This is a genomic window from Robertmurraya kyonggiensis, assembly GCF_005116465.1.
Lineage (GTDB): Bacteria > Bacillota > Bacilli > Bacillales > Cytobacillaceae > Robertmurraya > Robertmurraya kyonggiensis.
Genome location: NZ_SWBM01000001.1, coordinates 576,715 through 692,057, shown reverse-complemented (window position 1 = coordinate 692,057; position 115,343 = coordinate 576,715). Strand labels below are relative to the sequence as shown.

The following is a 115,343-nucleotide window of genomic DNA, read 5'->3' as shown; positions in this document are numbered from 1 at the left end:
AATCATTCGAAGGGCATCACGCCGATTAGGGAGACGATATTTAATCATTAAATTTTGTGGCATCGTTTCTTCGATGTGGTTTCCAAATTGATGGAATGCTAGTTGAATAAATCGACGAATCCCTTTAACTGTTACGTTTCCTTTTACACTATAAATCGGTGAGAGACTTTCTTTCTGTTGGGAAGGACCAGTTTTCATTTCAGACGCGGTAATCGTACGGCGGTGCATATCCCATTTCCCAGTCACTTGAATGGTTTCGTTAAGAGCTACATTATTTTTTAAATACGGCTGATTAAAAAAGACAACCTGTATTAAAAAATTGCCGACTAGTAATTTAAACGTAAGCTTTGATTTCTTTCGACCAAAGTACATAAGAGTAGGCTCACTCTGGACGATTCCCTCGACAGTAAGCCTTTCTTCATGTGCGACCTGTGTTAAATCACGTAGTCGATAATCCTCATATCGAAACGGATAGTACTCAAGGAGATCCTCGACGGTGTAAATATTCAATTCCGCTAAGATTTGCGCCGTTTCATCGCCTATACCTTTAACTTGTGTAATTGATTGCTTTAACACTTTGTCATTCACTTTAAAGCTCCTTTAAACTACTCTGGAATGATGAACAAAAGCATGACTAATATAGCCATGCTTTTGTAAGTTCATATAAGAAGTTATTCAATTGAGAAGATAAATGAATATAATGGTTGCTTTCCATCGTGTACTTCGATTTCAACATCTTCGAATTCTTCTTCAATGAATGCTGTTAATTCTTCAACGTCTTCATCAGTTGCTTCCTCACCCTTCAAAATAGTTAGGATTTCGGAATCTTCGTCTAACATCGTTTTAAGAAGTCCTTTTGCAGCATTCAATCTATTCTTATCTGTTAAGACAATTTTTCCATCGGCAATGCCCATGAAATCATCTTTCTCAATCGCTACACCTTCTATATTTGTATCACGAACCGCAAAAGTAATTTGGCCAGTCTTAACATGGCTCATCGCTTCTGTCATGCCGTCCTTATTATCAGAAAGACCTGCAGATGGATTAAAAGCAAGTAGTGCCGCTAATCCTTGCGGTACCGTTTTCGAAGGAACGACAATTACATCCTCTTCTGAAACTTCTGCAGCTTGTTCAGCAGCCATGATGATATTCTTGTTATTTGGAAGAATAATGACTTTCTTCGCGTTGATTTCTTTAATTGCTTTCACGATGTCTTCTGTGCTAGGGTTCATTGTTTGGCCGCCTTCAATCACTGCATTGGCACCAATGCTACGGAATAAATCAGCGATTCCGCTTCCCATTGAAACAGCTACTATTCCAAACTCCTGCTTTTCTTTCTTCACTACCGGCGCAGGAGCCTTATGGTCTTCACCAACAATACTCGTATGCTGTTCACGCATATTCTCAATCTTCATATTGATTAAGCTTCCATATTGTTGGCCATAGGACAAGCAAGTACCTGGTTTCTCAGAGTGAATATGTACTTTTACGACATTTTCATCAGCAATAACTAATAAAGAGTCGCCATATTGACTTAGGTCCTGACGGAACTTATCTTCTGAAAATGGAGTTTTGCTTAGCTTCTCAGATTCAAATTTCACCATGAACTCTGTACAATAACCAAAAACGATATCTGCTGTATTAATATGGCCCTGAACATGATTATGGTGTTCTTCACTAATTAGTTCGTCCATTTTTGGCAATTCCGATGGTGCTTCAGGTAATTTCTCACCTTTTAATTCAGCAAGGAATCCTTCATAAACAAAAACTAATCCTTGACCACCACTATCAACAACACCAACCTCTTTTAATACTGGTAAAAGGTCTGGAGTTCTTTTTAGAGACGCCTTCGCTTCAGCTACTACTTCTTCCATGATCTTAACGATATCATTGCTTTTCTTAGCAGCTTCAACAGCACGCTTTGCAGAATCTTTTGCCACTGTTAATATTGTACCTTCTACTGGCTTCATAACAGCTTTATAAGCAGTTTGTACACCCGCTTCAAACGCAGCCGCAAATTCCATTCCATTAATAGCACTCTTTTGCTCAATATTTTTAGCGAATCCACGGAATAACTGAGATAAAATAACTCCTGAGTTTCCGCGTGCGCCCATTAGGAGACCCTTGGATAGAGCAATTCCAACACGACCAATATGGTCTTGAACATTATTTCTAACTTCCTTGGCTCCTGAAGTCATCGATAAGTTCATGTTCGTTCCAGTATCTCCATCTGGAACTGGAAAGACGTTTAATGCATCCACATATTTCGCATTAGTGGACAGGTGATGAGCTCCTTGAGCAATCATCTGTGCAAAACGCTTTCCATCTAAAGTATTAATTGACACAAAACTTCCTCCTCACTACGGGTTCGTAACACGAACGCCTTGAACAAAGATATTTACCGAGTCGACACTAAGGCCTACTGTCTTATCCAATGTATACTTTACTTTTGATTGGACGTTATGAGCTACCTCGGAAATTTTCGTTCCGTAACTAACGATAATATACATATCAATATGTACTTCGTCATTTTCTTGGCGAACGATGACACCACGTGTGAAATTTTCTCTACGTAATATTTCGGTTAATCCGTCTTTTAATTGTTGCTTTGACGCCATTCCTACTATACCATAGCAATCAACTGCTGCTCCACCAGCAATTGTTGCAATTACATCGTTTGAGATATCAATTTGCCCGTAGTTCGTTTTTAATTCAATGGACATCGATCGTTCCCCCTTTGGAAATAATTCCGTGCTGAAGAATCTATCCGTATTTGAAAAAATAAATAAGATAAAAGCATTAATTCATCTTAATACCTTGTGATAGAAATTCAACTAAAGTCATTTTACTATAATGAAAACAAATTTGAAAGTACCACGTCAATTTGCAAGCAATTGCGACAAGTATCTGTCAAGGAAATTTTCTTGAAACTCGCACCTGAACTATTGCATTCCAAAAGTTTGTATGATAAATTATTAAAGTATCTTTTAATAGTCGAAAAATGTATCTTAGTTTTTCGCATTAAAATTATGAATGGCAATGTTAAATTGCGCGAAAATTAAAGTTAAAATGATACACCTTTCATAGTAAGGGGGGAAATAAATATGCCACGTAAATGTGTAATCACTGGTAAAAAAACTACTTCAGGTAATGCACGTTCTCACGCTATGAACGCTAACAAGCGTACATGGGGTGCTAACCTTCAAAAAGTACGTATTCTTGTTGATGGAAAACCTAAGCGTGTTTGGGTTTCTGCAAGAGCACTAAGATCAGGTAAAGTCGAACGAGTGTAATAATGAGAATGAGAGCATCCTTATTGGATGCTCTTTTTCTGTTATGCTCTTTTCTCACACTTTGTCGCTTTTGGAGTAAAAAACAAAGAATTTATTTTAGTTCTCAATGAATACTGGTCGAAAAAATCGAGAAAAGAGCCAGTTTTTTTCGTAGAAAAAAACATGTAAACTTGATACGATGCACCAAATAACTATTTTAACAACAGGTTTTTTTCGTAAGAAAATAAACAATTATTACGAAAACAGCATTCTGTCATTATTTTGTCCATTTTATAATAATAAAAAACACCTCATAATGTATGAGGTGCAAAAAACTAGCCCTTCTTAAAAGTCCCTAGCATGGCCCGGACAATGCCACCTAGAAATTTTGGAAGCTTAATTGTATAAAATTTCATAATGTCCCTCCTCACCATCTTACGCATACAGCTTTCTTTTCACGATTTTTTCCATACTATCATATTCATTAGATAAAAATGAGTACTCTTTAATTGGGATTTTTTAATCCTTGCTTCTTATCACCAATAATATGCCTTCAGTAAAAGAAAAAGTACCACAATCATCAATAAGTTCATTACTAATACATAGTGTAGAAGTCGGAGGAATATGACGATCTTTTAATGGATATTTGAAACCAGCAAGCGTAAGATTCTCAACAGCTCCTTGGATTGGGAGAAAGGAAATATATTTTTTTTGTTCGTCTTTTTTTATTTGATGAGTTCCTGGACGGACTGCATAGAGCAAATTTTGGTGATCAATGATTTCGATTAGAATCGGACTCTCTTCGATCAATGGTCTCAACAGCAATTGGACATTAGCTAAAAAGTGATCCAATCGTCCTCCTGTTGCTCCAAATAGGCGAATCCGTTCTGGCTTTTGTTCGATTGCCCAAGTGAGAGCGAGCTCCATATCAGGTTCATCTTTTTCTGATTTATAGATTCGAACCGATTTGACTTTTGTATGTATGAATTGCAGCTCTTCTTCATTGACCGAGTCAAAGTCTCCAAACGCCATTTGCGGCTCAATTCCATGGGAAAGAAGGGTAAATACGCCCCTATCGACTCCAACCCATACCACTTCATTTTCTTGAAAGCTATTAAGCTCTGGTAGCTGCGCCTCTGGACCCCCTGCCAAAATGTTGATGATCACACTCCTCACCCTTTCTAAAAAAGAAGCCAGCTACCTAAATAGCTGACTTACTGATTATATTCTTTACATGGTACTTCTTTTTAGCTCTTCAATCGCTAATTTACGGTCTGCTTTGTCATAGACCGCAGAACCAGCCACAAGTATTGTTGCACCTGCATCAGTACACAGTTTTGCCGTTTCTGTGTTGACACCGCCATCAATTTCAATATCAATGTTAAGTCCTTTAGCTTCTGCCAATTCCTTCACCTGTCTTATTTTTGGAACAACAGATGAAATGAATTTTTGTCCACCAAAACCAGGATTAACTGTCATTAAAAGAACCATATCAATTTCTTCAATAATATGTTCAATCGAGCTAACTGGTGTAGCCGGATTTAATACAACACCAGCCTTAATTCCATGAGATTTAATATTTTGTATGGTGCGATGTAGGTGACGACATACCTCTACATGCACCGTAATATAATCTGCTCCAGCTTTTGCAAAAGCTTCAATATATTGATCTGGGTTCTCGATCATAAGGTGCACATCTAGAGGAAGTTTTGTCACTGGTCTAATAGCATCCACAATAAGCGGACCAATCGTGATATTCGGGACGAAATGACCATCCATAACATCTACATGAATGAGTTCCGCTCCTCCTCTTTCAACATCCTTAATTTCCTCTCCCAATTTTGAAAAATCCGCTGATAAAATAGAAGGCGCGATTTTTACCATTTCTAATACCTCGGCTTTCTGTCTTTAATTTCTTGGAGGAATACCTTGTAGTGCTCGTAGCGATACAGTGGAATTTCCCCATCTTCCACGGCCTGCTTCACTGCACACTTCGGTTCTTGCATATGCAAACAGCCTCTAAATTTACAATTTTCACTCGTTGCTTCAATATCTGGGAAGCAGTAATTTAAATCCTCAGCCTCAAGCTCCGTAAATTCCAACGAACTAAATCCTGGAGTATCAGCGACTAATCCTGCTCCAATTTCAATTAATTCCACGTGACGAGTCGTATGCTTTCCACGCCCCAAATGGGTAGAAATATCATTTGTCTCAAGCTCTAAATCCGGCTTTAACACATTAAGTAACGACGACTTCCCAACACCTGACTGGCCAGCAAAAACGGAGATTTCTCCATCTAGTAGAGGAAGTAACTGTTTAATTCCATCCTCTGTTACGGAAGAAGTTAGAATGACTTTGTATCCAGCCTTCTCGTACTCCGCCGCATACGTTTCAATTCTATTCCGCTCTTCATCTGAAGTTAAATCGATTTTAGAAACACAAATAATGGGACGAATGCGATTAAATTCAATGAGTACAAGGAAGCGATCTAATAATGTCGTACTAAAATCAGGCTCAACCGCTGAAAAAATAAGGATCGCTTGATCAACATTGGCAATCGGCGGTCGAACTAATTCATTTTTTCGTTCTTTAATTTCTAAAATGTAGCCTTCTCGATCATTATCTGCTTGGAAAACAACCTCATCTCCAACAAGAGGACTCACCTTATTTTTTCGAAATACGCCGCGACCCCTGCATTGGATCACTTCATTTTCATTCGTCAACACATAATAAAATCCGGCTAATGCTTTAATAATTTTGCCCTCAGGCATACATACACTCCTTTGGAAAAATACTATTCCACTCTTTCACAGCTTGAGAGGAGCCCATTGCAATTACAGTGGACATCCTCTCACCTATTCATTATTCCCCTGGATAAGGAACTGATTTATCAATAATGACACGATCATCGACGATCACCTTATAACCAGCTTTCCGATCTGGAGCAATCTTTAATGTGATTTTTTTCGTAGTCGGGCTTGTGATTTCAAAGGCATCATAAGGCTCAGTACTACTATGAATCATATCTTCTACAAAGATTTGCACGGATTGTGGTTCGCCTGGGATAGCAGGTTCATATGGGATCGTAACTTCTTCAACAACATCCTTTGGTGGAATTTCTTTTTTACCCTTTGATAAAATAACTGTTACTTTATCACCTTTTTTAAGTTCCGTACCCGCTTTTGGCTCTTGAGACATGACTAAGCCTTTTTCGACTGTGTCACTATATTCTTCCTTCGAACTATCAACAAATAATCCGACGGACGACGCATATTCATCTATTCCTTTTGCATTATATCCCGTTAAATCCTTTAATTTAATCAGTTCTGGTCCCTTGCTGACCGTAAACTCAAGAACAGTTTCTTCTGAAATGATTTCCTCACCTGGTAATATTGACTGTTCAATAATATTCCCGGCGGCAACTGTATCATCATTTATTTCATTTTTTTTGATATCTTTAAACTGATCTTTTAAAAGCTGTACCACATCATCGTATGCACGGCCAGTGTAATCAAGCATTTCCATTTTTTCTTTACCAGTGCTGATGTATACATTTACGGTTGTTCCTTCTGTTAAAACCTTGCCAGCTTTCGGGTCTGTTTTGACAACTAATCCTGCCTCTACATCTTCATCCGTTATTTCTACTGCTTCTCCAAAAACAAAACCAGCATTTTGCAAGTCTTGTATCGCGTCCTCTAGCTCCATCCCAGCCACATCCGGCACTTCAATCTCATCTGGGGCCAGAATGTCAGGAAGAAATATAACAGCCGAAACAAATAGTATAATAAGCAAGAAGAAAACAGAAACTAATATCGCTGGCCATTTTTTCTTCTTTTTTGGTTTCTTTTTCTTATCGTTACCCTCTGTTTGATCGTCCTGCACGGTCTTTTTGCTATCTTGATCCTTCTCGCGAATCTTCGTATCATCTATATTTCGATAAGGACGTTCATCAGTAATAATCGGAATCGCTTTTGTTGCTTCATCATCTTCCGGAATAGCAAATTTTGCTTCATTTATTCTTTCAGGATCAAGCGCTGAACGTAGATCACGCTCCATATCCTCGGCACTATCATATCGATGAAAAGGATCTTTGGCAGTCGCTTTCAAAACAATATTTTCCACACTTTGAGGAATCGTTGGATTCCATCGTCTTATTGACGGTGTTTCCGATTGGAGATGCTTTAAAGCAATTGAGACAGCTGATTCCCCTGAAAAAGGCAATCTCCCCGTAAGAAGCTCGAACATGACGATCCCGAGTGAATAGATGTCGGATTTTTTAGTCGCCATTCCCCCGCGTGCTTGCTCTGGAGATAAGTAATGGACAGAACCTAAAACAGAATTCGTTTGGGTAATGCTTGTTGCACTTAGCGCCATCGCAATGCCAAAGTCAGTAATTTTCACATTACCATCATGATCAATTAAAATATTATGCGGCTTAATGTCACGATGGACGATATGATTTTGATGGGCATGTGAGATAGCTGAAGTTAACTGTTGTAAAATATCTAACGCTACATCCACCCGAACGGGAGAATGCTGTTGTATGTATTGTTTCAAGGTTTGACCTTCGACATATTCCATGACAATGTAATAAATCGAATCCTCTTCTCCAACATCGTAAATATTCACGATATTTGGATGTGCCAAGCTTGTAGCAGATTGGGCTTCTCTATGAAAACGGCGAATAAATTCTTCATCGTTAGAAAAATCGAGACGAAGCACTTTGACAGCCACATCACGATCTAGGATCATATCGTGGGCTAAATAAACATTAGCCATCCCACCTCCGCCAATCATATCGAGGATTTTATAACGACCGCTTATTCTTTTTCCAATTAACATCTATTTTCACCCTCTTTCTCTATCATCTTCAAATTCTAAAATTACAAGGGTGATGTTATCTTCGCCGCCATTCTCATTTGCCATCGTGATAAGTTTTGAAGCTTTATTCTCTAAGGAATCCTCACTATCAAGGACCCCTCTTATCTCTTCTTTCGTTACCTTACCAGAGAGACCATCAGAACAAAGCAGTAGGTAATCTCCCTCTTCAAACATTATCGTTTTCACATCAATTTTTACATCCTGCTCAGTTCCTAGCGCGCGTAAAATAACATTCTTTCTCGGATGATGTTCCGCGTCTTCCGCAGAAATTTGACCAGTCCGTACCAATTCATTTACAAGCGTATGATCTTCAGTCAGCTGTTGGAATCCATCTGGATTGGCAATATAACTACGACTATCCCCCACATGTGCAACGGTAGTAAAAAGACCTGTAGCAATTACAGCTTCAATCGTAGTTCCCATCCCATCGCATTCTTCATTTGTTCTTGCATGCTCAAACAAAATCGAATTGACACTCTTAATATGTGTTCGTAACCAGTTTTCAGCCTCATCTGCAGTTTCAATTCGTACTGTTTGCTCCCACATGGACTGTAGGGTAGCCACTGTCATTTCACTAGCTACATCACCAGCTCGGTGGCCCCCCATTCCATCAGCCACAATGGCTAGTCTTTGCCCATCCTTATTTACGAAAATCCCGCCATTATCTTCGTTATTCTGGCGTACTCTCCCTTTGTCTGTCATAAAAATGGCACTCACTTCACCAGTCACCTCGTCTCCTCTTTTCGCTCCTTCGCACGTAGTTGTCCACATGCAGCATCAATATCATGGCCTTGCTCTCTTCTAATCGTTACGTTGACCCCATGCTGCTTTAATGTTTTTTCAAATAAGAAGATTTGCTCTCTTGGTGTTCTTACATAATCTCGTTCAGGAACGTAGTTAACCGGAATTAAATTGACATGACATTTGATCCCTTTGATCAGCTTAGCCAATTCTTCCGCATGTTCTACTTGATCATTTACCCCACCAAATAGTCCATATTCAAAACTAACTCTTCGACCTGTTTTATCAATATAATACCTCACTGCCTCCATTAAGTCAGGAAGTTTATACGCTTTGTTGATCGGCATTAATTTGCTTCTAATCTCTGTATTCGGTGCATGGAGAGAAATCGCAAAATTAATTTGTAAATTTTCATCAGCAAACTTATAAATCTTTGGAATAATTCCACTTGTTGAAACCGTAATATGACGGGCACCAATGTTTAACCCTTTATCATGATTGATAATTTTTAAGAAAGACATCATGGAATCGAAATTATCAAATGGTTCACCAATTCCCATGATAACAACAGAGCTCACTCTTTCATCTGTTTCATCAAGTGCCTGTTGTACTTTTACGACTTGAGAGACGATTTCTCCTGCCTCTAGATTTCTTTTTAATCCACCTAGAGTTGATGCACAAAACGTACAGCCGATTCTGCAGCCTACTTGCGTTGTTACACAAACGGAGTTTCCATATTCATGGCGCATTAATACCGTTTCAATCGAAAAACCATCATGGAGTTCGAATAAAAATTTGATTGTTCCATCTGATGATGTTTGTTGAATTAAAGTATTCAACGTTGTAATAGTAAAATGCTCTGCCAATTTCTCACGGAGTCCTTTAGAAAGATTGCTCATATCTTCAAAGCTTGTAATGCGTTTTAAGTAAAGCCAATCAAAAATCTGTTCTCCACGAAACGCTTTTTCATTGTGCTCCACTAACCATTCTTTCAACTCATGTAATTGTAAGGAATAAATGGATGGCTTTTGATTTGTCACTTGCTTCTTTTCTCTTGTTGTCTGTTCCATTCCTACACCTGCTTTCTTTGCTGTCTGGCAACTATTTTTCCAGACAAATATCAATTTTTCTTTAATACTGCTATATAAAATCCGTCCGAACCAAAATCTTGAGGTAAAATTTGTAGAGAGTAGTCCTTACATAATGGTTGAATGGCTTCTGGCATCCTATTTTTAAAACCTAAATCCCCTTCGAATTCCGAGTTCTCGGCTAAAAAGGCATCTACTATCTTTTGATTTTCCACATCATCGACCGTACATGTACTATATACAAGAATACCACCTTTTTTCAATAAAGGCGCAACTGCTTTTAAAAGGTCAGTTTGAATAGAATGGAGTCTAAATACATCCTCTTCCTTTTTTGTATATTTCATATCCGGCTTTCTTCTCATTACGCCTAGTCCAGAGCAAGGTGCATCAAGTAGGATACGATCAAAGCTTTCCTTCTCAAAATGCTCCTGCACTTTTCGGCTATCTAACGCCTTTGTTTCGATATTATTCAACCCGAGACGATTAGCATTTTCAGCTATAAGCTTCACTTTATGCTCATGTAGATCGAGTGAAATGACTTGACCTGTCAAACTTAGCTTTTCGGCAATATGTGTGGATTTTCCTCCTGGAGCAGCACACGCATCTAAAATATGTTCATCTTTTCCAACACCTAATGCATGAGCGACAAGCATCGAGCTTTCATCCTGAATCGTGATAAACCCTTTCTTGAAAGTATTCGAATTCGCCAAATTCCCTTTCAAACATTTAAGTGCTTCTGGGATAACCGGACTCGCTTCAACCTGATAACCTTCCTCCTGAAGCATTTGAAGGCATTGTTCACGGTTTATCTTCGTTGTGTTCACACGAGCGGTCTGTAATGGCGCAGTCAAATTGATCTCACACATTTCCTGAGCCTTTTCAAAGCCTAGCTGTTCTACCCATCGCTTTACCAACCACTCGGGATGGCTTGTGGCAATGGCAAGACGTTCAATCGGGTCCTTGATTTCTTCCAGGCTTGGGACTCCTTCTCTCTGAATCGTCCGCAAAACACCATTGACCATACTCGAAATTCCTTTATGGCCCTTTTTCTTCGCAATCTCAACCGCTTCAAAAATAGCCGCTCTATCTGGAATTTTATCCAAATAAATCATTTGATAAAGAGTGATTCTTAAGAGCTGTTTGACCCACGGTTCTAATTTTCTTGCCTTTTTTAAAAATGGTTCCAAGTAGAAATCCAACGTCATTTTTCGTTGTAGAGTTCCGTACGTTAATTCCGTTAATAACCCAATATCCTTCGGCTCAACATTATTTTTTTTAATAACATTGTTTAGTAGAAGATTGCTATACGATTGATTTTTTTCAATTGCTTCTAAGAGGTTCAAAGCACTTTCTCGGACGTTCTTTTTATTACTCATGCTCGACTCCTAATCTGTCTCCAACTGCGAGCTTTGCTCCACGTAAAAAATCACTTGCTTTCATACGCTTTTTCCCTGAAGGCTGGAGCTCGATAATTTTCACAGCTGTTTCATTTCCTGTCGCAACAACGAATCCGTCCTCTTCTAACGCTATGATTTCTCCTGGAGCTTTCTGACCCGAGCCTTTCACTTTCTCCGTCCACCAAATTTTCATAACTGCGCCATCATGTGTGGTATAGGCTACTGGCCAAGGATTCATTCCGCGAACATGGTTATATATAGCTTCTCCAGTTTTTGTCCAATCAATTTTTTCTTGCTCACGTTTAATTGTATAAGCAAAAGTTGCATCCTCTTCTCGTTGAGGAGTTCCTTTAAGCTCTCCATTTAATAGCTTAGGAAGGGTTTCTGATAATAGCTTTGCACCAGCTACACTCAACTTATCATGAAGAGTACCAACCGTGTCTGTCTCTGTAATTGGTACCTCAACTTGGGTAAGCATATCTCCAGCATCAAGCTTTTCAACCATATACATAATCGTAATTCCGGTTTTGTCTTTCCCTTGAATAATGGAATAATGCATTGGTGCCCCACCTCTTAGCTCTGGTAAAAGAGAGGCATGAACATTGATACAACCCAATTTCGGTGCATCGAGCAACGCCTTCGGCAAGATTTGTCCAAAGGCAGCTGTAACAATTAAGTCAGGGTTAAGCGCGAGAATTTTATCTAGTTCTTCTTGCACACGGATTTTTTCCGGTTGAAAAACAGGAATACCATGCTTCTCGGCTTCCACTTTAACAGGAGGTGGTGTTAACACCTTTTTTCTCCCAACCGGTCTATCTGGTTGAGTCACAACTCCGATTACCTCATAGCCATCTATAATTATTTGTTGTAGTACTGGTACGGAGAAATCAGGTGTCCCCATAAATACGATCTTAGTCATTTTGTTCCACTTCCTCTAACTCTTCTTCTTTCAAATATCTACTTACTTTTGACGTAAATAGGATACCATGTAAATGATCAATCTCGTGTTGAATAGCACGAGCTAAGTAATCCTCAGCTTCAATGACGAATGGTCTTCCTTTTCGATCCTGAGCTTTCACTTTTACATAATAAGGTCTTGTTACTTCCCCATACAGTCCAGGGAAACTAAGACAACCCTCGACCCCTAAATCCTCTCCACTCGTTTCAAGAATTTCTGGATTGATAAGCTCAATGGTTCCAGACTCATCATCTATATCTACTACCGCAATTTGTTTATTGATGCCAATTTGTGGAGCGGCAAGGCCTACCCCATCAAATTCAATCATCGTATCGTACATATCGTTTAATAGCTTTACTAATTTTTTATCAAAAACCGTTACTAATTCACATTCCTGCTCTAAAATTTCGGCAGGATAGGTAACAATTGCTCTTACAGTCAAAATATTTCCTCCAAATTCCTTGGTCTACATTAATATATAAGGATTCACATCAATCGAGATTTGTAATCCTTTTGAGACCGTTTCTTGCTGATAATGTTCTAAAATAGTTTTTAACGTTCCGTTTAAATCAGGTTCCCGCTTGTATTTTATCAAACATTGATATCGATATCTATTTTTGATCCGCGAGATCGGTGAAGCAACTGGCCCAAGGACACTCGCTTCCTTCGATAACTTTGATTGGACAAATTTCGTAATTTTATCTGTGGTCGATGCAACATACGCTACATTTTCATGACTTACCGTGATCAAAGCAATATAGTAATAAGGCGGATATTGATGAGCACGACGAATCATCATTTCTCGCTCAAAAAAGTGATCAAAATTTTGTGTAGCTGCAAGCTCTACACTATAATGCTCGGGCGTATAGGTTTGGATAATGACCTCCCCAGGCAGTTCATGTCTTCCTGCTCGTCCACTAACCTGAGTTAACAGCTGAAAGGTTTTCTCTGAGGAACGAAAGTCTGGTAAATGAAGCATTGTATCCGCTGAAAGTACACCCACAAGGGTGATGTTTGGAAAATCCAAACCCTTGGCAATCATTTGTGTGCCAAGAAGTATATCTGCTTTTCCATCTTGGAAATCATTTAATAGTTTTTCATGAGCACCTTTGCGACTTGTCGTGTCTACATCCATACGAATCACTCTTGCCTCTGGTAAGACTTTACCAAGCTCCTCTTCCACCTTCTGCGTTCCCGTTCCGAAATAGCGAATATGTTCACCATTACATTCAGGACATTTGGAAGGAACATAGGATTCGTATCCACAATAGTGACATTTCATTTGCTGACTAAAGCGGTGATATGTAAGGGATATATCGCAATTAGGGCAATTGTCGACATAGCCACAGTCACGGCACATGACAAATGACGAATGTCCACGTTTATTTAAAAACAAGACAATCTGCTGTTTTTTCTCGAGACGGTCTTTCAATCCCTCTATAAGCGCTCTAGAAAACATCGAACGGTTGCCTTCGCGAAGTTCCTCACGCATATCAATAATCTCGACGGAAGGCAGTGCTTGATTATTCATCCTTTTTGGCAAGTTTAACTGTTCATAGACACCTTTTTGTGCGCGCGCAAAGGTTTCTAAAGAAGGCGTTGCACTTCCTAAAATAACTGGACATTGATGAAAGTTCGCACGCTCGATCGCAACATCCCTTGCATGATAACGCGGATTATCCTCTTGCTTATAGCTCGTTTCATGCTCTTCATCAATTATGATAATGCCCAAATTCTCAAAAGGAGCGAAAATAGCAGATCTTGCCCCCACTACCACCTTTACTTCTTTTCGCTCAATCTTACGCCATTCATCATATTTTTCTCCAGAAGATAAGCCACTATGAAGAACGGCTACTTCATTCCCAAATCGCCCTTTGAATCGTTTCACCATTTGCGGTGTCAAAGAAATCTCTGGGACTAAAACAATCGCTTCTTTCCCCATTTCGATCGCACGCTGAATAGATTGCAGGTAGATTTCCGTTTTCCCACTACCGGTCACTCCATAAAGCAAAAACACCTTTTGCTTGTTTTCTTCTAATGTAGCTAGAATAGGAGAGATCGCTTTTTCCTGTTCGAGTGTTAATGTTAAAGGCTGCGTTTTTTCAAAAACTCGATCCTCGTAAGGGTCGCGGTATACCTCTAAATCTTCTTCTAAAAGCAATCCCTTTTTGACAAGACTCTTTATCGTAGTCGCTGGTACGTCAAGAATCGATAAGAGCTCTCGTTGTTCGATCGATTTCGGATTTTCAATAAAGAAATCAATAAGAACTTTCTGTTTCTCAGCATTTGCAGCAAGCTGCTCTCTATGAGTGATTAACTCTTCCTTCGAAACTTTGACAGATATATGCTTTAATTTCTTCTTTTTCACTCGTTCTTTTACTTCGTATAAAACCTCAACATTGCCTTTTGTAGCCTCTTTTTGGAGCTGTGCTAAGTGACCTCCAGCCTCATTCCAAATAATCGTGTCATTTTTTTCAAATAAAAATTGAAGCTCTTCAGGAAGCAGGTCAATGCTCTTCCTTAGCATAATCTTTTTTTCATACTTCGCTTTTAGAGCTGCTGGTAGCATAACCTGAAAGGCTGAGATTTTATAAGAAAGGGTTTGTTCTGTTAACCAATCTCCTAAGCCCAATAATTCCTCATTTAACACAGGAGTCAAATCCATTGGTTCAATGATTTCTTTTAGACCTGTAAATTCGGATCGATCACTGAAACCAACTACAAATCCTTGAATTTTTCTTGGACCAAATGGAACAATCACTCTGACTCCAGGTTTAATAACGTCTTCAAGAGACTCAGGAACTAAATAGTCAAATGCACGGTCCGTCTGCTTTGCAGGAACATCAACAATCACTTTCGCAATCATTGTATTTTGTCACCTTTTAGTAATTTGCTTGCCTCTAGAAGTATGTTCTTTGCAACCTCTTGCTTGGTCATCTTAGGCAATTCGATAGACGAACCGTCTTTTTTATAAATGGTGACAATATTGGTATCAGTCCCAAATCCGGCACCTTCTGCTTTAACATCATTCGCCACGATCATATCGGCATTTTTCTTCTCAAGCTTACCCTTGGCATACCCTGCCACATTATTTGTTTCCGCAGCAAAGCCTACTAGAACTTGATGAGTTTTTTGTTTTCCTAACTCCAATAAAATATCTTTCGTTCTTTCTAGTTCAAGCACTTCATCACCAGGTTGTTTTTTGATCTTTTCATCATAGGATACCTTCGGACGATAATCAGAAACCGCAGCAGTCTTAATGACCATATCAGCTGCATTAAAATGCTGGGTGACCGCATTGTACATTTCTTCCGCACTTTCAACCTTGATTAGGTCTGCCCCTTTAGGTGGCGAGATTGATACAGGACCTGAAACCAAAGTAACAGCTGCTCCTAGATCAATGGCCGTTTCTGCGATCGCATAACCCATTTTTCCAGTTGAAAGATTGGTAATGAAGCGAACTGGATCAATTTTTTCCCGAGTTGGGCCTGCTGTAACAAGGACTCTTTTTCCTTTTAAGGGCAAGTCCTTTGGTTCAAAAAAATACTCCATGATCTGTACGATTTTCTCTGGTTCTTCTAGTCTCCCTTTTCCAACATAACCACATGCTAGATACCCTTCACTAGGCTCAATAAATTGATAACCAAAATGATGAAGCGTTTCAATATTTTTAATGACTGCTGGATGCCCATACATATGAACATTCATGGCTGGTGCAATCCAAACGGGAGCAGTCGCTGCTAAAAGTGTAGTTGTGATCATATTGTCGGCAATTCCATTCGCCAATTTTCCAATCGTATTTGCTGTAGCAGGGGCAATGAGAATTAAATCAGCCCAGTCAGCTAAATCAATATGAGCAATCACTTTCGGATTTTTTTCATCAAACGTATCTATATAAACGTCATTGCGTGACATCGCTTGAAATGTTAACGGAGTAACAAATTTCGCTGCAGAATCGCTTAAGATAACTTTTACCTCTACCCCTGCTTGCGTTAATTTACTAGTGAGAGCAACAGCCTTGTAAACGGCTATTCCTCCTGTCACACATAGTAAAACTTTTTTCCCATTTAACATAGTGAACCCCCGTCCCGAGTAACAAATATCTTTCTTCCATTATGCAAGAATTGTCGTTTCATTGCATCTTTTTTATTCGAAGGGTGCTTCTTTTATACGAATGCTTACTATTGATGTTTTATTGCACGTTTTATGAAGACAACTTTTTTAAAGATCACTCGATTCTTGTCTTCATGAACGCTCCATGCGGACATCTTTCTTAAGTATCACTCAATCTTTGTCTTCATGAACGCTCCATGCGGACATCTTTCTATAGCTTCACTCGATTCTTGTCTTCATGGGGCCCGACTCTAAAAATCTGCACCCTCAAATAAAAAACAACCTAATGTCTAGGTTGTTCATTAATGAAACATTTCTTATTCAGCAGTTTCGTCATGGTTCTCAACACGGAAAGTAAGTCTATCAGCGTGAATTTCTTCTAATGCCTTACCAACTGGTTTATGTGATACATATTTAGTAAGCATTAATCTTTCATCTTGCTGTAATCTGCGTGCTCTTTTTGCTGCTACAGAAACTAATGAGTATTTTGAATCGATCTTAGTCAAAAGTGAATCAATTGATGGATATAACATTTATTGTTCAACCTCCAGCATTTTTCTATATTTTGGTTCTACTCGTTCGCGACGTAGATGCTCTGCAATTACAATCGCTTTGATACGTTCAACTGCATTCTCTACCTTATCATTTTCCACAACATAATCATATAAATGCATCATTTCAATTTCTTCTTTTGCAGCACTCATACGATTATTGATAACATCCTCTGTTTCTGTCCCTCTTGTAACAATACGATTTTTCAATTCAGAAAGACTTGGTGGAACGAGGAAAATAAACAAGCCATCTGGAAACTTCTCGCGGACCTGCTTTGCCCCTTCTACCTCGATTTCTAGAAAAACATCTTTTCCTTTATCTAAGGTTTCTCGAACATAATCCACTGGGGTACCGTAGTAATTCCCAACAAATTCAGCATATTCAAGAAGTTTGCCTTGTTTAATCAGTTCTTCAAATTCTTCCCTTGTTTTGAAAAAGTAATCGACACCATTGACCTCACCTTGTCGTGGGTTACGCGTCGTCATTGATATGGAGTATTCAAAAGCGGTATCCTCTTGTGAAAAAACTTCCTTACGAACGGTACCTTTCCCAACACCCGAGGGTCCAGATAAAACGATTAATAACCCCTTCTCTTGCATGAAATGTACCTACCCTTCATCCATTATTTCATCACGGTCATTTAATCGAGCTGCAACTGTCTCAGGCTGTACAGCTGAAAGGATGACATGGTCACTATCCATAACGATGACCGCACGCGTCCTTCTTCCATAAGTCGCATCGATTAAAGCCCCCCTGTCTCTTGCATCTTGAATTATTCTTTTTATCGGTGCAGATTCAGGACTTACAATTGAGATAATACGGTTTGCAGAAACGATGTTCCCAAACCCAATATTGATTAATTTAATTGACATGCTTCTCCCCCATTAGTCAGTTATTTATTTTTACCTTGGTTACATGTTTCTAAACCAAGGCTACTCTATATTTTGAACCTGCTCTTTCATTTTCTCGAGTAAGCTTTTCATTTCAACGACTTCTCTAGCAATATTAGAATCATTTGCTTTAGAGCCAATTGTGTTAACCTCTCGATTCATTTCCTGAAGGAGGAAGTCCATTTTCCGACCAACCGGTTCATCTAACTTCATAATCTTTTGGAACTGGTCGATATGACTATGTAATCTTGTTAACTCTTCGTTAATATCTGCTTTGTCAGCAAAAATAGCTATTTCATTAACAAGACGAGCTTCATCGATTTGTCCATTTGCGAATTCTTCCATTCTGCTTCGCAACTTTTTCGTATAAAGCCGGACGACACTTGGAGCATATTCTCTTAAACTAATGACCTTTTTACTTAAAATATGTAATTGGTTATGTATGTCGCTTGCAAGAACGTTGCCTTCAATGACACGCATCGATTTTAGCTGTTTTGCAGCATCATCAATTGCGTCAAGAACAAGGGCTTCTATTTCTGCATTACCAGCATGGTCTTCATCAAAGGAAACAAAATCTTCGCGGATCAATATATCTTGAAGTGAGATTGGGTTTTCTAGCTGGTATTTTTCTTGAATCGCTTTAATAGATTGAACATATTCATCAAGAAGCTGCCAATCCACATTTACTTTAGAAGAAAAATTCCCAGAACCCTCGAGTGTCACAAATACCTCGATTCTTCCTCTAGTCACTTGTTCACTGATTTTCTTTTTGATTCTATCCTCGATTACAAATAACTGTCTAGGCATTCGAATATTAAACTCTAAAAACCGATGATTCACAGCTTTAATTTCTACTGTTACAGAATATTTGTCTTTTTCTGCCTTACTACGGCCAAATCCAGTCATGCTAACAATCATAGCAACACACCCAAATAATGAAATTGAAAAAGGTAATAGAGTCTCCTCTATCACCTTTTGGATTATACCACAGTTTCTTTTCTTTTTCTTGCCAAAAATGTTCCGGCTAGTAAAAAAGTTGGTACTGCCGCCAAACCTAGTATCATAATCCAATCTTTTGCAAGGATCGGAACGGTATGGAATATCGGTTGTAGCGGTGGATAATAGATAACTACAAACATAAGTAAAACCGAAGAAATAACTGCCCAAACTAAATACATATTGCCAAACGGATTACGAACAAATATTGATTTTTCACTACGGCAATCAAAAACATGGATAAGTTGTGCCATAACTAATGTAGCAAAAGCAACTGTTTGTGCATAAGCAAGATGCTCAGGATTTTCATTGTTCGCGATTATAAAGGCGATCAAGGTAGAAATCCCGATTAAGAAACCTCTAGAGACTACCTTCCAACCAAGTCCTCTAGCGAATATGCCTTCTTTCGGACTTCTTGGGTTTCTTCTCATAACATCCCCCTCAGGCTGGTCTAAACCAAGAGCCATCGCCGGTAAACCATCAGTAACCAGATTCACCCAGAGTATTTGTATTGGAACGAGAGGGAGTGGAAGGGCTAACAACATCGCAAAAAGCATAACGAGTATTTCTCCAACATTTGAGGCTAATAGATAGCGAATAAACTTTCGAATATTTTCATAGATATTCCGGCCCTCTTTAATCGCTGCCTTAATGGTTGCAAAGTTATCATCAAGTAGAACTAAGGCCGATGCTTCCTTCGCTACATCTGTACCAGTAATCCCCATCGCTACACCAATATCCGCTGTTTTGATAGCCGGTGCGTCATTCACTCCATCGCCCGTCATCGCGACAACATGGCCTCTATTTTGCAATGCCTTAACGATTTTTAACTTATGTTCAGGTGAAACTCGAGCAAATACAGCGACATCATCGACGACTTCCTCTAATTCTTCTGTGGTCATATTCGTTAATGTATTTCCGTCCAATACTTTTTTCTTTGGTGTTAAAATACCAAGCTGTGTTGCAATTGCCTTAGCGGTAATCACATGGTCTCCAGTAATCATAACCGTCTTAATTCCCGCTTCCTTACATTCCTTCACTGCCAGCTTCACTTCTGGTCTAGGCGGATCAATCATCCCTTGTAATCCGATGAAAGTAAGGTCCTTCTCCGCTTCTTTTTCGCTAAAAATAAGAGTTTTCGCAGGTATTTCTTTAAATCCTATCGCAATCGTCCTTAGTGCTTGTGAAGCAAGATTATTGATGGCGGATTGGACATTATTTTTCATGTCTGTTGAAAAAGTGGCTCGTTTCCCATCCCATAGTACCGATTCACTAATCCCTACAAGAACATCTGGCGCTCCCTTTGTGACGACAAACTGACGCCCATTGACATCCTTTATCACAATGGACATCATTTTTCTAGTTGAATCAAAGGGAAATTCCTGTACAATTTCATATTGATTTAATAATAAATCACGATTATAGCCAGCCTTCATCGCTGCAACGAGAAGAGCTCCTTCTGTCGGATCTCCGTCTACTATAAATTCATTTGATTCTTTCTCTTTCAGACTAGCATGATTACACATCATGCCAAACATCAGCATTTGCTGCAGTGATTTTTCCTTTTTAATATCAATCGGTTGTTTTGAATCAGCACGATAAAATCTTCCGTGTGGATCGTAGCCGACCCCATCAACCGTCCAAGTGTTTCCACCGCTCCAAAGATGTGTCACAGTCATTTTGTTTTGTGTCATTGTTCCAGTTTTATCCGAACAAATAACGGAAGCACAGCCTAATGTTTCAACAGCAGGCAACTTTCGTACAATCGCATTATTTTTAATCATTCGCTGGACACCTAACGAAAGTGCAACAGTGACAATTGCGGGTAGTCCTTCTGGGATTGCGGCAACCGCTAACGATACACCAGCTAAGAACATCGTATATAGATCGTTTCCTTGTATAACACCAACGAACACAACAAGAATAGTGAGAAGGATTGCGACAATGATTAAAATTTTCCCGAGCTCCTGGAGTTTTCTTTGTAAAGGAGTGATGACGGTTTCCGCATTTTGCAGCAAATCAGCAATTTGTCCCATTGCCGTCTTCATTCCTGTCGCAACGACTACACCTATTCCGGCCCCTCTTGTCACCATCGTTCCCATAAAGGCCATATTTTCCATATCACCAATGCCGACGTCACCTTTGTCAATTCTCGCTGTAGTTTTTGCGACTGGCAGTGATTCCCCCGTTAAGGCGGACTCTTCAATCTCAAGACTCTTCGAATCTATAATTCTAACATCCGCACCAATTCGGTCTCCAGATGCAAACTTTAATACATCACCCACAACAAGCTCTTTTGAAGGAATTTTCACCCACTGACCATCCCTTAATGTAGAAACCTGTGGAGCAGATAGTTCCTTTAATGCATCAAGAGATTTCTCTGCTTTCCGTTCCTGAAAAAAACCTAAAAATCCATTTATAATGACGATGGCAACAATGGCAATCGCATCAATGTATTCTCCGAGTAATCCTGAAATTAAGACGGCACCTAATAAAACAAGAACCATAAAATCTTTAAACTGACTAAAAAACAAGAGTAGTGCGGACTGCTTTTCTCCTTCAGCTAATTCATTATATCCGTGTTGCTTAATCCTCTTTTGAACATCTGTACTTGATAACCCTTCTTTTAAGTCGGTATTCAAGACTTTTTCAACATCGCGTTCATTCATTTCATGGAACTTCATCCGACCATCTCACTCCTCCTCGATATTGGCAGCAATTTATTGTAATCAGAGCCAGCCTACTCTAAAGAAAGCTTATTCAGACTCGTCCTAAAAAATGCTACAATCGATTTAAAATCAATCAGATGAATGACACCTTTAGCGAAAACGACTAATATGTTCGTCTTTTCCCTTAAAGTAGGCTATTATGGAAGTTGAGATTTTATGTAGAAAAGGATGTTTGAAATGTCATTTGACGGTTTGTTTACTAGAGCGATAACACATGAGTTCTCTGCCCTTTTAAAAGGGGGAAGAATTAATAAAATACATCAACCTTACAAAAATGAAATTGTGTTCGTCATTCGGGCAAACGGAAAGAATCATAAATTACTTCTATCCGTTCATCCAAGCTATGCCCGGGCACAGCTTACCAATGAAACCTATGAAAATCCAAGTGAGCCACCGATGTTCTGTATGCTTCTAAGAAAGCATCTTGAAGGTTTTATTTTAGAGGATATTCATCAAATCGGGATGGACCGAATGATCGTTTTTGACGTAAGAGGGCGAAATGAAATTGGCGACATTTCATCTAAGCAATTAATCGTGGAGATTATGGGCCGCCACAGTAATATCATATTAGTTGATAAAACAAGGAATTTGATTTTAGATAGCATTAAACATGTATCCTACGCTGTTAATAGCCATCGAGCAATCATGCCTGGCCAGGAGTATATTGCACCACCAACACAAAACAAACAAGATCCTATAGTTGCAACGGAAGAGGACCTTTTGAGAAAAATTGATTTTAATGCGGGGAAATTAGATAAGCAGCTAGTAGAGCAATTTGCGGGTATCTCCCCTCTTTTTGCAAAAGAAATTGTTTATCAAGCGGGAATCGCAAACCGGGCGACACTACCAAAAACTTTCATACGAATGTTACAAAAAATGAAGGATCATCAATACGAGCCTTCGATTACTTCATTTGATAATAAAGAATCCTTCTACCTCTTGCCGATGGAGCATCTAAAGGGCGAGAGTAAGAAATATGATTCGTTAAGCGAGCTTCTAGACCGTTTCTATTTTGGCAAGGCCGACCGTGATCGGGTGAAACAGCAAGCAAACGACTTAGAAAGATTTATTTTGAATGAAAAAGAAAAGAACGAGAAAAAAATCAAGAAGCTTCAAGCTACCATCACGGAAGCAGAAAATGCCAATCAACATCAGCTTTTCGGGGAATTGTTGACTGCCAATCTTTATGCGGTTGAAAAAGGGATGAAGGAAATCGAGGTCATCAATTACTATGATGAAAATGGTGGAACGGTAAAAATTCCGTTGAATCCGCAAAAATCACCATCTGACAATGCACAGAAATTTTTCACAAGATATCAGAAAGCTAAGACAGCGCTCGTGATGGCTAGTGAACAAATGGAAAAAGCAAAAGAAGAGGTTGCCTATTTCGATACATTACTGCAGCAGGTTGAAACAGCATCCACTAAAGACATTTCGGAAATCCGAGAAGAATTGATTGAAGGTGGATACTTACGAGATCGTCAAAAGAAAGGCAGCAAGAACGTTAAGAATGTAAAGCCTATTTTGGAGAAATACACAGCTACTGATGGAACTGAAATTCTTGTCGGCAAAAACAACAAACAAAATGATTATTTAACAAATAAATTGGCTGGAAGAGACGAGATTTGGCTTCATACAAAAGATATTCCGGGCTCTCACGTCGTTATTCGTAATCCTGCCCCTTCTGATGAGACGATTCTTGAGGCAGCTCAGTTAGCAGCGTATTTCAGTAAGGCAAGAAGTTCGAGCTCCGTACCCGTTGACTATACTCAAATCCGCCATGTCAAAAAGCCATCTGGCGCAAAACCTGGGTATGTGATTTATGAAAATCAACAAACCGTGTATGTGACACCTGAAGAGGATACGGTTTTAAGGTTAAAAAGATGAAGACAGGCACTCAGCCTGTCTATTGTTTATTGATGAACTTTTCCCCACGCTGTCGGATCCTTCTTCCACTCTGCTAGGCTCTTCAAATCTTCTACCTTAACATAGCCTCGTGCTTCAGCAACTTCTACTAATGTAGAAAAGTCAGATAGAGAATATGCAGTAATTCCTGCTTCCTCCAACAATTCTTTCCCTTTTTCAAGCTCATAAGTAAAAATTGCAACTACACCTAACACTTCACAGCCCGCTTCACGTAATGCCGCTACAGCAGTAAGGACACTTCCACCAGTGGATATTAAGTCTTCCACTACGACCACTTTTTGTCCTTCTGTCGCTTTTCCTTCAATCTGCTTCCCTTTTCCATGTCCCTTTGCTTTTGAACGAACATAGCACATCGGTAAATCAAGAAGCTCACTTACCCAAGCCGCATGAGGAATACCAGCTGTTGCTGTCCCAGCTACTAGCTCTACACCGGGAAAATTCTCGACGATTAGCTCCTTTAATCCATTAGCAATTTCCTTACGAACCTGTGGATAAGAAAGGGTTAATCGATTATCGCAATAAATCGGTGATTGTAGACCTGAAGACCATGTGAATGGCTCTGTTGGTTTTAAGGCAACTGCCTCAATGTCTAGTAATCTCTCTGCTATTTGTTTTTTCATGCTCGAACGCCCTCCCACGCTTGTTTGTATGCTTGATAACTTCTATACGGATCTTCTGCCTTTGTAATACCGCGTCCAACGACGATAGCAGATACACCAGCAATTCTAGCTTGCTCCGGTGTCGCCACTCTTTTTTGATCCTGAACAAGGTCAGAGCCTAAACGAATACCAGGGGTAACCGTGACAAACTCATTTCCAAGCTGCTCTCGAATGATTCCCGCTTCATGGGAAGAGCAAACCACTCCATCTAAACCAGCTTCTTGTGCGATTAAGGAATAATGAATAACCGATTGAGCTAACGTAGCTTCAATAAGCTGCTCGCTTCTCATTTGTTGTTCTGATGTACTTGTCAACTGAGTAACGGCAATACATGCCGGACGTACCCGCCCAGGAGCTGTCCCTGCCTCTAAACCTTCAAGAGCAGCGCGCATCATGTCTTTTCCACCGGCAGCATGAACATTGACCAAATCACAGCCTAGCTGCGCAAGACCTTTCATCCCACCGTATACTGTGTTTGGAATATCATGAAGCTTTAAATCTAAGAAAATTTGATGTTCTCTCTCTTTTAATTCCTGAATGATTCTAGGACCTTCTTGATAAAAAAGCTCCATTCCAACTTTTAGAAAGAGGCTTTCATCATCAAAACGATTTAAGAACTGAAAAACTTCCTCTTTGTTAGGAAAATCAAGGGCAATAATTAGCGAATCTTTCACGTTATTTCCAGCTCCTTCCTGTACATTCAGAAATATGGTCAAATCCTAGTTGTTCTAGTATTTCTGGCAAATCTTTTATAATTTTCGGACAAGCGAACGGGTCAACAAAATTTGCAGTACCGACTGCTACAGCGCTCGCACCCGCATAGAAAAATTCAATAACGTCCTCGGCACGTTCGATTCCACCCATGCCGATGATCGGAATGGAGACTTGTTGACTTACTTCGTAAATCATTCGAATCGCTACTGGTTTTATTGCTGGGCCAGAAAGCCCTCCTGTCTTATTTGCTAAAATCGTATTTCCCGACTTAAGATCAAGTCTCATTCCGAGCAAAGTATTAATCATTGTTAATCCATCTGCTCCACCATCTTCAACCGCTTTTGCCATTTCTACGATGTTCGTGACATTCGGAGAAAGTTTCACATATACAGGAACCTCAGACACTTCTTTTACTTTCTTCGTTAAACTTTTGGCCACCTCTGGAATCGTGCCAAAAGCAATTCCTCCTGTTTTCACATTTGGACAGGAGATATTTAACTCTAGCGCGTGAACATTTGGGGCAGTTGAAATTCTTTTAGCCACTTCAACGTAATCCTCTTCAGTTGAGCCAGCCACATTGGCGATAATCGGAACATCATACTGTGCTAGCCAAGGAAGTTCTTCATTTAAAACCTTCTCAAGACCTGGATTTTGCAAACCAATGGCATTTAACATTCCAGCAGACGTTTCCGCAACTCTTGGAGTCGGATTTCCAAACCGAGGTTCTACCGTAGTCGCTTTTATCATAATTGCTCCTAGGTCACTGAGGTTATATAAATTTCCAAATTCTCTTCCAAAGCCAAAGCAACCCGAGGCAGGCATGACTGGATTTTTCAAGTGTAGCCCAGGTAAATCTATCTCTAATCTACTCATAGAACAACCTCCCCTGCCTTAAACACTGGCCCATCTGTACATACTTTTTTATAAGAAAAACCCGTTGGGTCATCTGCAGTGTGACAAACACAAGCAAAACAAGCGCCAATTCCACAGCCCATTCTTTCTTCTAAAGATAAGTAGACTTTTTTATCTGCTGCATAGTTCGTTTCCAGGGCTTTTAGCATCGCCTTTGGTCCACAAGAATAAATCGTGTCAAAGGATAAATCTTTCATGACGTCTGTCACAAACCCTTTTATACCGTATGTTCCGTCAACCGTTGTTACAAAGGTTTCCCCGAGCTCCATAAATTTTTCTTCATAGAACACCACTTCCTTCGTTTGAAAGCCAAGAATATGGATAACCTTGACACCACGTGCGACTAATTGCTGTGATAATTCATATAAAGGAGGAACTCCGATTCCACCACCTACTAGAAGAGCTGTTTCTCCAGGATTCGTTTCTTCAATCGGAAACCCATGTCCCAACGGTCCTAAAATATCCACTGTTTCGTACTCTTTTTTCGTTGATAAAAGCGTTGTACCTCTACCTTCTAGACGATAGATTAACGTAAATTCCTTCTTTTCATGATTGATATTCGCTATGCTAATTGGTCTTCTAAGTAATGGGTCATGACCGTCAGCTACTTTAACGTGAACAAACTGACCAGGTTCCTGCATTTCAGTAGAAAGCTCACCTCGAAGGATGAGCTCATGAATATTCCCTGCAATTTCTTTTTGAGAAACAATCGTGCAATTTTCGTTTACTATCACTGGAAAACCGCCTCTCGTACTGGTGTTTGTTCACCCATAGGCTCTGCTGAAAATGTCATCGACTCGAGTACTCGGAGCATTGCTTCTGCTGTATCAAGAGATGTTAAGCACGGAATTCCATTTTCAACGGATTCACGACGGATTCTAAAGCCGTCACGAGCGGGCTGTTTTCCTTTTGTTAAGGTGTTGATAACAAATTGAGCATCACCATTTCGAATCACATCGAGAAGATCTGGTCCCTTTGTTCCGATTTTATCGACCACCTGAACGGGAATTCCAACCGATTTAAGCGCTTCTGCTGTGCCGCTTGTCGCCATAATACGGAATCCAATTGCAGCAAATCTTTTTGCTAATTGGAGGGATTCTTCCTTATCCTTATCAGCCACGGTCATTAATACGGTACCGAATGGTTGAATTTTCATTCCAGAAGCCACAAGTCCTTTGTACAAGGCTTTTTCAAGAGTTGTGTCCTTACCCATGACTTCGCCCGTTGATTTCATTTCAGGTCCTAATGTAATATCGACTCTGCGTAGTTTAGCAAAAGAGAATACCGGTACTTTTACATATACGCCTGATTTTTCTGGTACAAGCCCTGATTCATAACCTTGCTCCTCGATAGATTGTCCAAGAATGACCTTTGTGGCAATCTTCGCCATTGGAACCTTCGTAATTTTACTCAGGAATGGAACTGTCCGGCTTGAACGAGGATTGACCTCGATAACGAAGACTTCTCCTTTTGAAACCACATATTGAATGTTTAAGAGTCCGATAATGCCCAACCCTTTTGCCAGTCGTTCTGTGTAATCTACCAGTTTTTCTTTGATTTCAGCAGTTATACTTTGTGTTGGATAGACTGCAATCGAGTCACCTGAGTGAACCCCTGCTCTTTCGATATGCTCCATAATGCCCGGGATTAGGACAGACTTTCCGTCACTAATCGCATCAATTTCAATTTCTTTTCCTGTTAAGTAACGGTCAATTAATACCGGGTGCTCCGGATTGATTTTAACAGCATTTTTCATATAGTGTAAAAGCTCTTCCTCATGGTAGACAATTTCCATCGCACGCCCTCCGAGCACATAAGACGGACGAACCAATACAGGATACCCGATACTTGCTGCAATCTTCACTGCTTCCTCTACCGAAAGGGCCGTTTTCCCCTTTGGTTGCGGAATATTTAATTGGGAAAGAGCATGCTCGAACTTATCTCTGTCCTCTGCCCCATCAATATTTTCAAGTGAAGTCCCAAGAATCCTTACGCCTCTTTCCACTAGCTTAGATGCTAGGTTGATAGCCGTTTGTCCACCGAACTGGACGACAACTCCTTCAGGCTGTTCTAAGTCAATAATATGCATAACATCTTCGATGGTAAGTGGCTCGAAATACAGTTTATCGGAGATGCTAAAATCAGTTGAAACAGTTTCTGGGTTGCTGTTAATAATAATCGCTTCGTAACCTGCTTCTTTAATCGCCCAGACAGCATGAACCGTTGAATAGTCAAATTCAATTCCTTGGCCAATTCGAATTGGACCTGAACCAAGTACAACGACACTTTTCTTCTCTGTCACAATTGATTCGTTTTCCTCTTCATAAGAACCGTAGTAGTAAGGTGTTTCCGACTCAAATTCGGCTGCACATGTATCAACCATTTTGTAGACAGGGATGATGCCATTCTCTTTGCGCCATTGATAAACCATAAGCTCAGTACTATTCCAAGCTTCCGCTAATGTTTTGTCGGAAAAACCCATTTCTTTCGCTTTTCTTCCCACTTCTATGTCAAAGTGATTCTCACGAATGACTTTTTCAAACTTAACGATTTTTTCCATCTTATGAAGGAAAAAGAGGTCGATTTGGCTCCATTCATGAATAGTGTCGATGCTATATCCTCTTCCCAATGCCTCTCCAATGTAAAATAATCTTTCGTCTCCAGCGTTGCGAATTCGTTTTTCTAACAGGTCGTTCTCGATTTCTGCCCCATCATTTAAAGCAAGATGATAAACTCCTGCCTCGAGGGAACGAATTGCTTTTAGCAATGATTCCTCAAAGGTCCGTCCAATCGCCATTACTTCTCCTGTTGCTTTCATTTGTGTTCCTAGATTACGCTTGGCAGAATCAAATTTATCGAATGGCCAGCGTGGAATTTTTGTAACGATATAGTCAAGTGCTGGCTCAAAGCTTGCATATGTTTTTCCAGTGATAGGGTTCATCATTTCATCTAACGTCAAACCTACAGCAATTTTTGCAGCAAGCTTCGCAATTGGATAACCAGTTGCTTTAGAGGCCAACGCGGATGAGCGACTTACCCGTGGATTTACTTCGATAATATAATATTGAAAGCTGTATGGGTCGAGCGCTAACTGAACATTACAGCCACCTTCAATTCCAAGAGCTCGGATAATTTTTAAAGATGTATTTCGTAACATCTGATACTCTCGGTCACTTAAAGTTTGGCTTGGAGCCACAACAATGGAATCTCCTGTATGAACACCAACTGGGTCAATGTTCTCCATGTTACAAACTACAATCGCATTGTCATTTGAATCTCTCATTACCTCGTACTCAATCTCTTTGAATCCTGCAATGCTTTTTTCCAGTAAACATTGAGTTACAGGGCTATATTTCAAGCCGCTTTGTACTGTTTCAATTAACTCTTCCTCGTTGTGGCAAATCCCTCCGCCCGTACCACCTAGTGTGAAGGCTGGACGAACGATGACTGGATAGCCCACTGTTTGAACGAACTGAAGGGATTCCTCAACATTGTGGACAATTTCGCTTTCTGGAACTGGCTCACCAAGCTCATTCATTAAGCTACGAAAAAGATCCCGGTCCTCTGCTTGTTCAATCGCTGAAAGCTTCGTTCCTAATATTTCAACGCCACATTCGTCTAACACACCAGACTTGGCTAACTCGACTGCCAAATTCAATCCAGTTTGCCCTCCTAATGTTGGTACGATGGCATCTGGACGTTCTTTTCGAATAATGCGACTAACAAATTCAAGTGTGAGTGGCTCAATATAGACGACATCAGCAATTTCTGTATCTGTCATAATGGTGGCAGGATTGGAGTTAACAAGAATGACTTTATAACCTTCTTCTTTTAAGGCGATACACGCTTGCGTTCCTGCATAATCAAATTCCGCTGCTTGACCGATGACAATCGGTCCTGATCCGATGACTAAAATACTGTTTATATCTGTACGCTTTGGCATTTGTTTGCACCACTTTCCTCAGATTCTATTAAACTCATAAACTGGTCAAATAAATAATTGGCATCCTCTGGACCTGGTGAAGCTTCAGGATGATATTGAACGGTAAACGCAGGAAAATCCTTATGTTTCAAACCTTCTATTGAGCTGTCATTTAGAGCTATATGCGTTACTTCTAATCGTGTAGTTTCAATGGAAGCTTCTTCAACAGCGTAACCATGGTTTTGCGAGGTCAACGCCACTTTTCCAGTAAGCAAATCCTTCACTGGGTGGTTGGAACCACGATGACCAAACTTCATTTTTTCTGTATTTGCTCCACATGCTAACGCAAAGAGTTGATGTCCTAAGCATATTCCGAATAGTGGCACTTTCCCAAGAATTCCTTGAATCATCTCAATTCCTTCTGTTACATCCTTCGGGTCTCCCGGTCCATTCGAAAGCATCACGCCATCTGGACTTAAACGGAGTATTTCCTCTGCTGTAACATTGTAAGGAACGACTAGAACATCACAATCTCTATTGTTCAGTTCGCGTAAAATACCATGCTTCATCCCAAAATCAACAAGGACAACTCTTTTTCCTCTTCCTGGACTTGGGTAGGCATTTTTCGTAGAAACCTGTTTCACTTGGTCATTTCCTAGTGTGGTTTCTCTTAATCTCTCCAGAACTCCTTGAACATCTTCATCCACTGAGCAGATGGCTCCTTTTAGCGTTCCATACTTGCGGATAATTCTCGTTAATTTTCTTGTATCAATGCCTGCAATCCCTGGAATGTCTTTGCTTTTAAAAAACTCACTCAAAGAAATTTCATTTCTCCAGTTAGACGGAAAATCGGCTATTTCCTTCACAATAAATCCGGATATTGCAGGCGTAATCGATTCGAAGTCATCGCGATTGATACCATAGTTCCCGATTAGAGGATAAGTCAGCGTAACGATTTGCCCGCAATAAGACGGGTCCGATAAGATTTCTTGGTAGCCAGTCATCCCCGTATTAAAAACGACTTCACCAATCGTTTCTTTTTCACTTCCAAATCCTTCACCTAAAAGGACGCTACCATCTTCCAAAATTAATTGTCTTTTCATGCTGTTACACCCTCTCTGCTCCAAACAATTTTTCCTGAGGCGATCGTAAGCTGTGGCCACCCTGCACATTCCCAGTCTCCAAAAGGTGTGTTCTTTCCTTTCGATACGAAAGTCTCTGGTACAATTTTTTCGACATGCTGCAAATCAATTAATGTAATATCTGCTTCTTTTCCTACTTCTAATTTTCCATAAGATAAATCGAAGGCTTCAGCTGGCTTTATTGTTAAGAAATCAACCAATTGCTTTAAGGTTAAGATCCCGTCTTTGACGAAGTATGTGTAAAGAAGCGGAAATGCTGTTTCTAAGCCAACAATTCCAAATGGAGCAAGCTGCATTCCTTCTGCTTTTTCTTCAGCTGTATGCGGTGCATGGTCCGTAGCGATAAAATCGATTGTTCCATCTAAGAGCCCTTCGATTAAAGCTTCTCTATCTTCCCTGCTTCGTAGTGGTGGATTCATTTTGTAATTTGTATCTAGTCCAGGGATATCGTCCTCACATAGTAAAAGATGATGTGGTGTCACTTCTGCAGTAACCTTAATACCTGCTCGCTTTGCATCGCGAACGACACGAACAGATTCCTTTGTGCTGATATGGCAAACATGATAATGACAATCTGCTGCTTCAGCTAAAAGGACATCTCTGGCAATATGTACAGATTCGCATACTGAAGGAATTCCGTTTATTCCATATTTCTTTGAAAAATCTCCCTCATGAACAGCTCCTTTATTAATGAGCGTGTTCTCTTCACAGTGAGCCACAACTGGCATGTTGATAGCAGATGCCCTCTTCATCGCCTCTAACATCATGGATGCATTTTGAACACCGACACCATCATCCGTAAATGCAAAAGCTCCTGCTTCTTTCAATTCTTCGAAGTTTGTTAATTCTTGACCAAGCTCTCGTACCGTAATCGACGCATAAGGTAATACTCTTACGGACGCTGTTTCTTCAATTCTTTGGTTAAGCCATTGTAATTGCTCTTTTGTATCAGGTACAGGTCTTGTATTTGGCATTGGAGCAATTGTTGTAAATCCTCCTTTTGCCGCAGCAAGTGTCCCTGTTGCAATTGTCTCTTTCTTTTCCCCTCCAGGCTCGCGCAGGTGAACATGCAAATCAATCAATCCAGGGACAACAAGTAACCCTTTCGCATCAATGACTTCTTTTGCTTCTCTCGTGATAGATGCACCTATTTCTTCGATGATTCCATTTTCTATAAAAATATCCTGTTGTTCTATAGCTCCTTCATTAGTAAGCAATTGGCCATTTTTGATGATGATTGACATTGACTTTTCCCCCTTCTTGTAATGCTCTTTTCAGTACTGCCATTCGGACAAAAACACCGTTCTCCATTTGTTTAAATATTCTTGAACGCTCACATTCCACAAGCTCATCAGCAATTTCTACGTCTCGGTTAACCGGTGCAGGATGCATAATGATGCTTCCTGCCTTCATTGTCTTTTCTCTCTCAACTGTTAACCCAAACTTTTTGTGATAAGCTTCTTTTCCATCCTGTCCATCTTGGTCATGTCGCTCATGCTGAATTCGCAGTAGCATCACAACATCTGACGTCGCTATCGCTTGGTCAATTTCCTCGTATTTACCACTTTCCAAAAGACTTTCATCAAACCATTCCTCAGGTCCTGAGAATACAACCTCTGCCCCTAGACGGTGAAGCACATCAGCATTTGAGCGAGCTACCCGGCTATGGCGAATATCGCCGATAATCGCGACCTTTAGTCCATAAAAATGTCCAAACTCCTGTTGAATTGTGAGCAGGTCTAGTAAGGACTGTGTTGGATGATGCCCACACCCATCTCCTGCATTGATAATTGACGTCTTAAGTTTGCCTTCTAATTCAGAGAAATAGTTATCTTCGCAATGTCGTATTACTACAGCATCCACACCAATTGATTCTAAGGTGCGAATCGTATCATAAAGAGTTTCTCCTTTTAAAACACTTGAAGCATTTACCTCAAACGGAATGATATTTAGACCTAGCTTTCTCTCCGCAACCTCGAAGCTACATTTCGTTCTTGTGCTCGGCTCGAAAAATAAATTTGCAACAAAGGTTTGCTGCTCTGGTTGCCAGGTAGCTCCTTCGGCAAAAGCTTGTGCCTCCTCTATAATCATCCTAACTTCTTCAAGCGATAAAGCATTTGTGGTTAATAGATGCTTCATAAAGAAACCCTCCTCTTTTATCATAAAAAAACACACCCTGATATGGATTCAGGGTGTGTTAAATAAGGTTGACACAAGGATAGCTCCATTCCGGCAGCTCCCCTGTATGCCAACAATATTAATCACCCTTGTAAATCTCTCTGGATTTAATTAAAGGCTGACTCTATGCGACATCATTATTTTTCTCATCATCTTCTAAAGCTTGACTTGCTGTATCTTTTCCAGGTAGAACTAGGTTCAGGATAACCCCAACAATCGCAGCCAATGCCATTCCCTCAATGCTGAATGAGTCTGTTATTCTTAATGCTGCTCCACCGATTCCTAGAACTAAGATAACTGAAGATATCACTAAGTTTCTATTGTTACCAAAATCAATTTTACTTTCAACCAACATTCTCAAACCACTTGAAGCAATAATTCCGAAGAGCAAGATGGAAATTCCACCAAGGACCGCAGTCGGAATCGTTTGAATGAATGCCATTGCCTTACCTACAAACGAGAACAGGATAGCAATGACCGCTGCTCCGAAGATAACATAAACTGAATATACTCTTGTAATTGCTAGTACGCCGATATTTTCACCATAAGTCGTTTTTGGTGGTCCGCCTAAGAACGCACTAACAAAAGTTCCTAGACCGTCAGCGACAATCGAACGATGCAAGCCTGGGTCTTTAATATAATTGCGATTAACTACTCTACCTAGTACTAATTGATGTCCGATATGCTCTGAAATTGTAACAAAGACGATTGGTACCATTGCCAGTAGGATGGATGAAGTAATCGTAAATTCATAATCGATTCCTGGGAATAAGAATTTAGGAAGTTCAAACCAGTTCGCTTCTATTACTGCTGTGAAATCAACAATTCCTATGATGGCTGAATAAATGTATCCAACGATTAGTCCTAGTAAAATCGGCATTGCACTTAAAATATTTTTGAAATAAACCGTAAAGATGATGGCTGCAAACAATGTAACTAAAGCAGCTGTAAAGTGCCAGAAGTTATACTCCCCATTTACATTCATCGCCATGTCTACCGCTGTTCCAGATAATCCAAGACCGATTACCATAATAACTGGCGCAACAACGATTGGTGGTAAAAGTCGCATTAACCATTTATAGCCTGTTTTCCAGATGATTAAAGAAACAACTCCGTAGGTAATCCCTACTGCCATCGCACCTATCATCGCGTTACCTGGACTTTCTCCTCCATTTGATGCAATTAAAATCGGTGCAATAAATGCAAAAGATGAACCCAAGTAAGCAGGCACTTTAAACTGTGTGATAAGTAAGAATAAAATCGTTGCAATTCCACTTGTTAAAAGAGCAATCGCTGGACTTAAACCAACTAATTTTGGTACTAAGATTGTCGCTCCAAACATTGCAAACATGTGCTGAAAGCTAAGTGTTATCATTTGTGCGGGTGTTGGTTTTTCATTAATATCAAGTACTGGTTTATTCATTTCATTTTCCCCCTAAAAAAAATACCTCTTTGAAATTTTTCAAAGAGGTTAGGCGAAATAGTATAGAGGTATCCCTATACAATTCCTTTTGCTAGCCTCTCTGGACTACAATTAAAAGGTCAATCTTATTTTTCGTATATACTTACTTGTTCTTGTTCATCGATTTCAGTTAATTCCACTACAATTTTTTCAGAGCTTGATGTCGGAATATTTTTTCCTACATAGTCTGCTCGTATCGGCAACTCACGGTGTCCGCGGTCTACTAGTACTGCAAGCTGTACGGAAGATGGTCTTCCTAAATCAACTAACGCGTCCAGTGCTGCTCTTACCGTTCTTCCTGTATAAAGAACATCATCCACTAAAATAACTTTTTGGTTTGTAACATCAATTGGAATATCTGAACCCTTTACAAGCGGCTCTTGATTATCTGTTTTCGTTGTTAAGTCATCACGATAAAGGGTAATATCTAATTCACCAACTGCAATGGCTTTACCTTCGATTTGTTGAATGCGCTCTGCTAGACGATTCGCTAGATAAATTCCTCTTGTACGAATTCCAACTAAAACACAACCTTCAATACCTTTATTTTTCTCAATAATTTCGTGAGCAATTCTTGTTAATGCTCTACGAATCGCTTGCTCATCTAACACAACTGCTTTTTCTACCAAGTAAATTCACATCCTTCCGCAAGAACAAAAAATCCTCTCAACCACAGGGCGAGAGGATAGACGAATTCTATGCTTAATGTAAGTTAGACATACCTATTCCAACCTACGATCCGTTTCCTTCTCAGCCTCTCTGGACTGTCTTAAAGGACTTATTAAACTATAGTCATAGTAGCTTATAATTGGAACATTTGTCAACGATTATTTCGAAGCTTATCCAACAATTCGACAAAATCCTTTGGAAGTGGAGCTTCAAATTCTAGATATTCCTTTGTTCGTGGATGAATAAATCCAAGGATTCCGGCATGCAGGACCTGTCCACCAAAATCAATTGTTTTTCTTGGACCATACTTTGGATCCCCAGCTAAAGGAAACCCAATATACTTCATATGCACACGAATTTGATGGGTTCTTCCTGTCTCTAATTGACACTCAACTAGGGTAAAGTCATTAAAACGTTCTAAAACGTGAAAATGTGTAACAGCATGCTTTCCATTATCTACAACTGTCATGCTTTGACGATCCTTTGGATCCCGAGCTATTGGTGCATCAATTGTTCCATCATCATGCGCGATATTTCCATGAACTACAGCACGATAACGTCTAGTTACAGTTTTTGCAACAAGTTGATTAACTAAATCCTCATGAGCAAAATCATTTTTTGCAACCATCAAAAGACCTGACGTATCTTTATCAATACGATGAACAATTCCTGGTCTTAGTACACCATTAATACCAGATAAATCTTTACAATGAGCCATTAAACCGTTCACAAGTGTTCCAGTTAAATGTCCAGGCGCAGGATGGACAACCATCCCTTTAGGCTTATTAACGACGATAACATCCTTATCCTCGTAGTAAATTTCCAGATCCATTTCCTCAGGAATGACATCTAATTCTTCTGGTTCTGGGATTGTGATTTCAATTTTATCATTTAAAGAACCCTTATAATTTGTTTTGATTGGCTGTCCATTAACGAGGACATTCCCTTCTTTTATCCACTGTTGAACTTGAGTTCTCGACCATTCTGTATTTAATGTTGAAAGTACTTTATCAATTCTTTCATTTGCATGTTCCTCAAGAATGATGTGTTCCTTTTTCTCCATGTGCTTTCTCCTTTGCTTCACGCTCTTCGCGGAACATTTGAATCATGAGTAGGGCTACTCCTACGACTAACGCTGAATCCGCTACATTAAAAATCGGAAAATCGTAGCCGAAGATGTATGTATCGACAAAGTCCACGACCTCCTTGCGAAATACGCGATCGATAAAGTTACCGATAGCACCACCAAGCATCAATCCAAGTGAAATACCTAATAGCTTCTTACCTTTTGTATGCTTAGCCATGTAATAAACAATCCCAACAATTACAACGAGTGTGATAATGTAGAAAAACCACATCTGTCCTTGAAGAATTCCCCAAGCTGCACCTTGATTACGATGAGATGTAATATAAAGGAAATCTTTGATAATCGCAATACTTTCCCCTAAATCCATATTTTTTACAATCAGCCATTTTGTTAATTGATCAATTACAATAATTACAAGTGCAAGTATGTAATAAAAAAACACAAAGGTAACCTCCAGCTCTCACGAAATTGTTACCTTTGCATTTTAGCATACTACCTGTAAAAACGATAGCGTTAGGAGTAGATCGGCTTACAATAATACTTGATTATTTCATCAACGTCTTCCATGGATTGAATCGTTGGAACAATGGCTAAATAATCTGTTGGAATTAGCTCTCCAGAAATTTCACATAAACCGAAGCTTCCATTTTCGAGCTTTTCCATCGATTTCTCAACATCCTTTAACTCTTCCTCAATTAGGGGTTTAACAAGCGGTGAACAGTTATTATTTTCAAGACTATCTTGTAATTCTTTTTTCATTGTACGGAGTTCTGAATAGAGCTTCTTTTTCGTAAATGCTTCCATATCTAAACCTCCGTTTTATCTTATTTTCCCTTATTATTTCCCTAGCGCATTTTCTGACACAGGCAAACATTTAACAGAGAGAACAAGCATTAACGGAGTTGGAATATATCACTATAAAAGAAAAAACTCTCCGAGAATAATCTCGAAAAGTCTTAACTTTAGGCTAAATGACTGTAATTTTCTTTTACGACTTCTGCACAGCGCGGGCAAAGTGTTGGATGGTCATGATCTTGGCCAACCTCTGGTGTTACAACCCAACAACGCTCACATGTTTCGCCGTCTGCTTTGGAAACAACGATTGCTGCAGTTTCTAATTTTACCGCTTCCTCAGGTGCCTGATCATATGAACCAGCAACTTCAAAACCAGAAACAATAAATAACTGCTGTAAGTTCTCTGAAATGGTATCTAATAATTCTTTTGTTGATCCATTTACATACAAGCTCACTTTAGCAGATAGAGATTTACCAATGACTTTCGCATTTCTAGCTTCCTCTAGAGCCTTAAGGATATCATCGCGAAGCGTCATGAACTTCGTCCACTTTTCTACTAATTTCTCACCATTTGCTAACTCGACGTACTCAGGCATATCTGTTAATTGAACACTTGCCTCTTTCGCATCTGGAATAAAGCTCCAAACCTCGTCTGCAGTATGAGAAAGGATTGGTGATAATAATTTAGTTAGGGCGATTAAGGATTCATAAAGAACTGTTTGAATCGCGCGACGGTCTTGATGATCAGCGCCTTCGATGTAAAGAACATCCTTTGCAAAATCTAAATAGAACGCACTTAAATCTAAAGTACAGAAATTATTGACTGCATGATAAATGGATGCAAACTCATAATTTTCGTATGCGTTGCGAACATTTTTAATCAATTCATTTAATTTCACTAAAACAAATTGGTCCACTTCTCTTAGGTTTTCATACGCAACTTTATTTTCACTTGGATTAAAGTCTTCCAAGTTTCCAAGTAAGAAACGGAACGTGTTACGGATTTTACGGTACACCTCAGCTACTTGCTTTAGAATCGCATCAGATACTCTAACATCTGACTGATAATCAACAGAAGCTACCCATAAACGTAAAATATCGGCACCTAGCTGATCCATTACCTTAGCTGGGATTACGACGTTTCCAATTGACTTACTCATTTTACGTCCTTCACCATCTAATGCAAAACCGTGGCTTAAAACGCCCTTATATGGAGCCTTTCCAGTAACAGCTACCCCAGTTGATAAAGAGGAGTTAAACCATCCACGATATTGGTCTGAACCCTCTAAATACAGGTCAGCTGGACGCTGAAGGTCTTCACGCTCTTCAAGTACTGCTTGATGCGAAGAACCAGAGTCAAACCAAACATCCATGATGTCTGTTTCTTTAGTGAAGATTCCATTTGGACTTGATTCATGCGTAAAGCCTGCTGGTAGTAAGTCTTTTGCTTCACGTTCAAACCAAATATTTGAACCATGTTCGCGGAACAAGTTTGATACATGATTGATTGTTTCATCCGTAATAATAGGTTCTCCGTTTTCCGCATAAAATACAGGAATCGGAACACCCCAGACACGTTGACGAGAAATACACCAGTCCCCACGGTCTCTTACCATATTAAAGAGTCTTGTTTCTCCCCATGCAGGCACCCATTTTGTTTCTTTAATTGCTTGTAGAAGGTCCTCACGGAAATCTTTAATAGATGCAAACCATTGAGCAGTCGCACGGAAAATAACTGGTTTCTTTGTTCTCCAATCGTGTGGATAAGAGTGCGTGATAAATTGTAGCTTTAATAAAGCACCAACTTCTTGAAGCTTTTCTGTGATTGGTTTATTCGCTGTATCGTAGAATAAGCCTTCAAAGCCTTCTGCTTCATTTGTAAAGCAGCCTTTATCATCTACTGGACTTAATACATCAAGACCATATTTTTGACCAACTAAGAAGTCATCTTCTCCGTGACCAGGAGCTGTATGAACACAACCTGTACCAGCATCTGTAGTTACATGTTCTCCTAGCATTACTAAAGAATCACGCCCATATAGCGGATGCTTTGCAATAATATATTCTAATTCTGAACCTTGAACTGTTTTAATAACAGATGGATTTTCCCATCCTAATTCATTTGTTACGGACTCTAACAAATCTTTTGCAATCACGAATTTTTTGCCAGACACTTCAACTACTACATAGCTTAAATCACCATGAACCGTAATTCCTAGGTTAGCAGGAATCGTCCAAGGAGTTGTTGTCCAGATAATAAATTGCGTTTCTGTATCCAGTACGCCTTTTCCGTCTTTCACTTCAAAAGCAACATAAATAGACGCAGATTTCTTATCTTGGTACTCAATCTCCGCTTCAGCTAGAGCAGATTCACTTGAAGGAGACCAATAAACTGGCTTTAAGCCTTTATAGATATAGCCTTTTTTAGCCATTTCACCAAACACTTTAATTTGTTGTGCTTCATATTCTGGCTTTAAAGTGATATATGGATTTTCCCAATCTCCTCTAACACCTAAGCGTTTAAATTGAGATCTCTGATTATCAATTTGTTGATAAGCATATTCTTCACACAGTTTGCGGAATTCAGCAACAGTTAGCTCCTTACGCTTAACACCTTTATTCGTAAGCGCCTGCTCGATTGGTAATCCATGGGTATCCCAACCTGGTACATACGGTGCTTGGAAGCCACTCATGGACTTATAGCGTACGATAAAATCTTTAAGAATCTTATTTAACGCGTGGCCCATGTGGATGTCCCCGTTTGCATATGGAGGACCATCATGCAATACAAACAACGGACGTCCCTGTGTTCTTTCTTGTACCGCTTTATAAATATCCATTTCATTCCATTTTTCTTGAATTTCAGGTTCCCTCTTAGGAAGGTTTCCTCGCATTGGAAATTCAGTTTTTGGCATTAATAACGTGTCTTTGTATTCCATTTCACTTTCCTCCTAAAAAACTCCATTACCACTCATCATACATTATAGGCTAATAAAAACACAAAAAACCTTCTCATCCCTATAAAAGGGACGAGAAGGTTTTAACTCCCGCGGTACCACCCTTGTAGATAGAATAAATCTATCCGCTCAAAGAATTCGTAACGTGAATGACTCGCCATTACCTACTCCTACAAAAGGCAAAACCTTTTGCAAATGTTCAGTTAGGTACTCAAGGGTGATCTTCCAAGCTTCTACCCACGCCGAACTTCCACCATCTTCGGCTCGCTACAGTAAGTTCTAGAATCTTGTACTGTCCCTCTCATTGTATGAATTATGTTTTATTTACGTATTATATGACTTTCTAACGCTATGCGTCAAGCCATTGTGTCTTCTTGTTCAGCAGATTTTAATTCAGTTGTATCAACTTCATATTCAAGCAAATGGTCCCAATCATCATTATTCAAAAGGTCCAATTGAGCTTCAATAAGCATCTTGAAACGAGTTTTGAAGACTTTAGATTGCTTCTTCAAATCTTCAATTTCAAGAGCAATCTTTCTTGCCTTGGATAAAGATTCATTTACAATTCTATCAGCATTTTTTTCAGCTTCGCGAATAATTAACTTCGCTTCTTTTTGCGCATTACGTTTTACTTCTTCCCCTGCTTCTTGGGCAATAACAATCGATTTATTAAGAGTGTCTTCAATATTAGAGAAGTGACCTAAACGTGCATTGACGTCGCTTAATTTTTCTTCTAATTCTTTTTTCTCACGAATAATTAATTCGTAATCTTTAATAACCTGGTCTAAAAATTCATTTACCTCATCTTCATCATAACCACGGAATCCTTTTGTGAATTCCTTGTTATGTATATCTAAAGGTGTTAATGGCATGAAGGCCACCTCCATATTTTAGTAAAATATTTATGTATTGAATGTTGATATTACCAACTATTCGACATTTATTTTGGTTTTCCTGCATAATTCCAAGAAATTTTCTTAAAACCGACTTATCTCTGTTTTCCAGCAATAATCCGGAGCTTGTCCTTTTTTGTTCTTCCTTCGATCGAAATGATTTTTGAACGGCCATGACCCCTAACGGAAATCATATCGGCTACATCACAATCAAAAGCAGGATTTTCGATAGTAGTCCAGTTCACTTTCACGCGTCCACTCTTAATATATTCTTGTGACCTTTGTCGAGAAATATTAAGCAGGGTAGACAAAACTGTATCCAAACGAAGAGAAGATACGGTTGTACTTACTTCTTGCCAGCTATCTAAAATGTTCATCCCCTCTGCCAAAGGAATCTCTTTTAACGAAATCGAAGAGCGGCCAATATGAGTGAGCTGCATCTGGATATAATCACTTATTTCTTTTACGAGAAGAAATTGGACCCGGTCGTTTTGGATAAGGATATCCCCAAATTTCCCTCTCTTAAGGCCAAGCCCCATGAGGCTTCCTAATACTTGCGGATGTTCTATTGTGATGAATTTAGTTGCATATTCAATCTCGAAGAGTTGAATATTAAAATCATCCTTATCAACATTTAAATAGTCTGGGTAAATCAACGCTCTCTTCCGCTCGTTTTCCTCTAAGCCTCCAAAAAAAGCAACTTTTATTTCAGACTGAGTACCAATGATTGTTTTGATAATTTGCTGTTCCCTTGGATCCAAAAAATCGGTTAGCTTTGAAGAATAAGAATTCTCTACAAACTCCTTCCATTGAAGGACCTGGTCGATAAACTCTCGCTCTTCCGGACGGAAATGCTGATAAATATTCATGTAATCACCTGACTAGATTTCACAATAATAACTTGTAATACATTACGAAATAGATTGACCAAATTACTGAATTTGAAAAAGTAAAAAAGGGGAAACCAAAAACATACCCCTTTTAAATCAAAAGATTACCATTATGCAATCCAACGGTATAACTCAGCTAACCCAGATGTCGCAAAACGTAACACTAAGATTCCGACAATCGGGGAAATATCAATCATCCCTAAAGGCGGTATGATTCGACGAAAAGGATCCAAATATGGTTCACATATTCTCGCTAGAATCTGACCAAACGATGATTCTCGTGCATTGGGAAACCATGAAAGCAAAATGTAAATAATCAGAGCCCATGAGTAAATCTCAATCAATTTAATCAATATCGTAAAAATGAATAACATGTAGCCCTACCACCTCGAATCGTCATATTCAGTTTCTTGTAAAATTTGCGAAATTGTTCCTGAAACCTCAACATTATCAGGTGTGCAAAGGAAAATATCCGTTCCAATCTTTTGGATGTCTCCCCCAACAGCATATACAGTACCACTTAAAAAGTCGACGATTCGCTTTGCTTGATCTCGCTCAATTCTTTGGAGATTCACAACGACAGCGCGACGATTTTTTAATTGATCAGCAATATCCTGTGCCTCTGCGTAAATGCGTGGCTCCACCAATACAACCTTTGAACCTGATGATTTCTGTACACTTTGAAGGCTGACAACATTTTGTTTCTGCGTTGTAGCATTTGTAGGCTGGTACTTTTGAGAACGAGCAGGCGGCGCTACTTCTTCCTCATACCCTTCCTCTTCATAGTCATATTCATCATCTAAGAAAAAAAATGTTTTTATTTTTGATTTTATACTCATTATTCACACCTCTTTATTCACCGACTAATGCGGTTCCGATTCGAACCATCGTTGCACCTTCCTCGATGGCAATAGCAAAATCATTGGACATTCCCATGGAAAGTTCATGGCATGGTGCATAGTCAAGATGAAGTTCCTGAATACTATCCTGTAATTTTTTCACAGTTCTAAAGCAATTTCTTAAAATATTTTCATCCTTTGTATAAGGAGCCATTGTCATTAATCCAGCCACCCGTATATTAGAAAAACCCTGAAGCTCCTTTACGAATGGAATTACCTCTTCTGGATCTAGACCGTGCTTAGACTCCTCTTCAGACGTTTTGACCTGGATGAAACAATTAATCGTACGATGAGCACGTTTATTGATCTCAGTCGCAAGAGATAATCGATCTAAGGAATGTATGTAATCGACTTTATCGATGATGTTTTTTACTTTTCTAGTTTGCAAGGAACCGATAAAGTGCCATCTTGGCTTGTCCTGTAGAACTTCCCATTTAGCGCTTATTCCTTCTTCGCGATTTTCACCTAAATCCATAATTCCAGCATCAATAGCCTCTTTGGCTCTTTCAATCGTGACATATTTCGTAACCGCTATGATGGTTATTTCATTTGGATCTCGATTTGCTTTCTTGCAAGCTTCGTTTAATTGTTCGTTTATAAGTGTAAGATTGTCTGTCACTTGCATTGTAACTTGTGCTAATCCTCCTTCCAACCAATAAAGCTCATCATCCGACCTGTTTTTCCTTTATCACGTCTATGTGAGAAAAATTGGTCAGTATGGCAACTCGTGCAGAATTTTGTCACTTGAATATTTTCCTCTGGAATACCTGCATTAATTAAAATCAATCGATTGAGCTCTTTTAAATTCAAATAGTATTGATTACCATTTATTAAATTATATGGTTTTTCTTCGACATCTTCTAGTATATTATGAACTAATTCTATCACGCGATCATCAACAATATAACAATTTTCGCAAATTGATGGGCCGATCACAACAAAAATGTCATCTGGACTCACATTCTCAGCCTGAAACACGTTCACCATTTCTTTGCCAATACCACGGACTGTCCCTTTCCATCCAGCATGCGCTAATCCAACTGCATGTTGTGTGCGAGCGTAAAAGTAAAGTGGGACACAATCGGCGTAACACAGTGTTAGCAAAACTCCCGCGTCTTTCGTGAAGAATCCATCGGTGTTCTTAAAGGAATCCTCATACACAGTTGCACCAATTCCTTTGTCATCACTTTTAACTTTTGCAATCTTGATTCCATGAGTCTGCTCAGCACCTACCCAGTTAAGAATAGGGAAATGAAGCAGGTCACCAATCAGTTCTCGATTCTGACAGACTGAATTGTATTCATCCTGAACGTGAAATCCAATGTTTAAAGAAGCAAACTCCTCACGGCTTAAACCACCATTTTTCGTTGTAAAACCCGCCACGAGAGACTCTTTATTCCATCCATCAATAAGAAAAAATTGTTCATTCTTTAAAAAGAATGGTTCCATTTTCATTACCTCTTGAGCGTTTTTATTTAGTTTAACACGAAAAGCGCAGTAGGTCACAGGATATTAGGAAAAATTCTTACTCTGGCAGGTACTTTAACTCAGGGACATCATTATATCGAACTAAGATGACATCCTCACCAATTTTCAAAATGTTTCTCCAAGAAATGGTTACTTCGTCTTCTTTGCCAAATAGACCTAATACTCTCCCTGACCCAACGATGATGATCGATTCTATTCTGCCTGTTTTTAGGTTAATATCAATATCCCCAATATTCCCAAGTTTTTTTCCATCTGATATATTCACGACATCTTTCGTTTGAAAATCCGAAATTCTTAGCATCTATATCAACTCCTACCTTTTCTCTTATTATTTATATGAGTTGAGATAGGAGAAAAATGAATAGTTGTTGGAAAAGTTAATTTTCCCTCTCTTTAAAAATGCCTGTAGACAAACTCTTACTAAAGTGTGTCTACAGGCTTAAAAAGCTGCCAATTTGGCAGCTTAACTTTGTATGTTTTTATTCATTTGTTTAATTGCAGCTTTTTCTAGTCGAGACACTTGAGCTTGGGATATCCCAATTTCTTCGGCTACTTCCATTTGTGTTTTTCCTTGGAAAAACCTCTTCCTTAAGATGAGCTTTTCTCTTTCATTTAGGCGACGCATGCCTTCTTTAAGAGCAATTTCTTCAATCCATTGGATATCCTTATTTCGCTCATCACTCAGCTGGTCCATTACATAGATCGGGTCTCCTCCATCGTTATAGATCGGTTCAAACAAGGAAACGGGATCTTGAATGGCATCTAAAGCAAATACGATTTCCTCATGAGGTACGTCAAGCACCTTCGCAATTTCTGCTGCTGTTGGTTCCTTTGAAGTTTCACTCATTAATTTTTCCCTAACTTGCAGGGCTTTGTAGGCTATATCTCTTAATGAGCGTGAAACACGAATTGGATTGTTATCTCTTAAATAACGTCGAATTTCTCCAATAATCATCGGAACAGCGTAAGTAGAAAACTTTACATTTTGACCTAAATCAAAGTTATCAATCGATTTCATTAGACCTATACAACCAACCTGGAACAGGTCATCCACAAACTCGCCCCTATTGTTAAAACGCTGAATAACGCTTAATACTAAACGTAAATTCCCATTGACGAGTTTTTCTCGCGCAGACGTATCTCCGCTTTGCATTTGCTTAAAGAGCTTTCGCATTTCTTCATTTTTAAGCACTGGGAGCTTAGATGTATCTACACCGCAAATTTCAACCTTATTTCGAGTCAATTCTTTTCCCTCCTCACAGGAGCTGCTGTACAAAAAACAGTATCTCCTTGAGAAGGAAAAATATGCACCTCGATACGAGCCATCGCTGTCGAAATTTGTCATGAATAGTCATGAAATCTAGTAGACATTGGTTTTTTACACCGATAAATTTTTTTCATCCACACTACTAGACCATTTTATTAAATTCCTTTTTTAGTCGCTTAATAATTCTCTTTTCGAGGCGAGATATATAAGACTGTGAAATACCCAGCATATCCGCCACATCCTTTTGCGTCTTTTCTTCTCCATTCCCCAGACCAAACCGCAGCTCCATAATTTGCTTTTCGCGTTCAGATAATTGGTGAAGGGCATTCAACAGAAGCTTTTTATCAACAGTTGCCTCCAGATTTTTTGTAATGATGTCTTCTTCAGTTCCTAGCACGTCAGAGAGCAAGAGCTCATTCCCATCCCAATCGATATTCAACGGTTCATCAAAGGATACCTCAGACCTTATCTTATTGTTTCTTCTTAAGTACATAAGAATCTCATTTTCAATACATCTCGATGCGTATGTAGCTAATTTAATTTTCTTTTCTGGGTTAAACGTATTAACCGCCTTTATAAGGCCGATTGTCCCAATACTAATTAAATCTTCAATATTGATACCTGTATTTTCAAATTTTCTAGCGATGTAGACAACTAACCGAAGATTGCGTTCAATTAGGATAGATCTGGCTGCCTTATCTCCCTGGGGAAGTTTTTGCAATAATACTTCTTCTTCTTCCTTCGTCAAAGGAGGAGGGAGTGCTTCGCTTCCACCAATATAAAAGACTTCATCTGTTTTAATTCCGAGTTTAATTAATAGTTTATACCAATAGTAGGATAAGCGAAGTTTCAAGTTTTTCATCTGTTGTCCTCCTTATAAACATGTTCATAATCTAAATTCATTCGATTAACTTACTTTAGTTGATGTTTTAGCTTTCATCCCTGTTAACATTTTCGGATGTACGATACACTCAAAGGCATCATCGGACGATAATTGCTGAAATGTAAAAGATACTAATCCTTTTTCTACCTGCAACGCTTCCTTTCCATTATCAATAATGATCTCGTCTGGTTTAACTGCAATAATGAGTTGATTCTCTTGTCCGACCACCTTATAAGGAATGATTCGAAGCTTGTATTCCCATTCTGGAGGAAGATGCTCTGCCCCTGATATAATACTCTCCGCTTCATTTGCTAAAATCGAAATGGCTTCTGGTATCTCCGTCATCCTTTTAAGTGATACGAACATGACGGGCATTTTGGAAATAGGGTCGTATAACCCGTTTCCACTATCAACCAAACCTTTAAAGTTCATTAAAACATCGTCTATTTTTATGGAAACATCCACAATTTGATCGTACTGAATTTTGGTAATTTCAATGTTCCCGATTGTTGTTTTCGAAAAATGCCAAGCTAGGGGAAATCCTAACAGTACAAATAACCAACTAATGGGATCACCGAATCCTTGAATACTTCTTAAAGCAACATTTGAAGCTAACTGAAAATCAAATTGGATGAAGTAATGAACACCTATTAATGCACCACCTGAGAGAAATGTGACTAAATATAGGGTCATAACACCATTTAGAAAAAAACGAAGTCGTTTATATCCAAATACAGCCAAAATCATCAAGAAGGAAAAAAATAATTTTGTCGCCGGATGATTTGAATAGTCATTTAACGGAGTGATTGATAATAAAATAATGATTGAACCGACGATACCACCTAAAACAAGCCTGAAGTAGTTTACTTTTCTTTTTAGAATGAGCGCAGTTAAATATAAAAGTAGGGTGTCGAACAGAAAGTTGAGGGCCCAAATGACATCCAAGTAGATCGTCAATATCTCTCCCCCTTTTGCTTCAGGTTGGGATTATACTAGATTGCCTGAAATGTGTTTCTATTAATCTGTTACGAAAAAGTATAGCGCACATTGAATATGGAAGTGTGTCACTTTCTGAAATAAATTTCCACATATTCATTCGGATTTTGTCAGTTTTTCTTATTTGGGGATTGGAAACCTAAAAATGATATTTTTCAGAGGAAAATGGAAGAAAAGCTTCATAGAAAAAAGCATGGCCAATTTGACCATGCTTTGGTTGGTAAATTTTAGCGTCTGCGATTACGATTTCTCAAGAATGTTGGAATATCCAATGCATCCTCTTGTTGAGAAGCGGTTGTACGTGTTGGTTCAACTACCTCTTCTTCTCTACGTACTTCGCGACGAGGAGCGCCAGCATCATATGAGTTTGGCTTTGCTTGACCAATATTTGGTCTAAAAGATTTTGCTTGTGCTACTTCTTCATTAAAACCAGTAGCAATAACTGTTACTACAATTTCATCCTTTAGGTCCTCATTAATAACGGAACCGAAGATCATGTTAACTTCTTGGTCTGAAGCAGTAGCTACAATATCAGCAGCTTCTTGTACTTCATACAAGCTTAGGTTTGTTCCACCTGTAATATTCATTAAGACACCTTGAGCTCCATCAATTGAAGTTTCAAGTAACGGTGAAGAAATGGCCTTTTTAGCCGCTTCTGCCGCACGGTTTTCTCCTGCTGAAACACCGATCCCCATAAGAGCAGAACCTTTGTTAGACATAATTGTTTTAACATCAGCAAAGTCAAGATTGATAAGTCCAGGTACAGCGATTAGATCTGAGATACCTTGAACACCTTGACGCAATACGTTATCTGCTTCTCTGAAAGCTTCAAGCATTGGAGTGCTCTTATCGACGATTTCTAATAATCTATCATTCGGAATCACGATTAAAGTATCTACCGCTTCCTTCATAGCTTGAATTCCGCCTGCAGCTTGGTTAGAACGTTTTCTTCCTTCAAATGTGAAAGGACGCGTTACAACACCTACTGTAAGTGCACCTAAATCACGAGCAATTTGAGCAATGACTGGTGCAGCACCAGTACCTGTTCCGCCACCCATTCCAGCGGTAACGAAAACCATATCTGCTCCACTTAATGCTTCTTCAATTTGTTCTTTACTTTCTTCGGCAGCTTTCTTACCTACTTCTGGGTTTGCACCTGCTCCAAGACCCCTTGTAAGCTTTCCACCAATTTGCATTCTTATTTCGGCTTTTGATAGGTTCAAAGCCTGTGCGTCTGTATTCACAGCAATAAACTCAACGCCTTGTACCCCGTGCTCAATCATTCGGTTAACGGCATTATTACCGCCACCTCCGACGCCGATTACTTTTATAGTTGCTAATGAATCTAAATTCGTATCAAATTCCAACATGACAAATCCTCCTAATTCGTCGATATTCCTGATAGCACTATTTATCCCGTCCTCTACAAGTAGAAATATTGCTCTCTTACTTGAAAGTAATCGATTAAGTTGAATTCTTATAATGTATTAAAGAGCGTTCAACTATTCAAAAAAGTAACCAAGGAATTTCTTAACTCTCGATGTTATTTTTTCTTCTGATTGTTTTTCTTGTTTTATTGTTTTCGGTTGTTGTGTTTGCTTTGGAACACGCTTATCTTTTGGCTCAGTTACCGCTGATTGAGTGCTTAAGCTTCTGCCTTGCATTTTGGCATTTTTATAAGCAAATTTAATTAATCCAACAGCAGTTGTATATTGTGGTTCACGAACACCAATATAATCTGGAATAGCAATACGCACCCGATTTTCAAGGATGACCTGGGCCAACTCAAGAACGCCTTGTGTTTGGGCTACCCCACCAGTTAGGACGTAACCACCTGGTAAATCGTAAATGCCAATGCGCTTGATTTCGCCACGAATTAATTCAAAGATTTCTTCCATTCTTGCTTCAATAATATCTGCTACTTCAAGCTGATTGAATTGCTGATGTTGATCAGAACCGATAATTGGTACACTAAAAACTTCTTCCTCTGAGGCATGGTCATAAAAAGCATGTCCATGCTTCAATTTTATCTTTTCTGCGTCTTCAGTTGAAGTACGAAGTCCGATGGACAAATCTTTTGTTAAATGGTCTCCACCAATCGGAATAACACTAGTTGCATGAAGGTGACCATTTACAAACACTGCAATTGTTGTAGAGCCACCTCCGATATCTACTAGGGCCACTCCCAGATTCTTTTCATCTTTAGAGAGCGCAAACGCACCTGCTGCCAAAGGTTGAAGAGTGATATCTAAAATCTCTAGACCAGCTCGTTCTACGCAACGTAATGTATTATGTAAAATCGTTTTTGATCCAGTAATAATGGTTCCTTCCATTTCAAGACGAACACCAATCATTCCCCTTGGATCTGTAATTTCATCTAATCCATCTACGATGAACTGTTTCGGAATTACATCAATAATTTCCCGTTCTGGTGGAATTGAAATAACTTGTGCCGCGTCGATAACTCTTGCGACATCATCATTTGTAATTTCTCTATTCTCACTTGAGACGGCTACTACCCCATGACACGGCTGAAGAAGAACGTGATTGCCAGTTACTCCTACAATCACTTGTCTTATTTCCATTCCTATCATTCTTTCAGCCTGATCTACCGCCTTTTTAATAGAATGAACGGTCTCATCTATGTCAACGATAGAGCCTTTTCTTAAGCCTTCAGACTTTACGTTACCTACTCCAATAATATTTAAAGTATCATTTACCATTTCACCAATGATTACTTTTACACTGGATGTACCGATGTCAAGACTTACGTATATGTCGTTGCTGTTCATTCTCATTGGCACCTCCTCTTAACAATTCAATTTCCTGAACAACAAACATTGCAAACGAATAATTTATCTAATCTATAAAATTATTCGGCAAAGTTGATATTTTCCCTTTTAATAAATTCATTTTTTTCTAATTTTCTTTTTGAATCAATATCATAATGGCTCACTTCAAGTGAAAAACGAACATTCAATGTTAATTTTGATTTCTAAAAGTATCATATTTGATAAATTTACAATTGCTTAACTCTGTTCGTTTATTAATTAGTCTACGTACATTGTGAAATGACTCATTTAGTCGAGTTTTTTGCAATCAATATTCTTCTAATGACGGCAATGTTTTGGAACAATCTAACTCCAAAAGCAAAAACTGCTGCTAAGTACAAGTCTACACCAAGATGAACACCTAGAAAAGCTAAACTTGCAGCTAAGATAATATTAAAGAAAAAACCTGATACAAAAACCTTCTCATCATAAATGTTTTGCAGATGAGCTCGAATCCCACCAAACAGTGTATCTAGGGCAGCAAGAACTGCGATCGAAAGATAATTGGAGTATTCGTCTGGTATACTAAAATTGCTCATAAGTCCTAGAAGAATTCCTATAACCAGTCCTAATACCGGAAGCCACATTTCTAACTTTCTCCTTTATCAGCTTTTACTGATTCAATATTTCTAATTCTAATCGAGTCTTCATACGCAGGGACGGTCACACTCATCTCTGGATCTAAAACATTTACCTTTAGGTTGTCTATGAAAAATTCTTCGGCTGCTTTCGATACAAGCATGCGATTATATAATTCCTGAGCATCCTCAAATGTTTCAGTAATGACTCTAATCTCGAGTGGGAAATTTTTAAGTGAACGGCCATTTATTTTTGTTTCACCCGCAATTTCTCTAATAACTGTAGTATTAATAACTCTTTGTCCACCAATTGAAACATTTTTCGCACCATACATATTTAATTCATTTAAAAGCCGTCTTAACAAATCTGGAGAGAGTGTGTAATCAACATGGTCTAATAATAATTCGTCATCTAATTTCGAAATTTGAATCGTAACTCCTGGTCCGGTTACATCAGTTAGACCCGCTTGTTCTTTCAATTCATTCAACGTATTTTTCAACGCTTGTTCCTGGCCTTGTTTTCTTTCGGTTTCATATTCAGCTAATTTCTGTTCATTTGCACGAATCTCTTTTATTAACCGAGCCTTCAATTCCATTTCTTCGTTTAAATCTTCCCGAAGCTGCCATGTATCTCGCGTGTCTCGAACCTCTGGTGTTTGTACTGAGCGAAATTGAACTGCTAACATCAAACCGATAATCATCGTAATAAACGTGAAACTTAAAGTCTTTTTTTTGCCCACCGAATCACCTTACTTTCTATTTATGTGGACAAGGAATGAGTGATAGTTTTTTTGAGAAAGTCTTTATTAAGATCCTAAAATAGGGTCAAGTAAGATTTGTTGATTCTCTTCTAACTTAAATTCAATATTTTCATTAACAAGCATGTCCTTAACGCCGCCAGTAATATTTATGGCTGCAGATAGTACCTCCGGGTCACCAATTGCAGTGATCACAAATGGAGCAGGGTGAGGGTTTCCATCTACTTCAATGACAGGACCATTACATACAATATAAGAATTATGCGTTAATCTCTGACCATTGATTGCAACAGCTGTAGCACCAGACACATATAATTCGTTAATAACATTAAAGACATGATGCTCATGTACTAAGTAGTTATTAATATTTTCTTCCTTCGGATCATATTGACCATCCGCAAGGGTTACGGTTACGCCTTTCCCTTTAACTTTCACTTTTCCAAGGAATATACGATACTTTTCTGAATCCTCTGCGAGGTTAAAAAAACCTTGTTCTTGCTCAGAAAGCTCTGCTTCCATTTCTAAAAGCTTCTCTTGCTTGTCAGCTAATTCTTGTTGTAGCTCTCGGTTATTTTCTTCTTGAGCGATTAATTCATTCCTCAGCTCTATATCTCGTTCCCATTGACTATTGCTAATCGTATCAGGTTCGTTTTCTCTAGTTAATTGATAGGAGAAAGCTATCATATATCCTAATACTAAACCGACTAACGAGAGAATGACGTATTTACCCTTCATCTTCAGTTTCATTCTCTTCTTCAGCACCTTCCACTTCAAACGCTTTAAAGAATGAACCAACCTCTAAATCAATAACACCCTTTATTTTGGGATCTAGTTGGCTCACAATTGATGGATAATGTGACATTTTTTCCGAAAAGCTCCTTAGAGAAGCACTTACCTCAAAACCATCATTCATGAATAATGTAATATGAAATTTATCTGTTTCCTTCGGGGTATAATGAATTTCAGAAATAGAATTTAAGACCTCTTTTGGAATAGCATTTAACCCAGTGATCATTTCTTCAAGTGCTTCTCCTTCAGAAAAATCAACTAGAATTGGAGAATTTATTGGCACTGGGCCTTTTTGTTCCCCGAGTATTTGACCATTCTCAAGTATAGCTTGAAAATTCCCTTCTCTCATAATATTGGCAATTCGCTTCCATTCGACAATCTTTATGGAGACATGATTTGGGAATGCTACCTTTAGCTTCGCAGATTTGATCTCTGGGAGCTTTTTTAGTTTTTTTTCAATATTGGCTTCATCTATTTTCCATACATTCATCTTGTTCGTTATACCACTTTGGGAGACTAGCTCATCATCCGTATATGTATCGTTCCCATCAATACTTATCTTGTTAACATGACTAAGCGGTGATTGGAAATAAACTACACAGCTGATCAGCGCAAAAAACAGAAGCAAGAGAAATATAAGACGTTTATTTGCCTTTCTCCGTCTTTGTTGCTTAAGCTTAGGAACACGATCCTCTAGCGAAACGATCTTCCCTTTTTCCAATCCTTTCACCTCTATTTTCCCTTATGGGTAAATCTGCGTGATATCAAAGTCCTTTGATGTTTGCTCGTTCAACTATTTATGTAGATATAATACCATAAAAAGAGAAAAACAACGGCACGATATACATGCCGTTATCCTAAATTTAATACCAAAAAAAATGATTAATCTAGTGTTAGATTATACCATAAATTTTGGTATTAGTAGAGTTGATTTTAAATTAGGAAATTGTTCCTATTTTCTTCCGATGATTTCAACCTCTGTTTCCATTCGAATTTGTTTGCTTTCAAAAATGGTATCTTTTACATATTGAATCAGTGCCAATACATCTTCTGCTGTAGCACCACCATCATTGACGATGAAGTTCCCATGCATATCAGAAATTTTTGCACCTCCAATGGAATATCCTTTTAATCCCGCTTCTTCGATTAATTGCCCTGCGTAGTTTGGCAATGGATTTCTAAAGATACTCCCTGCACATGGTGAATCCCATGGCTGCGTTTCTTTACGATAGTTCTTATTTTTTTTCATTTGTTCTCGAATCGTTTCACCGTCTCCCTCAGACAATTGAAACACAGCACGAACAACAATTCCCGGACGTTGTTTTTGTAAAACGGAGGTTCTATAAGAGAATCCCATTTCCTCGTTCGATAGCCATTCGAGATTTCCATCTTCAAACAAAATAAGTGCTTTCGTAAGGATTTTAGAAATATCTGAACCATGAGCTCCGGCATTCATATACACAGCTCCACCAACAGAACCTGGAATACCACTTGCAAATTCAAGTCCAGATAGCCCTTTTTTACTTATCGATGTAGCTAGTGCCACTAAAGAATAACCACCATCTACCGTTACTTCAGTTCCGTTTACTTCTAAGTTTGCTAGACCTGCACCAAGCTTTATAACAATGCCTTCAATCCCTTTATCTGAAACAAGTAAATTCGATCCTCTTCCAATAGCTCGCCATTTTATATTCTTTGTGCGGATGATTTCCATTGTTTTTTGAAGATTTTCTAGTGAAGATGGCTCAATTAAACAATCTGCTGGTCCACCAATTTTAATTGTTGTATGATTTGCGAGTGGTTCATTTCCCTTAACTTTACCCACGTTTAGGTCATTCAATGTTGAAATTAGCTCGTTCATGTTGACCTCCCTTTCAAACTTGAGGTTTGTTCTCACCTAATATTTTCATGTCACTATTGTTCATCGTTTTAGATTCCTATGCTCTTCTCTCAAACATTCTAAGTTTGAGAAAAGAGCCTTACTTATAAATTATGCTTTTTATGGTCAAAAACGACCAATCATTTTGTGCTAGTTAATTCTTTCATAACGTTAAACATTCTTTTAGCAGCATCCTGAATACCAAGCTCTTCAGCTGCAACTCTCATACTTGCTAATAGTTTTTCATCCATTAAAATCTTATCGATTTCCTCTACTAGCTTTTTACTCGTTAAGTCGGTTTCCAATAATAGCTTTGCCGCTCCACGATCACTTAATGAGCGCGCATTTTTTTCCTGATGATTATTCGTCACATATGGACTTGGAATAAGAATGCTTGGAATACCTAGTGAGGTTAATTCCGCTAAAGTTGTCGCTCCAGCTCTTGAAACGGTTAAATCAATTCCCGCTAATACCTCTGGCATATTATGAATAAACGGTTTGATGATAACATTGCCCGGATTTCCAACAAGCTCAACTTCCTTTTTCACATTCTCAAAATGTACATCACCGGTCACATATAAGATTTGATAAGGCTTCGTTCCAAATTCCGATAGTGACTTGATCACCGCTTCGTTAATCGGTCTTGCTCCACGACTTCCACCGAAAATTAATACAGCAGGAATGCCTGGTTTTAGACCTACCGAAAGTCGGCCACGAGCCCCATCCTGTGATAATACCTCTGAAGCACGAGGATTCCCTGTGAACTCAACCTTTTCTTCTGGAAAAAAGGTTTTCGCCTCATCAAAACAAATCGCAATTTTGTTTACATATCTGCTCAAGAATTTATTAGTTAAACCAGGTACACTGTTTTGTTCGTGAATAATCGTTGGAATTCCAAGCTTAGATGCTGCATAAACGACAGGACCACAAACATAGCCCCCTGTACCTATGACGATATCAGCCTTGAATTCTTTTAATAGTTTCTTACTGTCGGAAACACCTTTTACAAAACGATAAATGGTTTTCACATTATCAAATGACAGCTTTCTTTTGAAGCCTGTAATATGTATGGATTTGAAAGGGATATTTTCCCGAGGAACAAGCTTACTTTCTAAGCCTTGCTGTGTTCCAATGTACAAAAATTTAGCTTCTTTATTTTCTTTTTGGATTTCTCTAATTAGGGCTAGTGCCGGATAAATATGTCCTCCGGTACCCCCACCACTGACTACAATTCGCATGTTTTCACCTCTTAAATTTGACACCTAACCATTCTACTATATTCAGGGATAATATGAGATAACAACATCATAATGTTAAATGATTTTAATGATCTCGACATGAATTTGTATTATCTTCATCATTTTACTAAAAGACCCGTGCAAAATCATCTAAAAACAGCAACCAATAGCATTATAAACACAAAGTATATATTTTAATATTAACTGCTGCCACTGCACAACCGCTTTTACATTTGTTAAAACAAGTTTTTATAATAATGTGGGTGATGAATTTATTGCATAAAAAAATAATAGGAAAAATTCCTGCTAAATCTAGAAATTCACCTTTTTCCCTATAGATAAGCGGAATTTTTCCGTTTAAGCTATACATTTTTCATGATTTTAAGGCTTTTAAGGTCATTTAGCGGAGAGTCTCCGCCTATTTCACCCAATATCCATTAATTTCTCAATATAAACGGAATTGCTCCGGTTAAGTGGGGACTCCTTCCTGTCGAAGAGCAATAAATCAACAATGAACATTATCAGATCCTAGAAAAAACAGCCAAAACAAAAAAGAAGCCCTAATTACAGGGCTAACATTAGTATCTCGAATGACGACTAATATTAAGTAGGACTCCAATCGCTAGAAGCATCAATGTTAATGACGACCCTCCATAGCTTAGAAACGGGAGTGTAATCCCCGTGACTGGCATAAGCCCTGTCACAACTCCGATATTAATCATCACTTGTATCGCAATCATCGCAATAATTCCGACAGCTAAAAAACTTCCGAAGAGATCAGGAGCACCTAAGGCAATTCGTATTCCTCTCCACAATAGTAAAGCGAACAAAAGAAGAATAAATGATCCCCCGATGAAGCCTAGTTCCTCTGCTAATATCGCAAAAATAAAGTCAGTTTGGGGCTCCGGCAAATAGAAAAACTTTTGCCTACTTTGCCCTAAACCAAGTCCAAATAATCCACCTGGCCCAATCGCATATAACGATTGAATGATTTGAAACCCACTCCCCTGTGCGTCTGACCAGGGGTCCAAGAATGATGTAATCCGTTGAATTCGATAAGGAGCTGAAACAACCAGCGCCACAAACCCTAGGAGTCCTATTACACCAAGTCCAACAAAGTGGAGGATTCTTGCACCTGACACGAAAATCATGACAATACAGGTTCCAACCATAACCGTTCCTGTTCCTAAATCAGGCTGCAGCATAATCATTCCGAATGCCAAGAATACTAATCCTAACGAAGGAAATAATCCTTTTCTTAACGACGTAATATTCTTTTGATTCTCTGATAAATACTTAGACAGGAATGCAATCATGGCCAACTTCATAAATTCTGATGGTTGTATCGAGAATGCCCCTACACCAATCCAGCTTCTAGAACCATTTCTTTCAGTACCAATTCCAGGAATAAGTACAACAATTAATAGAACAAAGCAAATAATCATAATGACCTTGGCGAATTTTCTCCATGTCCAATAATCAATATTCATGACAAATAACATCGCAACGACCCCTACTCCCGCAAAAAGCATTTGTCTTTTCGCAAAATAGAAGGAGTCCTGAAATTTATAATCTGCCCAAACAGCACTTGCACTATAGACCATAATGAGTCCTAGTGCAAGCAATGTAAAAGTTACTATTAATAAGATAAAGTCAGGAGTCGATCGTTTAGTCGGCAATTTAACACACCTCGAATGCAAGTTTAGAGGGCTGGATGTTTATATACAAACATCTGGACAAGCCCTTACTTAAGCTTATGCACCGCTTCGGTAAAAATGTCTCCCCTAACCTCAAAAGTTTTATACTGATCCCAGCTTGCACATGCAGGTGATAATAACACTACATCTCCAGGGCTAGACAGATTAAAGGCAACAGGTACGGCTTTTTCAACATTATCGACACGCTGAATTGTTTTTATTCCCGCCTCACGTGCAACCCGCTCAATTTTTTCGGCAGTTTGCCCAAAAGTGACAACCGCTTTAACTTGTTCGAAAGAAGGGATTAACTCATCGAATTCATTCCCACGATCTAATCCTCCAGCTAATAACACAACTGGTTCCTTGAAAGCATCCAACGCCTTCGAAGTAGCCAAAATATTGGTCGCCTTAGAATCATTATAAAATTTTCTACCTTCTACATCCGCAATATATTGAAGACGGTGTTTTACACCTTTGAATGTGTTTAACACACGGAAAATCGCATCCTTATCTACACCAGACAATTTTGCTGCTGCCACTGCGGATAAAATATTTTCTTGATTATGAGCACCTGGAAGGACAATATCCTTCACATCCATAATTTTTTCATTCATGAACCAAATCGCATCGTCCATTACATATGCTCCATTTTCTACAACTTTCTTTGTAGAGAATGGAATGATACGTGCATGAGATTGTTTTGCAACCTCCATGACTTGTTCTTGGTCAGCATTCACGATGAAATACTCACTTTCCGTTTGATTTATCGTAATGTTTGCTTTTGCTTTCCAATATTCATTTAAATTACCATGGTAATCGATATGAGCCTCATACAGATTCGTTAAGATTGCAATGCGAGGCTTGAAGCTTTCAATTCCCATTAACTGAAAGGACGATAATTCAATGACAATCGTATTATCAGTAGTTGCTTCTTGAGCAACTCCAGAAGCTACTGTCCCAATATTCCCCGCAATTAAAGGCGCCTTCTTTCCTTCTTCTAACATTTCATAAACAAGAGTTGTCGTTGTTGTTTTCCCGTTCGTTCCAGTAATCCCGATAAATGGTGCTTCAGATACTAAATAAGCCAGCTCCACTTCTGTAATAATCGGAATTTCTAGTTCGAGTGCTCTTTCGATCATCGGGTTATGATATGGGATACCAGGATTCTTAACAATTAATTCAAATCCTTCATCCATTAATTCAATCGGATGTTCACCACAAATCACTGTAATCCCTTGCTCAAGCAGACCTTGCGCCTCAGGATTCTCTGATAACGGCTTTTGATCATTAACCGTCACAAATGCCCCTAATTTATGTAAAAGCGAGGCTGCACTGACCCCGCTTTTTGCTAAACCTAATACTAATACCTTTTTATGATGATATTTCTTGACCTGTTTCAATTACATCCACACCTCGATATAAATTCCAAGCACAGCGAAAATTAAGCCAACTGTCCAAAACGTAACTACTACACGCCATTCTGACCAACCAATCAGTTCATAATGGTGGTGAAGTGGACTCATTCGAAAAATTCGTTTGCCTGTTGTTTTAAATGAAATAACCTGTAAGATAACGGATAATGTCTCAATTACAAAGACTCCACCAATAATGATGAGGATAATTTCAAGCTTAAGTAAAATAGCAACCGTAGCAATTGCACCACCTAAAGCAAGTGAGCCCGTGTCCCCCATGAACACTTTAGCTGGATGTGCATTAAAGACTAAGAAACCTAATACAGCTCCAACAACTGCGACTGAGAATACGGCAATCTCTAATTGAGAGAGGCTCCAGGCTAAAACAGCAAACGCACCAAACGCAATCGCTGCTGTTCCTGACACTAAACCATCAAGTCCATCAGTCAAGTTAACTGCGTTAGAAAATCCAACTAACCAGAATATGATAAATAGAACGTAACCCCATCCTAGGTCAAAAGAAAGATCTGTCAACGGAATGGAAATCACTGTAGAAAACTCATAATGTTGTAGGATTAAAAAGAAAATCACTGAGACAATAATTTGTCCGATTAATTTTTGTATGGATGTTAACCCTAGATTTCGTTTCATGACGACTTTGATAAAATCATCTAAGAATCCTAATAGTCCGAATCCAAACGTTACGAATATTAACAAATACGTATGGATAGTAGGCTCTGCATATTTTCCGATCATGATAAACGTCGTCACCACAATAGAAAGAAGAATAACAATTCCGCCCATCGTTGGTGTCCCTTGTTTTTTCTGGTGAGATTTCGGTCCTTCATCACGAATGCTTTGTCCAAATTTCAACCTTCTTAAGAAAGGAATAAAAATAGGAGAAAGAATGACTGAAATCAAAAATCCTAATAATATGGTAAAAATTATAACTTGCTCGAGCATTATTTATTCCTTCTCCTCTCGAAACTTCTGCAACATTTCGTTCAAAATTGTTTCTATTACAGCACTATCATATGTATCATAGAAATCATTCAGAAGTTTTTCGTCTAAAAAAAGAAAATCTGTCATATTTTCTTTCTTACTAGCTTTCATTTTATCTTTATACAATAATAATATTTTCTTGACTGCCTGAAGCAAATTTTCCGTAAAAAGAATTGGAAAATGATTAGGAGTGTATGTAGGTATCTCCATTCCTTTTTTCCAAATAGCTGCAATTGCACCATTTGCGATAGCAAGCTTTAGTTCACCTGATGAGTTATTCAAAGGTATGAAAAGCCCCTTTGGCTGCTGTGCTGTTGCCGAAAAGGAAACGGTTAGAAAATCTACGTTCACATCCTTAATTCCGGCCACTTCTGGAAATAACAGAGATACATCTTCATACGTTAGATACATACTATCTCCCCTTTATCGCCTCTTTTACAACCAATCGATCATCAAAATCATAGCTTTTATCGCCAATTAACTGATAGGTTTCATGACCTTTTCCAGCGATTAAGATAACATCATTTGTTTTTGCGTGCTGAACAGCGTGATAGATTGCTTCTTTGCGGTCAACAATGACTTCATAAGGCTGACCATGAACCCCTGCTTCCATATCATTTAAAATTTGTACAGGGTCTTCGCTCCTTGGATTATCTGAAGTGAAAATTGGTCTATTACTATATTTGCAAGCAATTTGCGCCATCAGTGGACGCTTCGTTTTATCTCGGTCACCACCACATCCAACCACAACGATAATGTTCCCTTTTGCAAACTGTTGGATTGTAGTTATCGCATTTTCTAAGCTATCGGGTGTATGTGAATAATCCACGATAACTGAGAAATCCTGCCCCGCTTGGACAAGTTCAAATCGTCCAGCTACTCCTGAAACATTTTCGATGGAAGCAATGGCACTTTCGAGCGGTATGCCTGACGCTAACGCTGCACCTAAGCTCGCAAGTACATTATAGACACTAAATTTGCCAACAAGCTGCATCGATACTTTATGGAGTCCAAAAGGACTTTCTAATTCGAATTCAGTCCCATTCGCTGTCATTTGAATATTTTTAGCATGAAGGTTAGCGCTATTGTCAATCCCGTATGTAATTACATGGGCACTTGTAGATTCGATGTACATCTTGCTCGCTTCATCATCCATATTTAGCACTGCAAATTTTGGTTTAGCCATATCATATGTATTGCCTAGTTGAGCAAATAATAGGCTTTTAGCTCTTTGGTATTCATCCATTGTTTTATGATAGTCCAAATGATCTTGCGTTAAGTTCGTGAACACAGCAACATTAAAATCCGTACCATGAACTCGACCTTCCACTAATGCGTGGGAGGAAACCTCCATCACCGTTGCTTCAACCCCTTCCTTCACCATTTGGTGAAAGGTCTTTTGTAGGGTGAGGCTTTCTGGAGTTGTATTTTTCGTTTCAAATTGTTTGGTACCGATTTTTGTATACATGGTACCAATTAAGCCAGTTTGCTTGCCAACATCCGCTAATATTTTTTCAATAATGTGGCTTGTTGTTGTTTTCCCATTGGTTCCCGTAATTCCAATCATATGAAGTTTATGACTAGGTTGACCGTAAAATGCATCAGAAAGTACAGCTAACGCTCTTCTCGTACTCTCTACGACGATAACTGGAACTGTTAAGTCTAAAGGTCTTTCAGCTAAAACAGCGACCGCACCATTATTTACAGCAGATTCTGCAAAATCATGCGCATCTACTGTTAATCCTTTTATACAAACAAATAAGCTTCCCTGGACGACTTTACGATTATCATTTTCGATCGAGACGATCTCTGGATTATCGTAAGCTTTATAATCGATAAAGGGAAGTTGACTTAGCAATGTATGTAATTTCAAATCGATCATATCCTCTCAAAAAACTGACGCCTTTTATTTTACATGATCAAGGTAGATTTCACAATGTATATCACGAAGTCGTTAAACGAACGAAATAATTCTGTATTTTGCGGAATTTTAGTGTATTTTGAAATCGGCTTGGACTATTTTTATTAGCATAAAAAGAGAGCGGGCGTATATTTCAGCCCCGCCCTCTTTATTCCTCTTTGTTTTCCACATCATCGAAGTAGAGTCGAATCGTAGAACCTTCTTTAAGCTTAATTCCTGATTCTGGTGTTTGCTTGACGACAGTTTTCCCCTCTCCACTTGCATCTATTTTGAAGTTGACAAATAGCTCACTTATTTCTGTTTTTGTCATCCCTACGACATTAGGCACTTCAATCAAGACAGGGTCTGTCCATTCCTTTTTCGTCTTTTCAATTTGATCCCTACGAGGTGGAACTCCCATAGCTCTCAAGCTATCTCCCATGATTTCCCCAACAATAGGTGCTGCTACTCTACCTCCAAATTGAACAGTGCCCTTCGGATTGTCTACAGCCACATAAACGACCAACTGAGGGTCATCTGCTGGAGCAAACCCAATAAAGGAAACAATATGGTTATTCTCCATATACTTTCCATTTTTTACTTTTTGCGCTGTACCCGTTTTACCTCCAACACGATAGCCTTCCACAAACGCTTTGGCACCAGTACCTTGAGCAACTACAGTTTCAAGGGCATATCTTATTTCTTTCGAAGTTTCTTCAGAAATCACCTTTCTTTTAGCTGTAGGAGAGTTCTTCATGATCACATCCCCTGTAATCGGGTCTACAAGCTCTTTTGCAATATACGGAGTATACAATGTCCCACCATTAATCGCCGCAGACAAAGCTGTTACTTGCTGAATAGGCGTAACTGAAACCCCTTGTCCAAAAGCTGTTGTTGCCAATTCAACAGGTCCAACATTGTCTAAATTAAAGAGAATTCCCGTACCTTCACCTTGCAAATCAATCCCCGTTTTTTCTCCAAAACCAAAGTCTTTAATATATTTGAACAATTTCTCTTTTCCTAGTCTTTGTCCAAGCTCTACAAAGCCAGGGTTACAAGAATTTTGTACCACTTCTAAAAAGGTTTGACTCCCATGCCCCCCACGCTTCCAGCAATGAAGTGTAGAGCCATTAACCTTAACCGAACCAGAATCGTGAAAATGGTCAGATTGTAAATTAACCTTCCCTTCTTCAAGGGCAGCAGCTAAGGTAATGATTTTGAAAGTTGACCCCGGTTCGTAAGTGCTCCATACCGGTAAATTTCGATTGTATACTTCCGGAGCAACGTTCTGGTAGTTCGTTGGATCAAATCCTGGTCTACTTGACATCGCCAGGACTTCTCCAGTGTTTGGGTCCATTGCAATGGCGATCAAACCATCTGGATTATACGTTGCTTGAGCAATATCTAATTCTCTTTCAATAATTGTTTGTACCTTAGAGTCAATTGTTAATTTTAAATCAAGTCCATCAACAGGCGCCTCATAGTCATCCGCTTTATCGTTCATTCGATTTTGCTTCGCATCTGCGTAAAACTCAACAGAGCCCTGTTCCCCTTTTAATTGTTTGTCATAATAGAGCTCAAGTCCCATTAAACCTTGGTTATCAACTCCAGTAAATCCTAGAACATGAGACAAATAATCTCCAAACGGATAATATCTCTTCGAATCCTCCCCTATATAAACGCCAGGTAAGTCAAGATTTCTTACCTCAGCCGCCTTTTCGTTGGAAATTTTTCTTCCCTGAGGGATTCTTACATTTAATGATTTTTCGGTGATCTTCTTATAAATATCTTCCTTTGAGGCGTTCAATACAGCAGCTAATTTTTCAGCCGTTCCTGCTGGATCCTTTATTTGCCTCGGAAAGACATATACGGTTGGCGCACTCATATTGGTTGCCAACTCCACTCCATTTCGATCTACAATTTCACCACGTTCAGGCTCAAATGGTATTTTACGGCTCCATAAGTTTTCCGCTCCATCCGTCAGCCAATCCCCTAAGTAAAATTGCACATAGCCAAGCCTCACATCAATAATAAAGAAAATCAAGAATCCAAAAAATAAAGCGATGATTAATCTTTTTCTAACCGTCACATTCGAAACCCGCATTCGAACGAACCTCCCTACTATATGGCTCGTTCCAATATATGCTTGTACAAATATAAATAGAACGCACCAATTGGGTACGTTCAGGAATTAGATACACTTAAAAAGGTACCGAATGTTTTCTCGGTACCTTTTCTAAATTCAGGATTATCCACCCTTTGTTACTTCTTTCTCAACTTCTTCTTCAACAACTTGATCTGGCTTTTGTAAATGGACAACCAAATAGTCTCCATCCTTCAAAGGTGCATTTGCTGGTAGGTTCTGTTTGGTCACATATCCACTTCCAGAGACATTTAACTCAAGTTTGGCTAAATTGGCTACTTTCATCACATCTCTTAGAGACCAGCCACTCATATCGGGCAAGGTAATTTCTCCATCTGTCAAAACAACAACCTTTTCCCCTTCAAGCAAAGCTTGTCCTTTTTCCGGTAGTTGTTTCACAATTTTTGTTCCTTTTCCTATTACAACCGGATTGACACCTAAACCATTGAGATTCCCTACCGCTTGTTCAACACTTTTTCCTTTTACATCAGGAATTTCTATGGTTTTCGAAGCTTCTAATTCCGAAGGCTGAATGCTCAAATATTGAAGACTATTTTTCATAACCTGTTTAAAAATCATAGACACCGGCTTAGAACCATCAGAAGATACTTCAATATCTGGTTTCTGAACAGCTACATATACGATGAGTTGTGGGTTATCCGCCGGCGCCATTCCTAAGAATGAAAATACGTAATCACTAGCTCCATGTACATACTTTCCATTCTCAGTAAAATTCGCTGTCCCAGTTTTACCAGCTACCTCATAGCCCTCAATATTATATTTTTCATAACCTGTTCCCTTTGGAGAGCTAATAACCGTTTCTAAAACTTCACGAACTTTTTTCGCGGTATCTTCAGAAATTGGTTTTCCCGCCACCTCTGGCTTTGCTTCCTCAACAATCTGGTTTGTGTTTGGATCCTTGATTTTCTCAATGATATGAGGTTTTAACATCGTTCCATTTCCGGCAATGGCTGTTGCCGCTTGAATTTGTTGAATGGCTGTAATCGCCGTACCTTGTCCATATCCTGTCGTAATTTTATTGATAGGATATTCGTAAACGATTTTCCCACCTGTTTCATTTGGAATTTCGATTCCTGTTGGGTCCTCAAATCCAAATTTCGTCAAATATTCTCTATAAGTATCAAAACCTAACTTTTCATTTACGATTTTTGCAATCGCAACGTTTGAGGAGCGTTGGATCCCTTCTAAATAAGTGATAGGACCCCATCCTACTTTGTTATGGTCACGAATCGTTTGTGAATTCTTAGTTACCTTATAGGAACCCGATTGATAGGTTTCATTGAGATTTAAAACATTTTCTTCAAGGGCAGCTGCAAGTGTAAACACCTTCATTGTAGAACCCGGTTCGAACGAAACCTCTACCGCTTCATTTAACCAAGTATCCGTGATACCCTCTCTTGTTTTTGGATGGAATGTAGGTCTTTGCCCCATCGCCAATATTTCACCAGTAGCAGGATCAGCGACGATCGCCACCATTTTCTGCGGACTATATTGTTCTTGCGCCTGGTTTAAAGCATCCTCTAAAAAGGTTTGAATCTTCTTATCTAGTGTTAAATAGACATCATTACCATTTTGTGCAGGCACGATCTTCTCTTCACTGTTTGGTAATAGATACCCCCATAAATCACTTTCATATTGGATAGAGCCATTTTTCCCTGTCAAAATATCGTTTAATGACTTTTCAATTCCTAATTGTCCTACCGGATTCGTTTCTCCATCCTCGTAATCCACATAACCGATTAAGTGGGAAGAAAAAACACCATTTGGATAAAAACGCTTGGATTCACGCACAAAGGTAATCCCCGGCAGCTCTAACTCCTCAATCTCCTGCTTTGTTTGTAGAGATATATCTTTTCCAGCACGTCCAAATTCCACTTGGAAAAGATCCTTCTTAGATAGAATTCTATAAATCTCAGACTCTGACAAATCAATATACTTCGCAAGCTGAGCAGCTGTTTTTTCTTTATCTGCAACATAATTCGGCTTCATTTTTTTATCTAAAATAGCCACAATTGTATACGAAGAAGTATCCTCTGCAATCACTTCCCCATTACGGTCGTAAATGGTTCCACGTTTTGCTTCAAGAATTCCCTTTTTATTGTAATTTTTCTGCGCCTTAGCTGCGAGTGGCTGTCCAGCAGCTTCTCCAGTCACTTGGATTGATACGAACCGAAAAATTAAGACAAAAAAGAGCAGGCAAAAAATTACAAATAATAGCGCTGCTCCAACATTCATATTTGGCTGTTTTCTTATCATTGATCTTGCACAACCTTGACATTATTTTCATTAAGCTTCAAACCAAGCGCTTTCGCCTTTGCCCAAATTCTCTCATAAGTGCTGAGTTCCTCTACCTGCATACCGAGGTCAGCATTTACCTTCTTTTGAGATTGTATCATAGCAGACGTTTCTTGAATATCCTTATTTATTTCATATATATCAGCCTGATTCGAAATAATATGAGTTGCACCAAAACAAAGTGCCGCACAAAAGGCCACTCCTAAAATTTTCTCTCCTGGAGATAGACCAAATCGATTTTTCTTTCCAATTTCAGGCGATTGTACTTGTTTTTGTATTTGTCTTTGTTCTTGCTCCTGCTGTAGCTTCCTTGCTAAATTTCCCATTCTTTTCCCTCCTTGGAATTCAATTAAATAAATTCTATATTCTAAAGCTTTTCTGCAATTCTTAATTTAGCTGAACGAGCACGATTGTTTTCCTCTAGTTCAGTGTCTGAAGGAATGATCGGCTTTCTTGTTATCAATTTTAAAATTGGTTTGTATTCATCAGGAATAATAGGTAATCCATGTGGCAAATCAGGTGTCTCACTTGCCTTCTTAAATGTAACCTTACAAATCCTATCCTCTAATGAATGAAACGTAATGACACTAATTCTTCCGCCTGGAGCCAGTAGGTCAATTGCTTGTTGAAGTGATTTTTCAAATACGCCTAGCTCATCATTCACCGCAATTCGGATCGCCTGGAAAATTCGCTTCGCCGGGTGACCACCTTTTCTTCGCGCAGGTGCTGGAATCGCATCCTTAATAATTTCTACCAATTCACCAGTCGTTTCAATTGGTTCGTTTTCTCTTGCCGCTTCAATTTTTCGTGCGATTTGTTTTGAAAACTTCTCTTCCCCATATCTATGGAAAATTCTTAACAAATCTCCAAAACTCCACGAATTTACAACGTCATATGCAGAAAGTGGAGCATCTTGGTCCATTCTCATATCCAAAGGTGCGTCATGATGATAACTAAAACCGCGTTCTGGAGTATCTAACTGAGGTGAAGAAACACCTAAGTCATAGAGAATCCCATCGACTTTTTCAACACCATGCGCTGCAAGTTCTTCTTTTAAATGAAGAAAATTACTTTTAATCATTGTAATCCGATCGCCATATAGAGCAAGTTTTTCTTTGGCATTCGCGATCGCTATTTCGTCCTGATCAAATGCGAAAAGTCTACCTTTAGAAGATAGCTTCGATAATATGAGTGAGGAATGTCCTGCTCCTCCCATCGTACAATCAACGTAAATTCCATCTGGTTTAATGTTTAAACCTTCTACTGTTTCATGTAATAGCACTGTTGTATGTTCAAACATGGTTGTCCACCTTTCGAAACTTAAATATCAAACCCGATCATATTTTCCGCAATTTCAGCAAAAGATTCTTCAGATTCTACAAAATAGTCTTCCCAAAGTTCCTTGCTCCATATCTCAATTCGATTGGATACACCTAAAACTACACATTCTTTCTCAAGCTTTCCATATTGCATGAGTGGAGTAGGAATATTGATTCTTCCTTGTTTATCAACTTCACACTCGGTTGCACCTGAAAAGAAAAATCGAGTAAAAGCACGGGCATCTTTTTTAGTTAGGGGTAGACCTTTGAGCTTTTCTTCAATAACAGCCCATTCAGATTGTGGGTATCCGAACAAACATTGATCCAGACCACGTGTCAAAACAAACGTTTCGCCAAGATGCTCACGGAACTTTGCAGGCACGATTAAGCGACCCTTCGTATCAACATTATGATGGTATTCACCCATAAACATACCCACTACCCCCACTCTCTAACCTAAATGTACCACAATACCCCACTTTCCTCCACTAAATTTTAAAAAATTCTCCACTTCCTTGAAAAATGGGTAACTGGCACTACAATTTCTAATCATGAATCAGAGCAATAAAAAAAGACTTTATCCGAAGATAAAGCCTTTCTTGGGTTATATTTTCACCACTTTATGTTTTCCATCGAATTCATATGGCAGATTGGTAAGTTTTTCTACAAATCCTAAACCATATTTGTTTAAGAAATAATAGATATTCCAAGTTCGTTCCTGTGGTCCACCAGATGGTCGCAATGAACACTCAACCCGTTCATATTTGTTTAAGACAACCTCATGTTTTAGATGAAGGGCATCCTCAAATTTTCCTTCCATAAAGGCAATTTGCGCTAATAGAATCGATTCGTTTTTCTCAACTAACCTCATTAAACCTTTGTATTCCTTCTCGGTTTGCTCTTTAATAAGCTGATAATTGGCCATTAGCTGTTGTTTTGTTTCAGCAAATAACGAATCAAAACGTTTATCTTTTACTGAATCAAGAAATGCTTTCTTTTCTGTACCTACACCTTTTTCTAAAACATTTTGTAAGTCCAATTTTAATTCTGCCAAGTCTGAATCAACATCTCTTTCTAAAAGTGTGATGTTAATCCGCGGCACAATCGGTGGCATTTTCATTTCAAACAATTCAAAAGCTGTTTTCAATTCTGACCAATACGCAATTTCACCTGGGCCAGCGATAAAAGCCAAAGTTGGAAATAATGTTTCCTGCATTAAAGGTCTGGTGACAACGTTATTGCTTAGCTTTTCAGGGTATTCTCTTGCCATTAATAAAAGTTCGTCTTTTGCAAAAGAAATACTTCCATCTTTACCTGAAAAAGTACTCGTTTCAGGATTAAATTCTAATAAAATTCTTTCATAATGTTCTTCATCATAGTAGAAGAGATTTGCGGCTTGGGAAGAAATCTCAATCGTATTTTGATAACCTTTTTCCGTAAGTCTCGTCTGCTGCTCTTCTACAGTAGAAGTGATTTGAACTGCCTTGTTTATCTGTTCAATCAAAATTTCTTTTTCCAATTTACGAAACTGCCTATTTCCAGAATCAACAAGGAGTATCCCATATTCTTTAAACATTTCCATGACAAGATAAGAAAAGAAATCAACAAAGTTATCTGAATGAGCAAGCGCCTTGTCAGTGAAAGTTAGCAACTCATTTGTAAAATCAGTTTCACCGAATGTTTCAACGATTTCCTCGATCCACGATTTACAAAGCTCCTTGTCTAACTTACAATCTGTAACCATTCTCTTGTCTAAAACTTTATGCGGAAAAACCATTTTTTCTAATTGATTTTGTTTTTTCACGAATACATGATTTACCTCAGCATAATCGTGATCTTCTCCAGCAATCCAGAATACAGGAACCACAGGGACGGAAAGCTCTTGTTCCTTTTTCTTCGCAAAAGCAATAATAGAAATGACTTTATGTATAGAATATAATGGCCCCGTTAAAATACCCGCCTGCTGTCCGCCAATGACAACAACCGAATCCTTATTTCTTAATTTTTCAAGAGACTCCTGAACTTTAACTGATGAAGGAAAAGGCTTCATAAAAGCAGAAATATGCTCTACAAGTTCATCCCTCATAAAAGAGCGATTCGCTAATTCAGCCAAGCGCTCCTGGTAATGGCTTGGATTTTGATAGTTATAGTGGAAATACTGCTGTATTTCTTCGTTCCCATTGTAATAGTTATTAGCAAACTTATTGATAGTTGGGAGAGTGAGATTGACAATCTCCATTTATGTACTTCCTTTCTAAGCGACAGTTTCTACGTATGAGTATAGCATCCCAGCCCCATAAATAAAAAATCTTTGCTTATGCAATTTTTCAGAGATGCTCGTCCTTACTAAGAAACTGCATTTGAAACACCTTGAACAATCCCAATGATGATTAAAATGATGTAGGCGGAGAAAAACATTAGAAAATTAAATCTCCAAAACCCACGAAAAACCCGATTATAATCAATTTCCTGTTTAATCTTCCAATGAAGAAATACGATGGCTACGCCAATCAAAAGAATCAATAAGATAATCAGCCATAGAAAAGACTTCTCCCAAATGGTCATAATTAAGAAATGTACCGATATGATAAACAACACTGTGCTGCCATCCAATGCGTATCGAACGGAACGGCGGTGATGCTTTGTAATTTGCTTACTAATCACAAAGATGAGAACATAACCTAGAATTGGAATTGTTACAAATATTGCTGCTATATTTGAAAAAATCTCTGACAACTTATTTTCCTCCCCTCTCTATTTCACGCCCTTTAATTATGTGAAACAGAGTGGTTACGAGTGGCGCTTTACTATTTCGTTTCTCTGCTTCCTCTATTAAATACCCTAAGATCGCGTCAATTTCCGTCTGTCGTCCTTCCTCGATATCCTTTAACATCGATGAGCGATTTTGACTTGTATTTCGACACACATTAAGAGTATTTTCGTAATATACTTGTTCCTCTTCTAGCTCCAAAATCTCTTTTATTTCGTTAAACAACTCATTGAAAATATGAAAATAATGCACGTTTTCAAGAAGGCGACCGTTGTTTACCTTCAACACAGCTGTTAATGGATTAATCAGCGCATTTACAACCAACTTTTTTTGTAGCATAAGTTTATAATCGTCTTCTATTTGAACCGGAAAGGTTTCAGACATTGGTTTTACAAAGGAGTGAATGAGTTCGTCATTTTTTCCTTTATAAAAAGCAATATTAGTTCTGCCAACGCCAGTATGGGCGACAGTGTTCTCATTCACTCGATATGCTCCGTGCTCTACAGTCCCAACCATTACAACAGTTAAATTAAATCGGTCGACCCATTTTAAATGCGCCATTCCATTTTGAAGAAATAAATATGGATGATTAGTAGGAAGACTAGCATTTCTTAAAAGTCCTTCTAGCTGATATTGCTTCACACAAATGATGGAGAGTTCCTCATCTTGATTGCCCCATTCAGAAATAAGTCTTACCTGGACATCTGCTTTCCTAGTCTTTTGTTTACTTTGAAGAACAACTCCTTCAGACGCAATTCTTTCTCTTTGCAAAGGATTCCTTACATACAAAGTAACCTCATGATGCTTATGTAAACAATAAGAAAATAATAGACCAATGGAGCCGCCACCGATAACTGCAATTTTCATAATATCGCCTCAAAAAATTATAATTTCACACAATCGGACTATAGTAATAATCCTATTTTATCAAAGAGCTTAAATTTTGTCCGATTAATAGAGGCAATTTCACTAAGAAAAAGCAAATCTCCTTTTCTTTTGTAAGTATTTTCTGTATTTTTATTATATAATGAATATATAATTAAAAGGGAGTCACGACCAAGTAGGACTGAGGGGGATGCACATGGACTTCAAAGTAGAGAAATTAAAAGTAAACTACAAGACATTAGAGGAGTTTAAAAGATTCAAGGAATATGGCTTGCAGGAGCTTTCCATGCTTGAGGATCTAGAAGCAAACATCATTGACAATGATAGCGAATCTCCTTTTTACGGGATATATTTTGGAGATACTTTAGTGGCAAGAATGAGCTTGTATAAAGTAGATGCAAAATTTAATCATTATTTTGAACCGCCTCATGATTTCTTAGAACTTTGGAAACTCGAAGTGTTGCCTGATTATCAAGGAAAAGGCTACGGCACAGCACTAGTCGATTATGCTAAAGGAAAGAACTTACCTATCCGAACAAATGCACGAATGAGATCTAAGGAATTTTGGGAGAAAATGGGCTTCACTTCTGTCCAATATGATATGGCAAGAGACAGAGGAGAAAACCCACTTTTTTGGTTCCCTGAAACCATCTAAAAAAGCGGACTCAATGTCCGCTTTTTAATTTGGCTATTTTTCAATTCGTTCTAAGTTTCCATTCTTATCCATCTGGAATTTAACCTTCTGCTGGCGATCTTCTTCCTGCAAGACAACCATTTTTCTTGCTCTTTCCATTATTTCTATTAGAGCCTTATAATCTTGTTCTATCGTCTGCAATTCATTCAACAGCTTTTCTTTCTCAGCCGATAAAGTATATACCTTCTGTTCTAATTCATGTATTTTTTCAGATTGCCCATCTGTATTTTCCAATTTTTGATAGAGCACCTTTAGGAAACTGACTAAATCATCAAAATCAATCGTTGTAACCTTCTCTTCATTCTGGGTTACAGAAGAGGTAATTTCTTCCGGTACTAATTTTTCTTCAACAGTACCTTGCGCTTGCTTTCTTTGTTCCTTACGCTGTTTTTTTGCAAGCTCAATTCCTGATTTATATTGCTTGCGAACATAAGAATTCCAACGGAATCCACACGCTGCCGCCGTTCTTGATAACTGCTTCCCCACTTCTTCAAAGGCTTGAAGTTGGGTTCCCCCTTCGCGGATATGCCTTAAAACTACTTCAGCAAGTAGTAAATCTTCATCGTTAGACCAGGCATCTTGACGGTTTGTGGGCATAAGAAAATCCCTCCTAGTTTATTTGTATTTATTCATACATATGCATCTACTAGAAGAGATAGACTGATAAAACTTATTTCTCTGAGTGAAATATATTTAATTTCCTAGAAATTTTTCCACTTGCTTATGATGCGCTTCGCTTGCCCACAAAATTGCACAGTTGCGAATTTCATTTTCTATTCTTTCTTTCAACTTGGACATTTCCCATTTTTGAATCAGCATTTCTTTGTAAGCTCCTAGTACGTCACCTTCTAATAGAAAGGTTGTCTCCATTGCCGCACGTAAGCCTTCTGATGGGGCTCCTTCATATATGTACTGAATAAAACCTAACTCTATTAGCTCATCCACCGTATACTTTCTCGCTTCAACAAGCATCTTCATTCCATTAGATACAGGCAATCGTTCCAATAAGAGAGTGCCACCACCCCAACCTGTTGTTATAGCTAGATTTCCCTGGATAAATCCAGCACTAATTCCTTTTCGAGCAATTCTGAAGTCACATGCCGCAGCAATCTCACAACCTCCACCAACTGCTATACCATTAATAAGTGCAATGGACGGCTTCGGAAGCATCGCCAGATTAAATAAGTTCTCTCCCATTTTTGAAAGCATTTGATAGGCTTGTTCCTCAGTTCTTAATTCATGAAATACCGATAAATCGCCACCTGAGCAAAAAGCTTTCTCTCCAGTACCCGTAATCACCAAGGCCCTAATATTGGGTTCATGCGCTAATCGAATCGCTTTCTCCAAACCTTCCATCACTTCATAATTGACTGCATTACGTTTTTCTTCTCTTGTTATTGTAAACAGCAGGACACCATTTTCCCGCTCTTCCATTTTGTATGAGTCCATAAGCTACCCTACCTTTAATTCTATATAACGACAAAAGCACAGGAATGAATTCCTGTGCTTTTTATCTTAAAGTCAATATTAGTCGTTTACAACTTCTTTTCCTTTGTATGTTCCACAAGCTTTACATACACGGTGAGCAAGTTTCATCTCACCACAGTTTGGGCATTCTACCATACCTGGTACCTGTAGCTTAAAATGAGTACGACGTTTTCTTTTCGCAGTTTTAGAAGTTCTTCTAAAAGGTACAGCCATTATTCCCACCTCCTTAAAGAGAATTAAGAAAGTCATGAAGACTAGGTCTCCAACTGTCTCTTGTTTCTTCCATTACTATGAATGAGAAGAAGGATCATTTTGATCAAGTAGTTTTGCAAGTCCTGCTAAACGCGGGTCAATCTTGTCTTTCTTTTGCTCAAAAATGACTTCCCAATCATTACCTGATTGTGGAGCCCCTTTCTCGCTTGAACCTTCGTCAGCAAAAACTTGTATTGGTACTTCTAGTAAAAGGATTTCTTGTAAGACCGGTTCAAGGTCAATTACTTCTCCTTTAACTTGATGAACTTCCTCTTCGGTTTCATAATCCAAACCTTTTAAGAGGAAAGTTTCAGTTGTTTCTACATCAATTGGATAATTCACGTCAACTAATGTACGAGAACAAGGGAGGACTAAATGTCCTTCTATTTTAAGATGAAACGTAACTTTTGATGAGTCAATATCAGCTCGACCTGTAATATGGATAGGGGATACCTCCCGTATGTTCGGGTCGATTTCCTTTATCTCATCAAGGTTCACAACTTCATCAATAGGATAATCCTTGCTTCGATATTTTTGTAACTGACTTAATGTCCATTTCATACGAATCACCCCAAGGCAACAAAGGTTATTATAGCTTTCCTATAATTATTTGTCAATATTTTTTCTTTACACTATAATGTAGTCATTACTAAGATACTTTAATCAATACATAATACATAATCGAACTCGATTTCACAATATATAAAGATTCAATTAGAAAACCAACAAAGATTTCAAACTAAAAAATTTTTCTCTATAGAAGTATATTATTTTTTTACATTCAAAATGAAATAAGGAGTAGTGCAATGAAAGCTGTCGGTGTAGTCGTTGAGTATAACCCTTTCCATAATGGACACGCTTTTCACCTAGAAGAAACTAGAAAAAAATCACAGGCCGATGTCGTTATCGCCGTAATGAGTGGTCAGTTTCTCCAAAGAGGGGAACCTGCTCTCTTACCAAAGTGGGTACGTGCCCAAATGGCTGTTTTGGCCGGCGTTGACCTAGTAATCGAGCTTCCATACCAGTTTGCCACACAAAAAGCAGACACCTTCGCCTTTGGAGCAATTTCACTCTTAGGAGCGATTGGTTGTGATAGCGTATGCTTTGGCAGTGAATCTGGCAAAATTGATGATTTTTGGGCAACTCTCGACTTTCTTGAATCGAATAAACAAGAATATGATCATAAAATAAAATTTCATATTGATCAAGGGGTAAGTTATCCAACAGCCCTTTCTCGAGCCTTTTTGGAGCTTCAACCACCTGAATCAATCGTTGACCTTTCAAAGCCAAATAATATACTGGGTTTCCAATATGTGAAAGCAATAAAAGATTTGAATCTCGATATGGAAGCCTTAACAGTCTCAAGAACGAACGCGAACTACCACGATGAGGATTTCACATCTGCAACTATAGCCAGCGCTACAAGTATTCGTAAAGCTATGTTCGCGCAAAGTGGGACACTTGAAGAAATAGAACCCTATGTTCCAAAAACAACTGCTACCCTCTTACATGAATACTCTAGGAATTATCACCAATTTCATCAATGGGAAAATTATTGGACCTATTTACGTTTTCGTATTCTACAAGCATCAACCGAAGAACTTAAAAATATTTATGAAGTGGATGAAGGATTAGAAAATCGAGTGATTACAGCTGCCCTCGAAGCTAATTCTTTTTATGACTTTATGACTCGTATGAAAACCAAAAGATATACCTGGACAAAACTCCAAAGAATGTGCACTCATATTTTAACTAACACATCCACTGCTGAGATGAGACAAAGAATGTCGAACCCTTCTTATATTCGCCTACTTGCGATGAACGATACAGGGAGATTGTATTTAAATAAATGGAAGGGCCAAGTACCGCTTCCTCTTGTATCAAAATTATCATCCTTTCAACAAGATGATATTACCCTTGACGTGCGTGCATCAAGAATATATGCCCTGGGAGCATCTAAAGAGATGCAGCAAGCTTTGTTAGAGATGGAATACAAACAACCACCCATTTATATAACAAGGTAATTTTCGTAAAAATTGTTGTTAAAATCCTAATGCCGTTGGCCGCTGGCTATCAGCCGATTTTAACGTAGAAATAGCCAAATAGTGTTTCTAATTTGTATTTGCAAGCTCTTTTCTCAATGATTTTAGACTAATTATCGTTGAAAATACAGATTAAGCCGTTGATTTTTGTTTCAAAAGTAACAAAGTTTGAGAAAAGACATATATCAAACAGACTTTAGAATCCAAACAACAAGAGGAAAGGCATTTTATAAACGCCTTTCCTCTTTGTTAATCTATTTCTTTTTTGGTTCTAGATTTTCTAAATAATCGATTGCTTCATCAAATGTATCAACCGGAACAATTTTCATTTTCGTTCCAATATCTTTTGCTGTTTTTACAGCAGCCTTATAGTTGGAATCCGCCGCTCCCTCTTCGTTTGGCGCAAAGAAAATTTCTGCGCCCGCTTTATCGGCAGCTACAATTTTTTGCTCAATCCCACCGATTCGACCAATAACTCCAGCCGCTTCCATTGTTCCAGTTCCTGCAATCTGATAACCCCTAGTTAAATCCTCTTCTACAAGCTGATTATAAATTTCGAGTGAGAACATAAATCCAGCTGAAGGACCACCAATTTCTTCTGAATTTATTTCAACACTTGGGTCGACGATCAATTCCTTATCATCAACTAAACCTATTCCGACACCAACATGGGTTTTGTCATCTGGAAATGGCTCTACCTTAATAACTGCCTCTCCTTCTTTATCATCACGCAAGTAAGACAAAGTAATTTCATCACCCGCTGATTTATCACTTACATAATTGATAAATTCTTCTGAGGACTTAAACTCATTTCCATCAATTTTAAAAATATGATCTCCTGCTTTAAGTTTGCCATCCGCTGGCATTCCCTCAACTACATTTAAAACATAGACACCATTAAATTTGTAATCAATCGGAATTCCAGCTTTTTTATAAGCTACTTCAATGGCTGCAAGCTTGGATGTAGCCATAAGATGCAGTTGTCGTACATTATATTCCTCTTCTGTTTCCTCTTCCGCTCTAACAGCCTCTAAAGGATAAATTTCTTGATAATCGCTTACTTTAGCCATCAAGTAAGAATATATATTTGCTTTTCCCATACGAATCGTTGTGAGCATAAAGTTCCCTTCTTCTTCATACCCATTTTCAACCTCAATAATCGGTTCCAACTCTTTCGCCATACCTGGCTTCGATACGTAATAAGGCAAACTATAAAATGTTGCGAAAAATAGAAATAAGACCAGTAATATGAAAAAAAATCGAAAATAAAAACGCTTGTTCATCTAGTGTTGCTCCTTCCACTGCTCAATTAACCCTTTAATCGTATCGATATGTTTTTTTGTTTCCTCTTCTCCAATAGCAATGATTTCATCAATCTGTGTAAATGCCCTTGAACTATACATTTCAACTGGTGGCGTTACCATAAAGTCAGATGCAAATTCCCGATTTGCGGCAAGTTCCATCTGCATAATATCCAAGCTTTGCATGATAACATCGTAAATAGAGGAGATTTCTGCGTTACGCTTCACACGGGAAACATCTACAGCAATAATAAGATCCGCCCCCATTTCTTTTACAACAGAAACAGGAACCCGGTCGATTACCCCACCATCAACTAAAAGTTTTCCCTCATACTTCTCAGGCACAAAGATTCCCGGTATCGAGATACTCGCACGAACTGCATCTGCAATCGGACCATCCTTAAAAACAATTTTATCCCCTGTCATTAAATCGGTTGCAACAACATGGACAGGAATATCCAACTGTTCAAGATTTCTTCCATGTGTAAAAATTCGAATTAGGTCTTTAACACGATTTCCCGCGATGAAGCCCATTTTTGGAATTGTAAAATCTAAATAGTATTTTCTCTTAAATACACGAGATAAATTATACAATCTTTCAATATCAAGCCCAGCCCCATAGAAACAACCAACCATTGCCCCCATGCTACTCCCAGCGATTAAATCAATAGGAATCCCAGCATCCAATAATGTTTTTAAAACACCAAGATGAGCAAATCCACGCGCTCCTCCAGAGCCTAAGGCAAGACCAATTTTAGGATGATGCAAAAGCGACGCCTCCTTTTTAAGCTTCAGGAATTAATTGCTTCAGCTTTCGTTCTTGCATTACGCTCCCCCACTTTTTATCGATTCAAATGGTCTATTTTATTTTTCTATGAGTATATTGATTTATATGAGGACAAGACCGCGAGTACTGTTATTTTGATAAAGTAATTTATCACATTTTCTACTTGAATTTATTTCTATTTTAGCATTGTTTCTGAAAAGTTGCACTTTAAGCATCTGCAAGCAAATCTTTGAGGGAGGATTCTTGAGTGGTAAAATCCAAACTAAAAACCATCATTCTCGCTACTTCCGTTACCATCTTAGCCATTTCCTTAATTTCGTTTCCACAGGAATCTGTTGGAGCCTCCATTCGAGGATTAGATATGTGGTGGAAAATCGTCTTTCCCTCTTTGCTTCCGTTTTTCATCGTTTCGGAAATGCTAATCGGTTTTGGCGTTGTGAAATTTGTGGGAGTACTGTTGGAACCTTTAATGAGACCGCTATTCCGTGTTCCTGGAGTAGGAGGATTCGTATGGGCAATGGGGATGGCATCTGGATATCCAGCGGGAGCAAAGTTAACAGCAAGATTAAGGCAAGAAGAGCAGCTTTCGAAAATTGAGGCTGAAAGACTTGTGACGTTTACAAACTGTTCGAATCCATTATTTATTTTCGGAGCTGTATCGGTTGGATTTTTCAACAATCCCAAACTTGGTGTCATATTAGCCTTAGCTCATTATCTTGGAAATTTAACCGTTGGCATCTTCATGAGATTTTATGGTCGTGACGATAGTAGCACCAAGGAGTCAAAAAACAGGAAATTGTTTGCCTTGAGGACTGCTCTTCGTGAACTCCATCAAACAAGAATAAAGGATAATAGACCGCTAGGAAAATTACTTGGAGATGCCGTAATGTCTTCTATTCAGACATTACTCATGATCGGTGGCTTTATCATTTTATTCTCGGTCATTAATCAACTCCTGACTAATTTGCATATGATCGAATTTTTTGCAAGTATCGTTGAAGTTTTCTTGCGTTTTATTCAAATACCAGATTCATTTAGTATCCCATTAATTTCGGGTCTATTCGAAATTACGTTAGGAAATAAATTAACAAGTCAGGTTCAAGATACTTCTCTTATGTATCAAGCGATTATTGCAAGCATGATCTTAGCGTTTAGCGGTTTTAGTGTGCAAGCACAGGTTGCAAGTATCCTAGCCCAGACAGATATCAACTTCAAACCATTCTTTATTGCTCGAATTTTTCACAGTGCGTTTGCTGGATTATATACTCTTCTGTTATGGAATCCATTTTACGAAAAATTAAACACTACGAACGGCACCACAAATACCATTCCTGTCGCGTTTTTAGAAGAACAGTCGGTTGGAATTATGCAAATCATGAAAGATACAGGACCGCTTCTAACGATTTTATCCTTAATGTTATATATTCTTATTTATGCCAACAAGATAAACAAAAACGAGCACTAGTTCACAAACTAGTACTCGTTTTTGTTATTTTTTCGCAAACTTTGATCGTAGTGCTTCTTCTACCTTAGGAGGAACTAGCTCAGAAATATTTCCTCTATATTGCGCGACCTCTTTTACAATGCTAGAACTCAAAAATGAATATTGATTATTTGTCATTATATAAAAAGTCTCAATTTTATTATTCAAAAATCGATTCATGGATGTAAGCTGCATTTCATATTCAAAGTCAGATACCGCTCTAAGACCGCGAATGATAGCATTTGCTCCAATATTATTGGCATAATCGACAAGCAACCCTTGGAAAGAATCAACTTTAACATTAGGAATATCTTTTGTTACTTCTTTAATAAGCGCCACCCGTTCCTCTACCGTAAACAACGGTTTTTTAGAAGAGTTATTTAGAATCGACACATATACCTGATCGAATACTTTTGCTCCCCTTGTAATAATGTCTAAATGTCCATAAGTAATCGGATCAAAGCTACCTGGACATACCGCAATGCTTGCCACCTGTGCTCCCCCTTTTAAAACATGACCTTTTGCTCTTACTTAGTGTAACCATTCATTGATTCTTCCATCGGACCGTTTTTTGCATAAATTGAAATCGTAATAATACCATATGTTTCCTGTTTGATTTGAGTTAACCCTTGTATCGTGGGTGGCATCTTCACATCTGTACTATGCTCAGTTACAATAAGTCCTTCCTCACTCAACAGTCCGTTCTGATCAATCACTTCTATAATCTCTTTTAGCTGCTGCTTCGCATATGGCGGGTCAAGAAATATGTAATCAAAAATCAGTTCTCTTTTCATTATGGCCTTTAAAGCTCGATTGGCATCATTTCGATACACCTCGGCCTGTTCTTCTGCCTGACATTGCCTTAAATTTTCGTGAATCGTTTGAATTGCTTTACCATCTCGGTCAATGAACAGCACCTTGTCCACTCCGCGGCTTAAGGCCTCGATTCCCAGACCACCACTTCCAGCAAATAAATCTAAGCACAGTCCACCATCAAAGTATGGTCCAATAATATTAAAGAGGGCTTCTTTTACTTTATCTGTTGTTGGTCTAGTTGAGTTGCCAGGCACAGCCTTCAATGTTTTTCCTTTATATTTACCAGAAACTACTCTCATGGAAATTAATCACCCGTATCAAATTGTAAACTTTCCTTACCATCCTAACATAATTACAAGAAAGTGCCAATAAAGAAAGCCAACGCCCATTTGATCGTGAGATGAGCATGCCAACAATACTTATTGTTAAAAAGAAAGAGTAAAAAATGATCCTAATAATGTATAACCAATTCTTTTATGGAAATAATGTTATTAACAACATCTATTCGAGGATGTTGTTGCCAACCGCGGAGAAGACTTACGTTTCCCCATAAGTTCTTCCTCCGGTTTCTCCTCTCCCTTTGCCTTCTTTCCTTATAAAGGAGTTGGAAGGACCCTGCAGAAGTCTCTGCAGGGTTTTCTTTTTTTCATATAGGCTCTTTTCTCAAACTTTGTTGCTTTTGGAACAAAAAATCAATGAATTAAACTGTATCTCTAATAATAATTAATTTTACATAAATGAGAAAAGAGCTTGCAAACATCGCTACGATGCACTAATTCTCTACTTCTACGTTAAAATCGGCTGATAGCCAGCGGCCAACGGCAGTAGGATTTTAACAACAGGGTTTTTTCGATAGAAAAAAACAATCTTTACGAAAACAGCCTTCATAAGAAAAGGCTTGTTGATTTCCACTAAAAATCAACAAGCCTCTATTTATTAGGAGTCCAATGAGATTTTGATTTCATTCTCAGTTTCTTCAATGTTTGCTTTGAATAATTCTGGAAGGAGTTTAACCTTTATAAAAACCGTTCCATTTATTACTTGCAACGGATTCTCTAATAAACCGAAATCCGCTTCATTGTATAGAAAGATATTTTGACTAATGTAGAAGCGATAATTATTATTCCCATTGTCTAGTAGAATCGTTTCTTGGTCCGCTAAAACCTTCGCTTCAAACCCTAAAGCTGTCATCGTATCTATAAATGGAACTAGCTTCTCATCATTCATAAGCAACACTTCAATATCTTCTTGGATTTTTCCTTGTATAACTACCTTACGTGCATCATTAAAATAAAGAGGTACAAGCTTTGTATCTTCATTCTTATTCAAAGTGAAAAAGTGTGTGTTTTTCTCTTTGATAGTTCCTATGAGTTCATCGAGTATTTCGGGTGTAATGCTATCTTCTTTAATGACGGCATTTACGAAATTCTCAGTTTCCTCTTTCGCTAAAACACGGTTCATTTCACTAATAAGTTCATTTCCTTTTGGAACATTACTTTGTTGACCTAAGAATAGAGAAGTCAAAGCATCAATGAGCCATTTCTCTTCTAATGGCAGTGTAGGAGCTTTCTCCAAGAAATAGTTATATACGATTTTTCGTTCGAGTAGCTCATTCTTTATATCTGGATTAGCGACCATAAGACCGTTCCCATTAGTTTCTTGGAAACTATTCGTAAAAATGACTGATATCCCAGTTATGTTAGAAATTTTCTTCAAGCTCTCTAAAGGATAGTCCTGCTTATTCTTATTACCTTGCGCAAAAAATTGCAGTCCATTTTGATCCGTTATTTTTGTCAAAGGTTCGGAATGCCAATAAAGTGAGCCACTGTCGCCTTCACCTGCGAAAACATAATAATCAATCAACTCAAGTTCATTGAAACCTTTTAACGGAAAACCAGCTATCCATGAACCTTCTCTTCTCGCAGAGTCAATCACTTTAATTGTCGTATGGGAGATTTCAACATCTGGAAGCTGCCCCATCCACTCATTTAATAGAAAAGTGTTTTTCTCTTTTAATTCTATTTGATAGCGAAGAATGATCGAATGATTTTCTGCTACAAAGGAAGCAGGGTTCTCGTCAATCGAATTACAAATTTTTCCATCCGCATTTTCACAACTCCAATTTGGAATGGAGTCAGGAAAACTAATACGATATTCCTTCCCCGATTGCAGACCTTCAATCCGTTGAGTGATGTTTAATTGATCCCCTTTAGATTCAACCGTTAATTCCTGCTCAGCTTGTTCTGCTTGCTCATTTGGTTGATCATAGTCAGAGTAGACGTGCCACTGCCAGAAAAGCATGCCGCCTATAAAAGAACATAATACTATTAATAATGTGAACGACATTCTCCACATAGACATACTCCTTATTACTTTCTTATGATAACAATATCAGAATTTGGGAAATTCGTCACACATATTTTCACATCGAATATATTCAATTTGTGAACATAGCCTTAGAAGAAAAACCATGATAAAGTATTGTTGGATGTATATTAGAGGAGGGCTTATTTTTGATTCAACGTTTTATTGAATTAGGCGAAGGATATTCAGATATATACGAACTAATTGAGCAAGCAAAAGCAAATAAAGAAAGACTTCTACATATGATGGCTTATCACACAACTGTAAAAAATAGAGAGGTTACCTCATTAGTTGTTGTCCTAAAGCCAACCGACCCTGGTAAATTTCAACCACTCTATATTTGCCGTGAAGGGATACCAAATCCAAATGTTACACCAAATAAACGCTTTGATCTATTTCGCGAAACGGCACAAGAGCTAGGAAAAGAAATTGTTCAGTTTGAAGTCAGACCTTCTACCCAGTTTGCAGAAAAAGAATTATTTTTCCAATACTTAATTGGTATTTTACGGATGAACCACTATATTCCACCACTTCAATAGAAAGTTAAAAGGCGAAGCCACTGTGCTTCGCCTTTTATATACCCATTCTATAATCGTATTCCTTCGCTTTATCTGGTTTTGAATTCTCGAACTCTGTTTTTAAAAACGGCTTGAACGAAGGCTCTACTTTTTTGACAAACGAATAGTTTTGAATTTTTTCCATGATCGTCTCAACGTCCTCTAAATCACAATAGAGAACAACGTATTTTAAACGCTTGGAAACAAAGTGAACATTTCCGAACTTTCTTAACATTTTGGCTTGTTTTAAAGAATACAGCCATACTATGATCCCTTGGCGCTGCCCTAACATACTATTTTCCCCTTCGAACACATGTGTTTTTATTAGTCTAGCAAACAAATCCATATAATTCAATTCAATGATTTAGAAAAAGACTTAGGAGAGTGTCCTAAGTCTTTACGAACAACCACAGCTTCCACCAGATCCACAACCGCCGCCGCAGCTAGAAGAACTATCAAAGAATGGGTTACCGGTTGGTACCTTTATTTTCTCTGAAACAGATTTTCCGATAATCACACTAATTTCATCCAATAGAGCCTGTAGATCATTTTCAGCTCTTTTGAATTCAGCAACATTGTCATCGATATCCATATCTCTTTTTAATTCACGGATACTTCTCATGACTTTTTGATAATCAGGGTGATACCTTCCAAACCGTTGAACCTCTTCATAAAGCTCCTTTTCTTTCGTAAAAGCTTTAATTTTTTGCTGTGTTTCTTTACTAGTGCGCAATTTATTTAAACATGATAAGTAATATTCGACGACATCAGATTGCAGAATCATACTAGAAAGCTGCTCTGCCTGATCTAAAATTTCTAATCTTTCTAAAGTAGCAAGCATGTATGCTCACCTCCGCTCCCTATTTTATCATGAATCTAGGGAAAAGCGAAAGTTTTACTACAAGTTCCAGCATCACCTTACTGAATCGAAACAGCAAACTCCTTTTTAAGATGATATGGTTCATTATTCGGTCTTACAACCTCTAATGAGATTTGATGGGTGCCCCTTCCTAAACCTTTGATGATAAAAGCAGCCGTATGAATTTCTTCTCTCTTTTTCCCATCAATCATAAGAATTATTTTCCCCTTATTCTTACTATCCTCTCGAAAGGAAATATTTGGAATCACGCATTCTACAAATACATTATCCCCTTTTACATGATGCTGCACCAGAAAAGGTTCACGACTTTGGTCAATCACTACTGGCAAATCATGTACTGTATTGATCGTACTCATTGGTATCACTTGGAATTTCACCTCTGGCTCAGGTAATTCCTTTTGACAGCCTGCTATATTTAAGAATAAAAAGAAAATCATTATATACTTCATCTTTGGTCCCCCGTTCACAATCCGGATTTAAGCATATTGTTAACGAACTTCATTATTTTTACTCTTTTTCCTCCCATATATAAAAGCAGCCTTCTCAAAATGCACGAGAAAGCTGCTTATGCTTGACTATTCATCGCTTGAAACATTCCCATCATCATTGAAGCCATTTGTACGCCTGTTGAAAATTTTTCAACACGATCAGGAATTGTTTTTCTATGATACTGTAACGCCGCAATCTGAAACGATTGTAAGTCTCCTGGATTTCTACCGAGCTTTCGGTACCAAATCGGCTGTTCATGAAGAAATCTTTTTAGGTCATGGTCTGCCAAAATTACATCCATTATTTCTCTTCTCATGTTAAATCCCCCTATTAATCCTTTCTAAATTGAAATGGATGTTGGGGTTGACTCGTTCTATTTCCCCCAGAAGATTTTGATTGAGGGTTTCCTTGAAATTGTAAAATTAACCCTTGTATAGCGCCTAGGGCTTGACTCAGGCTCGAAACATGGTGCTGAAGCTGGTTTGTATCCATGTTCTTCATCGCCCCCATTACTTGCTGCATCCATTCTTTCTTTCCTTCTTCATCGGGTTGAGATGCTGTTGTGTTTCTTTCTTTAAATTCGTCCCAACGGGAATCCTCTTCGCCAAGTAGATACCATTCTTCAAATAAGTCCTGCCATTTCGAGTTTCCTCTTCTTACCTCTAACACTATTTGGGGATGTTTCTTAACGAATTCTTTAAATTGCTGTACAGATGGATGGAGAGTTTTCTTTGACATACTACTTCACCTCTAACAAAGGGCTTGTTTCTAAGTAAATCAATTCAAACTTTACTCTATATGTGAATCAATCACCTATGGTACGATATGATAAGGTCAGCAAAATTGTGATTAAGGAATCAGACGAAACGAAGAAAGGTGAAGGAAATGAAAGAGAACATCAAACAATTATTTACTGAAATTTTGGAAAAAGGTTCAGAAGAGGATTTAAGTGTTTTACACCAGGTTCTCGAAGGTTTAAATAATAAACAGCATACATATATCAATAGTCTTCTTCATATGGAAGGCGGTTTAAAAGAGAACTCATTTGAAATTACAATCCCACTTCATTCGCTTGTTAACAACCCATTGAATATCCTTCATGGCGGAATCACAGCAACTGTTATTGATACCTGTATGGGTGCGATGGTCCATAATGTTCTCCCGGAAGGATTTGCAGCTGTCACAAGTCAGCTTAATATTCACTATATTGCACCTGGCATTGGTGACTCGATTACTTGTCGAGCAAGTATTGATCATCATGGTACAAAAACGATGTTAGTATCAGCTGAGGTATTTCGCTCAGATGGACAAAAAATCGCTCAAGCGTCAGGAACTTTTTTCATTCTGAATAAGGATAAATAATACCCTGTTTCTCAGTGCGAGGTGTCCCTATGGTTACCGCCATCGTTATTCCTTTTCTGTGTATCTATTTCTTTTGGATAACGAAAAAAGAAATGAATAAGCAAAAAGAGAAATGGCTGCAATTAGAAAATGTAGTAGAGGAAGCAATTGTCGTAGGAGTCATCAAAGATATCCGCGAGGAACGACAACGGTTTTACTATCATTATTACGTGATTGTTACTGATTTAGTAGTGCAAACGGATCATAAGTCCTTGAGGATTAGAAAAATGATTCCACTATTTAAAAATACTCAACCCTTCTTTCACTATCAAATCGGGGATAAGGTTCGTGTATTTGGTAATTGGAAAGAAGATGTTTTTCTTTTTAATAGGATTGAAAAAATAGTGGACGAAGATTAATTCGTCCACTACCCTACCACTTTTGGATAAAATTTTGCGTGTAATGCAGCTGATATACACCTACCCCAAGATGGGTAAATTCACCGTTTAAGAGCGTTTCCCTATGGCTTTTACTATTCAGCCAACCTTCCATTACAGCAGGTGCATCCGCATAATTTGCGGCGATATTTTCTCCTGCCAACTGATAAAAAACTTCACCTGCTTCTAGTCGATCCGATAACTCCCCATTTTTTTTCGAGGTGTGCGAAAACTCCTGACTCTCAAACATGTCCACACTATGTGCCAAAGCAACTTCAGACGTTTTCTCATCCCATTCTAAAGATTTTAGATTATGGCGCACACGCATCATGTTGGAGATGTCAAATATTTGCTTGCTTTCCCCCGATGATATAGCCTTTGCTTTCTCAGCATCAATAGGACTCGCCTCTAAAAGCTCTCCTAGGTATACAAGCTCATAGGGCTGTTGTTTAATTAACGTTTCAGCATCCACAAAACGAACACTTGATACCGTACCATCAAATTTATCTAAAAAGATTTGTGCGTAAGAAGAACCTATTTGTACGAGGGGCTGAGTATTCAGATCATCTTCTGTCAATTCAAAACGATATGTGTTCCCCTGATATTCAACATTGATATTGGACTCTATTGATTGATTAGCATATAGATTTTCAACTTTTTCCCCAATCTTGAAAGGTGTGATATTTACGTCTTGGCCGATTGCATATAGCGTAACTACCTTGTTATTGGCGATTCCAACCTGAATGTACTCTGACAACCCCTTTTTATAAATCCACCAATCATAATCATATGCAGAAGGATCAATTCTTTCTGGTTTGCCTAATTGTTCCTCTACATACGCTGCATCCTTACCTATAAATGTAGTAAGTCCTTCTCTTGGAATTTCTATCTTGGGAAGCTCCTTTTTCTCCACCTCGGTTGTTGTTTTCACTTGAGAAGCTACGATTTGTTCACTTGGAAAAAAATCTTCTAATAGATATAGATGTAAGTAAAATACGATAGATAGTATTACTGATATTCCAATTAAAATGCGAATAAGTGCACGCAGAGCGTATCCTCCTCTCTTTTACAAAACAGTTATCTCTAGTAATTCCCTCTATCATTCTATGTACGAAATAGAGAATTATGATTATTTCATCTAGCAAATTTACGCTAAAAAAAGAGAACACGCAATGTGTCCTCTAATGGTGCATTTGGCCAAAGTCGTTCTCAGAGATTTCCGATAGAGCTTCACCAGCTTGACCATCAGTAAGTTTTCGAACTGCAAAATCACCCAATGAAACAATTCCTACTAATTTTTCTCCTTCTACTACAGGCAGCCTTCTAATTTGGTGCTTAGCCATTAATTCAGCCGCTTCCTCCGAACTAGTCTCCGGTGTAACCGTAATAAGTGAATCGCTCATAACCTTTTCAACCTTTGTCGAGCCCGGTCGCTTTTCTGCTATCCCTCGTACAACGAGATCACGGTCTGTTATCATGCCTAGTAGTTTTTCACCATCTACAATTGGAATCGCCCCAACATTCCATTCTTTCATTTTTACAGCCACTTCATATACATTATCCAGAAGTGTACAGCATTCCACTTCATCACTCATAATATCCCTGATTTTCTCCATGTTATCACCTTCCGAAAAATAGTACTTATACATCCATTTATCATTCCCTAGATTTCAGAATTAAATTTATGAATCAACAATTGTGAAAGAACTTTGATTTCTTTTGCGATGTCATTGCAACTTTTTCACTTTTCCACTATTATTAGATTTGAGATTATTTTAGTAAATTTTACATAATACTTACGTTTACGTTCTATTTGTTTTAGGAGGGATTAAGATGAAATTTGAGAATTTAGGATATGAAGACATTAAAGCAGATTTAAAACGTCTAGACGATGTAATGGATGATTACGGTTTGGTTCGTGCTGAGCAATGGGATTATGAAAGAGTATCCTACGATCGTAAATTCGAATTAAAAGAAGGCGTTTTCTACCTTCGCGTCCTTGGCTATGCTGTTGAAGGCGATGTAGGCGCAAACAAAGCAGTTATTCAATTATTAACACCTCTACTTGGCAAGCACTACTATCCACACGGTGTTGAATACGGTGAGGGCGAAAATTTCCCAAAAACATTAGTGAGCCAATGTGAAAAGATATTAACTGAAGTAAAATCAGTTGTTGATTCTTTTCAAACGAATAAATAGAGTGACTCCGCGTTTGCGGACTGCACCCCAATTGTTAGGCACTTTAAAGCTAACAATTGGTGGTGCTTTTCTTTTTGCCAAATTCACTGTAGTTAAAAGATATACAATCATTGCAGATAGCAAAATTAAAAAGCATGAGCTCGGTACCATACCGAGTTCATGCCCACATGTTGCCTAATGAAATAACCTGGTCATGTCATTTAGCAGTGTTTCTTTTTTTAGCTAAATAAACTGATGATGTACCCGATAATTAACCCCACTACACCGAAATCAGCATCGCCAAATGTCGTACCTTCAAATCCTAGTGAACCGAGAACTGGAAGTAATAGGGCTGGTAAAAAGCTAATTAAAAGTCCGTTTGCAAATGCCCCAAGGATAGCTCCTCTACGACCTCCAGTTGCGTTTCCAAATACCCCTGCTGCTGCACCTGTAAAGAAATGAGGTACTAGTCCGGGTACAATAACAGAAAGTCCAAAAATTGGTAGAATTAGCATACTAATTAGTCCCGCTACAAAGCTTGATAAAAATCCGATAATTACCGCATTTGGTGCAAATGGGAAAACAATTGGACAATCAAGAGCTGGTTTTGCGTTAGGAACCACTTTATCTGCGACCCCTTTAAATGCAGGAACAATTTCTGCAATGAGCATTCTTACACCAGCTAAGATAATGAACACTCCACCGGCAAACGTGATGGCTTGTGTTAGAGAAAATACTAAGAAGTTTGTGCCAGCACTTAATTCTTTTTCAATAAAGTTTGGTCCAACCACAAGAGCGACTACAAAAAACATTAACGTCATCGTAAGTGCAAGTGCGACAGATGAATCACGTAAAAATCCAAGTGATTTTGGCACTTTTACTTCTTCAGTTGTTTTTAGTTTGTTCCCAGTCAATTTTCCTACTTTTGCTGCTACAAAGTAACCGATGGAACCAAAGTGACCAACTGCAATATCATCAGAACCTGTAATTTCTTTTACTGTCGGTTGAAGAAGCGCAGGCATTAACACCATTAAAAGTCCTAAAATCACAGAACCAACAAGTACAAGCAATGCACCACTTAAACCAGATGTCGATAATACTGCTGCAAGTAGACATGCCATAAACATCGTGTGGTGACCTGTTAAGAAAATGTATTTAAATTTTGTAAACCGTGCGAGTAAAATATTCACAAGCATCCCAAAGAGCATAATCATCGCTGTTTCTGCCCCAAAAGCATCTTGGGCAAGTGCTACGATGGCTTCGTTATTTGGGATAACACCTTCAATATGAAACCCTTCTTCAAACATTTGGCTAAAAATATTTAAAGACCCTTGTAATACAGTTGCCCCAGCACCAAGGATAATAAAGCCCATTATAGTCTTCAGTGTACCGGAAATAACATCTGCAATGCCTTTTTTCTGTAAAAGTAATCCGACAAGAGCGAAGAGTCCAACTAAAATTGCCGGTGTTCCAAGAATATCTTTCATAATTAGATCAAACATCTTACTACCCCTCCAAAATATGCGCTTTTAACGCATCTTTAATTTCATTTAAATTCACCATATTAACGACACGAATTGTTTTCTTATTTCCATCATTTAGTTGGTCCATAATTTCAGGACTTCCGATGTAATAATCAGCCTGTTCTGTTTTTGCACTGGCTAAATCCATGTTTTTGCAATCCCCGTCAATATTTAATTCCTTTAATGCTTTGTTGACGTTTAGTGAAAGCATAAAGCTAGTTCCAAGTCCATTCCCACATACTGCTAAAATTTTCATTTTTAATTCCCCCTATGATTTTGTAAAAATTCTTCATAATTTGTTGCGCTTAACAATGCTTCAATATTTTCTTCTTTAGATAAGAAATCTGAAATTTCTTGAAGCAATGTCAAATGGTTTGTTGCATCTTCTGCTGCTAGAACCAAAAAGAGATTGGCCGATTTGTCTATTTCAAATAAAACCTTTTCTTTTACAACAAGTAGACTAATTCCGGTTTTTTTGACGCCATCTTCTGGTCTCGCATGCGGCATTGCCACTTTTGGCATTAACACAATATAAGGTCCAAAGTTTTTGACATTTTCAATCATCGCTTTGACATAACTTTCATCGATGGATCCATTTTCAATCAACGGGTTCGATGCGCGTTCAATCGCTTTTTCCCATGAATCTATCTTTTCTTCAAATTGCACCAATTCTTTTGTTAGCCTCGATAAAAACATGTTTTATAATCCCCCCCCTTGTATTTTGAAAGTGTTATCATTCTCTTTGTATTTTTATATTTATTCATTTTTTTCTAAAAAAAGAGACGAATTTTTACCGTATATTGCGGTAAAATTCGTCTTTTTTGTTTTATATTGATTGATAGAATTCCTCTATTGAACTACTATTCTTCCAGTTATCAATGATTTGTTGATTCTCGCCTAAAAAGTTGATTTCCTCAAACATTTTTTTAATATTTTCATCTTTTGAATCTTTAATTGCAAGCATACAGACAATTGATACAAGCTGATTTTTCCAGCGAACAGGATGTTTTAAAATGGCAAGAGCTACTCCCTGTTTTAATACGTTTTTCGGATGCCCATGTGGGATCGCAATTTCTGCCCCGATTGCTGTTGATGATAGGTCTTCCCTTTCTTTTGCATCCTTTAAATATTCGGAGTTTACATACCCATTATCATGCAATAGTTGACTTAATTCTTCTATTATTTCGTCTGGATTTGTCATTTCCTTTTTAATCAAAATTAATTCTTTTTCAAGAAATTTTTTTAATATCGGAAATTTATTTTCCTTAACGTTAAAATTGGCAATAAACTTTTTTATTTTTTCCTCTTCTTCTTTTTGGAAAAGCGGAGATATCGTTATAGACGGATAATCAATCTCTTCAAGCGCAATTGTACTTATAATAAAATCCGGTTTTTCTACTCTTACGACTTCTTCCATTTCTTCTAGCGATACGCATTTTAGTATGTCAAGTGAGTGAAATTTCCGTTCCAATTTAGTCGTCAAAAGCTGGGACATACCAATACCCATTGAACAAACAACAATGGCTTTTTTATGTTTCCCGTCTTCTTTTTGAATCCGCTCTTTTGATGCTTCAAAATGAAGAACCAAATAGCCAATTTCATCTTCTGGGAGAATGAACCCAATTTCATTTTCCATTTCTTTTGTAATGTGAAAAATCGTATCAAACGTGTACGAATACATTCTTTTAATATCATCAAGAAGAGGATTTCGATGATAAAGACGATACTCTAGGCGCTCATACGTCGTTTTCATATGGATCATAAGCCCTTCTACTAATGTTTGATCGGCTTCGTGTTGAATACCTGTTTGTTCGGAAACTTTCTTAATCATCACCTGAATGAGTGTTGTTACTTTCGGTGATAATATGTTTTTTTCAAAATCAGGTTTTCCTTTTTCTTTTGAGCTAATGATATGTAGTAGAAAATAGATGATTTCTTCATCTGGGAATTTGATCACGAATGAGCTTTCCAGCTCTTTCAGATGGTTTTGGACGACACCGTATTCTTTAGTGCTTTTTAGAGCGGTCTGTTCATTTAATGATAATTGAATTGTTTGCTTCAATTTAATTCTTTTTACCATAACCAATAAATGCAATACTAAATTATTCATCGATTCATTTGTAAATGTTTTATGTAATTGACTTTCCATTTTTCTTAATTGTTGCTTTGTTCTGGTAATTTCAAAATGGGAAAACCATTTTTCAAAGAAAGATAATTTATCTTTTTCTTGTGTGAATTGATGCAATCGAAGCAAGGCTGCTCGCTTATTTTTTTCATTTCCTATGACTTTTAAGCCAATTTTTTGCTTGGACTCAATTGATAAATGAAATAGTTTTATCCATTGCTCTATTTCATGTAAATCTTGTTTTATAACTTGTTTACTTACATAATATTGTTCACATAGCTCCTGAAGAGATAAAGTTTTATTGTCTCTTAAAAGCATGAATAAGATTTCTTTTTTTCTTTCTTTTTCAAATGTTTTATTATGTCGGTTTTGTTGATTATGATGGTCTTCAAGTAATCTCTCATGCTCATCGTTTGAAATTTCAAGCTTTACTCCTATGTTTGGTTTCCGGATGATTTTTGCTTGATAATCATGTTCAAGCCATTCATCAATCGTCTTAAAATCGTTTCTAACCGTTTTTTCAGAACAATGAAGTGTTTCTGCTATTGTACTAATTTTTATATTTTCGTTTTTATTGTTTTTTAGCAGCAATGCTAGTATTTCGTTTTGCCTCTTGTTCAGAGTGTGTTTCCCTTTATTCATTATATAAATTTCTCCAAATAATTCATTTAATTGTCTGTTATTTCAGTATAAACTCCATTTTTACAAGTATACACTATTTTCACAGTCCATATCATCCGTAATCCTACTTCTATTCTAAAAGAAAAGGCAGTAGTCAAACCGAGTTTGACTACTGCCTTAAGACGATTCTTTTTTATAGCCCTAAAATAGCTTTAATCACAGAAGTTGTCTCTCCACCATGATAAAAGACATAAAGTAACAGATAAACTGCAACCCCAGTAATTGCTGTAAAGAACCAAATAAAGCTTGTTACTGGTCCTAACTTCCGATGAAAACCGAAATTCTCTTTATACCCTGAAACTAGAGAAATAATACCAAGTACCGCACCAACCGTTGCGAGGGTAATATGGAAAATTAAAAAGATCGTGTAGTAAATCTTTATATCATCTGGTCCACCGAATGCAGTGTTTCCAATAAAAATCGTTCTTGAAGCATAAATGAGAAAAAAGATAATAGCAAAGATCGCTGCTAAAACCATCGTATTTTTATGAGAATCTCTTTTCCCTTTCTTAATTTGCGCCCAACCGATTGCAACAGTTATAGCACTTAACACAATGAAAGTAGTACTGATTGTTGGTAAAACTGGTAATGAAAAATTCATATAGTCGTCCTCTCTCAATTCCTCATAGTAAGAATGTACATAATTATAATTTTAGTGAACTATGAACATTTTTTCAATCCTCACAAGGAATAACCATAAAATTGTTCTAAATCTGACACATTTATCTTGCTAATCTGTGACCTAGTTAACAAACAAATAGTTCAATCTATGCTTTTGATTTCAAAAAAAGCACCTATATAAGGTGCCATTTAAGTGATTATTCAACTGATTGCGGATCTAAACGATGCAATTTCTCAGCCTCTGTTTCCTCTTGCTCTTTACGATACCACTCAAAAAATACTTGGAATAGAACGACTCCATATACGATTTCCTGAAGAACTTTCATCAATACGCCACCAAGCTGTTGATCGTGTAGCAATGACATCGAATTAAACATCTCTGGACCACTTAAACTTAAAGTAGACAGTATCGTTGGCGACACACATAATTCTAATGCTTTCGCCCAAGCACTTGGATCTGAAAATGTATCATACATCGGCACATCAGCAAAAATAATGAGAGCACACGCTGGTGTTAGAAGGATACCATCTGCAAAGATATAGCCTATCTTCTTCACCCCACTCAACCTATGTTCTCCCTCTACTTGATTAATTAATGGCCACCACATAAATATCGCCATGACAAATAGGAGAACCGTATAAGAGGCATGCATCCACATGTCTATTTTAATAATATCGAATATCAATGGTATATGGTAAAAAGAAAACATTCCATTAAAAAGGATTAACGCTATAAGTGGTTTCGTGAAAAATCTAAAAACATTATTCAAAAAAGGCTGATTTAATATCTTTTTCCAAATCCATTGTGGAATTCCAACAATGAATAGCGGAGGAATTACAAGATAAAGAACAGCCATTTGAATCATATGTGCGTAAAACATTAAATGCCCCATTAAATCCAAAGGTGAACCTTTAATCGCGTACAACAAAATCATCCCAGTCGTAAAATAAACTCCCTGCTTTGTTGTTAAAGCCTCTGTATCTTTAAATTTATCTCGGTATTTAACCGTGATGAGAAAAAATCCAATAGTCACGATTAAAATCGCTAAAAAGAAAAATGGACTCCATAACGCTCTAAATCCAAACATATTCAAGGTTAACATTAACCCATCACCTCTTAAGTTACTAAGCTGCCTAAATTATAACATAAAAAAGAAAATCGGCCTAAGACAGCCGATTTTCAGTTTATCTTACCACCATACAATCGTTAAGAAAGTTAAAATGGTGATTAATCCTACTAATAATCCTGAATACAAGAACAACGCAGGAGCCTCATGTCCTTTGTGGCTCATGTGCATGAAATAATATAGTTGGAATACTACTTGAACAGCTGCGAGCAGAAGGATGAATGGAACAGTAAACCATCCAGACATACCTGAACCAACAGCAACAAATGCTACAACCGTAAAGAAAATCATTAACGCAAAAGAGATAACTTGATGTCTCATTTCTTCTGCATTTCTTTTACGTCGATATGTGATATCTACGCTCGGGTTACCTGTATTTGTTTGATTGTTCTCCATCAGTTACCCCACCATTCCCATTAAATATACGACTGAGAAGATAAATACCCATACAACGTCAATAAAGTGCCAGTATAGACTTGCTAAATAGAACTTCGGAGCATTGTAGAGACTTAATCCTCTCTTAGCATTACGTGCCATTAGGAGGATAATCCAAGAAAGTCCAAATACTACGTGACCTCCGTGAAAACCAACTAATGTATAGAAAGCAGAACCAAATGCACTACTTGTAAATGTATGATGATATTCATGTACATAATGATTAAACTCATAAATTTCACAGCCTAAGAATCCTAGACCAAGTAAAACCGTGATTCCTAACCATAGCTGCATTTTCTTAAATTCAAAGTTTTTCATGTGGTACATTGCATATACACTTGTTAACGAACTAGTTAAAAGTAACATGGTCATTAAGAAAGCTAATGGAATTTCAAAAAGATCCTTCGCTAATGCATGTTCTGGATTTGGCACCTTATCTTTTAGTGCAAGGTACGTGGCAAAGAGAGAGGCAAATAGTACCGTCTCTCCACCAAGGAATAGCCAAAATCCAACGAATTTATTTTTTCCTTCAAGGGTTTGCTTTTCAGGCGCAGCAGGCCATTTTTCAAGTGTCATTTTTTCTTCAGCGTGCATTATGCCTTAACCCCCTTATCATTATCATCTGTTAATTCTTCCTTATGGATATGGAAACCGTGGTCATCCTTCACTGAACGGTAGAACATAGAACCAAACGTTATTGCCATACCAAGAATTAAAACTGGTAAGCCCCAATTATAATCTAAACGGTACATCGCACCAAACGCTGCGACAAACAATCCAAATGAAATAACAAATGGTGTAAAGGAATTATTCGGCATATGAATATCCCCTAATGGCTCAGCAGGAGTCATGCCCTTTTTCCCTTCCATTTTTTCAATCCAAAGTGGATCTAATCCACGAACTAAAGGCAATTGCTTAAAGTTATAGAATGGTGGTGGAGATGGGATAGCCCACTCAAGGGTTCTTCCGTCACCCCAAGGATCGTTTCCAACCTTTTCATTCTTAATACTAGTGATGATGATATTGATTAATAATACAACAGTTGCTACAGCCATAAAGAAGGCACCAATTGTACTTACGAGGTTTGCTGTTTCAAAGCCTTGACCTTCAATAAATGTAAATACACGTCTTGGCATGCCCCATAATCCTAAGAAATGCTGGATAAAGAATGTTAAATGGAATCCAATAAAGAATAACCAGAACGTAATTTTACCTAAAGCTTCGTTTAACATTGTTCCAAACATTTTTGGCCAGTAGAATTGAGTTCCAGCCAGGACAGCAAATACTACCCCACCCACAATAACATAGTGGAAGTGAGCAACAACGAAATACGTATCATGATACTGATAGTCTGCCGCTGCAGCTGCAAGCATTACCCCTGTAACTCCACCAAGTAAGAACGTAGGAATAAATGCCACTGCGTAGTGCATTGGCGTGGTAAACTTGATGCTTCCGCCCCACATCGTGAACAACCAGTTAAAGATTTTAATACCGGTTGGTACGGCGATCGCCATAGTGGCAACTGCAAAAATTGCATTGGCAATAGGTCCAAGTCCAACAGTGAACATATGGTGAGCCCATACCATGAATCCTAAAAATCCGATTAATACGGTTGCAAAGACCATAGAAGAGTATCCAAATAATCTCTTCCTAGAGAACACTGGAATAATCTCAGAGAAAATACCAAATGCTGGTAAAACCAAAATATAAACCTCTGGGTGTCCGAAAATCCAGAACAAATGTTCCCAAATTACTGTATTACCACCGGCAGCAGTAACAAAGAAATTAGAACCAAACAGTCTGTCAAACATTAACAAGAAAATTCCAACTGTTAATGCCGGAAATGCGAATAAGATAAGAGCTGATGCGACAAATGTTGTCCATGTGAACAACGGCATGCGCATATAAGTCATTCCTGGTGCACGCATATTAATAATTGTTACGAGGAAGTTAATTCCACCCATCAACGTACCAGCACCAGAAATCTGTAATCCTAATAAATAGAAATCAACCCCATGTCCTTCAGACGCTAGAGATAATGATGCATAGGAAGTCCAACCAGCATCAGGTGCTCCTCCAAGGAACCATGAAAGATTTAGGAATACCCCCCCGAAGAAGAATAACCAGAAACCTAGAGCATTCACAAATGGAAATGCTACGTCACGTGCCCCAATTTGCAAAGGCATTACAGCATTCATAAATCCAAATAAGAGTGGCATAGCTGCCAAGAAAATCATTGTTGTACCATGCATTGTTAAGATTTCATTATATAAGCCAGCACCTACGAAATCATTATTTGGTACTGCTAGCTGGATTCGGATAAACATGGCTTCGAGACCGCCAACTAAGAAAAAGAAACCACCTGCAATCATATAAAGAATGGCAATTTTCTTATGGTCAACGGTTGTTAAAAAGTCCCAAAGTGTTGCGCCGAACCCCTTTTTCTGAGCGTTCGTACTCACAATTTTACCTCCCTTTGAAAACTAATCCCCAATTAATAGAATTAATTTTATGGTGATTCAATGATGTTATTTTTGTACCTTTAATCCAGATAAGTAAGCTGCTAATGCATCAATCTGTTCTGGTGTCAAATCACCATAAGTATCTGTCATTTTGTTGGCAGGCTTAACTGTTTCAGGATCTGTTAACCATTTTTTAATGTTATCTTCGTTGTTTTCTAAGATACCAGCAACATAAGCTCTGTCACCAAAGTTTGTTAAGTTTGGTGCTTGACGAGCAGCTTCTGGAGTCGTATTTGCTGGTGTTACAGCATGACATACGATACAGCTGTTGTTGAAAATTTCTTGTCCTTCTTGCGCTTTTGCAGTATCTGCTTGTACAGGCTCTTCAATGCCTTGCATTGTTGCTACCCATTGGTCAAAATCATCACTTGGAAGTGCTCTAACTTTAAAATCCATTAAAGCATGTGAAGGACCACATAGCTCAGCACATTTACCGTAGAATAATTCACCTGCTGCTTCAGCACCTTTAGAATCAAATTCTAACCAAAACTTATTGATATTATCTGTGTTCGTATCCATCTTTCCACCAACTGCTGGAATCCAGAAGGAATGCTTCACATCAGAAGATTTCAGATTGAAATAAACTTTTTGATCAGTTGGGACAACAAGCTCCTGGCTCGTTACAATTTTTTCATTTGGATACTCAAATTCCCACCAATACAAATTAGCACGAACATTGATAACAAGAGCTTCCGTATTACCTTCTTCATCCTTTTTATCCATTGCTGAAACATCTGCAAGCTTAAAAGTTTCTAATACTGTAGGAACAGCAAGAACTAAAAGTAACAGAATTGGAATAACAGTCCAGATAATTTCTAATTTATGACTGCCTTCTACCTGTTTCGGAATACTTTCATCCTTTCGTTTGAAGCGGAAAAGTACAATTAAGAAGATAATCGTTACAATAATGATAACTCCGACCATAATAAGCGTACTTAAAACCATTAAATCAAACTGACTTTTCGCTACCTCCCCAGCAGGCTGGAGGGTAGATAAGTAAGGTTTGCCACAACCGGAAAGAATGAGCGCCATCAAGGTTATTAGAGAAAACAGACGCCATTTCGCTAGCTTTTTCATAGCTTAAACATACCCCTCTTTCATGTGAAAAATAATAGAATTCAGATGAGAAAACTTCATAAAGCGTATTGCTGAAAAACGATGTTTTAATTTGATATTTGTAAATGATTTCTGTAAATTACTTATTTCGTTTTCCTTTTAAAGGCTACTTTATGAAATTAACCCTCATTTAAAAATTTATAGATAAATCCCCTTTACCGTATGAACTGTAAAGAAAAATTTTCCCAGATTTTAATATGTTGTAATTAAATGATTGTGACTATTACCATGGCTACAAACATGATTGTCATATATTGAAGTGAGTATACAAACATCGACTTAGCCCACTTGATATCATCTTTTTTACGATATCCATACAAGCCTAGAATAAGCCAGCCTATATTTAATATGGTTGCTAGTATCAAGAAAGGTATACCTAACGAAAGCAACAAAAATGGTATTGGGAATAGTATCGCAATCCATGCAAGTGTATGTTTCTTCGTCGTATCAAACCCTTTAACGACTGGTAACATCGGTATACCAGCTGCTCTATACTCTTCCACCCTTCTCATCGCAAGCGCGTAAAAATGAGGTGGTTGCCACGCAAACATAATAAGGAATAAACTCCAAGCGATAACATCAAGGGTCGGGTCAATCGCAGCCCATCCGATCAGAGGAGGTACCGCTCCTGATATACTCCCAACAATTGTGTTTGAAACATATCTTCTCTTTGTCCACATTGTATAAAGGACGACATAACTAAAAATACCAATGATTCCAATTATTGTTGCTGAAAACGTTGTCAGTAATAGAAATATTGTTCCAATAACGACTAGTCCTAATCCAAAAAACAGCGCTTTCGTTGAGTTTACAGAACCAGTAACCGTTGGCCGTTTCTTTGTTCTCTCCATTAACGGGTCGATATCACGGTCATAAACATTATTGATTACACAAGAACCAGCAATAATAAAGGCAGAACCTATCAAAGTATAAAAAACAATATCAAGATTTGTTAGAAAACCTGCATTCGTAAAATGAATCGCCAGCCACAAACCTGTAAAAGTTGTGATCATATTGGAATTGACGATTCCGATTTTAATTAGTGCTAAGAAATCCTTCCATACACTCGTTTTCTCTTTTATAGCTTTGAGGCTCTGTTCATCGCTATCTACGGATGATTCACCTAAAGCCGGTATATTGCTCATTTTTTCTTCCTCCCTAATTACAAATACACCATATGTATACACAACCACGAACGATATAATGACCTACACTGCTATATTTGTATTGAAAACGAGGTAAGCCAATTCAAACTTTTTAAGGATAACTTTTTCACTATCTGCATAGTGTTAATGTTGCTAAATATTCATGTTTTGTTAAGGTTTTCCTATAATTTATTAAACCATATTTTTACTTGTTCTGTGAACATTTTTTGAATTTTTTTTGACTAAAATGTGAACTTCGGGTTTTTCCGGCTATTAATACTGTTATTTTCTTACAATAACAAAAAAACAATCAGAATTTCGTCCACTTCCACCTTTAATAGAAACAAGAATTAACTTGTTCTCTTAGAGCTTCTACCCATCATTTACATCTACAATCAACTCGTAAAAAGGGATTAACCCTCCTATATTTCTAGCAAACTCTCATCTATTTTGCAACCTTTTTACTATAATCACATTGTTTATTTTATTAACCATTGTAAAACATTGAAATTTTGTGTACTATCAAAAAAGTGACTCAAAATAAGAATAATTTCTGTTCTTTTCCTAAAAATTTGATATATTGTTTACATGTAGTTGGTACTGTATCACATTCATAGTTTTAATAAGAAGGTGTATAACATTGACACGGTCACTTAAATGGTTTGCCGTCTTAACGACAATCGGGATGCTGTTCATCTTGATTGGTGGAGCACTTGTGACGAAAACCGAGTCCGGCATGGGCTGCGGTCGTTCTTGGCCATTGTGTAACGGAGAACTCATTCCCACAAATATTACCGTTGAGCTTGTCATCGAGCTTGCCCACCGTGTTGTTTCTGGTGCTGTAGGATTTATGGTACTCATTCTATCCTTTTGGGCATGGAAATCGATAGGTCATATACGCGAAACAAAATTTCTAGCGTTATTGTCGTTTTCATTTTTAGTTCTCCAAGGACTAATTGGGGCAGCAGCAGTTTTATGGGGACAATCGGATTTTGTCCTTGCAGTTCACTTTGGAATTTCACTCATTTCGTTTGCTGCAGTATTTCTTTTAACTTTACTTATCTTTGAAGTTGATAAAAAGTTTGAAGCAGAGAAGCTTGTGATAGATGGAAGAATGCGTAAGCATATTATTGGGGTTACCATTTATAGCTTTATTGTTGTTTATACAGGAGCATTGGTTAGACATGTCAACGCAAGTCTAGTATGTCGGGATTGGCCATTGTGTGTGAATGCAGATCCAAACATTCCTATTTCGTTTCATGAGTGGGTTCAGATGGGACATCGTTTTGCAGCAGGCATTATTTTCATTTGGATTGGCTATATTACATATTTAGCTATTGTTCATTATAAACACCAAAAGGTTGTTTATTGGGGCTGGATTGTATCCTTTATCCTTGTAACATTACAAGTTATTGCCGGGGCATTAGTTGTACTTTCCCTACAAAATCTGTACATCGCACTTGCCCACGCCTTCTTTGTTTCTTGTTTATTTGGTGTATTGAGCTATTTCATTCTATTAACTTCAAGAAGTAGAAAGAACGAACTATTACTACAACAATCAAAATCGGTCGGAGAACCGATTAATATCCCGCCATTAACCGTTCGGACTACAGACTAGAAAAAAGGTTGCAGCATTTTTTGCTGCAACCTTTTTTTATTTTGTTACCTCGATTAATAGATCACCTGTTTGTATGGCTTCTCCATTAGTAACATAAAGATCTTTTACAACGCCTGAAAAAGGTGCCTGAACAGTTGTTTCCATTTTCATTGCTTCTGTAATCATGAGATGGTCACCTTGCTCTACCTTTTCTCCTTTTTCCACTAGCACTTTAATCACTGTTCCTGGCATTGACGCACCAATTTGTTCCTCATTTTTTGGATTAGCTTTTATTTTAGCAGCTACTGTTGCTTTAATACTTTCATCCTTCACAACGACCTCACGAGGTTGACCGTTCAGTTCAAAATAGACAACTCGAGTTCCATCCACCTGAGGTTGACCCACTGAAACTAATTTAACGATTAGTGTTTTTCCAGTTTCAATCTCAATCTCAATCTCTTCGCCCAATCTTAAACCATATAAGAAAGTTGGTGTATCTAAGACAGAGACATCGCCAAATTTTTCAACCGTTGCAGTAAATTCTTTGAACACTTTTGGATACAGAGCGTACGCAATTGTATCAAAGCTTGTAATCGGTCTTCCAAGCTCTTTATATAGTTCATCACTAATCGCCTGGAAGTTGACTGGCTCAAGTAGTTCGCCTGGTCGAACAGTTATCGGTTCTTTGCCTTTTAAAATAATTTTTTGAAGCTCTTTCGGAAAACCACCAGCTGGCTGTCCTAAATAGCCTTCAAACAATTCCACTACAGAATCTGGGAAATCTAGTGATGTTCCACGAGTTAAGACATCCTCTTCCGTTAAATCATTCTGTACCATATATAAAGCCATATCCCCTACCACTTTAGAGGATGGAGTTACTTTGACAATATCCCCAAACATCTGATTCACGCGAGCATACATTTCTTTTACCCGGTCCCATTCATCCCCAAGCCCTACTGCTTTCGCTTGTTGCTGAAGATTACTGTATTGTCCACCCGGCATTTCATGTTGGTATACTTCCGTATGCGGTGCTACCATACCACTTTCAAAATCCTGATAGTATTTTCGAACATCTTCCCAGTAGTGAGAAAGCTGCTCTAACGCACCAATATTAACATCAGGCTTGCGATTTGTACCTTCAAGTGCATAATACAATGAATTAGCACTTGGCTGTGAAGTCAGGCCAGCCATCGTACTTAAAGCAACATCAACAATATCTACTCCCGCTTCAATCGCTTTTGCATAAGTATAAATTCCATTTCCACTTGTATCATGGGTATGTAAATGAATTGGAATATTAACTGTTTCTTTAAGCTCTGAAATTAAAGCGTAAGCAGCCTGCGGTTTTAATAACCCCGCCATATCTTTTATCGCTAAAATATGTGCCCCTTGCTGCTCTAATTCTTTTGCCAAAGTTTTATAATAATTCAAATCATACTTTGTTCTTGTTGGGTCTAAAATATCTCCTGTATAACAAATTGCTGCTTCTGCAATCTTACCAGTTTGCCTTACAGCATCAATCGCTACTTCCATCCCTTTAACCCAGTTTAAGCTATCAAAAATTCGGAATACATCAATACCCGCATCTGCTGATTTTTCAACAAATTCACGGATTACATTATCTGGGTAATTTTTGTACCCAACCGCATTAGCAGAACGCAATAACATTTGCAGCAGTACATTAGGCATTAATTTACGAAGGGTAAGAAGTCTTTCCCAAGGGTCCTCTTTTAGGAAGCGATAAGCCACATCAAATGTTGCACCACCCCACATTTCAAAGCTGAACATCTCTGGAAGAAGCTTTGCTGTAGGTTCAGCAATATGCTGAAGGTCCTTCGTTCGAACACGTGTAGCAAGAAGTGATTGGTGAGCATCACGGAATGTTGTATCCGTTAATAGAACCTTTTCTTGCTGTTTAATCCATTCTACTAACCCGTCTGCTCCTTTTTCATCGAGGATTTGCTTTGTTCCATTTTGATAAGGTGTACCTACCTTTAATTTAGGCTTTCTTGGAACATCAAAAACAGGACGCTTTTTCTTTTCGATGCCTGGAAAACCATTCACTGTCACATTAGCAATATATGTAAGCATTTTAGTACCACGGTCTTTGCTTACCGGGAACAAGAACAGTTCAGGTGTTTTATCGATAAACGAAGTATTATACTCTCCTGAAACAAACTTCTTGTGCTTCACAACATTTACTAAGAAAGGAATATTTGTTTTAATCCCACGAATCCTGAATTCTTGTAGGTTTCTTATCATTTTCGAAGCTGCGTGCTCGAAAGTTAAGGCATGAGTAGAAAGTTTAACGAGTAAAGAATCGTAGTATGGCGTAATAACTGCTCCAGCAAAACCATTCCCTGCATCCAAACGTACACCAAAGCCTCCACCCGAGCGATAGGCATTAATTCTACCAGTATCCGGCATAAAGTTATTTAGTGGATCTTCAGTTGTTACGCGGGATTGAATTGCATATCCGTGAATTTTAATATTCTCTTGTTCAGGTATGGCTACTACTTCGGAATGAAGAGAATGTCCTTCTGCCACAAGGATTTGAGACTGAACGATATCAATCCCTGTAATCATTTCTGTAATTGTGTGCTCGACCTGAACACGGGGATTTACTTCAATAAAATAAAATTCATCATTAGCAACGAGAAACTCTACCGTACCAGCATTTAAGTAATCGACATTTTTCATTAGGCTAACAGCAGCATCACAAATTCTTCCGCGAATCTCTTCTGAAATCGATACACACGGAGCAACTTCTACTACTTTTTGATGCCTACGTTGAACAGAACAATCTCGCTCAAAAAGGTGAACAATATTGCCATGTTCATCACCAATGATTTGTACTTCGATGTGCTTCGGGTTTTCAATAAAACGTTCTACATATACTTCATCATTCCCAAATGCAGCTTTTGCCTCTGATTTTGCACGGTCATAGGCTTGTTCAACCTCATCTAAACTCTTGACAATTCTCATACCACGGCCGCCGCCACCAAGGGAAGCTTTGATAATAATTGGGAATCCGTATTGTTTACCAAACTCAATTACGTCAGTAACATTTTCAACTGGACCATCACTACCTGGAATGACAGGAATATTAGCGACTTGCGCTTGTGTTCTTGCCTTTACCTTGTCCCCAAACATATCAAGATGCTTAGATTTTGGACCAATGAACACGATACCTTCTTTTTCACATCGTTCAGCAAAATGAATATTTTCTGATAAGAATCCATATCCAGGGTGGATCGCATCAACATCCGCATCTTTTGCGATTTCAATGATTCCATCAATATCTAAATATGCATCAATTGGTTTTTTTCCTTCTCCCACTAAGTAAGCCTCATCTGCCTTATAGCGATGATAAGAACCAGAATCTTCTTTGGAATATATTGCCACTGTACGAATATTTAATTCTGTACATGCACGGAATACTCGAATGGCGATTTCTCCCCTATTCGCAACTAGGACCTTTTCAATTTTTCTTGTCATTGAACACACCTCGTCTTCTCTGATATTTTCCATTTGGAAGCCTTAACTACTTTCATTTTAGCGATTTAAAGTATCATAGCATAAAATTGCATTAAAAACTGACAATTTACGCAATATGTAAAATAAATAATTTTGTTAATTTATTTTACAATAATTATTTCAGAGAATAAAGAGTTTTCAGGCTTTAAAACTATTTCTCGTATTATTCGAAACAACCTTCAAACCCTCTTTTTCATTAGTTTTGTACTTTTTCTCATAGTTCACAAACATTGAGACATTTACTAGGATTCCCATCGCAATAGATAATTGCAATAATGAAGATCCCCCATAGCTGACGAACGGCAGAGGGATACCCATCAATGGAAAAATACCTGAAATCCCCGCAAGATTAATGAACGTTTGAATCCCAATCATGCCGGATATACCGATTGCTAGTAAACTACCAAAAGGGTCCTTCCCTTTTAAGGCAATGAAGATCCCTTTCAAGACAATAAATGCTAATGAGAGAATGACAAACGCAACACCGAATACACCTAATTCCTCGGCAATAATAGCCATGATGAAGTCTGTATGAGGTTCAGGCAGATAACCAAGTTTTTGCACACTTTGTCCAAGTCCAAGACCATTAACGCCTCCACTACCAATTGCATAATAGGAGTTAATAAGGTGATATCCTCCATCCTCCGCCACACCATCTGCAAATGGATTCGTGAGGACAGAAAATCTTTCTAAACGCTCCATTGAAAATATTTCATCCTTTAAGATAAAGACAAATGGGCTAAATAATATTAAACCTAGAAGGGCTAATTTTAAAATAGTTTTGAAATTCATTCCCGATGAAACAATAATCATGCCTGAAATCATGACAATAATTGCCGTAGTCCCGAAATCTGGCTGCAAAGCAACTAAAGCACAGACTAACACGATAAAAGCTAGAGGTGGTAATACCCCTTGGTTAAACTGATTTATGTATGGTTGTTTTTTAGCATAAACAGCTGATAAATACACAATGACAGCTATTTTTACGAACTCTGAGGGCTGCAAACGAAGCGGTCCAAATTCATACCAACTCTGTGCATTCCCGGCAACAGTACCAAACTTAAATATTCCTATCAGTGAAATTAATGATAATAACACAATTGTACCGAGTATTTTATTATTTAGATAGAGCTTATACGGGACGAACGCAAAAAATATAAATACCAACGCTCCAGCAATCAAGAAAATCTTTTGTCGAACAAAGAAATGATCACTTTCATAACCATATCTTTGAATGGCCGTCACCATACTTGCACTGTAAACCATAACTAGTCCAAATATTGCTAGTAAGACAACTACTATGATGAGTGAGTAATCGTATGATTTAAGGATTTTTTTTAACATACTTTATCTTCCTTATCCGTATTATCAATTTTTCTACTACAAGGTGAGTCCCTTCATGATAGGACCTAACTTTATAGGTACAGTAAAAATAAAAGTCTTTCCAGATGAAAACAGCCTTATGTAAAAAAACTCAAACGATCTTTCATTGACGTTTGAGTTTTTTATTTATTATTTTTTTTGTGATGCTTCATGCAGAGCAGAAAGTTCTCTTTCCAATTCAGCTAAAATAGCTTTTCCTTCTTTATCCTCAATTAATCCGAGGCGAACAGCAAAATCTATCTCACGTGATAACCCAAACATTTGCGTGTCCAAAACCTCTTCATATAGAGGACATTGCGGCATTGTTAAGTTATCCATCTGCACTTTTATAAGCTTCAATATTTTATCAGCGTCAGCCTTTAACAAGGCATTGGCTTTTTCTTGATGATCTACTATCATTTCAGACGCCAACCTTGATCCCCCCGTTTCCGAGCGATTATCCTATCTATAAATTTTAACTGCAAAAGATGAAAATTGCAAGAACAATAGGGACTATCGCTACTTTTTTCCAAAAATATCTTAAAAAGTCTGAAGATATGACAATTTGCAATATTATCGTTATACTTAATCTATTGATAAATAGGAGGCAACCATGGAATCAATCGTACTTATCTCCGGCAAAGTAAAATATAGCATAACCTTAGATCCTAGCGTATGGATTTTTGATGACAGAAAGCAAGAATTGCATTCATTTTTCCATGACGAAAAAGAAGAAAAAGATTCACTAGAAGAATACACAAAAGAAGTTTCTAAGCATTGGGATCGCGAAATTATCGAAGGTGCAATCGTTCCACCAACCTTGAAGACTGAAAAGAAATTTATAAAAGAAGAATTAATCACTGGCACGTTCTGTATTCCTTTTGAGCCATTTTTAAAAAATGCTGAAGTTCTAGAAGAGGCAAGCCATCTGATTATAATCTCGGATGAAGGTGAAGTAAAACTTCCATTAGAAATTGCTGAACAAATGGTTTTAGGTTTCTCTATAGATGGAAAACCATTGCGAGAAGATGGTCCGGTCCATTGCTATTATGGGGATGGCTCTAATTTTAACAATCCAATTAGAAACGTGAAAGAATTTCGTGTAGAATAAAAACTTCCACCTTTGTGATGGAAGTTTTTTTTGTTTACAATAAATCTGCTGCGAGCTGTGCAAGTCCTGAACGTTCACCTTTAAATAACTTTACATGACCGGAAATGGTTTCATTTTTAAACTTTTCCACAACGTATGTAAGGCCGTTGTTATAGGCATCTAGGTATGGGTGGTCGATTTGCTCTGGGTCACCCATCAAGACAATTTTGCTTCTTTCCCCTACTCTCGTCAAAATCGTTTTTACCTCATGCTTCGTTAAATTTTGCGCTTCATCGATAATTATGAATTGGTCAGGAATGCTTCTACCGCGAATATAAGTTAAGGCTTCTACTTCGATAGACCCCATCCCAGCCAAAATTGCGTCTAACTCCCCAGGCTTTTTCACATTAAACAAGTACTCCAAATTATCATATATCGGTTGCATCCACGGGCGAAGCTTCTCTTGCTTTTCCCCTGGTAAAAAACCAATATCTTTCCCAACTGGTACGATTGGTCTTGCAACTAATAATTTTTTGTAATCCCCAAAATCCTCTGTTTGCATAAGTCCAGAGGCTAACGCCAGTAATGTTTTCCCAGTTCCTGCTTTACCTATAAGCGTAACTAATGAAATATCTTTTCTTAGTAAAAGCTCAATCGCCATTGTTTGGTGCACATTTCGGGAGCGAATTCCCCAAATATGATCATGGTCAAATACAAGCTTTCGTATCATTTTTCCTGTTTGGTCTACCATTCCAATTGCAGAAGACGAAGAACCTAATGTATCCTTCATGATCAAGAATTGGTTGGGGTAAAGTGTAAGATTAGGAAATTCAAATGCTGGAATCTCCTTTTTTTCATAAAAACTATTCAGTAATGTAATATCAACAAATTGCTCAAGAACGCCAGTATAAATATGATCATTTTCAACTACCCTATCACTTAAGAAATCCTCAGAATAAAGGCCAATTGCGTCTGCCTTGACTCTCACTAATGTATCTTTACTAACTAAAATTACCCTTCTTCCTTCCAACTTCGTGTCTTCTTCGAGGGATAAATTTTTGGCAACTGCCAGAATACGATTATCATTTGTCTTTTCTACAAAAATATCCTGTAGCTGGTGGAATGATCGATGATTCAATTCAATTCGTAAAGCACCGCCATTTTCAAGAGGAATTTTCTCATGCAGTTTCCCGTTTTGTCTTAAGCCATCAATGAGTCTGGATACTTGTCTCGCGTTTCTGCCGATCTCATCCATATTACGCTTTTTGGAATCGACTTCTTCGAGTACTACTGCTGGAATTACTACTTCATTGTCTTCAAATGAAAAGATGGAGTACGGGTCCTGTAACAAGACATTCGTATCTAACACATATATTTTTGTCATCCATTGCCTCCTGCTCCTCTTAGGTCTTTGTTTGTAGGTTTATCCCATTGGATAGGTAGAGCTTTTGTAAAATATATGATTTTTCGAATAAAGATAGAAGAAGTTTTACACAATAAACATAATGAATCATTACAGATTTTCCATTAATTATGATTTTGATTAGCAACTTTTGGAGGTGTATTACCATATGAAGAAAGGGTTCATTTTCATTTTACTTTTAGCACTTATTTCTGGGTGTGGAGCGAATAATAACAATGCCAACGAAGGAAACAATAATCAGGATAATAAACCTTTAAACGTCAAAAATTCAACCATTCAAAATGTCGACCGCCAAACTGGTCAAGAAATATCCGAGCATCTTGTTGATTTAGCAACTAGCATTCCGGATGTGAATGATGCTACCGCCGTTGTACTAGGAAGATATGCAATTGTAGGCATTGATGTAAAAGAAAACATCGAACGTTCTGAAGTAGGTGCCATTAAATATTCTGTGGCAGAGAGCCTAAAACACGACCCACACGGAGCACGCGCTATAGTCGTCGCTGACCCTGATATGACAGCTCGTATTGGTGAAATAGCCGATGATATTCGTAACGGCGAGCCTATACAAGGAATTATCAATGAGCTTGCTGATATTTCGGGCCGATTAATGCCTGAGGTACCAGCCGATATCATTGATCCTGATGCGAAGAAAAATCAAGTGGATGAACAGAAAGAAAAACTAAATAATTCAGAAACTAAGAAATTAGAGAAAGAACAAAATGACCAATCCAATAATCATATGGATTAAACTACAATTTCAAAGTAAATAACTAAAGGAGCTTAACCCCAAAACGGTTAAGCTCCTTCTATTTTTTCGAGTTGTAGGACGTTCTTCTAATTGAAGCTAGGACAATTATGAATTGAATGTTATACTAAAAAACAAGTTAGTTATTCATGAAGAGGTGTTATCATGAGAGTTAAATGTGTCATATGTGATCAAATTCAATCAATTGAAGATGATTCATTTCAAGCGAAACGATTAAGAAACCGCCCTATCCATACATTTATGTGTAAACCATGCGAAGAAAGAATTACAGAGAAAACAAACCAAAGAATCGCCACTGGAAACTTCAGGCTTTATCGTTCAAATAGCGAAGACGATGAATGGTAATTAGAAAAGTTCAAAGAGCGCCCGCCTATCGGCTAGTGCTAAACAAAAATCCGCTCCCCTTTAAAAGAGAGCGGATTTTTACATTTAAACGGGATAATTGCGGTACCGTTCTGGCTGCTGATTGATTTGATCAAGCATTACTTCGATCAGTTCTCGAGGAAATCTCTGTTTTTTTCTCTCTCCCTCATGTTCGAACTGAACATAATACATCTCGTTATCCTTGGTGACTTCAATGTTTGTAAGGGAATGGTCATCCTTCAACATATCATAAAACGTTTTTTCGGTTTCAACTGCAGCCGTGTCATCAGGACGTTCATCGATAACGACTTTAATCGTTAACCAGTTATAAAGCGCATCTTGTAATGAATTCATAAAGCTTCCCCTTTATACTTCATTTCCTTGGCTTTGCTGTTTCTTTTCTTGATGTAAACGGATTTTGTAAATAATCAAGATTAAAGCAGCCACTACAAGCCCTTCGGCAATTGGTAAAAAGACAGCAAAGAATGTAAGGATTGTACATCCTAATGCTAAAAAGGAGTAGATGACTACATTTTTTAACATTGGTAGCTTTCTGGCAAACCCTAGTTTATATACGACCACACATAGAAGAATAATCGTAATATAGAGCAGCCACATACCTAACTTTGGGTTTTCATTCACTTTAAACAGCGCAGCGAAAAACGTCAGACGTTCAGTAATATCCATTCTCCTATACTCCCCTTTAAAGCACTAGTTCATTTCAACAGCTTTCTTTTTCTTCGTAACTCTTTCTCTTTCACCTTTTTCAAGGATTTTCTTACGAAGACGAATTGATTCTGGTGTAACTTCACAGTACTCATCATCATTTAAATACTCTAATGATTCTTCTAGAGTCATGATTCTTGGTTTCTTCATTACATTCGTTTGATCTTTTGTAGCTGAACGAACATTCGTTGCATGCTTCACTTTTGTGATATTAACTGTAAGATCATTTTCTCTGTTATGTTCTCCAACGATCATACCTTCGTAGATTTCTGTTCCTGCATCTACAAAGATAACTCCACGGTCTTCAACCTGCATAATTCCGTAAGTTGACGCTTTTCCTGTTTCCATTGAAACAAGTACACCTTGACGACGTCCTCCAACTTGACCTTGAGCCATTGGTTGGTAGCTATCGAATGTATGATTAATGATACCAAATCCACGAGTTAACGTTAAGAATTCAGTTGTATAACCAATTAATCCACGTGCTGGAACCATAAAGATTAGTCGAACTTGACCTGAACCATTATTAATCATATCAAGCATTTCGCCTTTACGGGCACCCATTGACTCCATGATTGCACCTGTGTTTTCTTCAGGTACATCAATTTGTACACGCTCTACAGGCTCACAACGTACTCCATCAATAACTTTAACAATTACTTCTGGCTTACTTACCTGAAGCTCATAGCCTTCACGACGCATATTTTCAATTAGGATGGATAAATGTAACTCACCACGACCAGAAACAACCCATGCATCTGGAGAATCTGTATTTTCAACACGTAAGCTTACATCTGTTTGTAATTGAGCACGTAGACGCTCTTCGATTTTTCTTGCCGTCACGAACTTTCCTTCGCGACCAGCGAATGGACTGTTATTAACTAGGAATGTCATTTGTAGAGTTGGTTCATCAATTCTTAAAACCGGTAGTGCTTCTTGGTGTTCAACAGGACATACAGTCTCACCAACGTTAATGTCTTCCATTCCAGATACAGCTACTAGATCACCTGCAACAGCTTCTTGTATTTCTTCACGCTTTAGACCGAAGAAACCAAAGATCTTTGTTACACGGAATTGTTTTACAGAACCGTCTAACTTCATTAATGCAACCTGTTGTCCAACTTTCATTGTACCACGGAAAACACGTCCGATACCAATTCTTCCCACATAGTCATTGTAATCAAGTAATGCTACTTGGAATTGAAGTGGCTCTTCACGATTATCCACTGGCGCAGGAATATGGTCTACAATTGTGTCATATAAAACCTGCATGTTTTCATCTTGCTTCTCAGGATCTGCACTTGCAGTACCGTTAATAGCTGAAGCATAAACAACCGGGAACTCTAATTGGTCTTCGTTTGCATCTAATTCGATGAACAAATCAAGTACTTCATCAATTACTTCAGTTGGACGTGCAAAGTCACGGTCAATTTTGTTTACAACTACAATTGGTGTTAAGTTTTGCTCTAAAGCTTTCTTTAGAACGAAACGAGTTTGTGGCATACAACCTTCATATGCATCTACAACTAGTAGCACACCATCTACCATTTTCATGATACGTTCAACTTCTCCACCAAAATCAGCATGTCCTGGTGTATCGAGAATGTTAATTCTTTTGTCTTTATATTGAATCGCTGTATTTTTCGCTAAAATCGTGATTCCACGTTCTCTTTCAATGTCGTTCGAATCCATTGCACGTTCTTCCACGTGTTCATTCGTACGGAAAGTACCAGATTGTTTTAACAATTGGTCAACCAAAGTTGTTTTCCCGTGGTCAACGTGGGCAATGATCGCGATGTTGCGAATATCTTCTCTTAGTTTCAAAAATTCCACTCCTACCTTTATTCAATCTAAAACTTTATTTATATTTTGCAGTCTAACTGAAATATTATAACACATTTGTTGTAGAAACCTAATAGCTTTTTATGTAAAATATAAATGAATAGAGCTTTTTTTCGGAAAATAAGGGGGATTTGACATGAATCAAATCAAGTGGCCATTTTTATTTTTAGCATTAGCAGCTGTTGTATGCTTGATGGGGACAGGCATTGCCGTTAGTTATAGAAGTCCTATCGGAATTATTCTTACATTAGTCGCTTTTATATTTGTGATGGGATTTGGCTTCAAAACGAAAAAGAAAATGCGCGAAAGCGGGAAATTATAAATTATTGTAAAAGTAAAAGGAAAACCGGGCTTCCCCAGTTTTCCTTTTACCATTCTTTGCCCTGTAAATAGTTCTCCAGGATTGATTTATGTAAGCCTGGCTTAGAAATAAAGATAGAGTTTTGTTGCAATATCTGTATTGGTTCTCCTTTAAGTGTAGTTGAGACCCCTCCAACCTCTTCCATTAAAATAAGACCCGCAGCAAAATCCCATGGTGATAATCTCATCGTAATGTAAGCATCTAGTCTCCCAGCTGCCACTTGAGCAATTTCAATTGCAGCAGACCCATACGACCTCGTTCCACGAACATCCCTTACTAAGGTTCCTAATATTAATGGATCGATTCTCCGATTCGGTGTAACCCAAGTTGCATTTAAGCCAATTATTGCCTCTGAAACCGAAACCTCATTTAATTTTGGTAATGCTTTATCATTAAAATGGGCACCTTTTCCCTTTACAGCATGATATAACTCATCATGAACGACATCATAAATAAGTCCGATCTTGCCAACTCCGTTCTCATAAATTCCGATTGAAATAGCAAAATTTCTTTGCTGGTGCACAAAGTTCATCGTTCCATCGATTGGGTCAATAATCCAAACGACGCCACCTAATTCTTCAAGTTCATCCCCGTTTCCTTCTTCTCCTAATATACGATGCTCTGGAAACTGCTGATTAATTTTTGTAATAAAGAACTGTTCTGTCTCTTTATCGATATTAGTAACAAGATCATTTGCATTTGATTTCGTTTCAATATTTAACGTCGTTTGGAAGGATTTCTTAATCCGTTCTCCGGCCTCTTTAATCCAGCTTTTCGCATAAATTAAGATTTCATTTTCATGCACCGCTCATCAGCTTCCTATCTTTGTATATTTTCTACTTATTAATAGGGTAATGGATCTCAGTGTACGGTTCAACTTATATTACTTTTCCCTAGCCCGAAAAATAAAAAACGAATTCCCTCTTATATCTTAGGAATTCGTTCTATGAAGTATTGTCCAAATCACCGCTCATATTATCCATATTTACAGTTCTCCTTGGTTCATAGAGCTCTTAATTTTAAAAGTTCCGTTCTAATTTTTTCAAGCTTCGCTTTACTTTTTACCTTTTGAGTTTCATTATTGTCAGCCATTGCATCAAAAAGAGTAAGAAGCTCATAATCCATTTCAAGTCTTAACATCGCTTTTCGTTCTTTTTCAGGATCTTTCTTAGTTAAAGAATTCATTAGTTGTTTCAATCCACTTCACCCCTTTCAATTCTTTTAATATCTTATGAGGGTATTTTTTATATGCAACAAATTTGTGTTATTGCCTAAACCTGGCGAATTTTCGGGTTCGAGCCTTCTTCTTTTCCGAATAATCCACAATATGCTACAATATTTGACATAGATTAAGGAGGGAGAAACATGACTTTTTCAGGATTTACTGTTCAAGATTTTGATGTTTTTAAAATAGATGGCTTTGAACCACGAATGGATGCATTAAAGACTACTATTAGACCTAAGCTAGAAGCTCTCGGTCAACACTTTGCTCCAACTTTGGCGACTATGACTGGGACAGAAATGTTTGCTCATGTAGCTAAGCACGCAAGGAGAACTGTAAATCCCCCAAAGGATACTTGGGTGGCTTTTGCAAGTAATCCTCGTGGGTATAAAATGTTGCCACATTTTCAAATTGGTTTATGGGAAACACATGTATTCATTTGGTTTGCTGTCATTTATGAAGCACCTAATAAGGAAGAACTCGGGCAGAAATTAGCTAAAAAGGTTAATGCGATTTATAAAGAGACGAGCAAGGACTTTGTTTGGTCTGGTGATCATATGAAGCCTGATGTATCTTTCCATAGTGAATTATCTAAGGAAGAATTAAAAGCGATGTTTGAGCGCCTACAAACTGTGAAAAAAGCAGAAATTTTATGCGGCTATCAAATTCCGAGAGAAAAGTGTGTAGCTATGTCAACTGAGGAATTTATTAATAAGGTTGAAAGTGTGTTTAATGAATTACTACCCCTCTATAAATTGGCTTAAACTTTTATAAAATAGGTTTGATGCCCAATTATGGCAATATAGCTTGCTTTTAGAACGCATCGATAAAAACATATCAAAAAAGGCTGTTCCTAAACGACCTTATAGGTCCTTCGGAACAGCCTTTCTTTACTTACATTTTTATTTTTTGTCCACTTTCAGCATCTATTGCTTTTTTGATGGTACGATACGAGGAATAACCACTTATCTCTTCAAATTCACCGCAGAGTTTTTTTTCTTCTGCTTTACTTGGGACAATTTCTTTAAAACGACGATAAGCACTCATTAACCTATCCCGTTCAATCCCTTTTTCATAAGCTGCTTCAATGTGTTCAAAAAATTTTATAACATCGACGATCTCTTCGGTCGACCAATGATAATCAATCGGATATTGATATTCCATTTTTTCACCTGCTTCATATTATAACTATTGTGATTGTATCGATCTGCCTTATAAATTGCAAATCATTTTTATCCATATTTTTCAATCCAACAAACCTTGATTTCATGAGTTATTTTCCTTTGAAGATCGAAAACTAAATATTATTAAATATTTTTCTATGCACAGAAAATGAATAATGCTATAATTCATTTGTTTTATTTCTTTATTAAAACGAACAGACAACAAAGAATTGAAAATTTGTAAAGAGGTGTGGAAGAAATTTGTCACAATTTGAAACTCCGCTTTTTAGTGGATTACTTGAACATGCAAAAAAGAATCCAATTCAATTTCATATACCCGGTCATAAAAAGGGTGCAGGAATGGACCCTGATTTCAAAAACTTTATTGGAGAAAATGCATTATCCATCGATCTGATTAATATCGGACCATTGGACGACTTGCACGCTCCTAAAGGGATTATCAAACAAGCTCAAGATTTGGCTGCTGAAGCTTTTGGTGCGGATTATACATTCTTTTCGGTCCAAGGTACTAGCGGAGCAATCATGACCATGGTGATGGCAGTATGTGGCCCTGGAGACAAAATCATCGTACCTCGTAATGTACATAAATC

118 protein-coding genes and 1 other annotated feature (2 of these 119 only partly in view) are annotated in these 115,343 nt (G+C 38.0%); of the genes, 16 read left to right on the top strand and 102 right to left on the bottom strand.

Translation table 11 applies throughout. From position 1 onward, the window contains the following. The 3 genes from recG to FA727_RS03445 form a co-directional block, all read right to left on the bottom strand. Window positions 1–588 carry the 5' end (the start) of an ATP-dependent DNA helicase RecG gene (recG, locus tag FA727_RS03455; RefSeq protein ID WP_136829324.1) on the bottom strand. It extends 1,464 nt beyond the left edge of the window, so 588 of the gene's 2,052 nt are visible here — the first part of the coding sequence; its start codon is at window positions 586–588; its stop codon lies beyond the left edge, outside the window. 83 nt (window positions 589–671) lie between these two features. Continuing rightward, complete coding sequence (locus FA727_RS03450; protein WP_136829323.1) at window positions 672–2,345, bottom strand: DAK2 domain-containing protein; 1,674 nt, start codon at window positions 2,343–2,345, stop codon at window positions 672–674. 15 nt (window positions 2,346–2,360) lie between these two features. Then, window positions 2,361–2,723, bottom strand: coding sequence for an Asp23/Gls24 family envelope stress response protein (locus FA727_RS03445; protein ID WP_136829322.1), 363 nt, complete (start codon window positions 2,721–2,723; stop codon window positions 2,361–2,363). A gap of 381 nt (window positions 2,724–3,104) precedes the next feature. Here FA727_RS03445 and rpmB point away from each other — a divergent pair, with 381 nt between their 5' ends. Next, on the top strand, window positions 3,105–3,293 hold the full coding sequence (rpmB, locus tag FA727_RS03440; protein WP_126405863.1) for a 50S ribosomal protein L28: 189 nt from the start codon (window positions 3,105–3,107) through the stop codon (window positions 3,291–3,293). Window positions 3,294–3,607: 314 nt separating this feature from the next. Here the strand turns inward: rpmB and spoVM are convergent, their stop codons facing one another. From spoVM to FA727_RS03355, 17 genes are all read right to left on the bottom strand, one after another. Next, entirely contained in the window at window positions 3,608–3,688 is an 81-nt protein-coding gene (spoVM, locus tag FA727_RS03435) for a stage V sporulation protein SpoVM (protein ID WP_017551496.1), read from the bottom strand. A 103-nt stretch (window positions 3,689–3,791) separates the two neighbouring features. After that, the gene (locus FA727_RS03430; RefSeq protein ID WP_136829321.1) at window positions 3,792–4,439 is read right to left on the bottom strand and encodes a thiamine diphosphokinase; all 648 of its coding nucleotides are present in this window, start codon (window positions 4,437–4,439) and stop codon (window positions 3,792–3,794) included. Between the two features lie 63 nt (window positions 4,440–4,502). Further along, window positions 4,503–5,156 (bottom strand): ribulose-phosphate 3-epimerase, encoded by a 654-nt coding sequence (gene rpe / locus FA727_RS03425; protein WP_136829320.1) that lies wholly within the window; start codon window positions 5,154–5,156, stop codon window positions 4,503–4,505. Window positions 5,157–5,158: 2 nt separating this feature from the next. After that, window positions 5,159–6,043, bottom strand: a complete 885-nt coding sequence (rsgA, locus tag FA727_RS03420; RefSeq protein WP_136829319.1) for a ribosome small subunit-dependent GTPase A — start codon at window positions 6,041–6,043, stop codon at window positions 5,159–5,161. 91 nt (window positions 6,044–6,134) lie between these two features. Further along, window positions 6,135–8,114: a Stk1 family PASTA domain-containing Ser/Thr kinase gene (gene pknB, locus FA727_RS03415; RefSeq protein ID WP_136829318.1), complete on the bottom strand. Its 1,980-nt coding sequence runs from the start codon at window positions 8,112–8,114 to the stop codon at window positions 6,135–6,137. Window positions 8,115–8,120: 6 nt separating this feature from the next. Further along, window positions 8,121–8,870 (bottom strand): Stp1/IreP family PP2C-type Ser/Thr phosphatase, encoded by a 750-nt coding sequence (locus tag FA727_RS03410; protein ID WP_136831004.1) that lies wholly within the window; start codon window positions 8,868–8,870, stop codon window positions 8,121–8,123. 8 nt (window positions 8,871–8,878) lie between these two features. Next, window positions 8,879–9,964, bottom strand: a complete 1,086-nt coding sequence (gene rlmN, locus FA727_RS03405) for a dual-specificity RNA methyltransferase RlmN (RefSeq protein WP_136829317.1) — start codon at window positions 9,962–9,964, stop codon at window positions 8,879–8,881. 50 nt (window positions 9,965–10,014) lie between these two features. Further along, a complete protein-coding gene (gene rsmB / locus FA727_RS03400) occupies window positions 10,015–11,358 on the bottom strand; it encodes a 16S rRNA (cytosine(967)-C(5))-methyltransferase RsmB (RefSeq protein ID WP_136829316.1) in 1,344 nt (447 codons plus the stop codon). Further along, window positions 11,351–12,298: a methionyl-tRNA formyltransferase gene (fmt, locus tag FA727_RS03395; protein WP_136829315.1), complete on the bottom strand. Its 948-nt coding sequence runs from the start codon at window positions 12,296–12,298 to the stop codon at window positions 11,351–11,353. Before fmt ends, rsmB begins: the two co-directional genes overlap by 8 nt. Then, on the bottom strand, window positions 12,291–12,779 hold the full coding sequence (gene def / locus FA727_RS03390; protein WP_136829314.1) for a peptide deformylase: 489 nt from the start codon (window positions 12,777–12,779) through the stop codon (window positions 12,291–12,293). The genes fmt and def overlap by 8 nt, the downstream gene beginning before the upstream one ends. Before the next feature lie 24 nt (window positions 12,780–12,803). Further along, on the bottom strand, window positions 12,804–15,203 hold the full coding sequence (priA, locus tag FA727_RS03385; protein ID WP_136829313.1) for a primosomal protein N': 2,400 nt from the start codon (window positions 15,201–15,203) through the stop codon (window positions 12,804–12,806). Continuing rightward, a complete protein-coding gene (gene coaBC / locus FA727_RS03380; protein WP_136829312.1) occupies window positions 15,200–16,411 on the bottom strand; it encodes a bifunctional phosphopantothenoylcysteine decarboxylase/phosphopantothenate--cysteine ligase CoaBC in 1,212 nt (403 codons plus the stop codon). The genes priA and coaBC overlap by 4 nt, the downstream gene beginning before the upstream one ends. A 356-nt stretch (window positions 16,412–16,767) precedes the next feature. After that, on the bottom strand, window positions 16,768–16,983 hold the full coding sequence (gene rpoZ, locus FA727_RS03375) for a DNA-directed RNA polymerase subunit omega (protein ID WP_136829311.1): 216 nt from the start codon (window positions 16,981–16,983) through the stop codon (window positions 16,768–16,770). Continuing rightward, a complete protein-coding gene (gmk, locus tag FA727_RS03370) occupies window positions 16,984–17,601 on the bottom strand; it encodes a guanylate kinase (protein ID WP_136829310.1) in 618 nt (205 codons plus the stop codon). A gap of 9 nt (window positions 17,602–17,610) precedes the next feature. After that, window positions 17,611–17,874, bottom strand: a complete 264-nt coding sequence (remA, locus tag FA727_RS03365; protein ID WP_126405839.1) for an extracellular matrix/biofilm regulator RemA — start codon at window positions 17,872–17,874, stop codon at window positions 17,611–17,613. 60 nt (window positions 17,875–17,934) lie between these two features. Beyond that, window positions 17,935–18,810, bottom strand: a complete 876-nt coding sequence (locus FA727_RS03360; RefSeq protein WP_136829309.1) for a YicC/YloC family endoribonuclease — start codon at window positions 18,808–18,810, stop codon at window positions 17,935–17,937. A 62-nt stretch (window positions 18,811–18,872) separates the two neighbouring features. After that, window positions 18,873–21,572 (bottom strand): cation-translocating P-type ATPase, encoded by a 2,700-nt coding sequence (locus FA727_RS03355; RefSeq protein ID WP_136829308.1) that lies wholly within the window; start codon window positions 21,570–21,572, stop codon window positions 18,873–18,875. Between the two features lie 222 nt (window positions 21,573–21,794). On the opposite strand from FA727_RS03355, the gene FA727_RS03350 reads away from it, so the two are divergent. Further along, window positions 21,795–23,504 (top strand): Rqc2 family fibronectin-binding protein, encoded by a 1,710-nt coding sequence (locus FA727_RS03350; protein ID WP_136829307.1) that lies wholly within the window; start codon window positions 21,795–21,797, stop codon window positions 23,502–23,504. 26 nt (window positions 23,505–23,530) lie between these two features. Here the strand turns inward: FA727_RS03350 and pyrE are convergent, their stop codons facing one another. The 45 genes from pyrE to FA727_RS03125 all read right to left on the bottom strand — a co-directional run bounded on the left by pyrE (window position 23,531) and on the right by FA727_RS03125 (window position 70,855). Next, window positions 23,531–24,163, bottom strand: a complete 633-nt coding sequence (gene pyrE, locus FA727_RS03345; RefSeq protein ID WP_136829306.1) for an orotate phosphoribosyltransferase — start codon at window positions 24,161–24,163, stop codon at window positions 23,531–23,533. Beyond that, window positions 24,160–24,876: an orotidine-5'-phosphate decarboxylase gene (gene pyrF, locus FA727_RS03340; protein ID WP_136829305.1), complete on the bottom strand. Its 717-nt coding sequence runs from the start codon at window positions 24,874–24,876 to the stop codon at window positions 24,160–24,162. The genes pyrE and pyrF overlap by 4 nt, the downstream gene beginning before the upstream one ends. 1 nt (window position 24,877) lies before the next feature. Then, on the bottom strand, window positions 24,878–25,789 hold the full coding sequence (locus FA727_RS03335; RefSeq protein ID WP_136829304.1) for a dihydroorotate dehydrogenase: 912 nt from the start codon (window positions 25,787–25,789) through the stop codon (window positions 24,878–24,880). Continuing rightward, a complete protein-coding gene (locus FA727_RS03330; RefSeq protein ID WP_136829303.1) occupies window positions 25,786–26,562 on the bottom strand; it encodes a dihydroorotate dehydrogenase electron transfer subunit in 777 nt (258 codons plus the stop codon). The genes FA727_RS03335 and FA727_RS03330 overlap by 4 nt, the downstream gene beginning before the upstream one ends. Beyond that, a complete protein-coding gene (carB, locus tag FA727_RS03325) occupies window positions 26,559–29,771 on the bottom strand; it encodes a carbamoyl-phosphate synthase large subunit (protein WP_136829302.1) in 3,213 nt (1,070 codons plus the stop codon). Before carB ends, FA727_RS03330 begins: the two co-directional genes overlap by 4 nt. Beyond that, on the bottom strand, window positions 29,750–30,853 hold the full coding sequence (locus FA727_RS03320; RefSeq protein ID WP_136829301.1) for a carbamoyl phosphate synthase small subunit: 1,104 nt from the start codon (window positions 30,851–30,853) through the stop codon (window positions 29,750–29,752). Before FA727_RS03320 ends, carB begins: the two co-directional genes overlap by 22 nt. Further along, window positions 30,850–32,136: a dihydroorotase gene (gene pyrC / locus FA727_RS03315; protein WP_136829300.1), complete on the bottom strand. Its 1,287-nt coding sequence runs from the start codon at window positions 32,134–32,136 to the stop codon at window positions 30,850–30,852. Before pyrC ends, FA727_RS03320 begins: the two co-directional genes overlap by 4 nt. Beyond that, window positions 32,099–33,031 (bottom strand): aspartate carbamoyltransferase catalytic subunit, encoded by a 933-nt coding sequence (locus tag FA727_RS03310; RefSeq protein ID WP_136829299.1) that lies wholly within the window; start codon window positions 33,029–33,031, stop codon window positions 32,099–32,101. Before FA727_RS03310 ends, pyrC begins: the two co-directional genes overlap by 38 nt. A gap of 163 nt (window positions 33,032–33,194) precedes the next feature. After that, a complete protein-coding gene (locus tag FA727_RS03305; protein WP_136829298.1) occupies window positions 33,195–34,493 on the bottom strand; it encodes a uracil-xanthine permease family protein in 1,299 nt (432 codons plus the stop codon). A gap of 125 nt (window positions 34,494–34,618) precedes the next feature. Then, window positions 34,619–35,161, bottom strand: a complete 543-nt coding sequence (gene pyrR / locus FA727_RS03300) for a bifunctional pyr operon transcriptional regulator/uracil phosphoribosyltransferase PyrR (RefSeq protein ID WP_126405815.1) — start codon at window positions 35,159–35,161, stop codon at window positions 34,619–34,621. A 191-nt stretch (window positions 35,162–35,352) separates the two neighbouring features. After that, window positions 35,353–36,264: an RluA family pseudouridine synthase gene (locus FA727_RS03295; protein WP_136829297.1), complete on the bottom strand. Its 912-nt coding sequence runs from the start codon at window positions 36,262–36,264 to the stop codon at window positions 35,353–35,355. Then, window positions 36,236–36,730 carry a signal peptidase II gene (gene lspA, locus FA727_RS03290; protein WP_136829296.1) on the bottom strand — a complete coding sequence of 165 codons (495 nt, stop codon included), beginning with the start codon at window positions 36,728–36,730 and terminating at the stop codon, window positions 36,236–36,238. Before lspA ends, FA727_RS03295 begins: the two co-directional genes overlap by 29 nt. A 71-nt stretch (window positions 36,731–36,801) precedes the next feature. Further along, entirely contained in the window at window positions 36,802–37,092 is a 291-nt protein-coding gene (locus FA727_RS03285) for a hypothetical protein (RefSeq protein ID WP_136829295.1), read from the bottom strand. A gap of 158 nt (window positions 37,093–37,250) precedes the next feature. Beyond that, window positions 37,251–40,022: an isoleucine--tRNA ligase gene (ileS, locus tag FA727_RS03280; protein WP_136829294.1), complete on the bottom strand. Its 2,772-nt coding sequence runs from the start codon at window positions 40,020–40,022 to the stop codon at window positions 37,251–37,253. An 83-nt stretch (window positions 40,023–40,105) separates the two neighbouring features. Then, window positions 40,106–40,354 (bottom strand) — a binding site (T-box leader). 42 nt (window positions 40,355–40,396) lie between these two features. Next, entirely contained in the window at window positions 40,397–40,912 is a 516-nt protein-coding gene (locus FA727_RS03275; protein ID WP_126405810.1) for a DivIVA domain-containing protein, read from the bottom strand. Between the two features lie 116 nt (window positions 40,913–41,028). Further along, complete coding sequence (locus FA727_RS03270; RefSeq protein WP_136829293.1) at window positions 41,029–41,802, bottom strand: YlmH family RNA-binding protein; 774 nt, start codon at window positions 41,800–41,802, stop codon at window positions 41,029–41,031. Between the two features lie 131 nt (window positions 41,803–41,933). Then, the gene (locus FA727_RS03265) at window positions 41,934–42,197 is read right to left on the bottom strand and encodes a YggT family protein (RefSeq protein ID WP_136829292.1); all 264 of its coding nucleotides are present in this window, start codon (window positions 42,195–42,197) and stop codon (window positions 41,934–41,936) included. A gap of 6 nt (window positions 42,198–42,203) precedes the next feature. Then, on the bottom strand, window positions 42,204–42,662 hold the full coding sequence (locus FA727_RS03260) for a cell division protein SepF (RefSeq protein ID WP_136829291.1): 459 nt from the start codon (window positions 42,660–42,662) through the stop codon (window positions 42,204–42,206). Between the two features lie 13 nt (window positions 42,663–42,675). After that, complete coding sequence (locus FA727_RS03255) at window positions 42,676–43,347, bottom strand: YggS family pyridoxal phosphate-dependent enzyme (RefSeq protein WP_136831003.1); 672 nt, start codon at window positions 43,345–43,347, stop codon at window positions 42,676–42,678. 11 nt (window positions 43,348–43,358) lie between these two features. Then, a complete protein-coding gene (gene pgeF / locus FA727_RS03250) occupies window positions 43,359–44,171 on the bottom strand; it encodes a peptidoglycan editing factor PgeF (RefSeq protein ID WP_136829290.1) in 813 nt (270 codons plus the stop codon). Window positions 44,172–44,247: 76 nt separating this feature from the next. Beyond that, window positions 44,248–44,511: a YlmC/YmxH family sporulation protein gene (locus tag FA727_RS03245; RefSeq protein WP_136829289.1), complete on the bottom strand. Its 264-nt coding sequence runs from the start codon at window positions 44,509–44,511 to the stop codon at window positions 44,248–44,250. Window positions 44,512–44,673: 162 nt separating this feature from the next. Next, window positions 44,674–45,453, bottom strand: a complete 780-nt coding sequence (gene sigG / locus FA727_RS03240; protein ID WP_126405804.1) for an RNA polymerase sporulation sigma factor SigG — start codon at window positions 45,451–45,453, stop codon at window positions 44,674–44,676. 166 nt (window positions 45,454–45,619) lie between these two features. Further along, entirely contained in the window at window positions 45,620–46,339 is a 720-nt protein-coding gene (gene sigE, locus FA727_RS03235) for an RNA polymerase sporulation sigma factor SigE (RefSeq protein WP_136829288.1), read from the bottom strand. Between the two features lie 45 nt (window positions 46,340–46,384). Then, window positions 46,385–47,317: a sigma-E processing peptidase SpoIIGA gene (gene spoIIGA / locus FA727_RS03230; RefSeq protein WP_136829287.1), complete on the bottom strand. Its 933-nt coding sequence runs from the start codon at window positions 47,315–47,317 to the stop codon at window positions 46,385–46,387. Window positions 47,318–47,583: 266 nt separating this feature from the next. Next, the gene (ftsZ, locus tag FA727_RS03225; RefSeq protein WP_136829286.1) at window positions 47,584–48,726 is read right to left on the bottom strand and encodes a cell division protein FtsZ; all 1,143 of its coding nucleotides are present in this window, start codon (window positions 48,724–48,726) and stop codon (window positions 47,584–47,586) included. Window positions 48,727–48,858: 132 nt separating this feature from the next. Further along, entirely contained in the window at window positions 48,859–50,148 is a 1,290-nt protein-coding gene (ftsA, locus tag FA727_RS03220; protein WP_136831002.1) for a cell division protein FtsA, read from the bottom strand. A 284-nt stretch (window positions 50,149–50,432) separates the two neighbouring features. Then, window positions 50,433–50,774: a small basic family protein gene (locus tag FA727_RS03215; RefSeq protein ID WP_136829285.1), complete on the bottom strand. Its 342-nt coding sequence runs from the start codon at window positions 50,772–50,774 to the stop codon at window positions 50,433–50,435. A 2-nt stretch (window positions 50,775–50,776) separates the two neighbouring features. Further along, window positions 50,777–51,505: a DUF881 domain-containing protein gene (locus FA727_RS03210; RefSeq protein WP_136829284.1), complete on the bottom strand. Its 729-nt coding sequence runs from the start codon at window positions 51,503–51,505 to the stop codon at window positions 50,777–50,779. Between the two features lie 66 nt (window positions 51,506–51,571). Beyond that, entirely contained in the window at window positions 51,572–52,270 is a 699-nt protein-coding gene (locus tag FA727_RS03205; protein ID WP_136829283.1) for a DUF881 domain-containing protein, read from the bottom strand. Next, window positions 52,248–53,033, bottom strand: coding sequence for a cell division protein FtsQ/DivIB (locus tag FA727_RS03200; protein WP_136829282.1), 786 nt, complete (start codon window positions 53,031–53,033; stop codon window positions 52,248–52,250). Before FA727_RS03200 ends, FA727_RS03205 begins: the two co-directional genes overlap by 23 nt. Before the next feature lie 231 nt (window positions 53,034–53,264). Then, on the bottom strand, window positions 53,265–54,173 hold the full coding sequence (gene murB / locus FA727_RS03195; protein ID WP_136829281.1) for a UDP-N-acetylmuramate dehydrogenase: 909 nt from the start codon (window positions 54,171–54,173) through the stop codon (window positions 53,265–53,267). A 158-nt stretch (window positions 54,174–54,331) separates the two neighbouring features. Further along, window positions 54,332–55,429, bottom strand: a complete 1,098-nt coding sequence (gene murG / locus FA727_RS03190) for an undecaprenyldiphospho-muramoylpentapeptide beta-N-acetylglucosaminyltransferase (RefSeq protein ID WP_136829280.1) — start codon at window positions 55,427–55,429, stop codon at window positions 54,332–54,334. A gap of 578 nt (window positions 55,430–56,007) precedes the next feature. After that, complete coding sequence (spoVE, locus tag FA727_RS03185) at window positions 56,008–57,108, bottom strand: stage V sporulation protein E (protein WP_136829279.1); 1,101 nt, start codon at window positions 57,106–57,108, stop codon at window positions 56,008–56,010. A gap of 65 nt (window positions 57,109–57,173) precedes the next feature. Continuing rightward, window positions 57,174–58,526 (bottom strand): UDP-N-acetylmuramoyl-L-alanine--D-glutamate ligase, encoded by a 1,353-nt coding sequence (gene murD / locus FA727_RS03180; RefSeq protein WP_136829278.1) that lies wholly within the window; start codon window positions 58,524–58,526, stop codon window positions 57,174–57,176. Next, window positions 58,527–59,501, bottom strand: coding sequence for a phospho-N-acetylmuramoyl-pentapeptide-transferase (mraY, locus tag FA727_RS03175; protein WP_136829277.1), 975 nt, complete (start codon window positions 59,499–59,501; stop codon window positions 58,527–58,529). A 3-nt stretch (window positions 59,502–59,504) separates the two neighbouring features. Continuing rightward, the gene (locus FA727_RS03170) at window positions 59,505–59,951 is read right to left on the bottom strand and encodes a hypothetical protein (RefSeq protein WP_136829276.1); all 447 of its coding nucleotides are present in this window, start codon (window positions 59,949–59,951) and stop codon (window positions 59,505–59,507) included. Window position 59,952: 1 nt separating this feature from the next. Next, a complete protein-coding gene (locus FA727_RS03165) occupies window positions 59,953–61,413 on the bottom strand; it encodes a UDP-N-acetylmuramoyl-L-alanyl-D-glutamate--2,6-diaminopimelate ligase (RefSeq protein ID WP_136829275.1) in 1,461 nt (486 codons plus the stop codon). 196 nt (window positions 61,414–61,609) lie between these two features. Further along, window positions 61,610–63,544, bottom strand: a complete 1,935-nt coding sequence (locus FA727_RS03160) for a stage V sporulation protein D (protein WP_136829274.1) — start codon at window positions 63,542–63,544, stop codon at window positions 61,610–61,612. Window positions 63,545–63,688: 144 nt separating this feature from the next. Beyond that, a complete protein-coding gene (locus FA727_RS03155) occupies window positions 63,689–65,860 on the bottom strand; it encodes a penicillin-binding protein (protein ID WP_136829273.1) in 2,172 nt (723 codons plus the stop codon). Beyond that, window positions 65,857–66,225 carry a cell division protein FtsL gene (gene ftsL, locus FA727_RS03150; protein WP_136829272.1) on the bottom strand — a complete coding sequence of 123 codons (369 nt, stop codon included), beginning with the start codon at window positions 66,223–66,225 and terminating at the stop codon, window positions 65,857–65,859. The genes FA727_RS03155 and ftsL overlap by 4 nt, the downstream gene beginning before the upstream one ends. 41 nt (window positions 66,226–66,266) lie before the next feature. Continuing rightward, the gene (gene rsmH / locus FA727_RS03145; RefSeq protein ID WP_136829271.1) at window positions 66,267–67,199 is read right to left on the bottom strand and encodes a 16S rRNA (cytosine(1402)-N(4))-methyltransferase RsmH; all 933 of its coding nucleotides are present in this window, start codon (window positions 67,197–67,199) and stop codon (window positions 66,267–66,269) included. A 20-nt stretch (window positions 67,200–67,219) separates the two neighbouring features. Continuing rightward, a complete protein-coding gene (gene mraZ, locus FA727_RS03140; RefSeq protein WP_136829270.1) occupies window positions 67,220–67,651 on the bottom strand; it encodes a division/cell wall cluster transcriptional repressor MraZ in 432 nt (143 codons plus the stop codon). A gap of 171 nt (window positions 67,652–67,822) precedes the next feature. After that, the gene (bshC, locus tag FA727_RS03135; protein WP_136829269.1) at window positions 67,823–69,457 is read right to left on the bottom strand and encodes a bacillithiol biosynthesis cysteine-adding enzyme BshC; all 1,635 of its coding nucleotides are present in this window, start codon (window positions 69,455–69,457) and stop codon (window positions 67,823–67,825) included. A gap of 107 nt (window positions 69,458–69,564) precedes the next feature. Then, window positions 69,565–69,954: a DUF3397 domain-containing protein gene (locus tag FA727_RS03130; RefSeq protein WP_136829268.1), complete on the bottom strand. Its 390-nt coding sequence runs from the start codon at window positions 69,952–69,954 to the stop codon at window positions 69,565–69,567. A gap of 1 nt (window position 69,955) precedes the next feature. Beyond that, window positions 69,956–70,855 (bottom strand): 2-dehydropantoate 2-reductase, encoded by a 900-nt coding sequence (locus FA727_RS03125; protein WP_136829267.1) that lies wholly within the window; start codon window positions 70,853–70,855, stop codon window positions 69,956–69,958. 214 nt (window positions 70,856–71,069) lie between these two features. Here FA727_RS03125 and FA727_RS03120 point away from each other — a divergent pair, with 214 nt between their 5' ends. Beyond that, window positions 71,070–71,528, top strand: coding sequence for an N-acetyltransferase (locus FA727_RS03120; RefSeq protein ID WP_136829266.1), 459 nt, complete (start codon window positions 71,070–71,072; stop codon window positions 71,526–71,528). Window positions 71,529–71,561: 33 nt separating this feature from the next. On the opposite strand, the gene FA727_RS03115 is transcribed toward FA727_RS03120, so the two are convergent. From FA727_RS03115 to FA727_RS03100, 4 genes are all read right to left on the bottom strand, one after another. Beyond that, entirely contained in the window at window positions 71,562–72,164 is a 603-nt protein-coding gene (locus tag FA727_RS03115) for an RsfA family transcriptional regulator (RefSeq protein WP_136829265.1), read from the bottom strand. 96 nt (window positions 72,165–72,260) lie between these two features. Then, on the bottom strand, window positions 72,261–73,016 hold the full coding sequence (locus tag FA727_RS03110; protein WP_136829264.1) for an enoyl-CoA hydratase/isomerase family protein: 756 nt from the start codon (window positions 73,014–73,016) through the stop codon (window positions 72,261–72,263). A gap of 78 nt (window positions 73,017–73,094) precedes the next feature. Beyond that, a complete protein-coding gene (gene rpmF / locus FA727_RS03105; protein WP_009791160.1) occupies window positions 73,095–73,268 on the bottom strand; it encodes a 50S ribosomal protein L32 in 174 nt (57 codons plus the stop codon). 75 nt (window positions 73,269–73,343) lie between these two features. Continuing rightward, window positions 73,344–73,868: a YceD family protein gene (locus FA727_RS03100; RefSeq protein ID WP_136829263.1), complete on the bottom strand. Its 525-nt coding sequence runs from the start codon at window positions 73,866–73,868 to the stop codon at window positions 73,344–73,346. Window positions 73,869–74,113: 245 nt separating this feature from the next. On the opposite strand from FA727_RS03100, the gene FA727_RS03095 reads away from it, so the two are divergent. After that, the gene (locus FA727_RS03095) at window positions 74,114–75,331 is read left to right on the top strand and encodes a nucleotidyltransferase (protein ID WP_136829262.1); all 1,218 of its coding nucleotides are present in this window, start codon (window positions 74,114–74,116) and stop codon (window positions 75,329–75,331) included. Window positions 75,332–75,603: 272 nt separating this feature from the next. Here FA727_RS03095 and FA727_RS03090 read toward each other — a convergent pair whose 3' ends face one another. Both FA727_RS03090 and FA727_RS03085 read right to left on the bottom strand, forming a co-directional pair. After that, on the bottom strand, window positions 75,604–76,632 hold the full coding sequence (locus FA727_RS03090; protein ID WP_136829261.1) for a SepM family pheromone-processing serine protease: 1,029 nt from the start codon (window positions 76,630–76,632) through the stop codon (window positions 75,604–75,606). After that, entirely contained in the window at window positions 76,633–77,418 is a 786-nt protein-coding gene (locus FA727_RS03085) for a patatin-like phospholipase family protein (protein ID WP_136829260.1), read from the bottom strand. A gap of 266 nt (window positions 77,419–77,684) precedes the next feature. Here FA727_RS03085 and ylbJ point away from each other — a divergent pair, with 266 nt between their 5' ends. After that, the gene (ylbJ, locus tag FA727_RS03080; RefSeq protein ID WP_136829259.1) at window positions 77,685–78,902 is read left to right on the top strand and encodes a sporulation integral membrane protein YlbJ; all 1,218 of its coding nucleotides are present in this window, start codon (window positions 77,685–77,687) and stop codon (window positions 78,900–78,902) included. Between the two features lie 24 nt (window positions 78,903–78,926). On the opposite strand, the gene coaD is transcribed toward ylbJ, so the two are convergent. From coaD to FA727_RS03065, 3 genes are all read right to left on the bottom strand, one after another. Further along, a complete protein-coding gene (coaD, locus tag FA727_RS03075) occupies window positions 78,927–79,412 on the bottom strand; it encodes a pantetheine-phosphate adenylyltransferase (RefSeq protein WP_136829258.1) in 486 nt (161 codons plus the stop codon). Between the two features lie 35 nt (window positions 79,413–79,447). Beyond that, a complete protein-coding gene (gene rsmD / locus FA727_RS03070) occupies window positions 79,448–80,035 on the bottom strand; it encodes a 16S rRNA (guanine(966)-N(2))-methyltransferase RsmD (protein WP_136829257.1) in 588 nt (195 codons plus the stop codon). A 637-nt stretch (window positions 80,036–80,672) separates the two neighbouring features. After that, entirely contained in the window at window positions 80,673–82,091 is a 1,419-nt protein-coding gene (locus FA727_RS03065; protein WP_158318782.1) for a stalk domain-containing protein, read from the bottom strand. A 158-nt stretch (window positions 82,092–82,249) separates the two neighbouring features. Here FA727_RS03065 and FA727_RS03060 point away from each other — a divergent pair, with 158 nt between their 5' ends. Next, window positions 82,250–82,639 carry a DUF7147 family protein gene (locus FA727_RS03060; protein ID WP_136829255.1) on the top strand — a complete coding sequence of 130 codons (390 nt, stop codon included), beginning with the start codon at window positions 82,250–82,252 and terminating at the stop codon, window positions 82,637–82,639. Between the two features lie 34 nt (window positions 82,640–82,673). On the opposite strand, the gene FA727_RS03055 is transcribed toward FA727_RS03060, so the two are convergent. The 5 genes from FA727_RS03055 to FA727_RS03035 form a co-directional block, all read right to left on the bottom strand. Then, entirely contained in the window at window positions 82,674–82,949 is a 276-nt protein-coding gene (locus tag FA727_RS03055) for a YlbG family protein (protein WP_136829254.1), read from the bottom strand. A 105-nt stretch (window positions 82,950–83,054) separates the two neighbouring features. Continuing rightward, window positions 83,055–83,498, bottom strand: a complete 444-nt coding sequence (locus FA727_RS03050; RefSeq protein WP_136829253.1) for a YlbF/YmcA family competence regulator — start codon at window positions 83,496–83,498, stop codon at window positions 83,055–83,057. A gap of 77 nt (window positions 83,499–83,575) precedes the next feature. Continuing rightward, window positions 83,576–83,986 (bottom strand): hypothetical protein, encoded by a 411-nt coding sequence (locus FA727_RS03045; RefSeq protein ID WP_136829252.1) that lies wholly within the window; start codon window positions 83,984–83,986, stop codon window positions 83,576–83,578. A 116-nt stretch (window positions 83,987–84,102) separates the two neighbouring features. Further along, window positions 84,103–84,342, bottom strand: a complete 240-nt coding sequence (locus tag FA727_RS03040; RefSeq protein WP_136829251.1) for a YlbE-like family protein — start codon at window positions 84,340–84,342, stop codon at window positions 84,103–84,105. Window positions 84,343–84,356: 14 nt separating this feature from the next. Beyond that, on the bottom strand, window positions 84,357–84,764 hold the full coding sequence (locus tag FA727_RS03035; RefSeq protein ID WP_136829250.1) for a YlbD family protein: 408 nt from the start codon (window positions 84,762–84,764) through the stop codon (window positions 84,357–84,359). A gap of 147 nt (window positions 84,765–84,911) precedes the next feature. Between FA727_RS03035 and FA727_RS03030 the strand changes: the two genes are divergently transcribed. Next, window positions 84,912–85,388, top strand: coding sequence for a PaaI family thioesterase (locus FA727_RS03030; protein WP_136829249.1), 477 nt, complete (start codon window positions 84,912–84,914; stop codon window positions 85,386–85,388). A 29-nt stretch (window positions 85,389–85,417) separates the two neighbouring features. Further along, on the top strand, window positions 85,418–85,786 hold the full coding sequence (locus FA727_RS03025; RefSeq protein ID WP_136829248.1) for a hypothetical protein: 369 nt from the start codon (window positions 85,418–85,420) through the stop codon (window positions 85,784–85,786). A gap of 13 nt (window positions 85,787–85,799) precedes the next feature. On the opposite strand, the gene FA727_RS03020 is transcribed toward FA727_RS03025, so the two are convergent. After that, on the bottom strand, window positions 85,800–86,840 hold the full coding sequence (locus FA727_RS03020; protein WP_438646620.1) for a CAP domain-containing protein: 1,041 nt from the start codon (window positions 86,838–86,840) through the stop codon (window positions 85,800–85,802). A gap of 145 nt (window positions 86,841–86,985) precedes the next feature. Beyond that, the gene (locus tag FA727_RS03015) at window positions 86,986–87,420 is read right to left on the bottom strand and encodes a CBS domain-containing protein (RefSeq protein WP_136829246.1); all 435 of its coding nucleotides are present in this window, start codon (window positions 87,418–87,420) and stop codon (window positions 86,986–86,988) included. Between the two features lie 217 nt (window positions 87,421–87,637). On the opposite strand from FA727_RS03015, the gene FA727_RS03010 reads away from it, so the two are divergent. Beyond that, window positions 87,638–88,003: a YugN family protein gene (locus FA727_RS03010; protein WP_136829245.1), complete on the top strand. Its 366-nt coding sequence runs from the start codon at window positions 87,638–87,640 to the stop codon at window positions 88,001–88,003. Between the two features lie 218 nt (window positions 88,004–88,221). On the opposite strand, the gene ulaA is transcribed toward FA727_RS03010, so the two are convergent. From ulaA to cyoE, 11 genes are all read right to left on the bottom strand, one after another. Next, entirely contained in the window at window positions 88,222–89,484 is a 1,263-nt protein-coding gene (gene ulaA, locus FA727_RS03005; protein WP_136829244.1) for a PTS ascorbate transporter subunit IIC, read from the bottom strand. 4 nt (window positions 89,485–89,488) lie between these two features. Continuing rightward, window positions 89,489–89,761, bottom strand: coding sequence for a PTS sugar transporter subunit IIB (locus FA727_RS03000; protein ID WP_136829243.1), 273 nt, complete (start codon window positions 89,759–89,761; stop codon window positions 89,489–89,491). Between the two features lie 2 nt (window positions 89,762–89,763). After that, window positions 89,764–90,201 carry a PTS sugar transporter subunit IIA gene (locus FA727_RS02995; protein ID WP_136829242.1) on the bottom strand — a complete coding sequence of 146 codons (438 nt, stop codon included), beginning with the start codon at window positions 90,199–90,201 and terminating at the stop codon, window positions 89,764–89,766. 130 nt (window positions 90,202–90,331) lie between these two features. After that, window positions 90,332–92,272, bottom strand: a complete 1,941-nt coding sequence (locus FA727_RS02990) for a BglG family transcription antiterminator (RefSeq protein WP_136829241.1) — start codon at window positions 92,270–92,272, stop codon at window positions 90,332–90,334. Between the two features lie 172 nt (window positions 92,273–92,444). After that, entirely contained in the window at window positions 92,445–92,912 is a 468-nt protein-coding gene (locus FA727_RS02985; protein WP_136829240.1) for a DUF420 domain-containing protein, read from the bottom strand. A gap of 217 nt (window positions 92,913–93,129) precedes the next feature. Beyond that, entirely contained in the window at window positions 93,130–94,035 is a 906-nt protein-coding gene (gene ctaG / locus FA727_RS02980) for a cytochrome c oxidase assembly factor CtaG (protein ID WP_136829239.1), read from the bottom strand. 87 nt (window positions 94,036–94,122) lie between these two features. Continuing rightward, on the bottom strand, window positions 94,123–94,455 hold the full coding sequence (ctaF, locus tag FA727_RS02975) for a cytochrome c oxidase subunit IVB (RefSeq protein ID WP_136829238.1): 333 nt from the start codon (window positions 94,453–94,455) through the stop codon (window positions 94,123–94,125). 3 nt (window positions 94,456–94,458) lie between these two features. After that, complete coding sequence (locus FA727_RS02970; protein WP_136829237.1) at window positions 94,459–95,088, bottom strand: cytochrome (ubi)quinol oxidase subunit III; 630 nt, start codon at window positions 95,086–95,088, stop codon at window positions 94,459–94,461. Beyond that, entirely contained in the window at window positions 95,088–96,956 is a 1,869-nt protein-coding gene (gene ctaD / locus FA727_RS02965) for a cytochrome c oxidase subunit I (protein ID WP_136829236.1), read from the bottom strand. Before ctaD ends, FA727_RS02970 begins: the two co-directional genes overlap by 1 nt. A gap of 66 nt (window positions 96,957–97,022) precedes the next feature. Then, window positions 97,023–98,093, bottom strand: a complete 1,071-nt coding sequence (gene coxB, locus FA727_RS02960; protein WP_136829235.1) for a cytochrome c oxidase subunit II — start codon at window positions 98,091–98,093, stop codon at window positions 97,023–97,025. A gap of 245 nt (window positions 98,094–98,338) precedes the next feature. Then, complete coding sequence (gene cyoE / locus FA727_RS02955; RefSeq protein WP_136829234.1) at window positions 98,339–99,277, bottom strand: heme o synthase; 939 nt, start codon at window positions 99,275–99,277, stop codon at window positions 98,339–98,341. Window positions 99,278–99,917: 640 nt separating this feature from the next. Here cyoE and FA727_RS02950 point away from each other — a divergent pair. Beyond that, complete coding sequence (locus FA727_RS02950; protein ID WP_136829233.1) at window positions 99,918–100,895, top strand: COX15/CtaA family protein; 978 nt, start codon at window positions 99,918–99,920, stop codon at window positions 100,893–100,895. Between the two features lie 36 nt (window positions 100,896–100,931). On the opposite strand, the gene pyc is transcribed toward FA727_RS02950, so the two are convergent. From pyc to FA727_RS02935, 3 genes are all read right to left on the bottom strand, one after another. Then, window positions 100,932–104,372 (bottom strand): pyruvate carboxylase, encoded by a 3,441-nt coding sequence (gene pyc / locus FA727_RS02945; protein ID WP_136829232.1) that lies wholly within the window; start codon window positions 104,370–104,372, stop codon window positions 100,932–100,934. A 177-nt stretch (window positions 104,373–104,549) separates the two neighbouring features. Further along, entirely contained in the window at window positions 104,550–105,755 is a 1,206-nt protein-coding gene (locus tag FA727_RS02940; protein ID WP_136829231.1) for an FtsW/RodA/SpoVE family cell cycle protein, read from the bottom strand. A 168-nt stretch (window positions 105,756–105,923) separates the two neighbouring features. Then, window positions 105,924–106,205 (bottom strand): Fpa/YlaN family protein, encoded by a 282-nt coding sequence (locus tag FA727_RS02935; RefSeq protein ID WP_126408480.1) that lies wholly within the window; start codon window positions 106,203–106,205, stop codon window positions 105,924–105,926. Window positions 106,206–106,386: 181 nt separating this feature from the next. Between FA727_RS02935 and FA727_RS02930 the strand changes: the two genes are divergently transcribed. Then, on the top strand, window positions 106,387–106,884 hold the full coding sequence (locus tag FA727_RS02930; protein ID WP_136829230.1) for a peptidyl-prolyl cis-trans isomerase: 498 nt from the start codon (window positions 106,387–106,389) through the stop codon (window positions 106,882–106,884). 34 nt (window positions 106,885–106,918) lie between these two features. Here FA727_RS02930 and FA727_RS02925 read toward each other — a convergent pair whose 3' ends face one another. Further along, window positions 106,919–108,247: a PhoH family protein gene (locus FA727_RS02925; protein ID WP_136829229.1), complete on the bottom strand. Its 1,329-nt coding sequence runs from the start codon at window positions 108,245–108,247 to the stop codon at window positions 106,919–106,921. A 187-nt stretch (window positions 108,248–108,434) separates the two neighbouring features. On the opposite strand from FA727_RS02925, the gene FA727_RS02920 reads away from it, so the two are divergent. Next, window positions 108,435–109,037, top strand: a complete 603-nt coding sequence (locus FA727_RS02920) for a YhcN/YlaJ family sporulation lipoprotein (RefSeq protein ID WP_136829228.1) — start codon at window positions 108,435–108,437, stop codon at window positions 109,035–109,037. 162 nt (window positions 109,038–109,199) lie between these two features. Continuing rightward, window positions 109,200–109,400: a YlaI family protein gene (locus FA727_RS02915; RefSeq protein WP_136829227.1), complete on the top strand. Its 201-nt coding sequence runs from the start codon at window positions 109,200–109,202 to the stop codon at window positions 109,398–109,400. Between the two features lie 84 nt (window positions 109,401–109,484). On the opposite strand, the gene FA727_RS02910 is transcribed toward FA727_RS02915, so the two are convergent. Genes FA727_RS02910 through typA form a run of 3 tightly spaced genes read right to left on the bottom strand, consistent with a single transcriptional unit; the run spans window position 109,485 to window position 111,968 of the window. Beyond that, window positions 109,485–109,772, bottom strand: coding sequence for a hypothetical protein (locus FA727_RS02910; protein ID WP_136829226.1), 288 nt, complete (start codon window positions 109,770–109,772; stop codon window positions 109,485–109,487). A 12-nt stretch (window positions 109,773–109,784) separates the two neighbouring features. Further along, window positions 109,785–110,105 carry a YlaH-like family protein gene (locus tag FA727_RS02905; RefSeq protein ID WP_136829225.1) on the bottom strand — a complete coding sequence of 107 codons (321 nt, stop codon included), beginning with the start codon at window positions 110,103–110,105 and terminating at the stop codon, window positions 109,785–109,787. A 24-nt stretch (window positions 110,106–110,129) separates the two neighbouring features. After that, complete coding sequence (gene typA, locus FA727_RS02900) at window positions 110,130–111,968, bottom strand: translational GTPase TypA (RefSeq protein ID WP_136829224.1); 1,839 nt, start codon at window positions 111,966–111,968, stop codon at window positions 110,130–110,132. 154 nt (window positions 111,969–112,122) lie between these two features. On the opposite strand from typA, the gene FA727_RS02895 reads away from it, so the two are divergent. Then, window positions 112,123–112,308: a YlaF family protein gene (locus FA727_RS02895; RefSeq protein WP_136829223.1), complete on the top strand. Its 186-nt coding sequence runs from the start codon at window positions 112,123–112,125 to the stop codon at window positions 112,306–112,308. A 46-nt stretch (window positions 112,309–112,354) separates the two neighbouring features. On the opposite strand, the gene FA727_RS02890 is transcribed toward FA727_RS02895, so the two are convergent. Next, complete coding sequence (locus tag FA727_RS02890) at window positions 112,355–113,152, bottom strand: inositol monophosphatase family protein (protein ID WP_136829222.1); 798 nt, start codon at window positions 113,150–113,152, stop codon at window positions 112,355–112,357. Between the two features lie 197 nt (window positions 113,153–113,349). Continuing rightward, complete coding sequence (locus FA727_RS02885) at window positions 113,350–113,544, bottom strand: YkzI domain-containing protein (protein WP_136829221.1); 195 nt, start codon at window positions 113,542–113,544, stop codon at window positions 113,350–113,352. Between the two features lie 168 nt (window positions 113,545–113,712). Between FA727_RS02885 and FA727_RS02880 the strand changes: the two genes are divergently transcribed. Further along, window positions 113,713–114,333 (top strand): YktB family protein, encoded by a 621-nt coding sequence (locus FA727_RS02880; RefSeq protein WP_136829220.1) that lies wholly within the window; start codon window positions 113,713–113,715, stop codon window positions 114,331–114,333. Window positions 114,334–114,463: 130 nt separating this feature from the next. On the opposite strand, the gene FA727_RS02875 is transcribed toward FA727_RS02880, so the two are convergent. Next, window positions 114,464–114,733, bottom strand: a complete 270-nt coding sequence (locus tag FA727_RS02875) for a UPF0223 family protein (protein ID WP_136829219.1) — start codon at window positions 114,731–114,733, stop codon at window positions 114,464–114,466. A gap of 260 nt (window positions 114,734–114,993) precedes the next feature. On the opposite strand from FA727_RS02875, the gene FA727_RS02870 reads away from it, so the two are divergent. After that, window positions 114,994–115,343, top strand: the beginning of a protein-coding gene (locus tag FA727_RS02870) for an aminotransferase class I/II-fold pyridoxal phosphate-dependent enzyme (RefSeq protein ID WP_136829218.1). It continues 1,120 nt past the right edge of the window; the window shows 350 of its 1,470 coding nt (coding positions 1–350); its start codon is at window positions 114,994–114,996; its stop codon lies beyond the right edge, outside the window.

Bases quoted from the DNA above. Each gene is read 5' to 3' on its own strand.
- remA (WP_126405839.1), bottom strand. From the start codon at position 17,874: ATGTCAATTAAATTAATCAATATTGGGTTTGGGAACATCGTTTCTGCA.
- gmk (WP_136829310.1), bottom strand. From the start codon at position 17,601: ATGCAAGAGAAGGGGTTATTAATCGTTTTATCTGGACCCTCGGGTGTT.
- priA (WP_136829313.1), bottom strand. From the start codon at position 15,203: ATGATTGCGAAAGTGATTGTTGATGTTCCTGCAAAGCAGACGGACCGT.
- FA727_RS03360 (WP_136829309.1), bottom strand. From the start codon at position 18,810: ATGATTGTTAGCATGACTGGATTTGGCCGTAGTAAGGCAGAAAAAGAC.
- FA727_RS03255 (WP_136831003.1), bottom strand. From the start codon at position 43,347: ATGCAAGTGACAGACAATCTTACACTTATAAACGAACAATTAAACGAA.
- bshC (WP_136829269.1), bottom strand. From the start codon at position 69,457: ATGGAGATTGTCAATCTCACTCTCCCAACTATCAATAAGTTTGCTAAT.
- ctaG (WP_136829239.1), bottom strand. From the start codon at position 94,035: ATGTTAACCTTGAATATGTTTGGATTTAGAGCGTTATGGAGTCCATTT.
- ftsZ (WP_136829286.1), bottom strand. From the start codon at position 48,726: ATGTTGGAATTTGATACGAATTTAGATTCATTAGCAACTATAAAAGTA.
- FA727_RS03215 (WP_136829285.1), bottom strand. From the start codon at position 50,774: ATGTGGCTTCCGGTATTAGGACTGGTTATAGGAATTCTTCTAGGACTT.
- FA727_RS02915 (WP_136829227.1), top strand. From the start codon at position 109,200: ATGAGAGTTAAATGTGTCATATGTGATCAAATTCAATCAATTGAAGAT.
- rpoZ (WP_136829311.1), bottom strand. From the start codon at position 16,983: ATGTTATATCCATCAATTGATTCACTTTTGACTAAGATCGATTCAAAA.
- murG (WP_136829280.1), bottom strand. From the start codon at position 55,429: ATGCGAATTGTAGTCAGTGGTGGGGGTACCGGAGGACATATTTATCCG.
- FA727_RS03025 (WP_136829248.1), top strand. From the start codon at position 85,418: ATGGTTACCGCCATCGTTATTCCTTTTCTGTGTATCTATTTCTTTTGG.
- FA727_RS02925 (WP_136829229.1), bottom strand. From the start codon at position 108,247: ATGACAAAAATATATGTGTTAGATACGAATGTCTTGTTACAGGACCCG.
- FA727_RS02985 (WP_136829240.1), bottom strand. From the start codon at position 92,912: ATGAATTTTTCATTACCAGTTTTACCAACAATCAGTACTACTTTCATT.
- FA727_RS03260 (WP_136829291.1), bottom strand. From the start codon at position 42,662: ATGAGTATAAAATCAAAAATAAAAACATTTTTTTTCTTAGATGATGAA.
- rlmN (WP_136829317.1), bottom strand. From the start codon at position 9,964: ATGGAACAGACAACAAGAGAAAAGAAGCAAGTGACAAATCAAAAGCCA.
- FA727_RS02990 (WP_136829241.1), bottom strand. From the start codon at position 92,272: ATGAATAAAGGGAAACACACTCTGAACAAGAGGCAAAACGAAATACTA.
- FA727_RS03350 (WP_136829307.1), top strand. From the start codon at position 21,795: ATGTCATTTGACGGTTTGTTTACTAGAGCGATAACACATGAGTTCTCT.
- FA727_RS02880 (WP_136829220.1), top strand. From the start codon at position 113,713: ATGACTTTTTCAGGATTTACTGTTCAAGATTTTGATGTTTTTAAAATA.
- FA727_RS03285 (WP_136829295.1), bottom strand. From the start codon at position 37,092: ATGGAAGCATTTACGAAAAAGAAGCTCTATTCAGAACTCCGTACAATG.
- FA727_RS03320 (WP_136829301.1), bottom strand. From the start codon at position 30,853: ATGAAAAGACAATTAATTTTGGAAGATGGTAGCGTCCTTTTAGGTGAA.
- spoVM (WP_017551496.1), bottom strand. From the start codon at position 3,688: ATGAAATTTTATACAATTAAGCTTCCAAAATTTCTAGGTGGCATTGTC.
- FA727_RS02930 (WP_136829230.1), top strand. From the start codon at position 106,387: ATGGAATCAATCGTACTTATCTCCGGCAAAGTAAAATATAGCATAACC.
- FA727_RS03035 (WP_136829250.1), bottom strand. From the start codon at position 84,764: ATGTCAAAGAAAACTCTCCATCCATCTGTACAGCAATTTAAAGAATTC.
- pyrC (WP_136829300.1), bottom strand. From the start codon at position 32,136: ATGTCAATCATCATCAAAAATGGCCAATTGCTTACTAATGAAGGAGCT.
- cyoE (WP_136829234.1), bottom strand. From the start codon at position 99,277: ATGAGCAATATACCGGCTTTAGGTGAATCATCCGTAGATAGCGATGAA.
- FA727_RS03275 (WP_126405810.1), bottom strand. From the start codon at position 40,912: ATGCCATTAACACCTTTAGATATACATAACAAGGAATTCACAAAAGGA.
- FA727_RS03305 (WP_136829298.1), bottom strand. From the start codon at position 34,493: ATGAATAAACCAGTACTTGATATTAATGAAAAACCAACACCCGCACAA.
- FA727_RS03100 (WP_136829263.1), bottom strand. From the start codon at position 73,868: ATGAAATGGACATTAAGTCAGTTACAAAAATATCGAAGCAAGGATTAT.
- coaBC (WP_136829312.1), bottom strand. From the start codon at position 16,411: ATGTTAAATGGGAAAAAAGTTTTACTATGTGTGACAGGAGGAATAGCC.
- ftsA (WP_136831002.1), bottom strand. From the start codon at position 50,148: ATGAACAGCAACGACATATACGTAAGTCTTGACATCGGTACATCCAGT.
- FA727_RS03270 (WP_136829293.1), bottom strand. From the start codon at position 41,802: ATGAATATTTATCAGCATTTCCGTCCGGAAGAGCGAGAGTTTATCGAC.
- FA727_RS03445 (WP_136829322.1), bottom strand. From the start codon at position 2,723: ATGTCCATTGAATTAAAAACGAACTACGGGCAAATTGATATCTCAAAC.
- rsmH (WP_136829271.1), bottom strand. From the start codon at position 67,199: ATGTTTGAACATACAACAGTGCTATTACATGAAACAGTAGAAGGTTTA.
- FA727_RS03205 (WP_136829283.1), bottom strand. From the start codon at position 52,270: ATGAAACTGAAGATGAAGGGTAAATACGTCATTCTCTCGTTAGTCGGT.
- FA727_RS03055 (WP_136829254.1), bottom strand. From the start codon at position 82,949: ATGTTAGGGCAGCGCCAAGGGATCATAGTATGGCTGTATTCTTTAAAA.
- FA727_RS03030 (WP_136829249.1), top strand. From the start codon at position 84,912: ATGAAAGAGAACATCAAACAATTATTTACTGAAATTTTGGAAAAAGGT.
- rsmB (WP_136829316.1), bottom strand. From the start codon at position 11,358: ATGAGTAATAAAAAGAACGTCCGAGAAAGTGCTTTGAACCTCTTAGAA.
- sigE (WP_136829288.1), bottom strand. From the start codon at position 46,339: ATGAAAAACTTGAAACTTCGCTTATCCTACTATTGGTATAAACTATTA.
- FA727_RS03015 (WP_136829246.1), bottom strand. From the start codon at position 87,420: ATGGAGAAAATCAGGGATATTATGAGTGATGAAGTGGAATGCTGTACA.
- ulaA (WP_136829244.1), bottom strand. From the start codon at position 89,484: ATGTTTGATCTAATTATGAAAGATATTCTTGGAACACCGGCAATTTTA.
- rsgA (WP_136829319.1), bottom strand. From the start codon at position 6,043: ATGCCTGAGGGCAAAATTATTAAAGCATTAGCCGGATTTTATTATGTG.
- FA727_RS03170 (WP_136829276.1), bottom strand. From the start codon at position 59,951: ATGTATCTAACGTATGAAGATGTATCTCTGTTATTTCCAGAAGTGGCC.
- FA727_RS03265 (WP_136829292.1), bottom strand. From the start codon at position 42,197: ATGTTATTCATTTTTACGATATTGATTAAATTGATTGAGATTTACTCA.
- rpmB (WP_126405863.1), top strand. From the start codon at position 3,105: ATGCCACGTAAATGTGTAATCACTGGTAAAAAAACTACTTCAGGTAAT.
- FA727_RS02905 (WP_136829225.1), bottom strand. From the start codon at position 110,105: ATGGATATTACTGAACGTCTGACGTTTTTCGCTGCGCTGTTTAAAGTG.
- FA727_RS02920 (WP_136829228.1), top strand. From the start codon at position 108,435: ATGAAGAAAGGGTTCATTTTCATTTTACTTTTAGCACTTATTTCTGGG.
- rsmD (WP_136829257.1), bottom strand. From the start codon at position 80,035: ATGAGAGTAGTTTCTGGTAAATATAAAGGAAAAACATTGAAGGCTGTG.
- FA727_RS03115 (WP_136829265.1), bottom strand. From the start codon at position 72,164: ATGCCCACAAACCGTCAAGATGCCTGGTCTAACGATGAAGATTTACTA.
- FA727_RS03000 (WP_136829243.1), bottom strand. From the start codon at position 89,761: ATGAAAATTTTAGCAGTATGTGGGAATGGACTTGGAACTAGCTTTATG.
- FA727_RS03050 (WP_136829253.1), bottom strand. From the start codon at position 83,498: ATGCTTGCTACTTTAGAAAGATTAGAAATTTTAGATCAGGCAGAGCAG.
- mraY (WP_136829277.1), bottom strand. From the start codon at position 59,501: ATGCTCGAGCAAGTTATAATTTTTACCATATTATTAGGATTTTTGATT.
- FA727_RS03090 (WP_136829261.1), bottom strand. From the start codon at position 76,632: ATGAACAAGCGTTTTTATTTTCGATTTTTTTTCATATTACTGGTCTTA.
- FA727_RS03295 (WP_136829297.1), bottom strand. From the start codon at position 36,264: ATGGAGAAAAAGGAACACATCATTCTTGAGGAACATGCAAATGAAAGA.
- FA727_RS03045 (WP_136829252.1), bottom strand. From the start codon at position 83,986: ATGAAGTATATAATGATTTTCTTTTTATTCTTAAATATAGCAGGCTGT.
- FA727_RS03310 (WP_136829299.1), bottom strand. From the start codon at position 33,031: ATGAAGCATCTATTAACCACAAATGCTTTATCGCTTGAAGAAGTTAGG.
- pknB (WP_136829318.1), bottom strand. From the start codon at position 8,114: ATGTTAATTGGAAAAAGAATAAGCGGTCGTTATAAAATCCTCGATATG.
- FA727_RS02970 (WP_136829237.1), bottom strand. From the start codon at position 95,088: ATGCACGCTGAAGAAAAAATGACACTTGAAAAATGGCCTGCTGCGCCT.
- coxB (WP_136829235.1), bottom strand. From the start codon at position 98,093: ATGAAAAAGCTAGCGAAATGGCGTCTGTTTTCTCTAATAACCTTGATG.
- FA727_RS02995 (WP_136829242.1), bottom strand. From the start codon at position 90,201: ATGTTTTTATCGAGGCTAACAAAAGAATTGGTGCAATTTGAAGAAAAG.
- mraZ (WP_136829270.1), bottom strand. From the start codon at position 67,651: ATGTTTATGGGTGAATACCATCATAATGTTGATACGAAGGGTCGCTTA.
- FA727_RS03125 (WP_136829267.1), bottom strand. From the start codon at position 70,855: ATGAAAATTGCAGTTATCGGTGGCGGCTCCATTGGTCTATTATTTTCT.
- FA727_RS02910 (WP_136829226.1), bottom strand. From the start codon at position 109,772: ATGAATTCATTACAAGATGCGCTTTATAACTGGTTAACGATTAAAGTC.
- pgeF (WP_136829290.1), bottom strand. From the start codon at position 44,171: ATGGAACCATTCTTTTTAAAGAATGAACAATTTTTTCTTATTGATGGA.
- FA727_RS03040 (WP_136829251.1), bottom strand. From the start codon at position 84,342: ATGAGAAGAGAAATAATGGATGTAATTTTGGCAGACCATGACCTAAAA.
- fmt (WP_136829315.1), bottom strand. From the start codon at position 12,298: ATGACTAAGATCGTATTTATGGGGACACCTGATTTCTCCGTACCAGTA.
- FA727_RS03160 (WP_136829274.1), bottom strand. From the start codon at position 63,544: ATGCGGGTTTCGAATGTGACGGTTAGAAAAAGATTAATCATCGCTTTA.
- carB (WP_136829302.1), bottom strand. From the start codon at position 29,771: ATGCCAAAGCGTACAGATATAAACAGTATTTTAGTCATCGGATCAGGA.
- FA727_RS03010 (WP_136829245.1), top strand. From the start codon at position 87,638: ATGAAATTTGAGAATTTAGGATATGAAGACATTAAAGCAGATTTAAAA.
- murB (WP_136829281.1), bottom strand. From the start codon at position 54,173: ATGAACGAGCTAATTTCAACATTGAATGACCTAAACGTGGGTAAAGTT.
- FA727_RS02940 (WP_136829231.1), bottom strand. From the start codon at position 105,755: ATGTTAAAAAAAATCCTTAAATCATACGATTACTCACTCATCATAGTA.
- FA727_RS03065 (WP_158318782.1), bottom strand. From the start codon at position 82,091: ATGTGGAGAATGTCGTTCACATTATTAATAGTATTATGTTCTTTTATA.
- rpmF (WP_009791160.1), bottom strand. From the start codon at position 73,268: ATGGCTGTACCTTTTAGAAGAACTTCTAAAACTGCGAAAAGAAAACGT.
- pyc (WP_136829232.1), bottom strand. From the start codon at position 104,372: ATGACAAGAAAAATTGAAAAGGTCCTAGTTGCGAATAGGGGAGAAATC.
- rpe (WP_136829320.1), bottom strand. From the start codon at position 5,156: ATGGTAAAAATCGCGCCTTCTATTTTATCAGCGGATTTTTCAAAATTG.
- FA727_RS02895 (WP_136829223.1), top strand. From the start codon at position 112,123: ATGAATCAAATCAAGTGGCCATTTTTATTTTTAGCATTAGCAGCTGTT.
- FA727_RS03335 (WP_136829304.1), bottom strand. From the start codon at position 25,789: ATGAGTAGATTAGAGATAGATTTACCTGGGCTACACTTGAAAAATCCA.
- FA727_RS03245 (WP_136829289.1), bottom strand. From the start codon at position 44,511: ATGCTAAGAATTTCGGATTTTCAAACGAAAGATGTCGTGAATATATCA.
- ftsL (WP_136829272.1), bottom strand. From the start codon at position 66,225: ATGGGAAATTTAGCAAGGAAGCTACAGCAGGAGCAAGAACAAAGACAA.
- ctaF (WP_136829238.1), bottom strand. From the start codon at position 94,455: ATGGAGAACAATCAAACAAATACAGGTAACCCGAGCGTAGATATCACA.
- FA727_RS03120 (WP_136829266.1), top strand. From the start codon at position 71,070: ATGGACTTCAAAGTAGAGAAATTAAAAGTAAACTACAAGACATTAGAG.
- FA727_RS03095 (WP_136829262.1), top strand. From the start codon at position 74,114: ATGAAAGCTGTCGGTGTAGTCGTTGAGTATAACCCTTTCCATAATGGA.
- FA727_RS02875 (WP_136829219.1), bottom strand. From the start codon at position 114,733: ATGGAATATCAATATCCGATTGATTATCATTGGTCGACCGAAGAGATC.
- FA727_RS03110 (WP_136829264.1), bottom strand. From the start codon at position 73,016: ATGGACTCATACAAAATGGAAGAGCGGGAAAATGGTGTCCTGCTGTTT.
- ileS (WP_136829294.1), bottom strand. From the start codon at position 40,022: ATGGAATACAAAGACACGTTATTAATGCCAAAAACTGAATTTCCAATG.
- FA727_RS03355 (WP_136829308.1), bottom strand. From the start codon at position 21,572: ATGAAGTTCCATGAAATGAATGAACGCGATGTTGAAAAAGTCTTGAAT.
- FA727_RS03155 (WP_136829273.1), bottom strand. From the start codon at position 65,860: ATGATAAGAAAACAGCCAAATATGAATGTTGGAGCAGCGCTATTATTT.
- pyrE (WP_136829306.1), bottom strand. From the start codon at position 24,163: ATGAAAAAACAAATAGCAGAGAGATTACTAGACATTGAGGCAGTTGCC.